The 83992-nt window shown below is 65.6% G+C and carries 64 protein-coding genes, 2 tRNA genes and 2 pseudogenes (1 of these 68 running past the window's edge); 26 read left to right on the top strand and 42 right to left on the bottom strand.

Annotated features, from left to right (window positions below; all coding sequences use genetic code 11):
• The 3 genes in view from ASF16_RS13675 to ASF16_RS13685 are tightly spaced (each overlapping or abutting the next) and all read right to left on the bottom strand, a layout consistent with a single transcriptional unit that may run on beyond the window.
• A protein-coding gene (locus ASF16_RS13675) for a GlxA family transcriptional regulator (RefSeq protein WP_056167929.1) crosses the window boundary here: on the bottom strand, window positions 1–432 show its start. It extends 579 nt beyond the left edge of the window; only the first 432 of its 1011 coding nucleotides appear in the window; it begins with the start codon at window positions 430–432; its stop codon lies off the left edge, out of view.
• Window positions 414–1043 carry a DJ-1/PfpI family protein gene (locus tag ASF16_RS13680; protein ID WP_056167932.1) on the bottom strand — a complete coding sequence of 210 codons (630 nt, stop codon included), beginning with the start codon at window positions 1041–1043 and terminating at the stop codon, window positions 414–416. Before ASF16_RS13680 ends, ASF16_RS13675 begins: the two co-directional genes overlap by 19 nt.
• Complete coding sequence (locus ASF16_RS13685; RefSeq protein ID WP_056167934.1) at window positions 1040–1825, bottom strand: carbon-nitrogen hydrolase family protein; 786 nt, start codon at window positions 1823–1825, stop codon at window positions 1040–1042. The genes ASF16_RS13680 and ASF16_RS13685 overlap by 4 nt, the downstream gene beginning before the upstream one ends.
• Before the next feature lie 461 nt (window positions 1826–2286).
• Between ASF16_RS13685 and ASF16_RS13690 the strand changes: the two genes are divergently transcribed.
• Window positions 2287–3480, top strand: a complete 1194-nt coding sequence (locus ASF16_RS13690; protein WP_056167938.1) for a PHB depolymerase family esterase — start codon at window positions 2287–2289, stop codon at window positions 3478–3480.
• A 220-nt stretch (window positions 3481–3700) separates the two neighbouring features.
• On the opposite strand, the gene ASF16_RS13695 is transcribed toward ASF16_RS13690, so the two are convergent.
• From ASF16_RS13695 to ASF16_RS13725, 8 genes are all read right to left on the bottom strand, one after another.
• On the bottom strand, window positions 3701–5305 hold the full coding sequence (locus ASF16_RS13695; RefSeq protein WP_056167941.1) for a methyl-accepting chemotaxis protein: 1605 nt from the start codon (window positions 5303–5305) through the stop codon (window positions 3701–3703).
• Window positions 5306–5482: 177 nt separating this feature from the next.
• A complete protein-coding gene (locus tag ASF16_RS26180; protein ID WP_156372071.1) occupies window positions 5483–5770 on the bottom strand; it encodes a hypothetical protein in 288 nt (95 codons plus the stop codon).
• Entirely contained in the window at window positions 5758–6927 is a 1170-nt protein-coding gene (locus ASF16_RS13700) for an RHS repeat-associated core domain-containing protein (protein WP_162241080.1), read from the bottom strand. Before ASF16_RS13700 ends, ASF16_RS26180 begins: the two co-directional genes overlap by 13 nt.
• The gene (locus ASF16_RS13705) at window positions 6902–11020 is read right to left on the bottom strand and encodes a DUF6531 domain-containing protein (protein WP_056167946.1); all 4119 of its coding nucleotides are present in this window, start codon (window positions 11018–11020) and stop codon (window positions 6902–6904) included. Before ASF16_RS13705 ends, ASF16_RS13700 begins: the two co-directional genes overlap by 26 nt.
• Window positions 11021–11654: 634 nt before the next feature.
• Window positions 11655–12416 carry an SDR family oxidoreductase gene (locus tag ASF16_RS13710; protein ID WP_056167948.1) on the bottom strand — a complete coding sequence of 254 codons (762 nt, stop codon included), beginning with the start codon at window positions 12414–12416 and terminating at the stop codon, window positions 11655–11657.
• 121 nt (window positions 12417–12537) lie between these two features.
• Window positions 12538–13173: a DUF2889 domain-containing protein gene (locus ASF16_RS13715; protein WP_056167949.1), complete on the bottom strand. Its 636-nt coding sequence runs from the start codon at window positions 13171–13173 to the stop codon at window positions 12538–12540.
• Window positions 13174–13281: 108 nt separating this feature from the next.
• The gene (locus ASF16_RS13720) at window positions 13282–14715 is read right to left on the bottom strand and encodes an aldehyde dehydrogenase family protein (RefSeq protein WP_056169177.1); all 1434 of its coding nucleotides are present in this window, start codon (window positions 14713–14715) and stop codon (window positions 13282–13284) included.
• A 105-nt stretch (window positions 14716–14820) separates the two neighbouring features.
• The gene (locus ASF16_RS13725; RefSeq protein ID WP_056167951.1) at window positions 14821–15525 is read right to left on the bottom strand and encodes a Crp/Fnr family transcriptional regulator; all 705 of its coding nucleotides are present in this window, start codon (window positions 15523–15525) and stop codon (window positions 14821–14823) included.
• 167 nt (window positions 15526–15692) lie between these two features.
• Here ASF16_RS13725 and ASF16_RS13730 point away from each other — a divergent pair, with 167 nt between their 5' ends.
• A complete protein-coding gene (locus tag ASF16_RS13730) occupies window positions 15693–16217 on the top strand; it encodes a DUF962 domain-containing protein (RefSeq protein ID WP_056167953.1) in 525 nt (174 codons plus the stop codon).
• 172 nt (window positions 16218–16389) lie between these two features.
• The gene (locus ASF16_RS13735; RefSeq protein ID WP_056167956.1) at window positions 16390–17262 is read left to right on the top strand and encodes a bile acid:sodium symporter family protein; all 873 of its coding nucleotides are present in this window, start codon (window positions 16390–16392) and stop codon (window positions 17260–17262) included.
• Between the two features lie 149 nt (window positions 17263–17411).
• On the opposite strand, the gene ASF16_RS13740 is transcribed toward ASF16_RS13735, so the two are convergent.
• The 5 genes from ASF16_RS13740 to ASF16_RS13760 all read right to left on the bottom strand — a co-directional run bounded on the left by ASF16_RS13740 (window position 17412) and on the right by ASF16_RS13760 (window position 23856).
• The gene (locus ASF16_RS13740) at window positions 17412–18575 is read right to left on the bottom strand and encodes an ABC transporter permease (RefSeq protein ID WP_056167959.1); all 1164 of its coding nucleotides are present in this window, start codon (window positions 18573–18575) and stop codon (window positions 17412–17414) included.
• 281 nt (window positions 18576–18856) lie between these two features.
• Window positions 18857–20029 (bottom strand): ABC transporter permease, encoded by a 1173-nt coding sequence (locus ASF16_RS13745; RefSeq protein WP_056167961.1) that lies wholly within the window; start codon window positions 20027–20029, stop codon window positions 18857–18859.
• A 265-nt stretch (window positions 20030–20294) separates the two neighbouring features.
• Window positions 20295–21461, bottom strand: a complete 1167-nt coding sequence (locus tag ASF16_RS13750) for an HlyD family secretion protein (protein WP_235507370.1) — start codon at window positions 21459–21461, stop codon at window positions 20295–20297.
• An 8-nt stretch (window positions 21462–21469) separates the two neighbouring features.
• Window positions 21470–22903, bottom strand: a complete 1434-nt coding sequence (locus ASF16_RS13755; RefSeq protein ID WP_056167964.1) for a TolC family protein — start codon at window positions 22901–22903, stop codon at window positions 21470–21472.
• 131 nt (window positions 22904–23034) lie between these two features.
• Window positions 23035–23856, bottom strand: coding sequence for a metal-dependent hydrolase (locus ASF16_RS13760; RefSeq protein ID WP_056167966.1), 822 nt, complete (start codon window positions 23854–23856; stop codon window positions 23035–23037).
• A gap of 149 nt (window positions 23857–24005) precedes the next feature.
• Between ASF16_RS13760 and ASF16_RS13765 the strand changes: the two genes are divergently transcribed.
• Entirely contained in the window at window positions 24006–24626 is a 621-nt protein-coding gene (locus ASF16_RS13765) for a TetR/AcrR family transcriptional regulator (protein ID WP_056167970.1), read from the top strand.
• Between the two features lie 78 nt (window positions 24627–24704).
• On the opposite strand, the gene ASF16_RS13770 is transcribed toward ASF16_RS13765, so the two are convergent.
• From ASF16_RS13770 to ASF16_RS13780, 3 genes are all read right to left on the bottom strand, one after another.
• Complete coding sequence (locus tag ASF16_RS13770) at window positions 24705–25091, bottom strand: VOC family protein (RefSeq protein ID WP_056167973.1); 387 nt, start codon at window positions 25089–25091, stop codon at window positions 24705–24707.
• Between the two features lie 157 nt (window positions 25092–25248).
• Entirely contained in the window at window positions 25249–27621 is a 2373-nt protein-coding gene (locus tag ASF16_RS13775) for a DUF1631 family protein (protein WP_056169186.1), read from the bottom strand.
• Between the two features lie 112 nt (window positions 27622–27733).
• Complete coding sequence (locus ASF16_RS13780) at window positions 27734–29815, bottom strand: sodium-translocating pyrophosphatase (RefSeq protein ID WP_056167976.1); 2082 nt, start codon at window positions 29813–29815, stop codon at window positions 27734–27736.
• A gap of 262 nt (window positions 29816–30077) precedes the next feature.
• Here ASF16_RS13780 and ppa point away from each other — a divergent pair, with 262 nt between their 5' ends.
• The 4 genes and pseudogenes from ppa to ASF16_RS27150 all read left to right on the top strand — a co-directional run.
• Window positions 30078–30617, top strand: a complete 540-nt coding sequence (ppa, locus tag ASF16_RS13785) for an inorganic diphosphatase (RefSeq protein ID WP_056167978.1) — start codon at window positions 30078–30080, stop codon at window positions 30615–30617.
• A 323-nt stretch (window positions 30618–30940) separates the two neighbouring features.
• On the top strand, window positions 30941–32110 hold the full coding sequence (locus ASF16_RS13790; RefSeq protein WP_235507371.1) for an esterase-like activity of phytase family protein: 1170 nt from the start codon (window positions 30941–30943) through the stop codon (window positions 32108–32110).
• Window positions 32111–32351: 241 nt separating this feature from the next.
• The coding region (locus ASF16_RS13795) for a methyl-accepting chemotaxis protein (protein ID WP_056169193.1) at window positions 32352–33665 on the top strand (1314 nt) is incomplete at its 3' end.
• Window position 33666: 1 nt separating this feature from the next.
• Window positions 33667–34330: pseudogene (locus ASF16_RS27150) on the top strand (methyl-accepting chemotaxis protein); the annotation flags it as partial.
• 164 nt (window positions 34331–34494) lie between these two features.
• On the opposite strand, the gene ASF16_RS13805 reads toward ASF16_RS27150, so the two are convergent.
• On the bottom strand, window positions 34495–35301 hold the full coding sequence (locus ASF16_RS13805; protein ID WP_056167984.1) for an alpha/beta fold hydrolase: 807 nt from the start codon (window positions 35299–35301) through the stop codon (window positions 34495–34497).
• A 243-nt stretch (window positions 35302–35544) separates the two neighbouring features.
• On the opposite strand from ASF16_RS13805, the gene ASF16_RS26805 reads away from it, so the two are divergent.
• Together ASF16_RS26805 and ASF16_RS26810 are read left to right on the top strand one after the other, a co-directional pair.
• A partial coding sequence (locus ASF16_RS26805; protein WP_369817153.1) for a methyl-accepting chemotaxis protein occupies window positions 35545–36815 on the top strand: 1271 nt, incomplete at its 3' end.
• 1 nt (window position 36816) lies between these two features.
• A pseudogene (locus tag ASF16_RS26810) lies at window positions 36817–37494 on the top strand (methyl-accepting chemotaxis protein); the annotation flags it as partial.
• Between the two features lie 78 nt (window positions 37495–37572).
• Here the strand turns inward: ASF16_RS26810 and ASF16_RS13815 are convergent.
• Window positions 37573–38937: a GNAT family N-acetyltransferase gene (locus ASF16_RS13815; RefSeq protein ID WP_056169196.1), complete on the bottom strand. Its 1365-nt coding sequence runs from the start codon at window positions 38935–38937 to the stop codon at window positions 37573–37575.
• 80 nt (window positions 38938–39017) lie between these two features.
• Between ASF16_RS13815 and ASF16_RS13820 the strand changes: the two genes are divergently transcribed.
• Together ASF16_RS13820 and ASF16_RS13825 are read left to right on the top strand one after the other, a co-directional pair.
• Window positions 39018–40676: an NAD+ synthase gene (locus tag ASF16_RS13820; protein WP_056167989.1), complete on the top strand. Its 1659-nt coding sequence runs from the start codon at window positions 39018–39020 to the stop codon at window positions 40674–40676.
• Between the two features lie 55 nt (window positions 40677–40731).
• Entirely contained in the window at window positions 40732–41070 is a 339-nt protein-coding gene (locus tag ASF16_RS13825; RefSeq protein WP_056167991.1) for a P-II family nitrogen regulator, read from the top strand.
• A gap of 142 nt (window positions 41071–41212) precedes the next feature.
• Here ASF16_RS13825 and ASF16_RS13830 read toward each other — a convergent pair whose 3' ends face one another.
• The 6 genes from ASF16_RS13830 to ASF16_RS13855 form a co-directional block, all read right to left on the bottom strand.
• Window positions 41213–41836, bottom strand: a complete 624-nt coding sequence (locus tag ASF16_RS13830; protein ID WP_056167995.1) for a TIGR00730 family Rossman fold protein — start codon at window positions 41834–41836, stop codon at window positions 41213–41215.
• On the bottom strand, window positions 41829–42242 hold the full coding sequence (locus ASF16_RS13835; protein ID WP_156372099.1) for a diacylglycerol kinase: 414 nt from the start codon (window positions 42240–42242) through the stop codon (window positions 41829–41831). The genes ASF16_RS13830 and ASF16_RS13835 overlap by 8 nt, the downstream gene beginning before the upstream one ends.
• A 64-nt stretch (window positions 42243–42306) precedes the next feature.
• Window positions 42307–42870: an RDD family protein gene (locus tag ASF16_RS13840; protein ID WP_056167999.1), complete on the bottom strand. Its 564-nt coding sequence runs from the start codon at window positions 42868–42870 to the stop codon at window positions 42307–42309.
• Between the two features lie 40 nt (window positions 42871–42910).
• Window positions 42911–43804 carry a DUF3106 domain-containing protein gene (locus ASF16_RS13845; protein ID WP_056168002.1) on the bottom strand — a complete coding sequence of 298 codons (894 nt, stop codon included), beginning with the start codon at window positions 43802–43804 and terminating at the stop codon, window positions 42911–42913.
• Between the two features lie 29 nt (window positions 43805–43833).
• Window positions 43834–44286 (bottom strand): DUF3619 family protein, encoded by a 453-nt coding sequence (locus tag ASF16_RS13850; protein ID WP_056168004.1) that lies wholly within the window; start codon window positions 44284–44286, stop codon window positions 43834–43836.
• The gene (locus ASF16_RS13855) at window positions 44283–44852 is read right to left on the bottom strand and encodes an RNA polymerase sigma factor (protein ID WP_056168007.1); all 570 of its coding nucleotides are present in this window, start codon (window positions 44850–44852) and stop codon (window positions 44283–44285) included. The genes ASF16_RS13850 and ASF16_RS13855 overlap by 4 nt, the downstream gene beginning before the upstream one ends.
• A gap of 294 nt (window positions 44853–45146) precedes the next feature.
• On the opposite strand from ASF16_RS13855, the gene ASF16_RS13860 reads away from it, so the two are divergent.
• The 6 genes from ASF16_RS13860 to pbpG all read left to right on the top strand — a co-directional run bounded on the left by ASF16_RS13860 (window position 45147) and on the right by pbpG (window position 52847).
• Window positions 45147–46958, top strand: coding sequence for an acetolactate synthase 3 catalytic subunit (locus ASF16_RS13860; RefSeq protein ID WP_056168009.1), 1812 nt, complete (start codon window positions 45147–45149; stop codon window positions 46956–46958).
• Between the two features lie 167 nt (window positions 46959–47125).
• Window positions 47126–47617, top strand: a complete 492-nt coding sequence (ilvN, locus tag ASF16_RS13865; protein WP_007857867.1) for an acetolactate synthase small subunit — start codon at window positions 47126–47128, stop codon at window positions 47615–47617.
• A 157-nt stretch (window positions 47618–47774) separates the two neighbouring features.
• Window positions 47775–48791: a ketol-acid reductoisomerase gene (gene ilvC / locus ASF16_RS13870; protein ID WP_056168011.1), complete on the top strand. Its 1017-nt coding sequence runs from the start codon at window positions 47775–47777 to the stop codon at window positions 48789–48791.
• Between the two features lie 267 nt (window positions 48792–49058).
• The gene (gene pssA, locus ASF16_RS13875) at window positions 49059–49892 is read left to right on the top strand and encodes a CDP-diacylglycerol--serine O-phosphatidyltransferase (RefSeq protein ID WP_056168013.1); all 834 of its coding nucleotides are present in this window, start codon (window positions 49059–49061) and stop codon (window positions 49890–49892) included.
• A gap of 208 nt (window positions 49893–50100) precedes the next feature.
• The gene (locus ASF16_RS13880; protein ID WP_056169201.1) at window positions 50101–51639 is read left to right on the top strand and encodes a 2-isopropylmalate synthase; all 1539 of its coding nucleotides are present in this window, start codon (window positions 50101–50103) and stop codon (window positions 51637–51639) included.
• Window positions 51640–51755: 116 nt separating this feature from the next.
• On the top strand, window positions 51756–52847 hold the full coding sequence (gene pbpG / locus ASF16_RS13885) for a D-alanyl-D-alanine endopeptidase (RefSeq protein WP_056168016.1): 1092 nt from the start codon (window positions 51756–51758) through the stop codon (window positions 52845–52847).
• A 262-nt stretch (window positions 52848–53109) separates the two neighbouring features.
• On the opposite strand, the gene ASF16_RS13890 is transcribed toward pbpG, so the two are convergent.
• The 6 genes from ASF16_RS13890 to ASF16_RS13915 all read right to left on the bottom strand — a co-directional run bounded on the left by ASF16_RS13890 (window position 53110) and on the right by ASF16_RS13915 (window position 56402).
• Window positions 53110–53934 (bottom strand): IclR family transcriptional regulator, encoded by an 825-nt coding sequence (locus tag ASF16_RS13890; RefSeq protein ID WP_056168018.1) that lies wholly within the window; start codon window positions 53932–53934, stop codon window positions 53110–53112.
• A 55-nt stretch (window positions 53935–53989) separates the two neighbouring features.
• Window positions 53990–54748, bottom strand: a complete 759-nt coding sequence (locus ASF16_RS13895; protein ID WP_056168021.1) for an arginyltransferase — start codon at window positions 54746–54748, stop codon at window positions 53990–53992.
• Window positions 54745–55500, bottom strand: a complete 756-nt coding sequence (gene aat / locus ASF16_RS13900) for a leucyl/phenylalanyl-tRNA--protein transferase (protein WP_056168025.1) — start codon at window positions 55498–55500, stop codon at window positions 54745–54747. Before aat ends, ASF16_RS13895 begins: the two co-directional genes overlap by 4 nt.
• A 128-nt stretch (window positions 55501–55628) precedes the next feature.
• Window positions 55629–55704: transfer RNA gene (locus tag ASF16_RS13905), tRNA-Asn, on the bottom strand.
• 69 nt (window positions 55705–55773) lie between these two features.
• A tRNA-Asn gene (locus ASF16_RS13910) sits at window positions 55774–55849 on the bottom strand.
• 109 nt (window positions 55850–55958) lie between these two features.
• Complete coding sequence (locus ASF16_RS13915) at window positions 55959–56402, bottom strand: YbaN family protein (RefSeq protein WP_082516918.1); 444 nt, start codon at window positions 56400–56402, stop codon at window positions 55959–55961.
• Window positions 56403–56518: 116 nt separating this feature from the next.
• On the opposite strand from ASF16_RS13915, the gene def reads away from it, so the two are divergent.
• Complete coding sequence (def, locus tag ASF16_RS13920) at window positions 56519–57058, top strand: peptide deformylase (RefSeq protein ID WP_056169208.1); 540 nt, start codon at window positions 56519–56521, stop codon at window positions 57056–57058.
• Window positions 57059–57094: 36 nt separating this feature from the next.
• Here def and ASF16_RS13925 read toward each other — a convergent pair whose 3' ends face one another.
• Together ASF16_RS13925 and map are read right to left on the bottom strand one after the other, a co-directional pair.
• A complete protein-coding gene (locus ASF16_RS13925) occupies window positions 57095–59722 on the bottom strand; it encodes a [protein-PII] uridylyltransferase (protein ID WP_056168027.1) in 2628 nt (875 codons plus the stop codon).
• 85 nt (window positions 59723–59807) lie between these two features.
• Entirely contained in the window at window positions 59808–60623 is an 816-nt protein-coding gene (map, locus tag ASF16_RS13930) for a type I methionyl aminopeptidase (RefSeq protein ID WP_056168032.1), read from the bottom strand.
• Window positions 60624–60770: 147 nt separating this feature from the next.
• Here map and purL point away from each other — a divergent pair, with 147 nt between their 5' ends.
• Complete coding sequence (gene purL, locus ASF16_RS13935; RefSeq protein WP_056168034.1) at window positions 60771–64778, top strand: phosphoribosylformylglycinamidine synthase; 4008 nt, start codon at window positions 60771–60773, stop codon at window positions 64776–64778.
• Between the two features lie 201 nt (window positions 64779–64979).
• Here the strand turns inward: purL and ASF16_RS13940 are convergent, their stop codons facing one another.
• Window positions 64980–65684: a methyltransferase gene (locus ASF16_RS13940; RefSeq protein ID WP_056168037.1), complete on the bottom strand. Its 705-nt coding sequence runs from the start codon at window positions 65682–65684 to the stop codon at window positions 64980–64982.
• A gap of 296 nt (window positions 65685–65980) precedes the next feature.
• Here ASF16_RS13940 and ASF16_RS13945 point away from each other — a divergent pair, with 296 nt between their 5' ends.
• Window positions 65981–66970, top strand: a complete 990-nt coding sequence (locus tag ASF16_RS13945) for a DUF808 domain-containing protein (RefSeq protein WP_056168040.1) — start codon at window positions 65981–65983, stop codon at window positions 66968–66970.
• A 180-nt stretch (window positions 66971–67150) separates the two neighbouring features.
• Window positions 67151–67741 (top strand): OmpW family protein, encoded by a 591-nt coding sequence (locus ASF16_RS13950; RefSeq protein WP_056168043.1) that lies wholly within the window; start codon window positions 67151–67153, stop codon window positions 67739–67741.
• Between the two features lie 277 nt (window positions 67742–68018).
• Here ASF16_RS13950 and ASF16_RS13955 read toward each other — a convergent pair whose 3' ends face one another.
• From ASF16_RS13955 to ASF16_RS13965, 3 genes are all read right to left on the bottom strand, one after another.
• Window positions 68019–68267 carry a DUF1272 domain-containing protein gene (locus ASF16_RS13955; RefSeq protein WP_056168046.1) on the bottom strand — a complete coding sequence of 83 codons (249 nt, stop codon included), beginning with the start codon at window positions 68265–68267 and terminating at the stop codon, window positions 68019–68021.
• Window positions 68268–68446: 179 nt separating this feature from the next.
• Window positions 68447–69484 (bottom strand): metal-dependent hydrolase, encoded by a 1038-nt coding sequence (locus tag ASF16_RS13960; RefSeq protein ID WP_056168049.1) that lies wholly within the window; start codon window positions 69482–69484, stop codon window positions 68447–68449.
• Window positions 69485–69572: 88 nt separating this feature from the next.
• Entirely contained in the window at window positions 69573–70256 is a 684-nt protein-coding gene (locus ASF16_RS13965) for a protocatechuate 3,4-dioxygenase (protein WP_235507372.1), read from the bottom strand.
• Window positions 70257–70587: 331 nt separating this feature from the next.
• On the opposite strand from ASF16_RS13965, the gene egtD reads away from it, so the two are divergent.
• On the top strand, window positions 70588–71520 hold the full coding sequence (gene egtD / locus ASF16_RS13970; RefSeq protein WP_056168050.1) for an L-histidine N(alpha)-methyltransferase: 933 nt from the start codon (window positions 70588–70590) through the stop codon (window positions 71518–71520).
• A 13-nt stretch (window positions 71521–71533) separates the two neighbouring features.
• Window positions 71534–72790, top strand: a complete 1257-nt coding sequence (gene egtB / locus ASF16_RS13975) for an ergothioneine biosynthesis protein EgtB (protein WP_056168053.1) — start codon at window positions 71534–71536, stop codon at window positions 72788–72790.
• Between the two features lie 27 nt (window positions 72791–72817).
• On the opposite strand, the gene ASF16_RS13980 is transcribed toward egtB, so the two are convergent.
• From ASF16_RS13980 to ASF16_RS26185, 3 genes are all read right to left on the bottom strand, one after another.
• Window positions 72818–73267, bottom strand: coding sequence for an energy transducer TonB (locus ASF16_RS13980; RefSeq protein ID WP_082516919.1), 450 nt, complete (start codon window positions 73265–73267; stop codon window positions 72818–72820).
• Window positions 73268–73358: 91 nt separating this feature from the next.
• A complete protein-coding gene (locus ASF16_RS13985) occupies window positions 73359–74642 on the bottom strand; it encodes an O-acetylhomoserine aminocarboxypropyltransferase/cysteine synthase family protein (RefSeq protein WP_056168057.1) in 1284 nt (427 codons plus the stop codon).
• A gap of 214 nt (window positions 74643–74856) precedes the next feature.
• Window positions 74857–75003, bottom strand: a complete 147-nt coding sequence (locus ASF16_RS26185; protein ID WP_156372072.1) for a hypothetical protein — start codon at window positions 75001–75003, stop codon at window positions 74857–74859.
• Between the two features lie 450 nt (window positions 75004–75453).
• On the opposite strand from ASF16_RS26185, the gene ASF16_RS13990 reads away from it, so the two are divergent.
• Window positions 75454–80034: a carboxypeptidase regulatory-like domain-containing protein gene (locus ASF16_RS13990; protein WP_082516920.1), complete on the top strand. Its 4581-nt coding sequence runs from the start codon at window positions 75454–75456 to the stop codon at window positions 80032–80034.
• The coding region (locus ASF16_RS13995; protein WP_235507373.1) for a transglutaminase family protein at window positions 80031–82898 on the top strand (2868 nt) is incomplete at its 3' end. The genes ASF16_RS13990 and ASF16_RS13995, both read left to right, overlap by 4 nt.
• Window positions 82899–83992 lie beyond the last annotated feature (1094 nt).

The raw sequence follows: 83992 nt of genomic DNA on the forward strand, positions 1-83992 counted from the left end.
CGTGGTGGCGTGCCGCCCGGTCAGCAGCCCCGCGTGCGCCGCCAGCACGGCACCCGCGCACACGGTCACCAGCTCCAGCTGCCCGACCGCCAAGCGCAGGCCGCGCAGCCAGTGCAGCAGCGCCTGGGCCTCGTGGCCGCTCACGTCGATGCGCTGGCCGACCAGGCCGACCAGCACCACCCACGCCGGGCTGGGCAGCGTGTCGGGCAGCGGTGCCAGCCCGCTGATCGCGACCCCCACCGACGAGAGTGACTCGGGCGTGGGGCTCACGAAGTGCTGCACGAATCGCTCGGGCAAGCCGCGCGCGCGCAAGGTCTGGTTGGCGATGCGCAGTGCCTCGGCCGGGCCCGCCCAGTCCAGCACCAGGCTGCCGGGCAGCAGGGCGAAGTAGACGTGGATGGGGGTGGGTGGGGTCAGGGCTGCGGGTTCCATGGCGTGTCCAATTGGCGGGCAGTGCGCTTTGACAGCGCCTCGCTCACCAGGCGCGTCACCAGGTGCAGGCTCATGTCGATGCCCGCGCTGATGCCGGCCGATGTGACCAGGGCGCCCCGGTCCACCCAGCGCACATTCTCCCGCACGTCGAGCGCTGGAAACTGCGCGCGCAGGTCGGCAATGTCTTCCCAGTGCGTGGTCACAGGTCCGTCGGTGACCACGCCGGCCGCCGCCAGGATGAACGCGCCGGTGCACACCGACGCCGTGATCTGCGCGCCGCGCGCCGCCTGCGCCACCCAGGCACGGGTCTGGGCGCAGGCTGCGGCGGCATCCACCACGCCGCCGGGCACGATGAGCACGTCGGGCGCCGTGGCGGTGGTGAAGTCGGCGTCCGGCAGCACGCGCAGGCCGGCGCGCGCCTGCACGGGCGCCAGGCTGCGGGCCACGCACTGCACGGCAAACGGCGCGGGTGCGCCGGGCTGCAGGCGCTGCTGCATGCGGGTGGCGGTGGTGAACACTTCGTAGGGGCCACCCAGGTCCAGCGCTTCCACCTCGTCGAAGACGAGGATGGCGATGTTCAGGGGGTGCGGAGCTGCAGTGATTGAGGTCATGGCTGTGGTGAAGTCGAAGAAAAGACGTAGCGCGGGTAGGTGGCCTGCGCGGCGGCCGGGGCCTGCAGGTCCAGGTCGACCGTGCAAAAGGGCTGTGCGGGCGAGGTGCGCGCCAGCAGCACACCGTCGGGGCTGATGACCCAGCCTGCGCCGCCGTAGGTGCCGGCGGCGGTGTCCACGCGGTTGGACGACAGGCTGTACGCCCCGGTGCGTGCGGCGGCCACGGTGCCCACGGCCAGCCACTTTGCGGTGGTGGCGGCGGCTGTGGCGCGGGGCGAGAGGATGGCCTGCAGGCCGCCCAGCGCGGCATAGTCGCCGTAGGTGTCCAGCGCCCAGAGTTCGGAACAGATGTTGAGCCCGAACGCGAGCGCCCCGGCGTTAAAGCGGGGAAAGGCAGCGTCGCCGCGCTCGAACCAGTGCGCCTCCCAGCCGCCCGGCTCGTCGGGCAGGTGGAACTTGCGCCGCAGCGGCGTGTAGCCGCCCAGGCGCGACCAGGCAAAACCTTCGTTGAGGCGACGCCCGTCCACCGTGACAGGGCGCGCGCTCACCACCCAGTCGGCGCCCAGTTCGTGTAGGCGCTCCTGCCACGCATCGCTCAGTGCCACGGCGGCATCCCAGCGGGCGGGGTCCGGGGGCAGGGTCTCCCACACGGGCTCTACGAACGCGAACTCGGGCAGCAGCACCAGCGCCGACTGCTCGGCATGGGTGTGCGCGCACAGCGCCGCCCAGGCGGGGTCGAGCAGTGCGGGGAGGTGGGGGAGTTCACAGACGGTGGTGCGCATGGCGGTGGGTCCTGGTGTGTAGGTTTCTGGGTGATCCATCGGGCATCCGTCCTGCGTCATCACGGTGCCATCACTATGGGACATCGCAGTGAGACCGGGCGGATGCCATCGTTCAAGGCATGGCGCCAATGGTGCCTGGCCTGCAGGAGCAAGTCCGAACCCCGTGGGACAGGTTTCGATCAATTTGGGACATCCCGCAGGCCCGATGGGCAGACCGGTCGCGCGCCACCGTCCACAGCGCAGTTGAAGGACTTGGAATATGGCAAAAAATGGCCTCTACCGCTTACCTGGAAAGCGCTGACAGCTATCAAATTAATAGTCGATGCGCGCAGGGCCCGAGATGCTGTTAAGGTGGCTAGGGTTTTCCCTTATCTGTCGATCACGTCTTTCTGCAGCGTGCTCTTCACCGGGGACTCCCCGACACCGCCTCTGCCACTGCCTCTACCGCTTCATCCACACCCATGGCCCGACGTTCACGCATGTTCTCCCTGTCAGCGCTGACGCGGGCGTACCAGCGCAACCTCAAGGCCCTGGTGCGCGCCACGGGGCCGGTGCGCACGCCCAAGAAGAAGGTGGTCAAGGTGGTGGCACCCCTGCGTGCAGCAGCTGTGGCATCGGCGCTCGCACCCGCAGCCCCCCGCAGTGCCACCAGCCGCGCCCGCAAGCCCCGCGTGCCTGCAGTGCGGGGCGAATGGCTGGCCGGCGTGGCGCCGGGGCCAGCCGGGGCGCGTCGCTACCACCTCTTCGTGCCGCCAGGGCTGGTGGCGCGGCCTGGCGAGACCTTTCCGCTCCTGGTGATGCTTCACGGCTGCGGCCAGACGGGGCGCGACCTGGCCGTGTCGTCGCGCATGAACCGGCTGGCCGCGCGCGAGCGCTTTCTGGTGCTGTACCCCGAGCAAGAGCGCGTGGCTAATGCGCATGGCTGCTGGAACTGGTTCGAGCGCCGCAGCGGCAAGGCCGAGGCCGAAGCAGCCACGCTCCTGGCTGCCGTCGACAAAGTGGCGAGCCGCCACCCCGTGGATCTCTCGCGCGTGGCCGTGGCCGGTTTGTCAGCGGGTGCGAGCATGGCGGTGCTGATGGCGGCCACCTACCCGCACCGGTTCTGCGCCGTCGCCATGCACTCGGGCGTGGCTCCGGGTACGGCGGAGTCCGCGGCCACTGCCATGGCGGCGATGGGCGGGCGGCGCGAGGCGCAGCTGCCGGAGCCCGTGACGGGGGCCCTGCCCCCCGTGGCTGCAGCGCCCGCCGGGCGCGCACGGCCAGCCATGGCCCGCCCTGCCAAGGTGGCCCGCACCACGGCGGCCGCAGCTGTTGCGGTGCCGGCCGTACTGCCCCCTTTGTTGTTGTTGCATGGCGATGCCGACAACGTGGTGTCGGTGCGCAACGCCACGGCCACGGCGGCGCTGTGGGCCGAGAAACTGGGCGCACGTCCCGGGGCGGCGCGCACCCTGCAGCGCGGCCAAAGGCATGCCACGCAGGTCACCGAATTCAAGGCCCGCGGACGCACCGTGGTGGCCCTGCGTGAAGTGGTGGGGCTGGCCCATGCGTGGAGCGGCGGCGCGGCCGACCAGCCGTACAGCGACCCGGTGGGGCCCGATGCCTCAGCCCTGATCTGGGCCTTTGTCGCCAAACAGTTCGATCGCAGAAAAGTTTGATAAAAAAGAGCGCCTACCGCTTGATAGGTAAGCGCTGATAGCTATATTTTTAATAGCAAGAGGCGGTTGGTGCCTTGCGCGATGCGTGGCTTGATGGCTTGTCTGTGTCCATGCTGGGCCGGGCAGGTTAAGCCAGGGCAGGCCAGGGCAGCGCAGTGACCGGGCGGGCAACGCTGCAACGCATCCCCGATCGAGACACGCTTGCCCTCAAGCCCTCCGTTCACCGCAACTGGCGCGGCGCTCCCGCAGCGGGCAGGGCGGGCGCCCCAGGACTGCCACCGTGTTCTGCCTGCAGCTGAAAGGCCGCCACCACCTGCTGCAGGTCGTTCGCCTGCTGCTGCAGCGCGGCAGCCGCCGCGGTGGCTTCCTCGACCAGCGCCGCGTTCTGCTGCGTGCCCTGGTCCATCTGCGCCACGGCTTGGTTGATCTGCTCGATGCCGTCGGTCTGCTCGCGGCTGGCCTGGCTGATCTCTTCGATCACCGACGACACGCGCTGCACGCTGTCCACCACGTTCTGCATGGTGGTGCCGGCCTCGTGGGCCAGCTGGGTGCCCTGCTTGACCTCTTCGGCCGACCGGCTGATGAGCGCCTTGATCTCCTTGGCCGCCTCGGACGAGCGCTGCGCCAGGCTGCGCACCTCGCTGGCCACCACCGCAAAGCCCCGGCCCTGTTCGCCTGCGCGCGCGGCCTCCACCGCGGCGTTCAGCGCCAGGATGTTGGTTTGGAATGCGATGCCCTCGATCACCCCGGTAATGTCCGACACCTTGCGCGACGACGCGTCGATGGAGCCCATGGTCTGCACCACTTTTTCGACCACCGCGCCGCCCTGGCGCGCCACCTCGGAGGCCGACTGCGCCAGCACGCTGGCCTGGCGCGCGTTGTCGGCGTTCTGCTTCACGTTGGACGTCATCTCTTCCATCGACGCGGCCGTTTGCTCCAGCGCGCTGGCCTGCGACTCGGTGCGGCCGGACAGGTCGTGGTTGCCCAGGGCGATTTCGCGCGATGCACTGGCGATGTGCTCTGTGCCCTCGCGCACCCGCTGCACGATGCGGTGCAGGCTATCGCGCATGGCCTGCATGTCCAGCATCAGGCTCGACTGGTCGCCCGTGCGGGTGTTCACGTCCACCGACAGGTCGCCCTCGGAGATGCTGCGCGCGATGGTGCGGGCATAGCCAGGCTCGCCGCCCAGTTGGCGCAGCAGGTTGCGCGAGATCAGCGTGCCCACCACCAGCAGCGCCGCGCCCAGCGCCAGTGCGATGGCGCCAAAGCCCAGCGCGCGCTTATAGATGGCCGCATCCACGGTGTCGATGTACACGCCCGAGCCGATTACCCAGCCCCAGGGCGCAAAGCCTTTGACGTACGACGTCTTTTCCACCGGCTTGTCGCTGCCCGCCTTGGGCCACAGGTAGGGCACGAACCCCGAGCCGTTGGCCTGCACCGTGCGCACAAAGTCCACGAACAGCTGCTTGCCGTTGGGGTCCTTGTTGGCCGTCAGGTCCTGGCCGTTGAGTTCGGGGCGCACCGGGTGCATCACCATGCGCGGGTGCATGTCGTTGATCCACACGTACTCGTTGCCGCTGTAGCGCACCGCCTGGATGGCGGCCGCCGCGCGCTTGCGGGCCTCGTCGTCCGGCATGCCGCCCTTGGTGCTCAGCTCATGAAAGTGCGTGGCGATGCCGTGCGCGGCCTCCACCACCTGGCGCACGCCGGTCTGGCGCTCCTCCAGGATGAGCCTGCGCTCGGAGACCAGGAACCACGCCGTCATCACCACGATGCCCAGGATGGCGCTCAAGACCAGTAAGGCCAGTTTTCTTGCAATGGTCATCGACAGCCTTTGTCTGCGGCAGAGAAGGCCGCGCCATGGCAGGTTACTGCTGGATACATCCAGCCCCGCTCGGAACAAACCCGCATGGATGCTGGCTGGGCATGCGGATCTCAATCCAGCCGATTCGAATATCGCTTGATACAACATCGACTCAATAAATACCGGAAATCATTCACTCTAATGTGCCAGGCAAAGTGTAATCGTCGCAGAACCTTTATAAACGGCATGTACGGCTTCTGCCTTTATCGCAACGACGTTTTGACCCTCTCTTTGTTGCTCCTCAGTACATGCAGGAATTACCTTTACAATTTCCGCCAAACGTTTTAGCGTGCCTGCATTTGCTTCGATCAGGCCATCATTGCGGCCCACTGAGTAATAGGCATCTTTTGTATAATAATATGTTATTAAAGCAATTGACGAAATTGCAAAGAAAATGCTTAAAAATATCAGAATTACTTTGCGCACGTACACCTCCGAATAACGCTTTGTTGGTCAGGTCTGAAACCCCATTTGTTTTCGATGACTCCACTGGGAGAAGCCGAGATGGTCGTGGTTGAACTTGTGGCGATTCCCACGTGCCCACCAGAAGCGACCAAGTCGCCAGGTTGGGCAGGTCCTGACACAGTAGGCCATCCGGGCACTTGATAGCCAGGCTTTGAGAGTTCGCCAGCACCAGGCGGGTATTTTTCAAGAAGTCGGGATAGCGGACTTCCACCCATATTAGGCAGGCTATAGCCTGAATTCTCATATTGGGTGTCCGCAAAAAGATTGCATTTATAAGTGCCTGAACCAAAGCCACTATTGATATCGCGCCTGTCAGCCTGTTGACTCCAGTCGCGTTTATCCAAGCGCGCGCTATTGATCAAATCAGTAGGACTGCCACAGGGGCACAGGCCAAGAGCATCAGCATACTTTAGTGGATTACTCGCCGCATATGAAAAATTATTAATTCCTCCTTGTAATCCTATGGGATCCTGAGTCACATACCGTCCCACCCCTGGGTCGTAGTAGCGGAACCGGTTGTAATGCAGCCCGGTCTCCGCATCAAGTTGCTGCCCCTGCAAGCGAATGGGTTGATGTATGCAGCGGGGGTTGTACTCCTGCTCGATCTCCCCCCAGGCACCGTACCGGGCCGCCCAGCTCACCTGTCCAGCCTCTTGTCCGTTGGCGTCCACCAGCGCAATGGGTGTGCCCAAGTGGTCCGTCACGAAGTGCCGGATGGTCAGCGGGTGGGTATCTTCGATGTGGGCTTGGGTGTCCTTGATGAGCTGCAGCGACTCTTGCACTTGGCTTCGCATCTCCTGCGGCAGCAAGGCGGACAGCTGGTAGCCCGGTTGCAGGACCTCCTTCAGCGCTTGGTGCAGCATCTCTTGGTCGCATTGCTGCAGCTCTGGTTCTTGCGCTTGTGCGTCGCCGCTGCCGGCCAGGGCCAGCAAGGTTTTGACGGGGTTGGTCTGCCCATCTTTGTGGCGCTCGATCTGCAGCAGCGGCACAAAGCTGCCCGGCTCGTACACCGTGTGCTGGATATGGCCGTGGGATTGGGTGTGCACCAGCCGGTCCCCATCCCAGCCGTAGTGGGTGGCTTGGCTTTCCTCGTCAGTCTGTTGGTGTGTCTTGCTCACCCTGCGTCCGAACGCGTCGTATGGTTTGCCCATCTTTGTGGCGCTCGATCTGCAGCAGAGGCACAAAGCTGCCCGGCTCGTACACCGTGTGGTGGATCTGCCCGTGGGATTGGGTGTGCACCAGCCGGTCCCCATCCCAGCCGTAGTGGGTGGCTTGGCTTTCCTCGTCAGTCTGTTGGTGTGTCTTGCTCACCCTGCGTCCGAACGCGTCGTAACGGTAGGTGGTTTTGCTTTGCACCTGTCCTTGCGGGTCGATCCGTGTGACTTGCCTGAGTTGGTGCAGGCCGTCGTAATGCAGGGCGGTGGTGCTGCCATCGCCGACCAGCCGGTCCCCATCCCAGCCGTAGTGGGTGGCTTGGCTTTCCTCGTCAGTCTGTTGGTGTGTCTTGCTCACCCTGCGTCCGAACGCGTCGTAGCGATAGCTGGTTTTGCTTTGCACCTGTCCTTGCGGGTCGATCTGTGTGACTTGCCTGAGCTGGTGCAGGGCGTCATAGCGCAGGGCGGTGGTGCTGCCGTCGCCATGGCAGGCTTCGATCCGGTTGCCCCAGTCGTCGTACCGGTAGTGGGTCGCTCCTTCATCATCTACGCCCTGGCTCCAGCCGATGCGGTTGTCCCGCCAGCGCTCCACGTACTCTGTGGCCGGGCTGTCTGTGGTGGGTTGAGGCTGCAGCAGGTTGAAGCGTGGGTCGTGCAGGTGCTGCTGGACCTGGGCGGCCCAGTCAGGGTTGCCTGTGTTCTTGGTTATTGAGCGTTGAATGGTTGCCTGCTCGGGCAGCCGGTTGCCCGCCGGGTCCAGCCTCCAGCGCGCTTGCTGCTCGCCCTGGGCACTGGCGCTGCGCTGCCCGGTCAGGCGCTGGCGGGCGTCGTACTGGTACGCGTCTGCGTGGGTCGGGGTCTGGATGCCCACGAGCTGGCCTAGGCTGTCGTAGGTGTAGCGGCGTTGCCGCAGGCCGCCGATGAGGGGCGCTGCGCTGGAGGGGGCGCTGTTTTGTCCGGGCAGGCCTTGCCAGCGCTGGTGCAGCAGGCGCCCCAGGGGATCGAGCTGGCGGGTTTGTGTGAGCTCCGGGCTGGCGCCCTCTCCGGGCAGCAGGTGCAGGGTGCGGCCCACTTCGCGGTGCAGCTTGTCGCGCTCCAGCGCCACCAGGGGCGCCTGGTTGAGCAGCACACCGTGCACGTGGCCCGAGCCGTAGCTGAGCCAGTCGAGCTGGCCGATACCCTGCAGTTCGCTGGTTTCGCGTTGACCCAGGGCGCCCAGGCGGTGGTGGATGCGGTGCTCGAATTCGATGGCGGTCTTGCCGCTGGAGTTGCCGTACAGCGTTTGCACTTCGCCAATGGGGCGCCCCAGGGCATCGCGCTGCAGGTCCACGCGGCTGGTTTGGTGCAGCCGGTGGACTTGCAGATTTTGCAGCAGGGGACTGCTGGCCAGAGTTTGGGCGTCGTGCTGTTGGCTCAGGGCACTGTGAAGCTGCTGGGTGTTGATCTCCAGCCAGGCGGTGATCAGGGCGGCTGGCGCACTAACTGCCTCAGCACCTAATGCATTGCCGTGTTCTTGCTCTCCAGACCCTTCCAACTCCCAGCCCTGGGTGTCCAGGAGCTCCCCGCTGTCGCTGTAGCCGAACTGGTGGATCTGCAGGTCTGTGTCTGCGTCGCGTGTGGCCGACTCTGCTTCACCAACCCTCCTAACCTTGCCGGTCACGCGGTAGATCAGCCGCCCTGCGCTGTCGTAGTGGTAGCGGCTGCACACAGTGCCATGGCCTTGGCTTTGCGCGCCCATGCCGCTGTCCTGCGCATCGGTCTTCTCGATCAGCTGGCCTGCCGCGTCGTAGCTGTAGCTCTGGCTGCGCCCATCGAACCCTGTCTCCCGGACCAGTCTGTCTTGGCTGTCGTAGGCGAAGCGGGTGACCGCGTGGTTCTCGTTCACGAGCTCGGTCAGGCGCCCGGCCACGTCGTAGCGCAGGTGCAAGCTTGCGCCCGCCTGGGTCTGCGCGGTGACGCGGCCCCACAGGTCGTGCCCGTAGGTGATCGTGGTGGTCTGCACCGGCGCACCGGATGGTCCTGCTGTGGGGTTTGCCAGGGCGCCCAGCGTGATGGCCTGCACCTGCTCGTTGTCGCCCCAGCGGTATTGCACCAGCGTGCCGTCCGCCTGGGCCGTCTGCTGCAGTCGCCCCATAGCATCGCGCTGGTGGCGTATGCGTTGACCCAGGGCATCGGTCTCTTCGATGAGCTCGCCCCAGGCGTCGTGCTGCCAGCGGCTGGTGTGGCCCGAGCAGTCGGTGTAGCTCGCGAGCTGGCCGATGGCGTTGTAGCCCAAGGTCTTGCGCCCGCCCTGGGGGTCTGTGATCGCGATGGGCTGGTCCACCCAGGCGCGGGCGTTGCCTGCGGCGGCGTGGGGCGGGCCGCTCAGGTATTCCAGTCGGGTGGTGAGGGCGATGTCGCCCGCCACCACGGTGGTTTGCACCAGGCGGGCCCAGGGGTCGTACTGGTAGTGGGTGTGGATGCCACTGGCGCTCGTGCTGTGCAGCAGCAGGTCGTCGGCGGCGGTGCCGGGCAGGCCCCAGCGCTGCTGGCTGCTGCGGCCGTCGGGCCCTTGGACCCCGAGCAGGTGGCCCTGGCCGTCGTAGCGCCAGTGGGTGGTGCGCCCCAGGGCGTCGGTGGCGGCAATGCGCCGGCCTGCGCTGTCGTACTGGTAGTGTGCTTCGCTGCCGTCCGGGTGCACCTCGCGGGTGATGCGCTTGAGGCCGCCGGTGCCTTCGTGGTGGTACCGGGTCACGCGCTGCAGGCTGTCGCGCACGGTGGTGCAGCTGGCGGCCCGGGGGGCCTGGGGGTGGGCCTCTTCGTAGTCGAAGTAGTAGCTCAGGCCTTCTTCGTTGTGGTGTTCGGCCACGCGGGCGCCGGGGCGGGGGGAGAGGTGGCCGAGGTTGCCGCTGGCGCGCTGGTCTTGGCGCTGGTCTTCGTAGATGTAGGTGTGCTCGGGGCCGTTGCCCACCCGGTGGGCGACCATGCGGTGGGCGCTGTCGTAGGTGAACTGGCGGGTGCGCCGGCCGTCTCGGGCGTGCACGGCGATGAGGTCACCCTGGGGGCTGTAGTAGTAGCGCACCAGGGGGATGGGGTCGTGCCTGTGTGCGCCAGCACCGGAGCCTGAGCCAGAACCCGCATGCTCGGGGTCGTGCGGGTTGTGGGTGCAATCCACGCCGATCAGGCGCAGGCCGCTGTCGGGGTTCAGGCCTGGTAGGGAGGTCTGAGTGGACGTGGCCGTTGCTGCGCCGTTAGGCTGGTTGTACAGCAGCGCATAGCGCCGGCCCGCCCCGTCGGTGATGCCTTGCAGGCGTCCGTGCTCGTCGTGCTGGTAATGCTGGCTGCGTCCGTACGCATCCATCAGGCCGATGAGCCGGCACAAACCTTTGGAAGAGCCCTCGGCCTGCACCTTGAAGAGCCAGACGGTGCGCCCGCCCTGCGTGGCGGCCAGGACGTAGTCGGAGCCGGCCTTGGCGGCGGCAGGAACGTGGGCCCAGCGCTGTTGCTGGTGCCAGGGCAGGAGTTCTTCTGCGGTGTTGGGGTGGGGGTTGGAGGTGGAGGTAACAGTGGCCGCCGTATCCGTCGCCGGACTGTTCCCGGACAGTTTGGTCAGGGTCGGCGCCACGCCCATGCCCCCTCCGCGCATCAGCAGCAGCCCTTCGCTGTCGCTGTGCAGCGTCTGCCCAGGCTCCAGCGCTTCGTCAAACGTGATGACGCGCCCGCCCGCATCGCGCAGCAGGGTCTGCGTGGCTTTGAGCTCGATGCTCAGCTCGTGCGGCAGCTTCCAGCCGTAGCCCAGCAGTCCGCAGTCGCCTCCATGCTCCGCGTTGACGTAGCTGCTGTACTGGCGCTGCCACACCAGGGGCATGGGGCCGGGCAGGGCGAAGTCGAGGTCTTCCGTGCCCACCAGCACTTTGGCGCCCAGCGTGGGGTTGACGGGACTGCCGATGGCTTTGCCGCCCGGGCAGCTGGAGCAGGCGATGCCCCCTTGTGAGCCGATCAGCACGGTCAGCGATCCCTGCGTGATCGGCCCTCCGGACTTCGTCAGATCTCCCAGCCTTGCTGCCGGCTTGCCCATGGTGATTCCCTCTNCCCCCTTGGGAGCCGATCAGCACGGTCAGCGATCCCTGCGTGATCGGCCCTCCGGACTTCGTCAGATCTCCCAGCCTTGCTGCCGGCTTGCCCATGGTGATTCCCTCTCGATATCATTTTTTGTGTAGCGATGTCCCCTCTGGAAGGGGGCTTCAAATCGCCGCGCATGATAGGTTCGAGGGAGTGCAAAACAGCKSCCGGGGCGTGCTTGTTTTATCGTCCGATACAACTCTTACGCGGTCATGAGAGACCTGTCGAAAAGACGTTGTAGTTCAGTGTTTCATTGGGATTTTCGAGGTGCATACGCATTTGAAAATCTTGATGGCGAGGGCGATACGCCGNCCGATACAACTCTTACGCGGTCATGAGAGACCTGTCGAAAAGACGTTGTAGTTCAGTGTTTCATTGGGATTTTCGAGGTGCATACGCATTTGAAAATCTTGATGGCGAGGGCGATACGCCGGGCTTGCTACACCTGCTGCTGAAGCAGCGCAGACGTCGACGGCGTCGTCGACGTTGCTGTCAGTTATGCAATGGGCCGCTGGTGGCCTGAAACAACCCGGCGCGGCGCAGTGCGCTGGCGAGCGCGCCCGGCAGCGCCAGGCGCCGCCAGGGCGCTATTACACGCAGCGCGCGCCGTCCACCTCGATGCACACGCCGCTGATGAACGCGCCTTCGTCGCTGGCCAGGTACAGCGCGGCGTTGGCCACGTCCAGCGCGGTGGAGAAGCGGCCCAGCGGGATGGTGGCCAGAAACTTGGCGCGGCGGGCTTCGTCCACCGGGCCGCCCGCGAATTCGGCGGCCAGGCCAGTGTCGGGGTTGAACACGGGGTTGATGCAGTTCACACGGATGTTGTCGGGGCCCAGTTCGGCGGCCATGGACTTGCTGGTGATGATGACGGCGCCCTTGGAGCCGTTGTACCAGGTCAGGCCCGGGCGGGGGCGCAGACCGGCGGTGGAGGCGATGTTGATGATGCTGCCGCCGCCCGCCTTGCGCAGTTCGGGCACGGTGTGGATGGCCGACAAGTAGATGCTTTTCATGTTGATGGCATAGACCTTATCGAAGTCTTCTTCGCTCACTTCCAGCATGGGGCGGTTGCGGTGTGTCCAGCCGGCGTTGTTCACCACCACGTCCAGGCGGCCGTACAGGCGCACCGTTTCGGCCACCAGGGCCTTCACTTCGGCAGAGCTGGTGACGTCGGCCTTCACGAACGCCGCCGTGCCGCCAGCGGCGGTGATCTCGGCCACCACGCGCTGGCCGCCGGCTTCGTTGATGTCGTTCACGATGACCTTGCCGCCTTCAGCGGCCAGGCGCTTGGCGATGCCTTCGCCGATGCCGTTGCCGGCGCCGGTGACGATGATGGATTTGTTCAACACGCGCATGGAAAGGCTCCTCGATTCAGTCAATCAGATACAACAATAAAAACGTGAACAATCAAATTCGATAGCAGCTGACGCTTGTGTAGAAAGCGGTAGCGGCATTTTTGAATGCGATAGCAGGGGGTCACGCGGGTGGCACCGTCGCAGTGGCCGTCTCGGGAGCGCGGTCGGCGTCGGGTGCGGCCTGTAGCGCAGCCTGCACCGCGCCTGCGACCTGGGGCGCGCGCCGGTAGAACTGCGGAAAGTACTCCTTCACGCCGTCGCCGTTGAAGTCCCAGCCCGTGCACTGCCCCAGGTGGCGTGGCGGCTCGTCGGGCTGGGCCGATGCGAACACGGCGGGCACCGACTGGAACGCCGCGGTCGCCAGGTTGAACAGCAACTCGCGCAGGTGCGTGCAGCTTTCCACGCCGCCCAGGTGCTTCTGGATGGACTGGCGCCAGCCGCGCGCCATGCTGCAGCCGACCATGCGCTGCAGTGCGGGCTGGGCGGCGGTGCAGTCCTTGAGCGGGTGCGCGTCCATGGCGACGTCGATGGCCTGCACCACGAGCTGGCGGTTCACCGTCACGCGCAGCCACATGTGGTGGATGGGCTCGCCGGCCCGGCGCGTGCCGGTGGGGTCGCGGAAGGAGGGTGCGTCGTAGGCCTTGCTGTCGTGCAGCTCGCCTTCGATATCCCACAGGCCGTCTTCACGCTCGAAACCCTGGTAGTTCACCCGGCGGACGTGCTTCAAGGTGCGGGGTGCAGGGGGGCTCAGCGGCATGTGGTTTGGGGCGTCGACAACAAGAAGAAGCACAGGTTAGGGCCGGCGGGCCGCGCCGTCGCGCGCGAACGCGACAGGCCGAGGGCGGAAGGGCCGGCCGCGCAGCGATCAGCCGTACTTGATGGCCACGGTTTTGAGCGTGGTGAAGCCGTACAGCGCCTCGAAGCCCTTCTCGCGGCCGTAGCCGCTCGACTTGACGCCGCCGAACGGCAGCTCCACACCGCCTGCGGCGCCGTAGTTGTTGATGAAAACCTGGCCGCTGTGCACGCGCTTGGCCATGCGGAACTGGCGGGCGCCGTCGCGGGTCCAGATGCCGGCCACCAGGCCGAATTCAGTCGCGTTGGCCAGCTCTACCGCGTGGTCTTCGTCCTGGAAGGCCATGGCCGACAGCACGGGGCCGAAGACTTCTTCCTGCGCCAGGCGGTGGTTCACCGGCACGTCGCGCAGCAGCACGGGGGCCTGGTAGTAGCCGGTGTCGGGAGCGTCGGGCACCACGATGCCCTGGCCCACCATGGGGATGCCGGCCACCTGTGCGTCCGACAGGAAGTCCCACACGCGCTGCTGCTGTGTCTGGCGGATCAGCGGGCCCAGGTCCAGGTCCATGGCGGCGGGGCCCACGCGCAGCTTGTCAAACGCCTTGCCCAGGCGCTCGAGCAGGGGCTCGTAGATCAGCGAATCGATCAGCACGCGCGAGCCGGCCGAGCAGGTCTGGCCGGAGTTCTGCACGATGGCGTTGATGACCACGGGAATGGCGGCGTCGAGGTCGGCGTCCGCAAAGATGATCTGCGGGCTCTTGCCGCCCAGCTCCAGCGTCACGGGGCAGTGGCGCTCTGCAGCCACCTGCTGGATCAGCGTGCCGATCTTGGGGCTGCCGGTGAAGCTGATGTGGTCGATGCCGGGGTGGCGCGCCAGTGCGTCGCCCACCTCGTGGCCGTAGCCGGTGACGATGTTCAGCGCGCCGGACGGAAAGCCCACCTCGGCCGCCAGTTGCGCCACGCGGATCAGCGACAGGCAGGCGTCTTCGGCCGGCTTGACCAAGCACACGTTGCCCGCCGCCAGGGCGCCGCCCACGCTGCGGCCGAAGATCTGCATGGGGTAGTTCCAGGGGATGACGTGGCCCGTCACGCCGTGGGGCTCGCGCCAGGTGAGCACGCTGTAGCCGTCGGGGTAGGGGATGGTCTCGCCGTGGAACTTGTCGCAGGCGCCGGCATAGAACTCGAAGTAGCGCGCCAGCGCGATCGCATCGGCCCGCGCCTGCTTGGTGGGCTTGCCGCAGTCGCGCTGCTCCAGCGCTGTGAGCTCGTCGGCATGCTCCAGGATCTTGGCCGAGAGCTTTTGCAGCAGCCGGCCGCGCTCCACGGGGGCCACCTTGTGCCACACCGCGTTGTAGCACTGGCGCGCCGCATGCACCGCCGCGTCGATGTCTTCGGCGTTGCTGCGCTGGATCTCGTCGAAGGGCTGGCCGTCCGACGGATCGATCACGGGAATGGTGCGGCCCGAGGCGGACGCCACGGAGGCGTTGGCAATGTAGTTCAGTTGCATGGCCGCCATTTTGCCCGGAAATGGAATGTGTGCTTAGTATTTGTGTGCAAAGCGCTGCTGCCGCCCTGCCAGCAGGCGCAGTGCGCTATGGATATGAGAGCGAATTCAGTGGCAGGACGCGCGCAATGCGGCCAGGTCCAGGATCTCGACCTCGCCGCGCTGCACGCGCACCAGGTGGCGCTGCTCCAGGTCCTTGAGGATCTGGTTGGTGGTCTGGCGCGAGATGGCCAGCATCAACGACAGCTGCTCCTGCGAGATGGACAGCACGCGGCGCGACTGGCCCTCGGCCGTCCACTGGCCGTAGCCCTCGGCCATCATCACCAGGCGGCGCGCCAGGCGCTGCGGCGCGGGCAGCAGGGCCAGCTCTTCGATGGCGACGAAGGCGGTGCGCAGCTTGTCGGTCAGCAGCAGCGCCAGCGCATGCCAGTGCACAGGGTGCGCCTGCAGCCAGGCCTGGAGCCGCTCGTGCGGCACCTGCACCAGCGTGCTGGCCTCGGTGGCATGCGCGTCGTGCGTGCGGGCCGAGCCGTCGAACACCGAGATCTCGCCAAACCAGTGCGGCGGCTCCAGCCGCGTGAGCAGCGCCGAGCGCGCCTCGTTCGCCCGCCCGCCCGTGCCCGAGATACTGATGGCCCCGCGCACCACCGCATACAGCCCGCAGGGCGCATCGCCGCGCAGGAACAGCACCTCGCCCGCGTTCAGCTGGCGCAGGTGCGCCATGTCGATCAGGGGCTGGGCAAAGTCGGGCGGCAGGTGCGCAAACCAGCGGCCGGACGCAAGGATGGGCAGGTAGGCGGCAGGGTCGGTCATGCGGGCTGGATGGGGCCTGAATGCGGCGCGGTGTGGGGTGAAGGTGGGTTGAGGGAGGGCGGGGATAAGCCGGTGCCAGTGTGCCTTTTTTGTCGTGTGCACGACAGACGCTGGCGGGGCCGCGGCGCGAGTATCGATGCTGCTCAAAACAATAGCCGGAGACACCCATGAAAACCCTGATCGATCACCTGGCCCAGTACGCCGACTACCACCGCGACCCGCGCAACATCCACACCCATTTTGTGGGCGTGCCGATGATCATGTTCGCGGTGGTGGTGTTGCTGTCGCGCCCCGCGTGGATGGTGGGCGATCTGCCGCTGACGCCGGCGCTGCTGTGCGCGCTGGCCGCCAGCATTTTCTACATGCGGCTGGACACGCGTTTCGGCCTGACCATGGCCGCGATTTTGGCGGCCATGCTGGCCGTGGCGCAATGGCTGGCCGTGCAGAGCCTGGCCGTGTGGCTGGGTGCAGGCATCGGCCTCTTCGCGGTGGGCTGGGTGATCCAGTTCGTGGGCCACTACTACGAGGGCCGCAAGCCCGCGTTCGTGGACGACCTGATGGGCCTGCTGGTGGGGCCGCTCTTCGTGGTGGCCGAGTGGGCCTTTGCGCTGGGCCTGCGCAAGGACGTGCAGGCCGCCATCGAAGCGCGCAGCGGTCCGGTGCGCCTGCGCACGGGGCAGGCCGCGGCATAACGCACGCCGCTGGCTCGCTGCGCGCGCTTCCTGCTTTGTCTTCCTTTTCGTCTTTCTTCTCCTTGTCGTCGGGATAGCGGCATCCTGCCCACGGCGCCTGTCCAGGTGCCGTGGGCGCTGCCGTTCGTACCCGCATTGAACGGAGCGCGGCCCCCGCTGGCCGCGTGCGCCCATGAGTTTCGTTGCCATCTTGCCCACGCTGCTGTTCATCGCGCTGGGCCTTGTCATGTTCGGCCTGGGGTTGTCGCTCACGGTGGGGGACTTCGCGCGGCTGGCGCAGCACCCGCGCGCGGTGCTGCTGGCCCTGGTGCTGCAGGTGCTGGTGCTGCCCGCGGCGTGCTACGCGCTCATCGTGCTGCTGGGCGTGGCGCCGCTGTACGCCGTGGGGCTGATGCTGCTGGCCGCATCGCCCGGCGGCGTGTCGGCCAATTTGTTCAGCCATTTGTTCGGTGGCAACGTGGCGATGAACATCTCGCTCACGGCCATCAACACCGTGCTGTCCATCGTGAGCCTGCCGCTCATCACCAACTGGGCCATCGGCACCTTTGCGCACACGGGGCAGGTGGTGCCGCTGCAGTTCGGCAAGGTGGTGGAGGTGATCGTCATCGTGCTGGTGCCGGTGGTGCTGGGGATGTGGGTGCACCGGCGCGCACCGGCCTTCAGCGCCCGCATGGAAAAGCCGATGAAGATCTTCAGCGCCGTGGTGCTGGCCGCGTTCGCGCTGATCGCCATCGCCAAGGAATGGACGGCGCTGGTGGAGTCCTTCGCAGGCATCGGCCCGGCAGTGCTGCTGTTCAACGCCATCAGCCTCGCATCGGGCTACTACCTGGCGCGTGCGGCGGGGCTTGCCAAGTCCATGGCCACGGCCATCAGCTTTGAGATCGGCATCCACAACTCCACGCTCGCCATCTTCATCGCGCTGTCGGTGCTGGAGAACTTTCAGCTCGCGCTGCCGGCGGCCATTTACTCGGTCAGCATGTATGTGATGGCGACGCTGTTCGGCATGGTGGTGCTGCGGCGGCGCGGCGCGACCCCTGCAACGTGATCTGCGTGCGGCGGGGGAGCGATGAGGTTGTGAGCCGCGGCCGCCGTTCGGGCTGAGCCTGTCGAAGCCTTGCGCAGCGCTTCGACAGGCTCAGCGTGAACGGCGATGGGCGGTTCGGTGCAGGCTGCCGGCATCACGGCATCACGGCATCACGGCAGGCGTTCGCCTGCCACGGGCCGCGCCCGGTACAGCACCCCGGCCGTGCACACCGCACACAGCGCCACCAGCGCACACAGGTAGGGCAGGGCTGCTGACAGCGGCGCGCCCAGCTGGTTGAGCCGCAGCGACGCCTGCACGCCCGAGGAGCTGGGCAGCAGCCAGCGCAGCCACTGCAGCGGCCCGGGCAGCGCCTCCACAGGCCAGGAGAAGCCAGCGACAAAGGCGATGGGCAGGGTGGTGAACAGCAGCACCTGCAGCGCGCGTTCGCGGTTGCCGAACCACAGCCCCAGCAGCGCGCCCAGCGCCGCGATGGCGGGCACGTAGCAGGCCAGCAGGGCCAGCGCGCCCAGCGGGTTGCCGCCGCGCGGGTAGTCGTGCAGCACGAAGATCCAGCCAAAGTAGAACAGCCCGCTGGCCCAGCCCAGCGTGCACAGCGCCAGCAGGCGCCCCAGCCAGGTGGTGGCATCGGCGCGGTGCTGCCCGGCCTCCACCCAGGTGCCGGCCAGCAGGGCCGCGCCCATGAGCAGCGTCTGCTGCAGAATGAGCAGCGCCACGGCGGGCACCACGAAGCTGCCGTAGCCCTCGGTGGGGTTGAACAGCGCCACCAGCTGCAACTGCACCGGCGCGCGGCTGGCGCGGGCCTGCTGCGCGCTCTGGCCGCCGGCCTGCAGCTTGCGGATCTCGACCCCCGCGGAGACGGTGCCCACGGCCTCGGCAAAGCCGTACTGCACGGCCTTGTTGAGCAGCGCATATGCGCCATTGGCCTCGATGCTGACCACGGCGCTCTCGCCGCGCACCACGCTGCGCTTGAGGCCCGCGGGGATGACGGCATAGCCTTCGATCTCGCCGCGCCACAGGGCCTCCTGCGCCTCACGCTCGCTGCCGGTGACCAGGCGCACCTCGATGCGCGGGTCGGCATCGGCAAACCGCGTGATCTGGCGCGACAGGCTGCTGCGGTCCATGTCCACCACGGCCACGGGCACGCGGGTGAGCACCTCGTCGGCGTAGAACCAGGGGTAGAAGAAACCGTAGAGCACGGGCGCGCCGATCAACAGCAGCAGCACGCCCTTGTCGCGGGCCACGGTGGCCAGGGCCAGCAGCCAGGCGTGCAGCAGGTTGCGGGGTGCGGTGGGTGGTGGGGGCAGGGCTGTCATGTCAGATGGAGGCGGCGGCGCTGTGCCGCCGGCGATGTGTAGGGCGCGCGGGTATAGCTCTCTCTCCCCTTGCGGGAGAGGGCTGGGGAGAGGGGGAGGTGGTTGCGGGCACTCTGCCACTTGCTAAGGCCCCCTCTCCCCAACCCCTCCCCCGCGAGGGGGGAGGGGCTCTGTGGGCGTGGCAGCCGCTGGCGAGGTGCACAGGCATTGCTCCCTCTCCCCCCGCGGGAGAGGGCGGGGGAGAGGGGGTTGCAGCCGCATGCCCGTCGCCGCACTTCATCTCACCGACCTCCCCACGTCTCGGGCCGCTGCACTGCGCGGTGCAACCCCGCCGTGCCCACCAGCCACAACACCAACGCGGCCACCAGCAGCGCCACCACGGTCGACACGCTGGTGGCCAGCGGCGCGCCCATCTGCAACTGCTCGATCTGCAGGCGGATGTAGTGTGTGAACGGCATTGCCTCGGCCCAGGCGCGGGCGCTGGCAGGCATGCCGGCCAGTGGAAACGCCACGCCGCTGAAAGCGAAGGCCGGTGCGGCAAAGAAACCCGCGCCCGACAGCGCCGTGCGCAGCGAGCGGCTGACCGCCGCCAATGCCGCGCCCGCAGCGAGCGACACGGCCATCAGCAGCGCCAGCGCGCCTGCCACCCACCACAGGCTGCCCGGCGGGTGCCAGCCCCGGCCCCAGGTGATGCCCACCAGCGCGAGCAGTCCCACCAGCGTGAGCAAAGCCCAGGGCAGCGCCAGCTTGCCGATCAACGCGCCTGCGGTGCTGAAGAATGGACCCCTGCCCAGCCATTCCCCCACGCTGCGGTCGCGCAGCTCGCGGCCCACGGCCCAGGCGCCGGCCGTCATGGCCAGGATGTGCAGCAGCGCGGGGATGAGCGCCGCGCCCAGAAACTGCTCGTAGTTGCTGGACACATTGAACAGCGCGACCATCTGCGTGTGGATGGGCTCCATGCTCACCCGCACGGCCCGGGCCGGTTCGCCGCGCTTGTTGCGCGCGGCCATCTCGATGCCGGCCGACAGCGTGCCCACCGCCGTGCGCACGTCGCGCTGCAGCAGGCCCGAGTGCGTGCCCATCTGCGCGTTGTGCAGCAGCGTGACCTGCGCAGCGCGGCCTTCCTTCACGGTGCGTGCAAAGTCGCGGGGAATGATCACCACGGCATACACGTCGATGCTGCGCAGCCCGCGCTCGGCCTCGGCCCCGTTGGTGTAGTGCTGGGTGATCTGCACGCCCGGCGTGGCGTCCAGCATGCGCACCAGTTGGCGCGACAGGCTGGAGTGGTCCTCGTCGACCACGCCCACGGCCAGGTGGCGCGGCAGCCCGGCTGAAAAGATCCACCACAGCAGCGCCACGCCCAGCAGCGGCACCCAGGTGACCATGGCCAGGTCCCAAGGGTCGGCCCAGAGGCGGCGGGCTTCGCGGCGAAAGCTGTTTACTATCGAATTCATAGCTGCTCGCGCTTGCTAGACAAGCGGTAGAGGCACTTTTTGATTGAATTCCCGCTGCTGGGCAGGGCTCGAGTCTGAGTCCGAGCCCGAGTCCCCATCGGAGTCCGACGAGCCGATGCGCAAAGCCGCACCCCGCCCCCGCCCGTTCGGGCTGAGCCCGTCGAAGCCAGGGCGCCAGTGCTGCGCAGTCTTGCGGCCCTCACGTGCCGAATGGCGCAGCGCAGCCACAGGGGGCTGAGGAAGCACATCGAAGCCACCACGCCCGTCACTGCACCAGCACCGTCATGCCGGGGCGCGCGCCTTCGATGGGGGCGGCAGGCCGGGCGCGCACTTCGAACGTGCGCACATCAAACCCCTGGCCCGCACGCGTGGCGCGCCAGGTGGCGAAGTCGGGCAGGGCGGCGGTGTGGTAGACCTTGAACTTCACGGTCTTGCTGCCGTCCTTGCCGTCTTTGCCGTCTTTGCCGCTCAAGGCTGGCAGTGTGGCGTCGAATTCCTGGCCGATGGCAAAGCGCTGCAGGCGGTCCTCGCGCACGTTCAGCACCACCCACTGGTCCTTCAGGTCCACCACCGTGACCACGGCCACGCCCTGGGGCGACAGCTCGCCGGTGCGCGCAAGCACCTTGGCCACTTCGCCGGCCACGGGGCTCTTGAGTTCGGTCTCGGCCTGCGCGGCCTGCACCTCGGCCACCACGCCGGCCACCTGGCGCGCCTGGGCGCTGGCGGCCGAGCGGTCTTCGGGGCGGGCGCCGGCGCGGGCCAGGTCGTACTGCGCCTTGGCGGCCAGCGCCTGGTCGCGCGATGCCTTGAAGTTGGCCTCGGCCTCGTCGCGCTTTTGCGCAGCCACCAGGCCCTCGCGTGCCAGGCCGTCCACGCGTTTGAAGGACGACTCGGCCAGCTCGGCAGCGGCTACGGCGCGCTGCCAGTTCAGACGGGCCATCTCCACCTCCTGCGGGCGGGCGCCGTGCTGGGCCTTGTCGGCCACGGCCTGGGCGGCCTCTTGCGCGGCGGTGGCCTGGGCCAGCTTGGCCTGCACCTCGGGGCTGTCCATGCGGATCAGCGGCGCGCCCACGGCGATCTTGTCGCCTTCCTTCACCAGGATCTGTGCAATGCGCGCGGTGACCTTGGGGGCGATGTCGGCCTCCTGCGCTTCCATCTGGCCCTGAAAGACCTCGGGCGCGGGCTGCGAGGCCTTCCACAGGCCGAAGCCCACGAAGCCCGCCACAGCCACCACGGCGACCGTGCCGATCACCGAGGCCTTCTTGCCGTTGCTTTTGTTGTGGGTGGGGCCGGACGTGTGGGCCGTGTGGGCCGCGGGGGCCTTTGTCGCATTGGTGGCGGAGCTGGCCGTGCTGGCGGTGGGGGGCGCGCCGGCGGGGCTGCGGGCGCCGGTGTCGGTCGGCTCGGAAGGGGTGTTCGTGTGGTTGCTCATGGGTGGGCTCACTCTACTTTCAGGGCGTCGGCGCGCGCCATGTATTTGCCAAAGTCTTCCGACAGGCCGCAGCTCTCCAGCAGGTCGGCCAGGGCCTTCACGTAGTCGTGGGCGGCCTGGGCGCGTTCGGTCTGGGCCTTGGCCTGGTTCACCTGCGCGTCGATCAGATCGAGCGTGGTGCTGGTGCCGGCCTTCAGGCCGGCAGCGCGCAGGCGCAGCACTTCGTCGGCCAGCTCCAGGCTGGGGGTCATGGCCAGGAACTGGCGGCGGGCCTGCTCCACGCCCAGCCAGCGCTTTTCCACCAGCAGGGCGATGTCGTTCTGCGCCTGTGCGCCGGTGCGCTCGGCCTGCGCGATCTGGCGGTTGGAGGATTCGGCCAGCGCGTTGCGGTCGATGGAGTCCCACAGCGTCCAGCGCACGCCCACGCCCGCCACCCAGTCGGCTTCCTTGCCGGTCTTGAGCTGGCGCTGGCCGAAGGCGAATACCTGGGGCTTGCGCAGCGCTTCCTGCGCGGCGTGCAGCTGCGTGGCCTGCTCCTTCTTGGCCGCCACCTTGGACAGGCCCGGGTGGCGCGCAAGCGCGGTGTCGATGAACTGCGGCAGCGGCGGCAGCGGCTCGCCCAGCACGAACAACGGGCTGGTGGGCGTGACGCGCTCGCTGGCCTTGAGCGTGCGGGTGAGGGCGGTGGCGGCCAGTTCGGCATCGTCGCGCGCCTTGCGGGCGTTGCGGCGGGCTTCTTCCAGGGCAGAGCGGGCCTGCAGGCGCTCGACGCGGGCGATCACGCCGGCGTCCAGCATCTTCTGGGCGGCTGCATCGTGCTGCTCGATGGTGGCCAGGGCCGCCTCGCGCAGCACGGCCGCGCGCTCGGCCAGCTGGGTGCCGAAGTAGCGCTGCACCAGCAGCGTGGTTGCCTCGTGGCCGGTCTTGGCGGCGTCGGCTTCGGCCTCGTGCGTCATCGCGTCCAGCAGGCCGCGTGCCGCGTTGCTGGCGCCGCCCATGTAGATGGGCCACACGGCCGAGACGGACGATGTGGTGTCCGTCTTGTGGCGGTTGAGCGTGTAGCTCGATGGCAGGTGCGGCAGTTGGGCCAACGGTGCGGCCAACTGCGGCGGCAACTGCGACAGCACGCCGGGCAGCACGCGGTTGAGCGGGTTCAGGTCCACGTCCAGGTTGGCGTTGTAGGCGTAGGCTGCGCCGGTCAGGTTGACCACCGGGCCGCCCAGGCGCTGCATCGCGTCGCGGCGCAACTGGGCGCTTTCGACGGCATTCTTGGATGCTGCGAGCTGGTCGGAGCGCTGGCCCAGTTGCTGCAGCGCGGTGTCGAAAGTCATGGGCTCTGCCTGCGCGGGCAGCGCGGCGAGTGCCAGCGGGGCGGTGGCGATCAGGCACAGCAAAGCTTCGCCTGCCCGGCGCGTGCGCCGGTGCGGTCGGGTAAGGGTCATGGTGTCAGCTCTTGGGGGTCAGGCCCGGCGTGGAGGGCGCAGGGCCGGTGGTGCATTGCCAGGCAGGTGGGTGGAGTTGTAGCAGCACAGGGCTTGCGGGCTAAAGGGGTGGTGCGCAGGGCAGGGCGGTGTCAGCGGGCACCCACGGGCGTGAAGGCATCGCTGTGCTCGGTCAGCCAGCGCTCGGAGAGGTCGCTGCCGTGCTGGCTGGGGTGGAAGTCGCGCCGCAGGTAGGCGCGCCAGGGCTTCCAGGTCTCGCGCACCAGGCCGCCGCGGCCCAGCAGGGTGCGTGCCGCGCTGGCCCAGGTGCGCCACTTCCACAGCGTGCCGTCCTGGCGCAGGTTGGCCACGGTCTGGCGCAGCGCATCGACCAGGAACACCACGGTGATGCGGCGAAACCAGGTGATGCGCCAGTCGTGGTTGCCGCCCAGCGCCTGGTACAGGTCGAACGCCGTGTTCCGGTGTTCGGACTCTTCGGCGCAGTGCCACTGCCACATGGTGGCAAGGCGCCGCTCTGCGCCCTCCAGCATCTCGGGGTGGGCCAGCAGCCATTCGGCCAGCAGTGCGGTGAAGTGCTCGTTGGCGGCGGTGACGGCCAGCGGGTGGCGCGGGTCGGCGCCTTCAAAGAGCTTCATGCGCTCTTGCGCGCGCGGTGCCCAGGCGTTGACGAGGCCCTGCTTTTCAAGGTGGCCGTTGAACAGCGCATGGATGCGGCGGTGGGTGGCCTCCTGGCCGATGAAGCCGCGCACCTCGTCGGCAAAGCGGGCCTGCAGGTCCGGCGGCAGCGCCTTGTGGCCGCCCTTCACCGAGTCGATGAAGAACTGCTCGCCCACCGGAAAGCTCATCGACAGCGCATTGAAGAAGGCCGAGCGGAACGCGTCGCCGCCGCACCAGTGGCGCGCAAACGGCGTTTCAAGATCGATCAGCAGGCGGCGGACAACAAGCTCGGTCATGGACAATACTCCCTGGATATCCCGGCGAGGCGGTGTGGTACTGATGTGTACCAGTGATTCGCATCATGCCTTCCGGGTGTGGTACTGTCAAGTACCGGTCCATGCCGCCCCCCATTTCCGCTTTCAGGACTTCTGCCGCCGCAGTACGCATGACGCCCCTTGACGCCCCGGCCTCCGCCCCGCTCGCCACCCCCGCCCCGGAACCCCGCGCCCGCCTGCTCGAAGGCATGGCCCGCGCGGTCGCATCCAAGGGCTACGCCGACACCACCATCGCCGACATCGTGCGCGAGGCCAGCGTGTCGCGCCGCACCTTTTATGAACACTTTGCCGACAAGGCCGAGTGCCTGATCGCGCTGTACGAGCTGGCCAGCGGCAACGCGATCGGCGTGCTGCGTGCCGCCATCGACCCGCACAGCGACTGGCAGGCGCAGGTGGAGCAGGCCATGGGCGCGTACTTCGGCGTGCTGATGCGCAACCCGGTGCTGCTGCGCACGCTGTTCATCGAGATCCTGGGCCTGGGCGCACCGGGCCTGGCCGCGCGGCGGCGCGCCAACCAGCAACTGGCCGACCTGATGCTGGACGTGGTGAACAACCGCACCGGCGAGCGCCTGCGCAAGACGCCGCTGCAGCCCACCATGGCGATGGCGGTGGTGGGCGGCATCAACGAAATGGTGCTGCAGTCCATCGAGCAAGGGCGCGCCGGCGAACTGCAGGAGCTGGTGGCCCCCGCGGCCGCGCTGCTGCGGGCGGCGGTGTTTGTGGAGTTCTAAGCCGCTCTGCGAGGCACGGAATCGTTGGCCCGCCGGTGAAGGGCCGTTGCCATTACGGAGCGTCTTCCCGCTGCGCCTTCAGACCTCGTTGGCGATCTCGATCAGATTCTCGTCCGGGTCGTAGATGTAGACCGAGCGAAGCCGTTGGCGCGCCCCCGTGGCTCCCACCGGCCCCTGTACCACCGCGATGCCCTGCGCCTGCAGGTGTGCCAGTACATCCTCGATGGGCGTGAGGGTGATGAAGCAAAGGTCGCCCGAGCCTGCGGTGGCGTGGCGCACATTGGGGTCCACCACCGTGCCCACTTCGTGCAGATTGATCTTCTGGTCGCCGAAGTGCAGCGCGTGGCGCCCGGGCTTGAACTCGCGCGCGGCCATGCCCAGGACGCGTTCGTAGAACGCAATGGTCGCCGGGATGCTGGCGACGGTCAGGACCAGATGGTCCAGGGATTGCACGGTGATGGGCATGGGGCTCCTGGAAGCGGTGGTTCAATGGTGCCAGGCCAGCGGAAGGCCCGCGTGCGGATGCGGGCCGAGGCCCGGAGACAGTGCCTGGATGCCGCTGGTGCAAAGCCGGGGCAGCCTGGGGTGGCCAGCCGGCATCAACCCCCCAGGCACGGCGCAGTCACAGCCTGCTCTCCACGCTGTTGCGCATGGCCGCCTGCGCCACGGCATCGAGCGCGCCGTCCACCACCGTCTGCTGCGCCAGCACGTGCATGGCGCCTTGCTGGATGAGCCGGTCCACCAGCCGCAAGGTCATGGACTGGGTGCGGCCGGACGCGCTGGTGAAGAGGAAGAAGGTGCCGTTGGAGCCGATCCACGACAGCTGCGTGCGCTCCCAGCGGCCGGCCACCAGCAGGTTCACCCAACTGCCGACGGCCAGCGCCGGCGTGCCGGGCTCGCCTTCTGCAGGGGCTGCCAACGCAGGCAACGGGCTCTCGGACTCGGGTGCCTGCGAGGCCTCCATGAAGCCCGATTCCTTGGCCTCGGAGGGAGCCACCCAGGGCTCGTCGTCTTCGTCCGGGGCGGGTGGTGGCGGCGGCGCAGGCGCTGCCGACACTGCGGCCGGCGTGCCGGCTGGCGCCGCCGTGCGGGGCGTGGCGGGCCGTGGGCCCGGCTTGAAAGCCTGCTGGTGCAGCTGCATCAGCAGCTCGAAGACGGCCTCGGTGCGGTCCGGCGGATAGTCGATGGAGGCCAGGCCTTCGCGCAGCTTGGGCAGCAGCTTGGGCAGCAGGCGCGCCAGGCGGCCGGTGTTCATGCGCGTCAGCTCGGGCTGGGCGCTCCAGATGAGGGCCTCCACCAGTTCCTGGTAGCGGCCCGGGTCGGTGCTGCCGCTCGTGTCGGTCAGGCGCGCCTGGGCCACGACCTTGGCCCACGGGCCCAGCAGAAAGCGCAGGATGGGGTCGGGCACCTTGTCGATGTCGGGCAGCAGCCAGATGTCGCGCGACACCTTGGCGGCCAGCAGGTGGCGCTGCTCGGCGTGCTGCAGGGCCTCGATGGCGCGCTGGCGTTCCTGCTTGCGCGCCTTTTCGCTCTCGGCCCATTTGGCGTGCAACTGCTGCAGCACCTGCTCGAAGTCGTCGGGCCCTTCGATGGTGGCGGTGGACAGCGGGCCTGCGATGTTCATGAGCGACCGCATGAAGCTCTGAAAGCCCGCCGCCTCGACGCTGTCAAACGCCTGGCTGCGGTCGGTGATGTCCTGCAGCAGGCGGCGCGCGGGGTGCTCCTTGTGGCTGAAAAAGCGCGGGTCGGCGAGCGCCAGTTGCAGCAGGGCCGGCTCCATCGCCCGCACGAACTGCTGCACGGGCCACAGCAGCCGGGCGTCGCGGGCGATGTTGTCCACCATCAGCGCCACCACCTCCATGCTCAGCGTCTGGCCCAGGCCGCTGGCATGCTGGCGCGCGGCCGCGGCAGGGGGGCTGTCCACGCCGCTGGCAGCGGGCGCGCGCGGGGTGCCCAGGCGCTCCATCATCTGGCCGACCTGGTTCATCTCCTGCAGCGCCTCGAAGGCGGCAGGCACCGTCATGGCGAAATCCGTGGCGGGCGGGTCCACGCGGGGCAGCGGGTCCAGCCCGTCGAACTCCCGCGCAAAGCGCTCGGCGAAGTCCTCCTGCACCTCGCCAAGGGCGCTGGACCCCGGCGCGGGCGCCGGTGCCACGGGCTCGTTCAGTTCGCCCAGCAGCAGGCGGCGCAGCCGGTCGAGCGTGAGCAGGGAGTCGGCGGGCACCGACGCCGCGGTGGCGAATTCGTTGTCGGCGGCAAAGCCCTGCGCGGCACCGGCCCCGGCGGGCGCGGCATACACCACCTGGCCGTCGGCCTGCCGCCTGGCATAGCCCACGGGCTGCACGCCGGTGTGCCTGAGCTTGTCGGTCTGCGCCAGGTACAGCGCGCGCAGCTCACTGCCCAGCGCCTGGGCCATCGGGCCGATCCAGTCGTGGCGCACCTGGTCGGAGACCTGCATCTGCGACACCACGGCTTGCAGTGCCTGCAGGAAGACGTCGGGGCGCAAGGGGTTCTGGTCGGGCTGCACGCTGGGCAGCCCCTGGGCTGCGCACACCAGCGCGTCCAGGTCGGCCAGGGGCCCGTCCACCGCGGAGATCAGGATCTGCCGCGCGCGGGCGCGCTCCACGCTGTCGCTGATCTGCGATTCGTCCATGAGTTCGAGCTCGTCGAAGTGCACGGTGAACAGCGAACGGGTGGTTTTCTCGGCGCTGCGGCTGGAGGATTGCTCGATGGACTTGCGCAGCGCCTCGGGGTAGCGGTCGCTCATCACGTTGGCCAGCCGCGTGATCTGTTGCCGCGCCTCGTGCATGGCCTGGTGCTCCCCCGCGGTGCGCACCGCGTCCTGGCGCGCCTGCAGCGTCATGCGGGCGGCTTCGGCCACGCGTTCCATCAGATACCTGGAGTCCGCCACCACGCCGGGAAAGAGGCTCTGGTACGCCGCGCTGCGGTCGTCAGAGGGGTGCAAGGCCGGTGTGGTGGTGCTGTTCAAGGCCATCTTCTGGGGGGTGAAGGGATCCGTAGCCGCCATGGTAAGCGGCAAAAAGGGGGCCGCGGCCCCCTGGTTGCATTTTTAGCGGCGGGCGGGCCGGGCCCGTCCCCGCGTTCGCTCACCCCCCGTGAAACTTCACCACCAGCGGCACGATCAGCAGCGCCACGATGTTGATGATCTTGATCAGCGGGTTGATGGCCGGGCCGGCCGTGTCCTTGTAGGGGTCGCCCACGGTGTCGCCGGTCACGGCCGCCTTGTGGGCCTCGCTGCCCTTGCCGCCGTGGTGGCCGTCCTCGATGTACTTCTTGGCGTTGTCCCAGGCGCCGCCGCCGGTGCACATGCTGATGGCGACGAACAGGCCGGTGACGATGGTGCCCATCAGCAGGCCGCCCAGTGCCTTGGGCCCCAGGGCCAGGCCCACCACGATGGGCACCACCACGGGCAGCAGGCTGGGGATCACCATCTCCTTGATGGCGGCGGTGGTCAGCATGTCCACGGCCTTGCCGTATTCGGGCTTGGCCGTGCCTTCCATGATGCCGGGGATGTCGCGGAACTGGCGGCGCACCTCCACCACCACGGCGCCTGCGGCGCGGCCCACGGCCTCCATGGCCATCGCGCCGAAGAGGTAGGGGATCAGCCCGCCGATGAACAGGCCCACGATGACCAGCGGGTCCGACAGGTCGAACGTGATGGCGCGGCCGTAGCTCTCGAGCTTGTGCGTGTAGTCGGCAAACAGCACCAGCGCGGCCAGGCCGGCCGAGCCGATGGCGTAGCCCTTGGTCACCGCCTTGGTGGTGTTGCCGACGGCGTCGAGCGGGTCGGTGATGTCGCGCACGCTGCTGGGCAACTCGGCCATCTCGGCAATGCCGCCGGCGTTGTCGGTGATGGGGCCGTAGGCGTCCAGCGCCACCACGATGCCCGCCATGGACAGCATGGACATGGCCGCCACCGCAATGCCGTACAGGCCCGCCAGCTGGTAGGCCGCCAGGATGGCCAGGCACACGAAGATCACCGGCCAGGCGGTGGAGCGCATCGACACGCCCAGGCCCGCGATGATGTTGGTGCCGTGCCCCGTGGTGGAGGCCTGCGCGATGTGCTGCACGGGCGAGTACTGCGTGCCGGTGTAGAACTCGGTGATCCACACCAGCGCGGCCGTCAGCACCAGGCCGGTGGCGCAGGCGCCGAACAGGCGCATCTGGCTGCCGCTGGCCATGATGGCGTTGTCCGGCATGATCCACACCGTGACGAAGTAGAAGGCGATGAGCGACAGCACGCCCGCGATCGCCAGGCCCTTGTACAGCGCGGGCATCACGTTCTTCATGCCGGGCGAGGCCTTGACGAAGAAGCAGCCGATGATCGACGCCACGATGGACACGGCGCCCAGCGCCAGCGGGTACACCACGGCGTTGACCGGGGCTGCCGCCACCAGCAGCGCGCCCAGCACCATGGTGGCGATCAGCGTCACCGCATAGGTCTCGAACAGGTCGGCCGCCATGCCGGCGCAGTCGCCCACGTTGTCGCCCACGTTGTCGGCGATCACCGCGGGGTTGCGCGGGTCGTCTTCAGGGATGCCGGCCTCCACCTTGCCCACCAGGTCGGCGCCCACGTCGGCGCCCTTGGTGAAAATGCCGCCACCGAGCCGCGCAAAGATGGAAATCAGCGATGAGCCGAACGCAAACCCGATCAGCGGGTTGAGCAGCGTGGCCAGGCTGGCGGTGGGCGTGAGGTTGCCGTTGCCCACCAAAAACCAGTAAAAGCCCGTGACGCCCAGCAGCCCCAGGCCCACCACCAGCATGCCGGTGATCGCCCCGCCGCGAAACGCCACGTCGAGCGCCGGGCCGATGCCGTGCGTGGCGGCCTGCGCCGTGCGCACGTTGGCCTTGACCGACACGTTCATGCCGATGAATCCGCAGGCGCCCGAGAGCACCGCGCCCACCACGAAGCCGATGGCCGTGGTGCCGTCCAGGAAGATGCCGATGAGCACGGCCAGCACCACGCCGACGATGGCGATGGTCTTGTACTGGCGGGCGAGGTAGGCGGCGGCGCCCGCCTGGATGGCGGCGGCGATCTCCTGCATGCGGGCATTGCCCGGGTCCTTGGCGAGGATCCATCCCCGCGCCCAGATGCCGTAGGCCACCGCAATCAATCCGCAAACCAGAGCCAGTATCAGGGGGGCAGTCAGCGCTGTAGTTCCAGCCATTGGTCGCTCCTTTCAATCTTTTCAGTTGCACGGAAGGAAACATCACAACGCAGGTCGGTGGTGCTTCCGCTGCGTTGCTTCCTCGTGCTACCGGGCCCGCCAGGGGGCAAGGAGTCGATTGGCCAACAGGCCCAATTTACAGGCAAACGCGGGTTTGCAAGCGGGCAGAAAGGGGCGTGCCCCTAAAATCAGGGTTAATCCCGACGCTGCGCGACTTGCCGCACGCATCGCGGGTTACGTTCAGCAACCACCATTCAAAGACATGTCCCTCAACAAAGTCACCCCCGGCAAGAACATCCCTGAAGCCTTCAACGTCGTCATCGAAATCCCGATGAACGCCGACCCGATCAAGTACGAAGTGGACAAGGAATCCGGCGCGATCTTCGTGGACCGTTTCATGACCACGGCCATGCACTACCCCACCAACTACGGCTACGTGCCGCAGACGCTGTCGGGCGACGGCGACCCGGTGGACGTGCTGGTGATCACGCCGTACCCGCTGCACTCCGGCGTGGTGGTGCCCTGCCGCCCCCTGGGCATCCTGATGATGGAAGACGAGGCCGGTGTCGATGGCAAGGTCATCGCCGTGCCCACGTCCAAGATCCTGCCCATGTACGACCACTGGAAGACCATCGACGACGTGAACGCCATGCGCCGCAACGCTATCGCCCACTTCTTCGAGCACTACAAGGACCTGGAAAAGGGCAAGTGGGTCAAGGTGCTGGGCTGGGAAGGCATCGACTCCGCCAAGAAGGAAGTCACCGACGGCATCGCGGCCTACCAGAAGGCCAACAACGCCTGATGGCCCAGCCTGGCCTGCCGGGCCAGGTGTGAGAAGAATTTGCCGCTGGCGCTTTATGGACAAGCGCCGGCAGCTATGAAAAAAGAAGCAATTGAAGAAAGCGCACAGGTTCCGGGCCTGTGCGCTTTTTTCATGGCCGGGCGCCGCCCGCCGTGGCCTGCGCTGTGCCGCGACCGTTCTCCGAATATCTGCCGAACATCCCCCGCCGCTGTCATGCACCCGCAACACGGGCGCCCTAGGCTCGGGCGCTTTCGTGGGTCTTTGATTCACTTCTTCCTTCATCCATCTATTCAACAGGCCCGGCAGGGCAGGGAGCGGCAGCAATGGCAATGGCAGTGGCACTGGTGCATTCATGGCGGCGCATGGCCGTGGGCGTGGCAACCGCGGTGGCAATGGCCGCCGCACTGGCAGGCTGTGGCGGCAGCGATGACGATGGCCGCGCGCAGCCCATTGCGTCGCTGCGGCTGCTGGGCAGCACGTCGCTGCCCACCGGCACGATGTTCGAGGGCGTCGAGTTCGGCGGCATCTCGGGCCTGGACCGCGCGGCGGACGGCAGCTACTGGGCCATCTCCGACGACCGGGGCGGCGAGCGGGGCACGCCGCGCTTTTACAACCTCGGCATCGACTACGACGCCGGCGGCAGCGTCAAGGTCAGGATCAACCGCCAGACGAACATGCTGCGCGAGGACGGCACCCCGTTCCCGGCCACCGCCCGCACGGTGGACCCCGAAGCCATCCGCACCGCGCCGGACGGCAGCCTGTACTGGGCCTCGGAAGGCAACTGGAGCGCCACGGCCGCCAGCCGCTTTCAGCCCTTCGTGCGGCAGATGACGCGCGAAGGCCGCTTCGTGCGCGAGTTCTCGCTGCCCGCCATGTACCAATACGTGGACAACGCCACCGATGGCGCGCGCAGCAACAAGGTGTTCGAGGCCCTGGCCGTGGCGCCGGACGGCACCGTGTACGCGGCCAACGAGGACGCGCTGATCCAGGACGGCCCCCTCACCAGCCTGCAGGGCGGCAGCGTGGTGCGCGTGACGGCGCTCGACCCCGCCACCGGCAAGGCCAAGGGGCAGTACGCCTACCCGTTGCCCAGGATTCCGGTGGACGCCGCGCCGGGCGCGCCGTTCGGGCCCGACAACGGCCTGTCGGACATGCTGGCCGTGGGCAACGGCCAGTTCATCGCGGTGGAGCGCGCCTTTGCCTCGGGCGTGGGCAACACCATCCGCCTGGTGTGGACCGAGATCACCAGCGCCACCACCGACGTGATCGGCACCGCGCGCCTGGCGGGCGCCACCTACATCCCCATGACGCGCCGGGTGCTGCTGGAGATGCCGCTCACCTGGCAGGGTGTGAAGCTGGACAACATCGAGGCCATCACCTGGGGCCACACGCTGCCCAACGGCCACCGCACCCTGGTGCTGGCGGCGGACAACAACTTCACTGCAGACACGCAGGCCAACCAGTTCATCGTGCTGGAGGTGGTGCCGCAGTAGCGCAGCAAACTGCGCCCGCCGCCTGCTGTGAGCCAATGAGGCTGCACCGCTGGTCTACAGGGCGCCAGGTGCTATCAAAATTGGAGCTTTCGACACTGCAAGCGATCCCTGCCGCAGGACGGTTGGTTGCGCAAACCGTGGAAACACCTGAGAGGAAATGCTGCGTCTCGCTGATAGACTGAGACAGCATTTTGTTACATATGGCGGGCGCATCGCGGCACCGCTGTCTGAAGGGTGATTCATGAAAGTTTCCGATCTGCGTATCGGTGTCAAGCTGGGATTGGGGTTTCTGGTGCTGGTGCTGCTGACGGCTTTGCTCGGCGCCATTGCGCTGGTGCAGATGTCGCGCATTCACGCCAATGCCGAAGCGATCGCCACCAACCTGCTGCCCAGCGTCACGCAGACTGGCGAGCTGCGTGTGTTGCTCAACCGCATGCGGCGGGCCGAGGCGGGCGTGGTCACTGCGCGCAACGTGGCCGAGGTCAAGGCGTTCTCCGAACAGGTGGCCGCGCGCCACAAGGACCTGGACCGTGTCGAAGCCACGTACGAAGCCTTGATCGACATCCCCAGGGAGCGCGAGGTCTATGCCGACTACAAGAAGCGCAAGCTCGCGTACGTCGAGCTGCAGGCCAAGCTGATGGACATCGCCAAGAGCGTGGACTTCAGCACCACCGAGACGCTGGAGCTCACCGGCGACGCCATGGCCATGCTGTACGCCGGCGAGTCCGAGGCGGCTTTCGTCGCCACGGCGGAGACGCTGGGCGAGCTGCAGAAAATCAACACCGAGGCCGCGCAGCAGGCAGAGGTCGATGCGCTGCAGGTCTTCAACCTGGCCCGCATCTGGGTGCTGGCCACGCTGGCGGTGTGCGTGGTGCTGGCCGCGGTGCTGGGTATCGGCATCACCCGCGCGGTGACGCGCCCCGCGCACCACGCGGTGCAGGCCGCCCGCGCCATCGCTGGGGGCGACCTGACGTCCGAAGTACCGCCCGGCGGCAAGGATGAAATGGGCCAGTTGCTGTCGGCGCTGGGCGAGATGCGGCAAAGCCTGGTGAACACCGTGAGCACGGTGCGCGGCAGCGCAGAAGGCGTGGCGTCGGCCAGCTCGCAGATCGCCTCGGGCAACAACGACCTGTCGGCGCGCACGGAGCAGCAGGCGTCGGCACTGGAAGAAACCGCAGCGTCGATGGAAGAGCTGGGCTCCACCGTGCGCCAGAACGCAGACAACGCGCGCCAGGCCAACCAGCTGGCGATGAGCGCGTCCACCGTGGCCGTGCAGGGCGGGGACGTGGTGGCCGAAGTGGTGGAGACCATGAAAGGCATCAACGACAGCAGCAAGAAGATCGCGGACATCATCAGCGTGATCGACGGCATCGCCTTCCAGACCAACATCCTGGCGCTGAACGCGGCGGTGGAAGCGGCCCGCGCCGGAGAGCAGGGCCGGGGCTTTGCGGTGGTGGCCGGTGAAGTGCGCAGCCTGGCCGGCCGCAGTGCCGAAGCCGCCAAGGAAATCAAGGCCCTGATCAATGCGAGCGTGGAGCGCGTGGAACAAGGCACGNCGTGGTGGCCGGTGAAGTGCGCAGCCTGGCCGGCCGCAGTGCCGAAGCCGCCAAGGAAATCAAGGCCCTGATCAATGCGAGCGTGGAGCGCGTGGAACAAGGCACGGCCCTGGTGGACAAGGCCGGGGCCACGATGACCGAAGTGGTCAGCTCCATCCGCCGGGTGACGGACATCATGGGAGAGATCAGCGCGGCCAGCAGCGAGCAAAGCGCGGGCGTGGGCCAGGTGGGCGAAGCCGTCACGCAGATGGACCAGGCCACGCAGCAGAACGCGGCCTTGGTGGAAGAAATGGCGGCGGCGGCCAGCGCGCTGAACGCCCAGGCGGGCGAACTGGTGAACGCGGTGGCGGTGTTCAAGCTGGAGGCGGGGGCAGAGCAGCGCGGCGCGGCGCCGCCATCGACATCTACAGCGCGCCACTACACCGTTGCGCCACCCGTGCCCGCACCCGCGGCGCGCAAGGCGGTGTCGACTTCGGCGCCGCAGCTGGCCGCACGCAGCAGTACTTCAGCCAAGCCCGCAGGCACCGCATCTGCGAGCAAGGCACCTGCAGCCAGCCTGCCCGCGCCCAAGCCCGTGGCGACACCGACTGCCAAGCCAGCGGCAGCACCGGCCAAGGCACCCGCACCGGCCGCGGGTGGGGATGATGACTGGGAGAGCTTCTGAGCAAAGGTCATCCCGGATATTCAAAGAAAAATGGCCGCTACCGCTTGTTGGATAAGGGGTAGTCGCTATAAAAAAAGAAGCACGCGAGAGAAGGATTCTCCGCGTGCTTTTTGCGTTTCAGGCACTGAGGGTGGCGATGGGGGCCATGCTGCCAGGCCCGGGCCTCACCGCTCGGGGTCGGGGTAGACCAACTGCAGACCCGGCAGGGTGGGCCGCTGGAACTTTTGCCACGCAGCGCCTTGCGGCTGTGCCAGGCGGTCGGCCACGGCCCACCAGGCGCTGGGGTTCAGGCCAATGCCGAAGTGGCTGGCCACCACCTCGATATTCTCGGTGTCCGGGTTGTGCGCCGCGGGCGCCTGGATGCTGCCGCGCCAGGCCACCACGCCGTCACTGCGCGAATAGATGCTGGTGGTGGGCACCGGGGGCGCCTCGGGCAGGTTGTAGTTGGCGGTCTCGCGCTCGATGCTGCGTCCGCTCGCGAACTGGTAGATGCGCCACGCATTGGTCGATGTGTGGTGCCCTGCAAACGGCGTGCCCAGCGTGATCACGCAGCGCACCCGGTCCGGCATTTCCTTGGCCAGCTCGCGGGCGTACACGCCGCCCAGGCTCCAGCCCACCAGGCTGACCTTGCGCCCGCTGGCGTCGCTGGCCGCCTGCAACTGGCGCTTGGCGTTGTCCAGCACACCTTCGCGGGGCCCCAGGTTGAGGCCCTGGCCCCAGCCCTGCGTGGCGTAGTTGCGTGAATCGAGGTAGCGGCGCAGCGGGATGGTGGTGGCGTCGCCCGCGGTGAGCCCAGGGAACACGATGACCGTGTGGCCGTCGCCCCGCGGAGCCCGCTGCAGCACGGGCCAGGCGGGCAGCACCGCGCCAAACTCCCACGGCGCGCGCAGCTCCAGGGCCAGCAAACGCAGCCCGGGCGGCGGCATGTGGGCGGGGTCGCCGGTCTCGGTTTTCTTGCTGAAAAATGGCATCGGGTCGTGCTTCCAGACGGGTTGGTGCGTCGGGTGGGTGGGGTGTCTGGTGACGGTAGCATTTTTTTGCGCCCACACGCCCTGCGCGCGTGGAGCCAGCTCTCCAAACTGCACACCCGCCAGGGGTGCGCCAGCGAGACATGGTCAGTCAGTTATGCCAAAAAGTGCTGGCTGATGGGCCTTTGCGGCTATATGGTGTGCAGTCAACGATCAATCCGTGCTTTCACTGAGGAGTCGCAAAAGATGCACCGTCTGAACATTTCCACCCGCCTTGCGGCCGCCTTTGCCGCCATGGTGCTGCTGCTCGTCATCCTGGGGGGAGTGGCGTTGGCGCATTCGGCCAGCCAGCGCGCGTCGCTCAACGACATCGTCACCATGCGCATCCCCATCACCAAGACCATGGGCACGCTGGCCGATGGGGTGAATGTGCAGGCCATCCAGTTCCGCAACCTGGCGCTGTTCACGTCCGAAGACATCATCAAGCAGTCGCTCGAGCGCGTGGCCGCAGCGCGGGCGTCGATTGCCAAAGAAATGCCGGTCATCGTCAGCCTGATCCGGTCCGACAAAGGCAAGGAGATCCTGGCGCGCATGCAGCAAAACCGCAGCAGCTTTCTGGCGCTGGGCGACGAGTACATCGGCCTGATCCAAAAGGGGCAAAAGGACGAGGCCCTGAAGCTGCTCGAAGAACGCCTGCGCCCCACCCAGCGGGCTTACCAGGCCACCATCCAGGAGCAGGTCGACTTCCAGGCCCAGGTCACCGCCGATGCGGGCGAGCGGGCCGAAGCCGCCGCCAGTGCACTGCAGCGCGACGTGCTCATCGCAGGGGCTGCAGCCATTGCGCTGGCGATCTTTCTGGCCATCACCATCATCCGCTCCATCACCCGCCCGCTGGCCCGGGCGGTGGAAGCCGCCGACCGCGTGGCCAGCGGCGACCTGAGCGGCCACATCCACGTGCAGTCGAAGGATGAAACCGGCCAATTGCTCGGCGCGCTGCAGCGCATGCAGCAAAGCCTGGTGACCACCGTGAGCACCGTGCGCGGCAATGCAGAAGGGGTGGCATCGGCCAGCTCGCAAATCGCCTCGGGCAACAACGACCTGTCGGCGCGCACCGAGCAGCAGGCGTCGGCCCTGGAGGAGACGGCAGCGTCGATGGAAGAACTGGGCTCCACCGTGCGCCAGAACGCAGACAACGCGCGCCAGGCCAACCAGCTGGCGATGAGCGCATCCACCGTGGCCGTGCAGGGCGGCGACGTGGTGGCCGAAGTGGTCGAGACCATGAAAGGCATCAACGACAGCAGCAAGAAGATCGCGGACATCATCAGCGTGATCGACGGCATTGCTTTCCAGACCAACATCCTGGCGCTGAACGCTGCTGTGGAAGCAGCCCGGGCCGGCGAGCAAGGCCGTGGCTTTGCCGTGGTGGCCGGTGAAGTGCGCAGCCTGGCCGGCCGCAGTGCCGAAGCCGCCAAGGAAATCAAGGCCCTGATCAATGCGAGCGTGGAGCGCGTGGAACANGTGGTGGCCGGTGAAGTGCGCAGCCTGGCCGGCCGCAGTGCCGAAGCCGCCAAGGAAATCAAGGCCCTGATCAATGCGAGCGTGGAGCGCGTGGAACAAGGCACTGCATTGGTGGACAAGGCCGGAGCCACCATGACCGAAGTGGTCAGCTCCATCCGCCGGGTGACCGACATCATGGGCGAAATCAGTGCGGCCAGCAGCGAGCAAAGTGCAGGCGTGGGCCAGGTGGGCGAAGCCGTCACGCAGATGGACCAGGCCACGCAGCAGAACGCGGCGCTGGTGGAAGAAATGGCGGCGGCGGCCAGCGCGCTGAACGCCCAGGCGGGCGAACTGGTGAACGCGGTGGCGGTGTTCAAGCTGGAGGCGGGAGTGCAACAGCGCAGCGCAGCCTCACCATCGAAGCCGGCACCACCTGCGCGCCATTACACCGCTGCGCCCCCAGCTGCGCGCAAGGCCCTGTCGACCCCGGCGCCCCACCTGGCTGCACACAGCGCCAGCAGGTCCGCCACGCCCGCAGGCGCCGCACCTGTGAGCAAGGCGCCTGCAGCCAGCCTGCCCGCGCCCAAGTCCGTGGCAAAACCGACTGCCAAGCCAGCGGCAGCACCGGCCAAGGCACCCGCCATGGCCAGGGCACCCGCACCGGCCGCTGGTGGGGATGATGACTGGGAGAGCTTCTGAGGCGGTAAGCCGTCAGCGAAAACGCATCACGTCACGATGTAGTTGCCAGGCGGCGCCAAGCGCTTTGCGGGTTGCTGTTCAACCGTTCGGCTCTGCGGCGGCCCGGCCTGGGGCGCTGCCGCTCTCTGCGGGGTGTCGAAACGGGCTACGTTCCTGCAGGTCATTTAAGTAGCCCCGGATTCCTTCAGTCTCCCGCTCCAGGAACCGCTCCACCGCCTCGGCGAATGCCGGGTGTGCCAGCCAGTGTGCGCTGGTGGCTTGAACTGGGAGTAGAGCGCGGGCCATTTTGTGTTCGCCCTGTGCACCACCTTCAAATCGCTGCACGCCGTGCTCGATGCACCACTGCAGTGGCTGGTAGTAGCAGGCCTCGAAGTGCAGGCAGTCCACTCGCTCCAGGGCACCCCAGTACCGGCCGTAGGCTGCGATGGGTGTTGTGTTTTCAGACTCGCTGGGTGCGCTACCGCTGGATGGGTGGTCGCTGATAGCTATCAAACTGCTAGCAATCGGATGTCCGTCGCGTTCGGCGATGAACAGCAACCACGCTTGCGGCAAGTGTGCTGCCATGCGGGCAAAAAAGTCGCGGGTGAGGTAGGGCGGGTTGCCATGTTCGAGGTAGGTGCGCTCGTAGCAGCGGTAGAAAAAGTCCCAGTCCGCCGCGCTGATGTCGGTGCCGCGCGCCCAGCGAAAGCGCACTCCCGCATCGGCCACGCGGCGGCGCTCCTGGCGGATCTTCTTGCGCTTGTCCTGGGTCAGGCTGGCCAGGAAGTCGTCGAAACTGTGGAACGGCCGGCCGCCGCTGTGCTGCGCAGGGGGCGCTGCGTGGGTGGCAAGTGGCACCGTTGCAATGGGCGCTGCTTGCGACCCGGCATGGGGCGTGGCGGGACCGGCATCGCTGTTGGCCGGAGCCGTGTTCGTCCAGTGGAACTGCACGGTGCGGCGCAGCATCAGCTCCTGCTCGGCGCTGGCTTCGATGTCCGCATCGCTCGCAAAGAGCATGTGCACCGACGACACGTTTTCTTCATCGCACCACTGGCACACCGCCTGCAGCAGCAGCGCCCGGGTCTCGTCGTCGCGTGCCAGCAGGCGGCTGCCCGGCACCGGGGTGAAGGGCACGGCGATCACGGCCTTGGGGTAGTAGGGCACGCCGTGCTGCTCGTAGGCGCTGGCCCAGGCCCAGTCGAAGACGTATTCACCGTACGAGTGGTTCTTGAGGTACAGCGGGCAGGCGGCCACCAGGGTGTCGCCGTCCCACAGCGTCATGAAGCGCGGCGCCCAGCCGGTGCGGGGCGTGGCGCTGCCGCTCTCGTGCAGTGCGGCCAGGTACTCATGCCGCAGGAAGGGCGTGGGGTGGCTCTGGCGCGCGAGCAGGGCATTCCAGGCGGCTGCGTCCACATCGAGCGGGGACGCGAGGACGCGGGCGATAATGGCAGCTTCCTTAGCCATGCGCTCTCCCGTGCCGCCCACTGCGGTGCGGGCCTGCATTGGCGGTATCCAACCCGGCCACAGGGGCCGACTCCAGTTCCATGACGCTCTCCATTTGCACTGCGCAGCTCAACTTTGTCGTGGGCGATATGCCCGGAAATGCGCAGAAGATCATTGCCGCTGCTCGCGAGGCCCACGCCCAGGGCGCTCGGCTGCTGCTCACTCCCGAGCTGGCGATCTGCGGCTATGCGGCCGAGGACCTGTTCCTGCGCCCCGCCTTCATCGCGGCCTGTGATGATGCCGTGAAAACCGTGGCCCGCGAGACGGCAGGGTTGAAAGGCCTGGTCATCCTGCTGGGCCACCCGCAGGCCCTGGCACCCGATGCGCCGGCCTTCAGCCCCTGCCACAACGCGGCCAGCGTGCTGCGCGGGGGCCGTGTTGAGCAGACGTATGCCAAGCGCGAGCTGCCCAACTACCAGGTGTTCGACGAGCGCCGCTACTTCGTCGCGGGCCATGCGCCCTGCGTGTTCGAGGTGGAGGGCGTGCGCGTGGGCGTGCTGGTCTGCGAAGACGCCTGGTTTGCCGCCCCTGCACGCGATGCCGCCGCGGCCGGCGCGCAGCTGCTGGCCGTCATCAACGCGTCGCCCTTTCACCTGGGCAAGAGCGCCGAGCGCGAGGCCACCATGCGCGAGCGCGTGGTCGAAACCGGCCTGCCGCTGGTCTATGCCCACTTGGTGGGAGGACAGGACGAGGTGGTGTTCGAAGGGCGATCGTTCGCGCTGAATGCGGATGGCTCGGTGGCTGGGCGCGGCCCGGGGTTTGAAGAAAAACTGGTGTTTGCGCAGGTCCAGCAAGCGCAAGACGCTATCAAAATAGAAGCAACGGTGGGGCCCGAGAAAAGTCTGGAGGCAGACCTCTGGGATGCCTTGGTGCTGGGTGTGCGCGACTACGTGGGCAAAAACGGGTTCCCGGGCGCGCTGCTGGGCCTGTCGGGCGGTATCGATTCGGCGCTGGTGCTGGCCATTGCAGTGGATGCGCTGGGCGCCGACAAGGTGCGCACGGTGATGATGCCGTCGCCCTACACGGCAGACATCAGCTGGATCGACGCGCGCGACATGGCCGACCGCATGGGCGTGCGCTACGACGAGATTTCCATCAAGCCGCAGTTCGAGGCCTTCAAGTCCGCGCTGGCCAGCGACTTCGCCGGTTTGGCCGAGGACACGACCGAGGAAAATCTGCAGGCGCGTATCCGCGGCACGCTCCTCATGGCCTTGTCCAACAAGTTCGGCTCCATCGTGCTCACCACGGGTAACAAGAGCGAGATGGCCACCGGCTACTGCACGCTGTACGGCGACATGGCAGGTGGTTTTGCGGTGATCAAGGACGTGGCCAAGACGCGGGTGTTCGACCTGGCGCGCTGGCGCAATGCCAATGACCCCTACGGCACGGGCACCAACCCCATACCGGAGCGCATCATCACCCGGCCGCCCAGCGCCGAACTGCGGGCAGACCAGAAGGACCAGGACAGCCTGCCGCCGTACGATCTGCTGGATGCCATCGTGGCGCGCTTCATGGAAAATGACGAGCCCATCGAATCCATCATCGCCAGCGGCTTTGCGCGCGCCGATGTGGAGCGCGTGACGCGCCTCATCAAGCTCAACGAGTACAAACGCCGGCAGGCACCCGTAGGGATAAGGGTGACGCGCCGCAGTTTCGGCAAGGACTGGCGTTACCCTATCACCAGCAAATTCAGGGCGTAGCGCTCCGGCGCTTCGCTTTCAGCCCGTTTTTTTATATTTCTTCAGGAGACACGCCATGAAAATGATCACCGCCGTCATCAAGCCCTTCAAGCTCGAAGAAGTCCGCGAGGCCCTGGCCGAGTGCGGCGTGACGGGCCTTACCGTGACCGAGGTGAAGGGTTTTGGCCGCCAGAAGGGCCACACCGAGCTGTACCGCGGCGCCGAGTACGTGGTGGACTTCTTGCCCAAGGTGAAGGTCGAGGTCGTCGTCAAGTCCGAGGACGTGGACCGCTGCGTGGACGCCATCGTGAACGTGGCGCGCACCGGCAAGATCGGCGACGGCAAGATCTTCGTGACGTCTGTGGAGCGTGTGGTGCGCATCCGTACCGGCGATCTGGACGACGCCGCTGTCTGATCCACCTGCCGCAGACGGACATGCGGCAGTTGAAAAAACAAAAGGGGCGGATATCCGCCCCTTCGCTTTTTACCCCCTCGGGTCCGTATCGCGATGTCGCAACAGCCAGCCTGTCTGCCTGTGTGTCTGTATGTCTGTCTAGTCAGATCACGGATCGCAGCGGGACGGGCGCCTGGTCAGGGCCTGCGGATTGCACCAGCGTGCGCAGCAACGCTTCGGTGTCGGTGGAGGTGTGCAGCAACCCCATCTGCCATTCGCCCATGAAACCACTGGCCACGCTGTGGTCCAGAAAGCCCATCAGCGCGTCGTAGTAGCCTGCCACATTGAGCAAGCCCAGCGGCTTGTCGTGGTAGCCCAGCTGGCGCCAGGTCCACACCTCGAACAGCTCTTCGAACGTGCCAATGCCGCCCGGCAGGGCGAGGAAGGCGTCGCTGCGCTCGGCCATCATGGCCTTGCGCTCGTGCATCGTCTGCACGATGTGCAGCTCGTCGCACAGGCGGTTGGCCAGTTCCTTGTCCACCAGCGCCTGCGGTATCACGCCGACCACGCGGCCGCCGGCTTGGCGTGTGGCCTCGGCCACCGTGCCCATGAGGCCACTGCGGCCACCACCGTAAACCAGCTGGCCGCCATGCTGGCCGATAAAGCGGCCCACGGCCTTGGCGGCCTCGGTGAACGCGGGGTTCTCGCCGGGGCGCGAGCCGCAGTAGACGCAGACGGAGAACGCAACGGGAATAGCGGGAATAGCGGAAATAACGGGCTCAGCCATGAAAAAACCTCTGAAAAAGTGCCGCGGCCCAGATGCCGCCGCACAGCAACAACGCCAGCAGCACGGCAGCACTGCCCATGTCCTTGGCGCGCTTGGACAGGTCATGCCATTCGGGGCCGATGCGGTCGATGGCGGTTTCGATGCCGGTGTTGAGCAGCTCCACGATCATCACGATCAGCACGGAGCCCGCAAGCAGTGCCACTTCGACCCAGCTGCGCCCCAGCCACAGCGAGAGCGGCAGCATCACGGCGGCAGCGATGGCCTCTTGCCTGAACGCCTTCTCACCCCAGCCGGCACGCAGGCCCTCCAGCGAATAGCCGGCGGCATGCCACATGCGGTTCAGTCCGGAACGGCTCTTTTGAGGGTTGACGGGCGAAGTTGGTTGGATTGGCTCTGGGGGGCGCATAGACATTTCCGCATTGTCTCGCAGCTGCATGACAGCTTGCGCCGCCCGCAGCGGCGCGGAAAGGCTATTTTTTAGCGAGCTCGAAGTGCACCAGCCGTGTGCCCGCCATCGCGTCATGCCAGAACTGGCGCTCCGGGTGAAACCGGCTCAGGATGGCCCACACAGCCACCCAGCCGCCCAGGAGCACCAGCACTTCCAGCACCGGCACGCCAAACAGGTAGGCCGCCAGCGGCGGCAGAAACCACACCCAGCTGAGCACGTAGCGCAGCAATGCCCGCAGCTGTGTGATGGGCTGCCCGGCCTTGTCGACCACCCGGATCAGCCAGGTCTTTTGCGCGAGGGTCTGGCCTTTGGCCCAGAACCATGTGAAGTAGATGCCGAACACCACGAACAGAAAAGCCTGCAGCGCGTGGCGGTTGTCCATGGCATTGCGCGTCTGGCTGAGCGTGCCGAAGAGGTAGCCGGCAATGAAGACCACGCCGAACATGAGCATGCCCTCGTACAGCCAGCAGGCCATGCGGCGCCACAGGTTGGGCGCGGTCAAGCCGAGGGGCTGGGAAGGGGCGGCGGTGGTGCTGGAGGTCGCTGTGGCGGCCTGCGGTGCGCTGGCGGGAGTGGAGGCGGTCATCCGGTGGTGAACAAGTCAGGCCAGGCCGGCAGCGGCCCGGTTATTGAGGGTACAAGCCGGAATTATCGGGTGTGACGGGCGGCGCGGCCACGGGGGCCTCTGCGGGACTGCTGCCCAGCGGTGGCAACGCTGCGGGCACGGCCACGGGCACCGACACGGGAGCGGTTTCCACCACCACGGAGCCGGTGGACTGCGACGCTGATGCGTTGGGGGCAGACGGTGCGGCAATGGACGACGGCACCGGCGCCGCCATGCGGGGCGAATGGTCGGTGACCGGGGGAATCTTGGGAGCGTTGGGCCGGGCCGGGTTGGCGGCGGTCGCGGCCGGCACCTGGGCCAGCTTCTTGGGGGACACGGGGTGCAACGCGGTGGCTGCTCCCTTGGGCTTGGGCACGGCCAGGGCGGCCAGGGCCCGGCGCTCGTCATCGGTCAGGGCCTGGTAGGCCTCCCACTGCGCGCGCTTGTCATCGGGCGCCAGGCGGTTGGTCACGGCGTAGTTCAGGCGGGCCTGGTTGCGCTGCTGCGCGCTCAGGCTGGCCCAGTCGGTCATGCGCTCGTGGAATTTCGCCTGCTCTTCCTCGGGCAGGCTCGAGAAATTGGCGGCCAGCGCCAGCCAGCGGCGCTTTTGTGACTCGCTGATCAACGCCCAGCGCTCGGCCAGCGGGTAGAGCGCCAGTTTCTGGGGCGTGGTCAGGGTCTCCCAGCCCGGGCCGGTTTCTATCTGGGGCACCGACATGGCACCAGCGCGCGACGGCGCGCGTGCATTGTTGGGGCTGGCCACCGCGGCTTCTGCACCAGCGGAGAGCACCGTACCGGGCACCATGCGCATTTGCCCGAGCACCTGGCCGCCGACCACGGCGAGCGCGCCCAAGAGCGCCAAAGCCAGCACGAAGGCTGGCAGGGCGGGGGAAGCGTCAGAAGGGCTTGGGTGCATGCAGTACGGGGTTGGCGGTGTCAGGCGGCTCAGTTCGACTGCGCGGAAGTCTTGAGAAACTGTACGAAGCCCGGATCGGCATACGCTGCCGGCGGCAGATCATCGGTCAAAAGGGCGGCGTCCACTTCGGCCACGTCATTGGCGCTGTTTTCGTCCTGGGCAATGTTGATCATCACGAGGCCGACCACCAATGCCATCAATGGGACGGCGGAGACAAGGGCGCTCCACCAGCCGCTGCGCTCGCTGCCGCCTCGGCCCAGGGTGGCCGTGCCGCCCGCGTTGACAACCACCGGGGCCGCCGCGCGCACGGGTGCAGCCACCTTCTTGCGCTGGGCCAAAGCCTGCATCCGCGAGGCTCGCAGGCGCTCGGCAATGTCATAGGGGAGGGCGTCGGTGCCGCCGGACAAACGTGCCGTCACCCGCCGTGCGAAGACGTCGGCGGCTGCTTGTGCCTGTGGCGAGGGGGTCTGTACAGTGTTCATAGCTCTATTCCTTTGGCCTTCAGTGCCTTGCTCAGGGTTTGTATCGCCCGAAAACAGTGCGTTTTGACACTGCCTTCAGAGCAACCCATGGCGGCAGCCGTTTCTGCTACATCCATTTCTTCCCAGTAACGCATGAGGAACGCTTCTCGTTGACGTGGCGGAAGTTCGGCGATTTCGGCTTCGATTTCATGGAAAGTCTGGGCCCGGCGGGTCAGATCTTCTGCACTCTCGGCCCGCTCGCTGCCTTCCGGGCCGGAATACGCTTCCAATAGATCAAAATCCATGCCATCTTCGCCGGGGCCCTCGAAGTCGCTCATGCTCGAAAACAGTGCATTGCGTGTCTTCTGGCGCCGAAACCAGTCCAGCGTGCAGTTGGACAGGATGCGTTGAAAGAGCATCGGAAGCTCGGCCGGCGGTTTGTCGCCGTAGTGCTCCGCCAGCTTGAGCATGCTGTCCTGCACGATATCAAGAGCCGCTTCCTCATTGCGCACGTGGTAGACCGAACGCTTGAAAGCGCGCTTTTCTACACTTTTGAGGAAATCGGAGAGTTCTTGTTCAGTGGCCAAGACAGGTCGGTCCGGGATGGAGTGGTGCCGCAGTCTCCCCAAAAATGGGGCTATGCGACACGGTAAGCCCCCCATTATCGCACCGGCTGGTGATTTTTTTGGCGACCGGCGGTTTTACATGTGTTGCAGTGCGATAATCGCCGCTGCAATTCAAAAGGCAAACGGGTCACGGTCCGGCGCGGCAATCATCCACGCTCATGTCCTTGGCCTCAAGTTCCAAGCTGGCTTCACAAGAGCGCGTGCAAGGGGCACCCAAGGTTTTTCGTCAGAGAAATTCACAAAGGTTGATCGATCATGGAAATCTCCAAGGCTGAACTCTCGTCAGCTGCCGCTGCTTCGCAGGGCAACACTTCCCCCTCTTCCTCTGCTTCTTCGGCACTGGCTTCGCAAGACCTCATGGGGTCCGAGATCCTCATCAAGTCGCTGCAGGCCGAGAACGTCCAGTACATCTGGGGCTACCCCGGTGGCGCGGTACTCTACATCTACGACGCGCTGTACAAGCAAGACACCATCCAGCACGTGCTGGTGCGGCACGAACAGGCTGCCGTCCATGCCGCTGACGGCTATGCCCGTGCGACGGGCGAAGTCGGCGTCGCGCTGGTCACGTCAGGCCCGGGCCTCACCAATGCCGTCACCGGCATCGCCACGGCGTACATGGATTCGATCCCCATGGTGATCATCTCCGGCCAGGTGCCCACGCCCGCCATCGGGCTCGATGCCTTCCAGGAGTGCGACACCGTCGGTATTACCCGCCCCATCGTCAAGCACAACTTCCTCGTCAAGGACCCGCGCGACCTGGCCGCGACGATGAAGAAGGCCTTCCACATCGCACGCACCGGCCGCCCCGGCCCCGTGGTGGTGGACGTGCCCAAAGACGTTTCCTTCAAGAAGGTGCCGTACAGCGGCTATCCACAATCGGTGGAAATGCGCTCGTACAACCCGGTCAAGAAGGGCCATGGTGGCCAGATCCGCAAGGCGCTGCAACTGCTGTTGGCGGCCAAGCGCCCCTACATCTACACCGGCGGCGGCGTGCTGCTGGGCAACGCCACCAACGAGCTGCGCACGCTGGTGGACATGCTGGGCTACCCAGTCACCAACACGCTGATGGGCCTGGGCGCCTATCCGGCGTCGGACCGCAAGTTCCTGGGCATGCTGGGCATGCACGGCACCATCGAAGCCAACAACGCCATGCAGAACTGCGATGTGCTGCTGGCCGTCGGCGCGCGTTTTGACGACCGCGTGATCGGCAACCCCAAGCACTTTGCCCAGAACGACCGCAAGATCATCCACGTCGACATCGACCCGTCGAGCATCTCCAAGCGCGTGAAGGTCGACGTGCCGATCGTCGGCGACGTGAAGGACGTGCTCACCGAGCTGATCTCCATGATCCGCGAGAGCAGCACCAAGCCAGATGCAGGTGCGTTGGCGGCCTGGTGGGACACCATCGAAGGCTGGCGCAAGCGCGATTGCCTCAAGTACAGCATGGGCAGCGGCGACGTGATCAAGCCGCAGTACGTGGTCGAAACGCTGTGGAACATGACCAAGGACGCGGACACCTACATCACGTCGGACGTGGGCCAGCACCAGATGTGGGCCGCGCAGTACTACCGCTTCGACGAGCCGCGCCGCTGGATCAACTCTGGCGGTCTGGGCACCATGGGTGTGGGCATTCCCTACGCCATGGGCATCAAGCTGGCCAAGCCTGACTCCGAAGTGTTCTGCATCACCGGCGAAGGCTCGGTGCAGATGAACATTCAGGAGCTGTCGACCTGCCTGCAGTACAACACGCCGATCAAGATCTGCTCGCTGAACAACCGTTACCTGGGCATGGTGCGCCAGTGGCAAGAGATCGAATACTCCGGCCGCTACAGCCACAGCTACATGGACGCGCTGCCCAACTTCGTGAAGCTGGCCGAAGCCTACGGCCACGTCGGCCTGCTGATCGAGAAGCCTGGTGATGTGGAGCCCGCGCTGCGCGAGGCCCGCAAGCTCAAGGACCGCACCGTGTTCCTGGACTTCCGCACCGACCCCACCGAGAACGTGTTCCCGATGGTGCAGGCCGGCAAGGGCATCACTGAAATGCTGCTGGGTTCCGAGGACCTGTAAACACAGGCCTTCGGCTCCCGCCGCGGCCTCCAGCGACGGTCCTGCCGTGGCTGTGGGCCAATCTCCTGCTATCACTTCGATAGCTTCACTTCGACGAATCTATTGTCTGCCGAGCCTGCGTATTACCGTGCGCAGGGGAGGGCAGCGAAAAGAGGAATGTCTTCATCATGAAACACATCATTGCCGTCCTGCTGGAAAACGAACCCGGTGCGCTGTCGCGCGTCGTCGGCCTGTTTTCCGCCCGTGGCTACAACATCGAATCGCTCACCGTGGCGCCCACCGAGGATCCATCGCTGTCGCGCATGACCATCCAGACGACGGGCTCCGACGACGTGATCGAACAGATCACCAAGCACCTGAACCGCCTCATCGAAGTGGTCAAGGTGGTCGACCTGACCGAAGGCGCCTACACCGAGCGCGAGCTCATGATGGTGAAGGTGCGGGCGGTGGGCAAGGAGCGCGAGGAGATGAAGCGCATGGCCGACATCTTCCGCGGCCGCATCATCGACGTGACCGAAAAGAGCTACACCATCGAGCTCACCGGCGACCAGTCCAAGAACGACGCGTTCCTGCAGGCCATCGACCGCACGGCCATTCTCGAAACCGTCCGTACCGGTGCCAGCGGCATCGGCCGCGGCGAACGAATTCTTCGCGTGTGACGGATCTGCCTTCGACCGGCTAGCGTCGTTGGGGAACCTTGCCGTGCCAAAGCACTGTCTGCGGCTCCCCGCCTAGCCATCCGGCCGCATCCAAGTCCTATGTAAGACAATTCACCGTTTTTTCCACCCTGACAACGTATTTTTACCGGAGCGACCCATGAAAGTTTTCTACGACAAAGACACCGACCTGAGCCTGATCAAGGGCAAGACCGTGGCCATCATCGGCTACGGCTCGCAGGGCCATGCCCACGCACAAAACCTGAACGACAGCGGCGTGAAGGTCGTGGTCGGCCTGCGCAAGGGCGGTGCATCGTGGGACAAGGTCGGCAAGGCCGGCCTGAACGTGCTGGAAGTCAACGACGCGGTTAAGGCTGCCGACGTGGTCATGATCCTGCTGCCTGACGAAGACATCGCAGCCGTCTACAAGAACAACGTGGAACCCAACATCAAGCAAGGCGCATCGCTGGCCTTCGCCCACGGTTTCAACGTGCACTACAACCAGGTCGTGCCCCGCGCTGACCTGGACGTGTGGATGGTCGCTCCCAAGGCCCCTGGCCATACCGTGCGCAACACCTACACGCAAGGTGGCGGCGTGCCCCACCTGGTCGCCGTGCACCAGGACAAGTCCGGCAAGGCCCGTGACCTGGCCCTGAGCTACGCTGCTGCCAACGGCGGCGGCAAGGCCGGCATCATCGAGACCAACTTCAAGGAAGAAACCGAGACCGACCTGTTCGGCGAACAGGCCGTGCTGTGCGGCGGTGCCGTCGAGCTGATCAAGATGGGTTACGAAACCCTGGTCGAAGCCGGCTACGCCCCTGAAATGGCCTACTTCGAATGCCTGCACGAACTCAAGCTCATCGTGGACCTGATCTACGAAGGCGGCATTGCCAACATGAACTACTCGATCTCGAACAACGCCGAATACGGCGAGTACGTGACCGGCCCTGAGGTGATCAACGAAGAGTCGCGCAAGGCCATGCGCAACGCGCTCAAGCGCATCCAGAACGGCGAATACGCCAAGATGTTCATCCAGGAAGGCCGCCTGAACTACCCATCGATGACGGCCCGCCGCCGCAACACCGCCGACCACAGCATCGAAGTGGTGGGCGGCAAGCTGCGCGCCATGATGCCCTGGATCGCCAAGAACAAGCTGGTCGACCAGACCCGCAACTGATTCTTTCCCTGCGGGGATGGATTCACAAGGCCACTTCGGTGGCCTTTTTCGTTGCTGGGGCCGTTGCAGGGCAGGGCGCGTTGATTTTGATGACGCCAAACCCTCTGCAGTGCTGCCGCGCCCGTGGGGTGCTCCACTGGCAGGCGCTACACTGCTGCCTTCGCCTTTTGCGCATGCAGCGCTCTGTCCGTTCCCCGGAACCAGGCTGAAAAACTATAAATTTAATAGCAGCTTGCGCACGACAGGCAAGCGCTGGAGGACAATGGAATGCATGATGGCAACGAGTCTGCCGAGAACCCGGAGGTGATGGTGCGCAAACGGCGCAAGGGCATCTACATCCTGCCCAACCTGTTCACACTGGCGGCATTGTTCGGTGGTTTCTATTCCGTCGTGATGGCCATGAACGGGCGGTTCGACCAGGCAGCGATCGGCGTGTTCTGCGCCATGGTGCTCGACAGCCTGGACGGGCGCGTGGCCCGCATGACCAACACCCAGAGTGCCTTCGGTGAGCAGATGGACTCGCTGTCCGACATGGTGTCTTTCGGCGCGGCACCAGCCTTGATCGCTTACGAGTGGTCCCTGCAGGGCCTGGGCCGCTGGGGCTGGATTGCCGCTTTTGTGTACTGCGCCTGCGCGGCGCTGCGCCTGGCACGGTTCAACGTCAACACCAGCGTGGTCGACAAGCGCTACTTCCAGGGGCTGCCGTCGCCTGCCGCTGCCGCGCTGGTGGCCGGCTTCATCTGGCTTATGACCGAGCTGGGTGTGCACCCTGGCGAGGACGGGTGGCTCACCTGGTCGCAGATCACCTGGATCATGTTTGCCTTCACGCTGTACTCGGGCCTCACCATGGTGACCAACGTGCCGTTCTACAGCTTCAAGGATGTGCAGATGAAAAAGAGCGTGCCTTTTGCCGCCATCGTGCTGATTGCGCTGGGCATTGCCGTCATCAACATCCACCCGCCCAGCGTGTTGTTCGGTGTATTCGTTCTGTACGGCCTTAGCGGTTACGGAGTGTATGCCTGGCGCAAGGCCAAGGGGCAGCACAGCAGCGTGATCAGCACTTCCACCGACGAACCGGATGAGCGCGGGCTGCACAAGTGAGCACTGCCGCGCCAGCGCAGTTGTGCTACATTGCGCTGCATGAACACGTTTGCCCTGGCTCTACTGCTACCTCCCCACGGGCGGAGACAGTAGGCGCACGCGCACACTTTTTCTTCAAAGGCCCGTATGCACCCGCAACGGGCCTTTTGCTTTGGGCGCCAGATTTTTGACGTTGCGGGACCCCACCCACCGATACCAGGAGAACGACATGGCTGACAAACTGATCATTTTCGACACCACCTTGCGCGATGGGGAGCAGTCCCCCGGCGCCTCGATGACCAAGGACGAGAAGCTGCGCATCGCGCGCCAGCTCGAGCGCCTGAAGGTGGATGTGATCGAAGCCGGTTTCGCGGCCAGCTCCAACGGTGATTTCGAAGCGGTGCAGAGCATTGCCAATGCGATCAAGGACTCGACCATCTGTTCGCTTTCGCGGGCCAACGACCGCGACATCTCGCGGGCGGCCGAGGCGCTCAAGGGCGCCAACAGCGCGCGCATCCACACGTTCATCGCCACCAGCGCGCTGCACATGGAAAAGAAGCTGCGCATGACGCCCGAGCAGGTGCTCGAGCAGGCCAAGCAGTCGGTGCGCTTTGCGCGCAACCTGGTGGCCGACATCGAGTTCAGCCCGGAAGACGGCTACCGCAGCGACCCGGACTTTTTGTGCCGCGTGCTCGAAGCCGTGATCGCAGAAGGCGCCACCACCATCAACGTGCCCGACACCGTGGGCTACGCCATCCCTGAGCTGTATGGCAACTTCATCAAGACGCTGCGCGAGCGCGTGCCCAACAGCGACAAGGCCATCTGGTCTGTGCACTGCCACAACGACCTGGGCATGGCGGTGGCCAACTCGCTGGCCGGCGTGAAGATCGGCGGCGCACGCCAGGTCGAATGCACCATCAACGGCCTGGGCGAGCGTGCCGGCAATTGCTCGCTGGAAGAAGTCGTCATGGCGATCAAGACACGCCGCGATTATTTCGACCTCGACCTGAACATCGACGCCAAGCACATCGTGGCTGCCAGCCGCATGGTCAGCCAGACCACCGGCTTCGTGATCCAGCCCAACAAGGCGGTGGTGGGGGCGAATGCGTTTGCGCACGCCAGCGGCATCCACCAGGACGGCGTGCTCAAGGCCCGCGACACCTACGAGATCATGCGTGCCGAGGACGTGGGCTGGTCGGCCAACAAGATCGTGCTGGGCAAGCTCAGCGGCCGCAACGCCTTCAAGCAGCGCCTGCAGGAGCTGGGCGTTCAGCTCGACAGCGAAACCGAGATCAACGGCGCCTTCGCCAAGTTCAAGGAACTGGCAGACCGCAAGAGCGAGATCTTCGACGAGGACATCCTGGCGCTGGTCAGCGATGAAAGCGTGACCAGCGAGAAGGAGCAGTACGGTTTCGTGTCGCTGTCGCAGCACAGCGAAACCGGCGAGCGTCCCCAGGCCACCATCGTTTTTACGGTCGAAGGCAGGGAAGTGCAGGGCAAGTCCGACGGCAATGGCCCCGTCGACGCATCGCTCAAGGCGATCGAGTCGCACGTCAAGAGCGGGGCCGAGATGGTGCTGTACTCCGTCAATGCGATCAGCGGCTCCACAGAGAGCCAGGGCGAGGTCACGGTGCGCCTGCAAAACAGCGGCCGGGTGGTCAACGGTGTGGGGGCTGACCCGGACATCGTCGTGGCGTCTGCGAAGGCCTACCTGAGCGCGCTGAACAAGTTACAAAGTAAAGCTGATCGGGTGGCAGCACAAGGTTGATCCGTGAATTTATAATTTCATTCACTTTCTCGGAAAGTCGCGCAAGGTATTGATCTTGCGCGACTTTTTTTGATTTAGTACACTGCTCAACACTTTTTACCGTTTGGAGCATTTGGATGCACCATCTCCGCCGCGCTGCAGTGAACCGTTTCTTACAGCTTTTGGGCTTTGTCGTCGTGAGCGCGGCGTTGGCTGCGCCTGTCGCGCATGCCCAGGAACGCAAGAAAGCTTCCGTCAAGAAACAACAGACCAGCGCGTCCAGCGCCAGCGCCAAGCGGGCCGTTGCGCCACGCAAGGCCGCCACGGCCACCAAGCCCGTGCGTGTGTCTGCCAAGACTTCCAAGGCCGCCACCCGTGTCGCTTTCATTCCGGCCAAGCCTTCCTTTGGCCAGATCGCCGGACTTCACGAGGTCAATGACCCGCTCGACCTGAAGTCCAGCGTGGCCCTCGTCATCGATCAAGATACGCACGAAGTGCTGCTGTCCAAGAACGACCACGCCGTGCTGCCCATCGCCTCGCTGACCAAGCTCATGACGGGCATGATCATTTCGCAGGCCAAGCTGCCGATGGAAGAGCCCATCACCATCACGCAAGACGATGTGGACACCGAAAAGGGCAGCCGGTCGCGCCTGGTGGTGGGTGCCACGCTCACGCGCGGTGAGATGCTGCACCTGGCGCTCATGTCCAGCGAGAACCGCGCGGCGCATGCCCTGGGCCGCACATACCCCGGCGGGCTGGAGGTTTTCGTGACGCAGATGAATGCCAAAGCCAAGCTGCTGGGCATGACCGACACGCGCTATGTGGAGCCTACCGGCCTGTCGAGCCGCAATCAGTCCAGCGCCCGCGACCTGGCGACCTTGGTCAACGTCGCGCATGGCGATCCGCTGCTGCGCGAGCTGTCCACTTCGCCCGGCTACGAAGTGGCTGTAGGCCAGCGTACGCTGCAATACAACAACACCAACGGCCTGGTGAAGAACCCCACGTGGGACATCGGCTTGCAGAAGACCGGCTACATTTCGGAGGCAGGTCGCTGCCTGGTGATGCAGACCCAGATCTCTGGCCGCAAGCTGATCATGGTGTTCCTGGACTCGGCAGGTAAATTCAGCCGCCTGGGAGACGCGGAGCGTGTCCGCCATTGGGTCGAAACCCTGCCTTCGTCACTGGCTGCACCGTTGCAGGCCCGTGCCGCGATTCCTGCGGTGAAGTAAGCAGGGTCGAGGGTGGGCGGGTGGGCAGGCGCGACGTGCGAGCTGCCTTTGCGATGTCCAGCTGATGTGCTGAACCCTGCGGGATGCGCAACATGAACAAAGGCCGACTGTGGCAACACAGGTCGGCCTTTTTGCTGGGTAAGTCTGCGAAGGTTTCAGGCCGCAGCACGGCCCCAGAACAGGGCAGCACAGCACAGCAGTTGCATCGCGGCTGTCTACGGGCCAAACACAGGATGTGGCGCCTTGGCTGGTTCCGGTGCCGTCAGCCCAGCCCTGTGCCGCGTGCCGCAGCGTCGGCGGTCAGCTCTGCGCTGGCGGTGTGTCCGAGCGCATGTGATATCTCCTTGGCTGTGGCCTGCAGCTTGGGCAGCCAGCCTTCGTCCAGCCTGTCTGCCGGGGCCGAGATGGACAGGCCCGCCACCAGCTTGCCTTGGTCGTCGTACACGCCCGCTGCCATGCAGCGCACGCCCAACTCCAGCTCTTCGTTGTCGCGCGCCATGCCGTACTGCCGCGCCTTGGCCAGCTCGCGTTCCAGTAAGGGTAGCTGCGTGATGCTGTTGCGCGTGTGGCCTGCCAAGCCTGTGCGGGTGGCGTAAGCGCGCACGCGCTGCGGGTCGTCCAGTGCCAGAAAGAGCTTGCCGGTGGAAGTCAGGTGCAGCGGGGCCCGCCCGCCGATGGCGCGCACCACCTGCATGCCGGAGCGCTCGCTGTAGGCGCGCTCCACATAGACAATCTCGTCGCCCTGCCGCATGCTCAGGTTCACGGGCTGCTGAATCAGCTTGTGCAGGTTGCGCATGGGTGTCAGCGCCGCGTCGCGCACACTGAGGCGCGCCTTGACCAGGTTGCCCAGCTCCAGCAAGCGCATGCCCAGGCGGTAGCTGCCCGATTCCGGCCGGTCCACAAACCGCCCGATCGTTAGGTCGTTCAGGATCCGGTGGGTGGTGGACGGGTGCAGACCTGTCTTCTCGCTGATTTCCTTGAGGGAAATGGCTTCCTCGCGCGAAGCCAGCACATCGATCAGCGTGAACATGCGCTCAAGGACCTGAACGCTCGGTTTGACAGGAATGCTCGGATCGTTTTTTTTCATGGCGGCGGTGCTGTGGCGACCGCCGCATTTTATCTTGTGAAATGCAAACGCGCTGTCAGGGGTTGGGAGTGACGGTGTCGCCGGTGCGCAGCCACTGCCCGTCGGTGCGCAGTTCGTGGGGGTGAAAGCGCGCTTTGTAGTTCATCTTGGGGCTGGCTTCGATCCAGTAGCCCAAGTACACGTGGGGCAGGTCGAGGGACTTCGCCTGCGCGATCTGCCACATCACGTTGTAGGTGCCGTAGCTGCAGTGCGGCTCGGGTTCGTAGAAGGTGTACACCGCCGACAGGCCGTCGTCCAGCACGTCCAGGATGGACACCATCTTGAGCGCGCCCGGCTCGCCGTGCGCATCCAGCTCGCGGAACTCCACCAGCCGTGAATTCACCCGGCTTTGCAGCAGGAACTGCGTGTACTGGTCGATGCTGTCGTGGTCCATGCCGCCGCCTGAATGGCGGCCGTTCTGGTAGCGCAGGTACAGCTGGTAGTGCTCCGGTACGAAGCACAGTCGCAGCACCCGCGCCTGCAGGTTGCCGTGGCGGGCCACGGACCGCCGCTGGCTGCGGTCGGGCTTGAATTCATTCACCAGCACGCGCAGCGGCGTGCAGGCCTGGCAGCCGTCGCAGTAGGGGCGGTAAGTGAACATGCCGCTGCGGCGGAATCCCTTCGCGACCAAGTCTGAATAGACATCGCTCTGGATCAAATGGCTGGGCGTGGCGACCTGCGAGCGTGCCTGCCGGTCCGGCAGATAGCTGCAGGGATACGGGGCCGTCGCGTAGAACTGCAGGGTCTGCAGCGGAAGGTCGTTGAGTTGCGTCATGCCGTAAAGACTGTGGAGGGCAGCAGCTCGGTCCAGTATACGGGGTCGAATCTCCATGCGGGTGCGGGCAAACGCTGGGCTTGCTGCACGTGTTCGACGAAGGTGCGCCGGTCGATTTCGCGGCCACCCAGGGACGCCAGGTGGCGGGTGTTCTGCTGGCAGTCGATGAGCTGCACGCCGTGGTGGCGGCACAGTGCCACCAGGGCCGACAGCGCGATCTTGGAGGCATCGGTGGCGTGCGCGAACATGGATTCGCCAAACACGGCCTGCCCCAGGGCCACGCAATAGAGCCCGCCCACCAGCCGGCCATCGACCCAGGTCTCCACGCTGTGCGCGTGGCCGGCCTCGTGCAGGCGGGTGTAGGCGTCCATCATTTCCGGCACGATCCAGGTGCCGGCCTGGCCGTCGCGCTCTTTGGTCGCGCAGGCCGTGATCACGGCGTCAAATGCGTGGTCGATGCGGATCTCGGCACGCGGATTGGCGCGAAACGCCTGCAGCGTTCTGCGCAGGGACCGGTGCAGCTTGAACTCGTCCACATGCAGCACCATGCGCGGGTCGGGCGCCCACCACAGGATGGGTTGCCCCGGGCCGTACCAGGGAAAGGTGGCTTGGCCGTATGCCGCCTGGAGATGTGCGACATCCAGCACGCCACCCGCGGCCAGCAGGCCGGGGGCAGGGTCGTCCGCACCCCACGCCTGGTCAGGGTGGGGTAGGGGGTCTTCGGGCTCCAGCCAGGGCAATTGCGGGGGCATGGGTCAAGCGGGCAGTGGCAGGATCATGGCCATTGTCCGGCATGTTGTGTCGCCGGGGCACCAGCGCATGCAGACGAGATGGCCGGGCAATAAAAAAGCCCACCATGCTGTGCACGGTGGGCTTAGTATGGCTCCTCGACCTGGGCTCGAACCAGGGACCTACGGATTAACAGTCCGGCGCTCTACCGACTGAGCTATCGAGGAATGTTCGGTATGACTTGCAACTGACTAATTGAAAGGCCCCGCGTACACATGCAGGGCCTGCAAAATTCTTGGCTCCTCGACCTGGGCTCGAACCAGGGACCTACGGATTAACAGTCCGGCGCTCTACCGACTGAGCTATCGAGGAACAAGACTTAGATTATATACACAAAAATAGCGCCTTGAAAACTCGCGGCACGCAATGTGCGGCCTGCATACGCGATGCGTGCCGGGGCAGGCCGGGCCTCTGCCGCGCATCAGGGTTCGGGGCGCAGCCACAGCCACACCAGCACGCACGCCATGCAGGCCGACGCCACCGCAGCGACCCAGGTCCGTGCCCCGCCCATCCACAGCACGGCGGCACTGGCCGTCATGAAGATGGCCGCACTCCATTTGGCGCGGCGGCTGACCTTGCCGCCTTGGGCCCAGTTGCGCAGCAGCGGCCCGAAGAGCCGGTGGTTCCACAGCCACTGGTACAGCCGCGGAGAGCTGCGCGCCGCCGCCCATGCGGCCATCAGGATGAACACGGTGGTCGGCAGGCCCGGCACGATCACGCCGATGATGCCCATCACAAGGCACAGCACCGCAAACCCCAGCAGCAGCCACCGCACGGGCCACGGCAACGGGCGCAGCGGCGGGCCGTCGGTAGCGGCATGGGGGTTGGCGTCAACGTGGTCTGGGTCTCTGGGCGTGGTGGCCATGGGGCTTATTGTCGCCCCGTGCCGGCCGGTGGCGGCTCTTTCAGCGCGCGGTATGCCGCCGCGCTATGCTGCGCCCCACCAGGCTGCCGATCCATCATTTCATCACGATCCCCACCATGACCGTTCACACCATCCTCAAGATGGGCGACCCGCGCCTGCTGCGCATCGCCCAGCCTGTCACCGAGTTCGACACCGACGCACTGCACCTGCTGGTGCGCGACATGTTCGACACCATGCGCGCTGTCAACGGCGCGGGCCTGGCCGCACCGCAGATCGGGGTGGACCTGCAGCTGGTGATCTTCGGCTCCAACGACCGCAACCCCCGCTATCCGGACCGCCCCGTGGTGCCGCCCACGGTGCTGCTCAACCCGGTGATCACGCCGCTGGGCGATGAGGAAGAAGAAGACTGGGAGGGCTGCCTGTCGGTGCCCGGCCTGCGCGGCAAGGTGCCCCGGTGGGTACGTATTCGCTACACGGGGTTCGACCCGTATGGCGACCCCATCGACCGCACGGTCGATGGCTTTCATGCACGGGTGGTGCAGCACGAATGCGACCACCTGGTCGGCAAGCTTTATCCGATGCGGGTGCGCGATTTCACGCAGTTCGGCTTCACCGAAGTGCTGTTCCCCGAGATCAGCGCTGACGAAGACGACTGAAGCATGTCCGCAGCGGCGGGCACGACGCGGGCCTGCTCAGTCCGACAACTCGCGCAGCAGCTCCGTCTCGATCTGGATCTGCCGCGCGTTGTTCTGCAGCTCGGGCCCTTGCACCAGGAAGGTGTCTTCCACCCGCTCGCCCAGCGTGCTTACCTTGGCGAGCTGCACGCTCAGGTGGTGGTGGGCCAGGATGCGGGCCACCAGATACAGCAGGCCGGCGCGGTCGCTGGCCGAGATGGCCAGCAGCCAGCGCTGCGCTTTTTCGTCCGGCCGCAACGTGACGCGCGGCGCCACCGGAAAGCTCTTGACCCGGCGCGACACGCGCTTGCGGGCAGGCTCGGGCAGCGGGCCGCCGGTTTCGATCACCCGCACCAGGTCGCTTTCGACCATGTGCGTCAGTTCGCGGTAATGCCCGGGTTGTGACGAGGCCACCACCTGGAAGGTATCGAGCGCATAGCCGTTGTTGGCCGTGTGCACGCGCGCATCCAGGATGGAAAAGCCCGCACGGTCGAAGTAGCCGCAGATGCGCGCGAACAGGTCTTCCTGGTCGGCGGCATACACCATTACCTGCAGGCCGTCGCCCGCGAGTGACTGCCGTGCGCGTACCACCGGCTTGGCCGTGCCCACGTGCCGCGACAGGTGCCGCGTGTGCCAAGCAATGTCGGCCGCCTCGTGGCGCATGAAGTAGCTCACATCCAGCGTGGCCCACAAAGCCTTGTGCGCCTCGAACGGCAGGGCGCTCAGCGCCAGCAGCACCAGTGCCTCGCGCTTGCGTGCTTCGATCTCTGCGGCGGCGTCCGGCGCGCGGCCGCCCAGGGTGCGCAGGGTGGAGCGGTACAGGTCTTCCAGCAGCTTGCCCTTCCAGGCGTTCCAGACCTTGGGGCTGGTGCCGCGGATGTCGGCCACGGTCAGCAGGTACAGCGCCGTCAAGTACCGCTCGTTGCCCACGCGCCGTGCAAAGGCGGCGATCACATCGGGGTCCGAGAGGTCTTCTTTCTGGGCGATGCGGCTCATCGACAGGTGCTCGCTGACCAAAAACTCGACCAGTTGGGCGTCCTCGCGGTCCACGTCGTGCTGCCGGCAGAAGTTGCGCACCTCCTGCGCGCCGATCACCGAATGGTCGCCGCCGCGGCCCTTGCCGATGTCGTGGAACAGCGCGGCCAGGTACAGCAGCCAGGGCTTGTCCCAGCCGCCGGCCAACTGCGAGCAGAACGGGTACTCGTGCGCATGCTCGGCCATGAAGAACCGGCGCACGTTGCGCAGCACCATCAGGATGTGCTGGTCCACCGTGTAGACGTGGAACAGGTCGTGCTGCATCTGCCCCACGATGCCGCGAAACGCCCACAGATAGCGCCCCAGCACCGAGGTCTGGTTCATCAGCCGCATCGCATGCGTGATGCCCGAGGGCTGCTGCAGGATGCGCATGAAGTTGGCGCGGTTGACCGGGTCGCGCCGGAAGGCGCCGTCCATCACGCCGCGGGCGTTGTACAGCGCCCGCAGGGTGCGGGCTGACAGGTCTTTCAGGCCCACCGTCGTCTGGTAGAGCAGGAAGGTTTCCAGAATGGCGTGCGGGTCGCGCTGGTACAGGTCGTCGCTCGCCACCTCGATGAGGCCGGCTTTTTCGAAGAAGCGCTCGTTGATGGGCCGCGGCTCGTGGGTGGAGGGGTTCAGCCGCTCCTCGATGTTCAGCAGCAGGATCTGGCTGAGCTGGGACACCGCCTTGGCCGCCCAGTAGTACCGGCGCATCAGGCTTTCGCTGGCGCGCATCGGCAGGCGCGATCCGTCGGGGGCCTGCGAGCGGTAGCCGAACGATTCGGCCACGGCGGTCTGCAGGTCGAACACCAGCCGGTCTTCATGCCGCCCGGCGGCTGCGTGCAGGCGCGCGCGGATGAGGCACAGCACCGCCTCGTTGCGCTCGATCTGGCGCACCTCGAAGGCCGTGGCCATGCCGCTGGCGGCCAGCTCTTTCCAGTTGCGGCCCAGGCCCGCGGCCTGGGACACCCACAGGATCATCTGCAGGTCGCGCAGCCCGCCGGGCGACTCCTTGCAGTTGGGCTCGAGCGAGTAGGGCGTGTTCTCGTACTTGTTGTGGCGCTGGCGCATCTCCAGCGTCTTGGCCACCAAAAATGCCTGCGGGTCCATCTGCAGCCGGTACTGGCGCTGGAACTCCGCGAACAGCGCCGCGTTGCCGCACACCAGGCGCGATTCGAGCAGCGAGGTCTGCACGGTGACATCGCCTGCGCTCTCGGCCAGGCATTCGGCCACGGTGCGCACGCTCGAGCCGATCTCCAGGCCCGCATCCCAGCAGCTGCCGATGAAGCCTTCGAGCTGGGTGCGCAGCACGCTGCCGGCCTCGGGCGCCGCGCCCTCGGGCAGCAGCAGCAGCACATCGACGTCCGAATACGGAAAAAGCTGGTCGCGCCCGAACCCGCCCACCGCCACCAGCGCCATGTCGGCCGGCAGTTCGGCGCGCTGCCACAGCGTCTGCAGCAGGTTGCCCGCCAGCGTGGAGAGCCTGCGCAGCAGCACGCGGATGCCGCGCGTGGAGGCGCCCGTGGCCTGCAGGTCGGTCAGCAGGGCGGTCTTGTCGCGGCGGTAGGCATCCCGCAGGGCATGCACGTCGGCCAGGGGGCGCACCTCGGGCAGGGCTTGGATGTCGGTCATGGTCGTCGGGCGTCGCGATGAAGAAGGGCCATGCAAAAAGCCATGCAAGAGTTGTGCGCGCCGACGGGCAGGGGCCGGCGTGGGGTCAGGTCCTGGTCGCGGTCACGAAGGACGGCAGCGGCGGTGAGCCGGCCGACAGCGTCATCACTTCGTACCCCGTTTCGGTGACCAGCACCGTGTGCTCCCACTGGGCGGACAGGCTGTGGTCCTTGGTCACGATGGTCCAGCCGTCGTTGCCGAATTCCTTCACCTCGCGGCGGCCGGCGTTGATCATGGGCTCGATGGTGAAGACCATGCCGGGCACCAGCTCGTCCAGCGTGCCGGGACGGCCGTAGTGCAGCACCTGGGGCTCTTCGTGGAACTTCTGCCCGATGCCGTGGCCGCAGAACTCGCGCACGATCGAGAAACCCTGCGCCTCGGCGAACTTCTGGATGGCGTGGCCGATGTCGCCCAGGTGGGCGCCGGGCTTGACCTGCACGATGCCGTGCCACATGGCGTCGAAGGTGATGGCACACAGGCGCTTGGCCGCGATGGAGCCTTCGCCGATGATGTACATGCGGCTGTTGTCGCCGTACCAGCCGTCCTTGGTGATCACGGTCACGTCCACGTTGACGATGTCGCCCTTCTTCAAAGGCTTGTCGTTGGGGATGCCGTGGCACACCACGTGGTTGACCGAGGTGCACAGCGAGGCCGGGTAGGGCGGGTAGCCGGGGGGCTGGTAGCCCACGGTGGCTGAGATGGTGCCTTGCTGCGCCATGCATTCGGCGCCCAGGCGGTCGATCTCTTTGGTGGTGATGCCGGGTTTGATGTGCGGGGCGATGTAGTCCAGCACTTCGGAGGCCAGGCGGCACGCCAGGCGCATGCCTTCGATGTCCGCGGCGCTTTTGATGGTGATGCTCATGCCGCAATTATCCCATCGCACCCCGCCGGCTGCAGCGGCGCCCGGTGAGCCCGGTAAAATACCGGGCTGACCACTTGGCTCCCGCCCACCGGCCGGGGGCTTCGCGTCAGCGCCACCACGTACCCTCACACCCAACAGGCCGCTACAGTGACCTTGCACATGACCACGCTGGCGGGCGGCAACGCCCTCAGCACCTTCCGCGCCCAGCAACTCCAACCGGCCCTGCAAGCCATCCACCCCAAAATCGACGGCATTGCAGCGCGCTTCGTGCACCTGGTCGCCACGGATGCGGCCCCCACCCCTGCCGAGCAAGAGCGCCTGTCGGCCCTGCTCGCCTACGGCGACCCCTACGCGGGGCCTGAAGACGGCGCCGCAATCCTGGTCACCCCCCGCCTGGGCACGCTGTCGCCCTGGGCCTCCAAGGCCACCGACATCGCGCGCAACTGCGGCATCGCCATCCGCCGCGTGGAGCGCATCACCGAATACCGCATCAGCCTGAAGTCCGGCCTGCTGGGCCGCACGCCCGAGCTGACCGCCGAGCAATTGGCCCAGGTCGCAGCGCTGCTGCACGACCGCATGACCGAGTCCGTGGTGGCCGACCGCGCCGCCGCCGCAGCGCTGTTTACCGAGCTGCAGCCCGCCGCCATGGAGCATGTCAACGTGCTCGGCGGTGGCCGCGGTGCGCTGGAGGCCGCCAACACCCGTTTCGGCCTGGCCCTGGCCGAGGACGAGATCGACTACCTGGTCAACGCCTTCACGGGCCTCGCGCGCAACCCCACCGACGTGGAGCTGATGATGTTCGCGCAGGCCAACAGCGAGCACTGCCGCCACAAGATCTTCAACGCCCAGTTCACCATCGACGGCGTGGCGCAGGAAAAATCGCTGTTCGGCATGATCCGCAACACCCACCAGCTGGCGCCCCAGCACACGGTGATCGCGTATTCGGACAACGCCTCTGTCATGGAAGGCGGCGAGGTCGAGCGGTTTGTGGCCAAAATGGCCTCTACCGCTGAATCAGCGGGCGCTACCAGCTATCAAAAGAGTAGCGCCACCCAGCACGTGCTGATGAAGGTGGAAACGCACAACCACCCCACGGCCATCTCGCCCTTCCCGGGCGCATCGACGGGCGCGGGCGGCGAGATCCGCGACGAAGGCGCCACCGGCCGGGGCTCCAAGCCCAAGGCCGGCCTCACGGGCTTCACCGTGTCCAAGCTCTGGGGCAGCACCGTGGGCAAGCCCGAGCACATCGCCAGCCCGCTGCAGATCATGGTCGAAGGGCCCCTGGGCGGCGCGGCGTTCAACAACGAATTCGGCCGCCCCAACCTGGCAGGCTACTTCCGCGAGTACGAGCAGGAAGTCGGCGGCGTGCAGCGCGGCTACCACAAGCCCATCATGATCGCCGGCGGCGTGGGCGTGATCGACGCAGGCCTGACGACCAAGATCGAATTCCCTGCCGGCTCGCTGCTCATCCAGCTGGGCGGCCCCGGCATGCGCATCGGCATGGGCGGCAGTGCTGCCAGCTCCATGGCCAGCGGCACCAATGCGGCCGAGCTCGACTTCGACTCCGTGCAGCGCGGCAACCCCGAGATCGAGCGCCGTGCGCAGGAGGTTATCAACCACTGCTGGGCCCAAGGTGCCAATAACCCCATCCTCGCCATCCACGACGTGGGTGCGGGCGGCCTGTCCAACGCCTTCCCCGAGCTGACCAACGACGCCGGCCGTGGCGCGCGCTTCGACCTGCGCGCCGTGCCGCTCGAAGAATCGGGCATGGCGCCCAAGGAAATCTGGAGCAACGAAAGCCAGGAGCGCTACGTGCTCGCCATCGCGCCCGAGTCGCTGCCGCTGTTCAAGGCGTTCTGCGAACGCGAGCGCTGCCCCTTCGCCGTGATCGGCACGGCCACCGAAGAGCGCCAGCTGGTGCTGGAAGACACTGCCGTGGTGGCGGGCGACCAGAAGCTGCCGGTGGACATGCCCATGGACGTGCTGCTGGGCAAGCCGCCCAAGATGCACCGCGACGTGGCCACCGTGCAGCGCCAGTTCGCGCCCATGGACCTGACCGGCGTGCCGCTGCAAAAAGCCGTGATCGACGTGCTGGCCCACCCCACGGTGGCGTCCAAGCGTTTTCTCATCACCATCGGCGACCGCACGGTGGGTGGCCTGTCGCACCGCGACCAGATGGTCGGCCCCTGGCAAGTGCCGGTGGCTGACTGCGCGGTGACGCTGGCCGATTACAAGGGCTTTGCCGGCGAAGCGATGAGCATGGGCGAGCGCACGCCGCTGGCCGCCATCAACGCACCCGCATCGGGCCGCATGGCGGTGGCCGAGGCCATCACCAACCTGCTGGCCGCACCCATCGAGCTGCCGCGTGTGAAGCTGTCGGCCAACTGGATGGCCGCGTGTGGCGAGCCCGGCGAAGACGCCGCGCTGTACGAGACCGTGAAGGCCGTGGGCATGGAGCTGTGCCCCGCTTTGGGCATCAGCATCCCCGTGGGCAAGGACAGCCTGTCCATGCGCACTCAGTGGTCGGAGGGCGCGGACAAGAAGAAGGTGACTTCCCCGGTCAGCCTGATCGTGAGCGCGTTCGCCTCGCTGTCCGACGTGCGCGGCACGCTCACGCCCCAGCTCGATGCCACCGAGGACGACACCACGCTGGTGCTGATCGATCTGGGCAAGGGCCAGAACCGCATGGCCGGCAGCATCCTGGGCCAGACGCTGGATCAGAGCGGCGACGTGGTGCCCGACCTGGACGACCCGCAGGATCTGGTCAACACCGTCAACGCCGTGAACGCGCTGCGCGCCCAGGGCCGCATCCTGGCCTACCACGACCGCAGCGACGGCGGCCTGCTGGCAGCCGCGGCCGAGATGGCCTTTGCAGGCCATGTGGGCGTGTCGCTCAACGTGGACCTGCTGGTCACCGAAGGCGACGGCATCAGCGACAGCCGCATGGAAACCGGCGACGCCAAGAACTGGGCGCAGCAGGTCAGCGCACGCCGTGAAGAACTCACGCTCAAGGCCCTGTTCAACGAAGAACTGGGCGTAGTGCTGCAGGTGCGCACCGCAGAGCGCAACGATGTGATGCAGGTGCTGCGCGAGCACGGCCTGTCCAAATTCAGCCACTTCGTCGGCAAGACGCGTCCGCAGTCGTCGAGCATCGATGCCGGCAAGGGCGAGCTGCAGGTCTGGCGCGACGCCAAGGCTGTGTTCAGCGCCAAGCTCACCGACCTGCACCAGGTGTGGGACGCCGTGAGCTGGAAGATCTGCCAGCAGCGCGACAACCCCGCCAACGCGGATGCCGAGCACGCCACTGCGGGCGAGGCCACCGACCCCGGCATGCACGTGCACCTCACGTTCGACGCGGCCGACAACGTGGCGGCGCCGTTCCTGAACCTGGCCAAACCCCGGGTCGCCATCCTGCGCGAGCAGGGCGTCAACTCGCACATCGAGATGGCTTACACCTTCACCGAGGCGGGCTTCGAGGCGTACGACGTGCACATGACCGACCTGCAGACCGGCCGCGTCAAGCTCGAAGATTTCAAGGGCGTGGTCGCCTGCGGCGGCTTCAGCTACGGCGACACGCTGGGCGCCGGCATCGGCTGGGCGCGCTCGATCACCTTCAACCCGGTGCTGTCCGAGCAGTTCCAAGGCTTCTTCGGCCGCACGGACACGTTCGGCCTGGGCGTGTGCAACGGCTGCCAGATGTTTGCCGAGCTGGCCGACATCATCCCCGGTGCGCAGGACTGGCCGCGCTTCACCACCAACCAGAGCGAGCGCTTCGAAGCCCGCCTGTCCATGGTAGAAGTGCTGGAGTCCCCCAGCCTGTTCTTTGCCGGTATGGCGGGCAGCCGCCTGCCGATTGCCGTGGCGCATGGCGAGGGCTATGCCAACTTCAAGTTCCGCGGCAACGCGGCGCAGGCAGTGGCCGCGATGCGCTTCGTGGACAACCACGGCGCCGCCACCGAGCAGTACCCGTTCAACCCGAACGGCAGCACCGGCGGCCTGACCGGCGTGACCACGCAGGACGGCCGCTTCACGGCCATCATGCCGCACCCCGAGCGCGTGTTCCGCAACGTGCAGATGAGCTGGACCAGCGGCGACCGCAGCGAACTGAGCCCCTGGATGCGCATCTGGCGCAATGCGCGCAAGTGGGTGGGATAAGGGCTGGGTGAGGGCTCAGGCTTGGCGGGTGCCAGCGACGCTGGCTGGTGCATTCCAGCCGGCAAGAGCTTCGTGCCCCTGAACTGACACCAGCTCCTTGACCTGCTCATGAGGCACCGAGTCCCGGCCCGGGCCCGGGCCCGGGCCCGCAGCATCGCGCCGATGGCAGCGTCCTGCGGGGAGCGTCAGCCGTCTTTCAGTTCAGTCCACCACCGGACGCTGGTACATCAGCAGCCGCCCCTTGTAGGCGGGCGCGGTATCCAGCGCAGGGTGGTCCAGCCGCTCTTCGACCACTTCGAACCGGTGCACGGCCATCTGCTTGTGGAAGGTGGATCGATTGCCCCGGTTCGGGTCCACGATCCAGATCTGCGCGCCGTTGCCGGCGTGGCGGTCCAGAAAAGCCGCGAGCGATGCGCGCGCATCGCGTTCGTACAGCACGTCGCTGCCCATGATCAAGTCGAAATGGCCCTGCACCGCACCGGCCTGGGCATGGCCGTGGTCGTGTTTGTGGTGGTCCGCACCCCAGTGCCCGGTGCGGTACCGCAGGGGCGACAGGCCGTTGAGGCGCGTGTTTTCCTGCAGGAACTGCTGGGCCATCGGATGGCAGTCGCTGGCGGTGACGTCCACGCCGCGGCGGTGGCACACCAGGCTTGCCAGGCCCAGGCCGCAGCCGATCTCCAGCACGCGCTCTCCGGTCTGCAAAGGCCGGCTGGCCATGCGTTGCGCCAGCTGTGCACCCGAAGGCCACAGCAGGCCGAACAGTGGCCACGCGGCCGATGAGATGCCCAGGGCTTCGGCGGCACCCTCGGGGTCGCTGAATTGCTGCTTGTCCAGCAGCGAACGTATGATCAGGTCGGCAACGCCGGCGATGGCGATGTCTTCCTGCTTGGTGAGATAGCCTGGCATGGCGGGGCGCGAAGCCCGTCCAAGCGCTGGCTTGCAGGGACCCCCTCGAGTGGGTGGGTGAAGCAGCCAGTATGCGCCTTGCCGCGGCGTGCCCGCCAGGCGGCCACAGAGTGCGTCCGGCGGACTCTGTGTCAGCAATGGCTGGCGACGCTGCGTTGGCCGACGCCGCGTTGCTATAGTGCAGCCCACAGCGGCGGTGCGGCAAGCCCGTGCCCGAGGCCGTTGGGGCGGGCACCACGGCGCCGTGCGACCCGCTGGACAACCCCATCCACAACCATTTTCTTCAAGGATTCCCCATGGCCTCTGGCAGCTTGCTGGCCCTGCTCGACGATATCGCCACCATCCTCGACGATGTGGCGCTGATGACCAAGGTCGCAGCCAAGAAGAGCGCGGCCATGGCCGACGACGTGTCGGTCATGACCAAGGTAGCCGCGCAGAAGACGGCCGGGGTGCTGGGGGACGACCTGGCGCTCAACGCCCAGCAGGTCACCGGTGTGCGGGCCGAGCGCGAGATTCCCGTGGTCTGGGCAGTGGCCAAGGGGTCGATGATCAACAAGGTCATCCTGGTGCCCGCAGCGCTGCTCATCAGCGCGTTTGCGCCCTGGGCCGTGACCCCGTTGTTGATGATCGGCGGCGCCTTCCTGTGCTTCGAGGGGTTTGAGAAGGTGGCGCACAAGCTGCTGCACGCACCCCATGAAGACGCGGCCGAACGCGAAAGCCACGCCCAGGCCAACGCCAACCCGGCGGTGGACCTGGTGGCTTTCGAGAAGGACAAGGTCAAGGGCGCCGTGCGCACCGACTTCATCCTGTCGGCAGAAATCATCGCCATCACGCTGGGCACGGTAGCCAACGCGCCGTTCTCGCAGCAGGTGGCCGTGCTGTCCGGCATCGCCGTCATCATGACCATCGGCGTATACGGTTTGGTGGCCGGCATCGTCAAGCTGGATGACCTGGGCCTGTGGCTCAGCCGCAAGGCCAGCAGCGCGGCGCAGGCCGTGGGCAACGGCATTTTGCGTGCAGCGCCCTGGCTGATGAAGGGCCTGTCCATCGCCGGCACGGCGGCCATGTTCCTCGTGGGCGGCGGCATCCTGGTGCACGGCGTGCCGGCGCTGCACCACGCGGTCGAAGGCACGGGCGCGGCAGCGGCGCAGTGGCCGGTGGGTGGCCTGTGGGCAGTCCTGGTGCCCAACCTGCTCAACGCCGTGGTCGGCATCATCGCCGGGGGGCTGGTGCTGGCCGCGGTGACGTTGGTCAAGCGCGTGCGGGGCAAGTCGGCGGCGCATTGAGTGCTGTGCAGGGCCGCCCCTGGCAGTGTGGCAAGGCCTGCAGATGCAGGCCTTTGTTCTTTCTTGATGTATGTCTAAGGGCGGGTGAGCGGGCCTTGAGATAGGGCAAGACCGGCGGGCGGCCGCAGCAGTTCAATGGATGCACGGGGGTCGTCCCCGTCCAACCGATGTGAACTGAACATGAAAAAGAACCTGCTGGCTGTCGTTGCCCTGTGTGTCCTGTCCTCTGGCGCTGCCATGGCGCAACAGGCCGAAGGCCCCTGGATGGTCCGTGCCCGTGCCGTGCACCTGGACAGCGCCAACAAGGACAGCACGCCCCTGGGCCTTGCCATCAACGACAAGACGATTCCTGAAGTCGACGTCACCTACTTCTTCAACCAGAACATCGCGGCCGAGCTGATCCTGACCGTGCCGCAAAAGCACACGCTTAGCGCCGGTGGCACCGCCATCGGCTCGCTCAAGCACCTGCCGCCCACGCTGCTGGTGCAGTACCACTTCAACGCGCCCGGCTTCAAGCCCTATGTGGGCGCGGGCGTGAACTACACGCGCTTTTCCGGCGTGCGCCTGCCCGCGGGCGTGGACATTGACCGCAACAGCGTCGGCCCCGCGCTGCAGGTGGGTGTGGACATTCCGCTGGCCAAGAATCTATACCTCAACTTCGATGTGAAGAAAGTCTTCATCAAGACCGATGTGTCGGCCGGCGGCGCGAAGCTGGGCACCTTCAAGGCCGACCCGGTGCTGGTGGGCGTGGGCCTGGGCTGGAGGTTCTAGGGGGCTCCCCCTGAGGCGCTGCGCGCCTGCGTGGCAGTGCCAGAGGCACGGCCTCTTCGGCCTGTCCAAGCCTGCGCAGGCAGGCTTGGAGCCGCAGGCCTCAGCCCCTGAGGGGGACACCTCCTGTGGACCGGCAACGCCGGGCCCACGGTGGCGCTGGCCTGGGCAGCGCCGGCATTGATCGGGCGTGGCGGTTGACGGCTGGCTTGCATGCCATGGTCAGCACACCGTGCGTCCCGATCTGGCTATCTCCACCAGCGTCACCAACGTGCGAGTGTCAGGCCAACAGTCCGCAGCCCACCGGCTTGAGCACGCGTTCGGTGGATGCCGGGTACTTGGCCAGCTTGGACGCAGGCCTGCGCGGGCGCTGCACCAGGTCACCGCCGCAGTTGGGGCAGATGTGGTCGAGACGCGTGCCGGCGCAGTCACGGCAGAAGGTGCATTCGAAGGTGCAGATGCGGGCGTCGGTGGAGTCGGGCGGCAAATCTTTGTTGCAGCATTCGCAGTTGGGTCGCAGCTCGAGCATGGGTGTCCTTGGGTGGTAGTAAGGATGAAGATGGGGAAGTGGCGGTGCCAAGCGTATGCCAAGCCTTTGCTGCAGGGCAAGGTGCCGATGGGGTGTGCACCGGCAGTCCAGCCCACTGCGCCAGCGCGCGCCTCGGTCCTTTGTCAGTGGCTCCACGCCGCCGCAACGCAGCTACGCAGCTACGGCTTGCGGCCTTGCGGTGGCGCTGGCGCGGCAAGCACCACCTCGGCACCCCACATCCGCTTCCACAGCCAGGGCAGAGCAGTGGCCAGGTCCGGGCGCTGCATCTGCAGCGTGGCGGCGCGTTGGCCTGTCGCCATCTCTGCGGGTGTGCCCAGGTTGAAGTGAAAGCTGTAGGTGGGCTCGTTGCCCATGCGCAGGTCGGTGATGAAGACGTCGCCCCCGGCGTCTTCACTCATTTTGAAGAAGCCGTGGCTGAATCGGGCCACGCGGTCCACCAAGGCGTTGTCTTGGTAGCGTGTGTACAGATGCCCGCCCCGCTCGTGGGCGGTCCACCGCACGGGGCGGCCGCCATCCAGCAGCGAGTAGTAGCCTTCGTAGTAGTGCGTGGGCGTCATGGCGACGGCGCGCCACAGCACGGTGTTGAAAGGTGCCGGCGTGACGAGCAACTGCCCGGGCGTGAGATGCGGCACCGGCGCGGACGCCAGCACCTGGCGGGTGACGATCTGCTGCGCGGCCACGCCCCAGGCCAGGTAAGCCGTGCTGAGCACCAACCCCGCCCGAGCCCAGGCGATGCCGCGTCCCTGGCGCATGCTCAGCGCAAACCCCACGCCTAGCAGCAGCGGCACGGTGTACAGCGGGTCGATGATGAACACGCTGCCCACGGCATACGGCGTGTCGGTGAAGGGCCGCAGCAGCTGCGTGCCGTACACCGTCATCCAGTCCAGCAGCGGGTGGGTGATGAGGGCGAGCCACAGGGCCAGCCACCAGCGCGTGAACAGGTCCGCTTCGCGGTGCAGGCGCGACACCAGCCATGCCATCGGCACCGACAGCAGCGTCAGGTAGAACAGGGCATGGCTTGCCGCGCGGTGCAGCACCATGTTCAGGATGGCATCGCCGTGGCTGACGAAGGCATCGAGGTCAGGCAGCGTGCCGGCAATGCCGCCCCACAGCGCGGCCTTCCACACGGCGGTGCGGCGGCCCAGGGTGGCGATGGCGACAGAGGAGCCCAGAACGAGTTGGGTGACGGAATCCATGCGGGCGTGTGGTGCGGATGCGGAGCAGGGTGGGGGGATGGAGGGTGGGGGCGATGGCTGGTGATGTCACCGTCGCCGTTCGACCCTATCAGGTCTGCACGACGATCGGGAATTCTCCCCGCACGCCGTCGGCCGCGGGGGCGAAGCGGACCGTGAGCGCCGCACGCTCCTTTTCGCCCAGACGGCTCCAGAGGTAGTCGCGCGCATTGCCGGCGTCGCCCGCCACGTACATCTGCGTGGTCAGCAGTTCGCGCCCTGGCAGCCGCACCTTGAAGTGGATGTGCGGCGTGCGGCCGGTGTACGGCGCGGGCCGTATGGTGCGAAAGCGGTAGCGCCCGTCGCGCCCCAGCACCACGCGGCCAAAGCCCTGGAAGGCCGGTGCCGCCTTGCCGCCGTCGCCCGGGTGGTGGTAGTGGCCGTCGGCATCGCACTGCCAGATCTCGACCGTGCCGCCCGACAGCGGCACGCCCTGCGTGTCGGTGACCCGGCCTTCCACCCAGACAGCCTCACCCTGGGTATAGCGCAGCATCCCGTTGCGCAGCAGGTCGCCGTCGCTGTCGGCCGGGATGTCCACGGGGTAGTAGGGCCCTTCGGTCTGGCGCGGCGTGGGCATGGTGCGGGCCTGGGCCGCTGCGGGCTGCACCAGCGCCGGCGCGGCGACCAGGGCAGCACCCCGCAGGCCCTGCTGCAGCCACTGGCGGCGTGTGGTGGCGATGGGGGCGGTGGAGGCAGGGTGCAGTGGCGAAAGACTCGGAGTGGCAATGTCGGGCATCGTGGGCTCCTGCCTGGGGCGGCTGCGGGTAGTGATCGGCTCCGTGTGGGTCGCACGGCGGTAGGAGCCGCCCGACGCGCAAAAAGTGCCGCAGTGTCGTGCAGGCCGGTGAGGGCTGCGAGGGCGCCCTTTGCGCCGCAGGCAACGGGGAAATGACCTACACGCAGCATCATCCCGCCGCCGCAGAATGTCCCGGCGGTCGTGGGGTTATATTGCCTTTCACGGTCCAGCCTGCGTGCGGGATGGTCGGCTCGGAGCCTGTAGGCTCTACGGCGGTTCCGCTCTTTCACCAGCAGTGGCAAGCCATGCCGCGCGAGACGCTTCAAGATCCATGCCTTTGCCCAGCCCCTCCGATGACGCTACCGATGACATTGCGCGCGGTCTGAACCAGCGCCCTGCCAGCATCTCCCCCAAGTACTTCTACGACCAGCACGGCTCAGAGCTCTTCGAAGAGATCACACGGTTGCCCGAGTACTACCCCACTCGCACCGAAACCGCGCTCATGCAGCAGCACGCAGACAGCATTGGCCGGGCCGTGGGCCCGGGCCGTACGCTGATCGAGCTGGGCGCGGGCAACTGCCAGAAGGCGCGCGCGCTGTGCCGCCTGGTGCAGCCGGCCTGTTTTGTGGGCGTGGACATATCGGCCGACTTTCTGCAGGCCGCGGTGCAGGGCCTGCGCGATGACTTTCCGGGGCTGGATGCGCGCGCCGTGGGCGGCGACATGACCCGGGGCGTGGTGCTGCCCGCAGACATTCCGCGCAAGGGGCGGCTGGTGTTCTACCCGGGCTCGTCCATCGGCAACTTCGATCCGCCGCACGCCCTGGAGCTGCTGGCCCACATGCGCGAGCTGATTGACGACGATGGTGGCCTGCTCATCGGCATCGACCTGCCCAAGGACGTGCAGGTGCTCGAAGCCGCATACGACGACGCAGCAGGCGTCACGGCCGCGTTCAACCGCAACGTGCTCACGCATGTGAACCGCCTGATTGGCAGCGACTTCGACGTGCAGCAGTGGCAGCACCGCGCGTTCTTCAACCAGGAAGAGTCGCGCATCGAGATGCACCTGGAAGCCCTGGCCGACGCGCAAGTGCGCTGGCCCGGCGGTGCCCGCCGGTTTGACCAGGGCGAGCGCATCCACACCGAAAACAGCTACAAATACCCCCTACCCGTTTTTACCGACATGCTGGCGCGCGCCGGGTTCTCCCAGGCCCAGGCCTGGACGGATGACCGCGGCTGGTTTGCCGTGGTGCATGCGCGCCCTTGAGGATTTACTCACTATGACCAACATGGATGTGTGCCCCCCGTTGACCGCGCTGCTCTCGCGCTACGCCGCCGTGCGGGACCACTCCGTGGCTCTGGTGGCGCCCCTGTCGGCCGAAGACTGCGGCGCGCAGTCCATGCCCGACGCCAGCCCGGCCAAGTGGCACCTGGCGCACACCACTTGGTTCTTTGAAACCTTCGTGCTGGAACCGAACGAGCCAGGCTTCGCACCGTTCGATCCCGCGTTCCGCGTGCTCTTCAATTCCTACTACAACGGCGTGGGCGCCAAGCACCCGCGTGCACAGCGCGGCCTGCTCACCCGGCCGTCACTCGATGCCGTGCGGGCCTATCGTGCCAACGTGGACCAGCGCATGGCGCGCCTGTTGCCCACCGTGCTGAACGACGCTGCGCTGTGCTCGTTGATCGAGCTGGGCCTGCAGCACGAGCAGCAGCACCAGGAGCTCCTGGTAACGGACGTCAAGCACCTGCTGTCGTGCAATTCCACATGGCCGGCGTACGGCACCGCTGCCGATTCGGCGGGCGACCTGGCCCTGGTGCCTGCCACCGAGCCCTTCGGGTGGCTGACGCTTGACGGCGGGCTGGTGGACATCGGCCACCGGTGCGACGGTTTTGCCTTCGACAACGAAAGCCCGCGCCACCGCACTTATCTCGCGCCGTACGCGCTGGCCTCGCGGCTGGTGACCAACGCGGAATGGCTGGCCTTTGTCGAAGGCGGCGGCTACGACAACCCCGCCCACTGGCTGGCCGAAGGCTGGGATTGGCGCGTGGCCCAGGGGCTTGACCACCCCCTGTACTGGCAGCAGTTGGACAGTGGCGTCTGGCATGTGTTCACCCTGGAAGGACTGCAGCCGCTGCGGGGTGACTTACCGGTGGTGCACCTGTCGTATTACGAGGCCGATGCCTACGCCCGCTGGGTGGGCGCGCGCCTGCCCACCGAAGCCGAGTGGGAGCATGCTGCGCAAGCCGTAGCGGCTGACGGGCATGATGATGAAGGCCACGATGGCCAAGCGCTGGAACAACTGTTCGGCAGCGCCTGGCAATGGACGCAATCGAGCTACGCCGCGTACCCGGGCTTTCGCACCGCCGAAGGCGCGGTGGGCGAGTACAACGGCAAGTTCATGGTCAATCAGTACGTGCTGCGCGGCAGCTCGTGCGCCACACCTGCCGGGCATGCGCGCAGCACCTACCGCAACTTCTTCCCGGCCACGGCGCGTTGGCAGTACACGGGGCTGCGCTTGGCGCGTGACGCTTGAGTCGCTTTACCGGGGCATCTGGCCCGCTCAGGGTTCCATGCGGAAGGTGTGCTGCAGCACCAGCCGGGCGGGCTCGCCGTTGCGCACCAGCGGCGCAAACTTCCAGCGACGCACCGCATCGATCGCCGGCTTGTGCAGAGCATCTTCGCCCGTTCCCGACACTACGCGCGTGGTACCGACCAGCCCGCTGGGCATGACCTCGAACGACACCGTCACGTCGCCGCGCGCTTTTTGCGAGGTGTCGTTCAGCAGGAAAGACGGGTAGCGCGGCAGCGGCGCCTCCAGCAGCGTCAAAGGCGTATCCAGCGGCGGCGACACCTGCTGCCGCAGCAGTTGCTCGTCCTCCTTCTGGCGGAAACTGGTGACGTGGGATTCGGTCACATCCGCTCCGCGGGGCGGGGTGAACAGTGAGGAACTGCAGCCGGCCAGAGTCAGCAGGCCGAGGGTGAGCGGTGCAAGAGTAGATAGGCGGAACATGGCGATGGAGGGTCAGGGCGCCCCGCGATCTGCGGGGCCATCCCGCCAGTATCCCGCAACTGGCATCCGCTGCGGTCGAACGGTCGAACGGTCAGACGGCGTCGAGTGCCTGCACCAGGTCCGCCTGCAGGTCGTCGATGTGCTCGATGCCCACCGACAGGCGCACCATGCTTTCGCTCACGCCTGCCTTGGCCAGCTCTTCGGGGTTGAGCTGGCGGTGCGTGGTCGATGCAGGATGCGTGGCCAACGATTTCGCGTCGCCGATGTTCACCAGGCGGGTGAAGAGTTGCAGCGCATCCAGAAAGCGCGCACCTGCCGCCCGTGGGTCGGCATCGGCGCTCTTGAGCCCGAAGCTCAGGATGCCGGATGCCTTGCCGCCGGATTGCCGCTGCACCAGTGCGTGGTCCGGGTGGTCCGGCAGGCCCGCGTAGCGCACCCATTCCACCTTGGGGTGGCTTTGCAGGTACTTCGCCAGCGCCAGCGTGTTGTCGCAGATGCGGTCCATGCGCAGGGCCAGGGTCTCGATGCCTTGCAGGATCAAGAAGGCATTGAGCGGTGCCAGCGCCGCGCCGGTATTGCGCAGCGGCACCACGCGCGCGCGGCCGATGAAGGCGGCGGGGCCCAGCGCCTCGGTGTAGACCACGCCGTGGTAGCTCACGTCGGGCTCGTTCAGGCGCGGAAAGCGCGCCTTGTGTTCGGCCCATGGGAACTTGCCGCTGTCCACGATGGCGCCGCCCACGCTGTTGCCGTGGCCGCCCAGGTACTTGGTGAGCGAGTGCACCACGATGTCGGCGCCATGCTCGATGGGGCGCAGCAGGTAGGGGCTGGGCACCGTGTTGTCCACGATCAGCGGAATGCCGTGCGCATGGGCCACATCGGCCAGCGCGCGGATGTCGGTCACGTTGCCCAGCGGGTTGCCGATGGACTCGATGAAGATCGCCTTGGTGCGTGCGTCGATGTGCTGCGCAAAGCTGGCCGGGTCGCGCGGGTCGGCAAAGCGCGTGGTGATGCCCTGCAGGGGCAGCGTGTGCGCAAACAGGTTGTAGGTGCCGCCGTAGAGCGTGCTGGCCGACACGATGTTGTCGCCCGCCTCGGCAATGGTCTGGATCGCGTAGGTGATGGCCGCCATGCCCGAGGCCACGGCCAGCGCCGCGATGCCGCCTTCGAGCGCCGCGACGCGCTTTTCCAGCACGTCGGTCGTCGGGTTCATGATGCGGGTGTAGATGTTGCCCGGCACTTTCAGATCGAACAGGTCCGCGCCGTGCTGCGCGCTGTCGAAGGCGTAGGCCACCGTCTGGTAGATGGGCACGGCCACGGCCTTGGTGGTGGGGTCGGGCGAGTAGCCTGCGTGGACGGCAAGGGTTTCGATCTTCATGCGGAGGGGTCTCCCGTTGGATGGAATGAAAACGCTGACACGGGCGCCTGCGGCAGGGGTGCGCGCGGGCGGCAGCGGCCATTCTTGCACCGGGGCGGTGCGCATGGGTCGAATCGTTGGCTATGAGCTTATGCGCAGAATGCAGGCGCACCCCAGCCTGCAGATTTGAAGTGAAAAATGCCTCCAGCGCTTTCTGGTAAAGCGCCAGAAGCTCTCATTTTGAGAGCGCCTTCCCAGGCAGCCGTGCCCGGTAGAACTGCAACGGCACGGCCAGCGCCTCCGTCTCCTTGGCGTGCTGGTTGAGCAACGACTTCTTCATCTTGCCCACCACATGCATCTCGCACGATGAGTCTTTTTCCAATTGACCAGCATCTATGTTTCGGCCTTGATGGCTCCGAAAAGAGTACGTGGGTGCTTGGCGTAATCGCGAGGCTGGTCTTCGCTCTCTTGCTCTTACATGCCGCAAGCCATTGTTGGAGAGTTGTTCATTGCTTACTTGTTACTAATGCAGTTGGCCTGCTTGAAATTATTGATTTTTTGATTAGTACAATTTAGAGGCTTATGTTGTTTTGTGGGTTAATTTTATATTTAATTTTGATTTGCCAATTATTTTCCAAATAATTGATGTAATTTTTGTCAAAAGTCACATTTGCACACAAATGGAAATTGCTCCATAAATAAAATCTGGACGATTTTGTCTGATGAACCGGGCATCGGTCACCGTCCGCGCGAAGCCAATAAATAGCAATAGATCAAGCTAGGTTTCAATGTTGTTGCGCACGATGCTTTGCTAAATTGAGAGAGGGTTTCCATGTGCTTCGCGGCTGTCAGCCGTACAGCCGCTGTGTTTTCGCGGTGGCTGTGCTGTGCTTTTGTGTTTTTGTTTTCTTGCTCCGTATGGGCTAGCGATGCAGCTGGTGTGTCGTGGCTACAGGCGCAAGTCCAAGTCAATGGCAGTCTCGCTCAAGAAGGGGCCTCTGTAGCGTTGCCCTTGCAAAGCCGTGCTGAGACCGCAACAACACTCAAAGCCTTTGTTGGCACTATTTCTCCGCAATTGCTGAACGCTGTTCAATCCGCTGGTGGTGATGCGGTCGAGATAACGGCGAGAAAAGCCTTGACCGAGCTGCTATTGTCCATCAACTCTACTACCTACCTCAACGCATTGTTACTGCAACAAAATGCCGACGGCGGGTTTGGTGCGGTGCAAGGTTATGCCAGCAACGTGCAAGACACGGCATGGGCGTTATCAGCACTGAATGCTTCTGCCGGTGCCAATACAGGTCCTGCGGGGCAGGCTGTGGCCTGGCTCTTGGATGCGCAGCAACTCGACGGCTCATGGAACTTGTCGGCCGATAGCGATGATCTCATTCCCACTGCACTTGCCATCCAAGCACTTCAACCCTATCGACAGACCGCCGTCGTCGCATCGGCGCTCAGTAAAGCGCGTTCTTGGTTGCTGAGCGAACGTAATAGCATGCTCACTTGGGGTAACTCTGTACGCAATGCGCATGCATTGGCCGCCGTGCTTCCAGGGCTAACCAACGCTGCCACTGTGCAAGTCGCCGTTGATGGATTGCGAGCAGCACAGCGCCCTGACGGAAGCTGGGACGCAGACCCTTACACCACGGCCTTGGCTTTGCGAGCCTCCTCTATGGCTCGCCAGCCTGTCACTGATCCCGATTTGACCAGTGTGAAAGGCGTTTTGGTCAATAGCGATACTGGCCTTCCATTGGCGGGCGCACAGGTTCGTTTGTCGCCTGGCAGTCTAGCTGTTGTCACTGATGCACAGGGGCGTTTCGAATTCTTGCAGTTGGACCCGGGTACCCACAGACTCACCATCGATGCTTCTGGCTACCTCTCGCTGTCTGCAGATCTTGGGCTGCTCAAAGGTCAGCAGTTGGACTTGGGCGTGGTCCGCCTTAAGACTCTTACTCCCAGTAGTGCCAGCACCGTCAACGTTTCGGGTGTTGCCAAATTCACCGCCGACGGGGTGAGCTACCAGCCTGCGGCCAACGCCACGGTTTCGGTGGGCAAATGGAGCACGCAAACCAACGCGAATGGCGAGTACGCCCTGGAGGGGCTTCCAGCAGGCGCTATGGATCTCAAGGCGAGCTACTTGTCATATGAAGCCGTCGAGGTCAGTTTCAGTGCCTTGGCAGGGCAGCAAGTCCGGTTGGATCCTGTTTTCCGCCGCAGCGCCGCGCAAGGCATGCTCAAGGTGGTTGTCCGCAACCAGGTGACAGGCGCAGGGATTGGCATGGCCAGCGTGTCGCTCAATGGGCTGATCCGCAATACCAATGCCAAAGGCGAAACAACCTTTGACGTCGGCATCGTAGCCGGAGACAACACCGTTGCCGTGACTGCCAGCGGCTTCGAGGTCCGCATCATCACCATGAAAGTACAGGGCAATCAGACCATCACATTGCCCGTCACGTTGACCCCGCAAAGCGCCATTCCAGGCCAGACGGTATTGCAAGGCGTTGTTTCGGATGCCTCCACTCGGCTGCCTTTACCAGGCGTTACGGTAGCGGTGGATGGCACAGGCCGCACCGCCATTACAGATGCCGCCGGGCGCTACACCATTGCAGGTGTGCCGGACATTGCCGGTTCACGCACCATTTCGATGGAGAAGGCGGGCTATCAACGTTTTGAGCAAACCATCACGCTCGTGAAAGACGGTACGCACCAGTTTGACTTGCCGCTGTATCCCAGCATCAACTCGCAGCAGCCTATTTCCATCTGGGCCAGTGTGACCGACAAAGCAACTCACCAGCCCATTGCTGCAGCTACGGTCACCCTTTCAGGCAGCAATCCGCATGTAGCGCAGACCAATGCACAGGGGGTCTCAGAAATCTCCGGTCTTAATGCTGGGGCCACCCAAGTCCAAGTGTCTGCGCAAGGGTATGACAGCGTGGCTTTTTCGGTGAATCTGGCCGTCGGCACACGTTATGAGCTGCCCGTGGAACTAGTCTCCAGAGCACAGGGCCCCAACCGCATTCACGGTGTGGTTCTAAACGCGCAAAGTCAGCGTCCGGTGGCAGGGGCTAAAGTGGTTTTGGCGGGTGCCAACCTGTTGGAGACGACATCCGGTGCTGATGGCAGCTACGAGTTTGTCAACATCACTCCAGGCCGTTGGAACATTTCTGCAACCTTGTCCGGATACCAAGGCACCAGCAGCGGTTTTGATATTGCTTCGAGCACCGCCACCAACCTGCCGCTGCAGCCTGACTTTGGCCTGGATGCCAACAGTACGCTGCAGACCGTGGCCGTGGGGCATCCGAACCTATCCAATGCAGCCATAGGCTACATGTTCATCTTCGGCGAGCAAGGCACTACTGGGCAGGTTGTCAGCAACGATGGAGCCATCAACTACAGTTTTGTTGTCGATGCAACGGGCGTGGTTGAACTAATGGTTCCCAGCGACCGGTTTTTGAATGAGCCAGGCAAGGTCGTGGACAAGGCTCTGCTGGTGTACGCGAACAAAGGTGTGAGCGCATATTTCTTGAACCGTGAAATGTACAGCACAGATATGTCCTACCTGCTGGACACCACGGCTTTGGGGTCGGAATACCGCATAGTCGATTGGTATCACTCGTTCGGTGATATCCAGTTTTCAATCACGGCGGTGGAGGACGGCACCGTTGCCACCATCACGCCCGTCAGCGACTTGGCGACGGGACAGCGAGCCAAGCAGCCATTTGACGTGAAGCTGCAAAAGGGCCAATCGGTTATCTATACCACCTTCAATGAGATCACAGGCACCCATATACAAGCCAACAAACCGCTGGCTGTGTTTGCGGGAACACAATGCTCCAACGTGACGGTTTATGCGACTGCTTGCGATCACCTGTTCACCCAATTGCCACCCGTGAAGCACTGGTCCAGCGAATATGTAGTGCCAAAAACAGCCAATACCGGGACCGTGGGCAATCTGGTCCGCATTGTGGCCAACACCCCTGCAACGCAAGTGAGTGTGGATGGTGCCTTGGTGGCAACCCTCAATCCGGGGGAGTTTCATCAGCTTACAAACGCGCAAAGCTTCCATCTCGTCGCCTCTGCGCCAGTGTTGGTGGGACAGTTCCTCAAAGGATCTTCGGCCACCACCAGTTCGACCCTTGGAGACCCGGCCCTCACTTATGTGGGGGGAATAGACCAGACCCTATCCGAATACGTGTTCACGGCACCTACCAACCTCTCGCCGTTCAAGGAAAATTACCTGAACATCGCGGTTCCCACCACGGCATTGAACAGCCTCCAACTCAATGGGGTGGCTGTCAATGTGTCTGCCTTCGCCCCTGTGGGCGCCAGTGGCTATAGCGTCGGCCAAGTTCCTATACCGACCGGCCCAGGGCGTATCAAGGCAGCCAAGCCGTTTCTGGCCACCATTGCTGGCTTCAGTTACTTCGACAGCTACCTCACCATCATCGGTGCCAAATATTCTGCCGGTGCCTCGCCCGCCAACATCCGTGGCAGCGTCAGCGTCAGCACCGACAAGCCCTCTTACCCCGCGGATACGGCGGTTCAATTGAGAGCCTCTGTGCTCAATCTTGGCATGGCGCCAACCGCCTTCACATTGGCATTGCGCATCACTGACGCTACCGGCATAGAAGTAGCGCAATTTGCCGAACACGATATGGGTGACGTGGCTGCAGGTGCCTCGGTGCCCTACACGAAAGTCTGGAGCACAGCGCGCTACCCCGCTGGCGCCTACACGCTCATCGCAACGCTGCTGAACACGAAGGGCGAAGTGGTGGACATTGGCAGCGCCTTGTTTTCCATCAAGGCAGATGTCGTGCAAGGTGCCGGCAAAGCTGCGCTGACTGTGGCCGTTGACAAAGCCGAGTACGCGCCCAATGACCGTGTTCGCATTAGCAACCTTGCCCGCAACCTGACGGTCAATGCGCCCGTCGACAACGCCCGGGTTCGCATCACCGTGCGCAACCCCAGCAATGCCGTTGTTTACACCTACACCCATGTGCTGGGTCAACTGCAGGCCGGCGGGCTTTGGTCTAACGACACCCAGCAAGCACTCCAAACTGCGATGGAGGGGACCTACACGGTAGAAGCCGTTCTGATTGGTAGCGGGAACAATCTCAAGTCGGCAATCGTGCTGCCTGCGAATCTGCCCAAGGCCTACGACATGGATGTGAGTTTGGCAACGGCCACCGCTAACTATGTGGTGCGGGCCAATCCTGCGCTAGCACCCGGGGCTCCTGGTGCACCTGGAGCACCCGCCGGCCCAGGGGCGCCAGGTATGGCTACCCCTGTTCCCGTCAACGATCCGTGGTTCCTGTGGCTCATCAGCGTATTGCTGGTATTTGTTGCGACATATCGATTGCGTGCCAACGCGCGCCAGCCCAGCTTGGCGCAACACGGAAGGTCTGTGCCATGAAGGCGCCGCAGAAAACCCCCGCTGCCGCCACCGGCCTTTGCCTGGTACCTGCCAGTGCCATCACCCCCTATTCAAGAGAGAACGACCCCATGCGCCCATCGCAGGCTCCGGCAATCGAACGCGCCCGCAGTCATCACCTTGCCTTGCCCAGTGGGCTGAACCATTCGGTGGGCTGGTTCAAGCGCACGGTGGTGTGGCTGTTCGTGGCCTCCGTGCTCAATACCGTAGGGTTGCCACTGGTGCACGCACAAATAGCGCAGCGCAGCCAGTGGGCGGCACAGCAACGCGTGCAAAGCGGCCAGCCATCAGAGCAATATGCCGACTCCCTGAAGCGATTGACTCAGGTGCTGAATCCCGAATCTGCGTCCGCCAGCATCGCCTCCACGCCCACCCCCATAGCATCCAGCTTGCCCACTGCGCAAACCCTGGATCGCCAAGCCCAGACGCTCCAGCAGGAATGGCAGGCCTTGCGCAATACCTGGCAAACCGCAGGTGTTGAGGCTAGCGTTCTGAACCGCCAACTTGCCCAGGAAGCTGCCTTTGCAGAGAAGCATGAACAATTGATCAAGCGCCTCAAAGCAGTGCAAGAAAGCAGTGGCATCAACCAGGCCTCAGCCCTGCAGGTGCTCAAGGAGTTTGTCGATGCGGAGGCTCCCCGCAAAAACCACCTGCCCGTCAACCTGGACAAGCTGCCTTGGCAGGCAGAACGTGCCGTTCTTCAGCCGGCTGCGCAGGCTGATGACCGCGAGCCCACACCGGTTGAATCCAACGCCAAGGCAGCCGCAGTGCACAACACCAAAGCCGCTACCGCCCCCGGTACTGCGGACTTGGCCTCCACACTGGACGCACCGCACACCGACGCCATCAAGGCCCTGGCGCAAACCCTGGGCCGCAACCCGCACAAAATTTACCAATGGGTGCACGACAACATTTACTACGTACCCACTCAGGGCAGCGTACAAGGCGCGCAAGACACACTGGATAAAAAGTCCGGCAACGCCGTCGATACCGCCAGTTTGCTGTTGGCCCTGCTGCGTGCCAGCGGCATCCCCGCGCGGTACGTGACCGGCACCGTGGACATACCTGCTGCCCAAGCGCGCAATTGGGTAGGCGGTGCCCATACCGTCGACGCCGCCCAGCAGATATGGGGGCAAGGCGGGGTGGCCAACGTAGCGCTGGTTTCGGGCGGGCAAACCAAAACCCTGCGCATCGAACACACCTGGGTGGAAGCCCTCATCCAATACCAGCCGGGCCGCGGCGCCCGCCATACGGCAGGCCAAAGCATCCCCGACACCTGGGTGCCTATGGACGCGAGCTACAAGCAATACACCTTCAAGCAGGGCATGGACCTGCCAAACGCCGTGCCGCTGGATGCCCAGGCCCTGTTGACTGCGGCCCAGCAAGGCGCAGACATCAACATGTCCGAAGGCTGGGTGAGAAACCTCAACACCACCGCGCTGCAAAGCCAACTAAACAGCTACCAGACGCGCCTTAAAGCCTATATAGACAGCCAGAACGCAGGCCAAAGCACCGTGGGCGACGTGCTGGGCACCAGGCAGGCCACGATTGACCAGCTGCCCTATCTGGCAGGTAGCTTGCCCTACAGCATCAAGACACGCAGCCAAACATACAGCGACCTGCCGGCATCCAGCCAGGCGCAGTTCAAGTATGAAATCTATGCAGACGCACGCACAGCTGCCTTGGGAGGCAACCCCCTGCTGACCTGGCAAAGCCCCACGGCGGCGATAGCGGGCAAAAAAATCACCCTGGCCTGGGTCGCAGCCAGCGCAGCCGACGAAGCCGCCATTGCAGCAATCATCCCCCGCCCAGCCCCGGGTCAACAACTGGATACCGGCCTGCTGCCAAAGGGGCTGTCGAGCAGCATCCACCTCAAACCCCAACTTCTGGTAGACGGTCAGGTGCAAGCCCAAGGGCCCGGCATGCGCGCAGGCACCGAAGTGATCGGCCAAGGCAGCTTTACCCGCTACGGCAGGCAGGACTGGGACGAAACCCAAGACCAACTCATCGCAGGCCAGCAAACAGCGCTGGGCGTATCCATCCAAGGCATCAGCCAAAAGCAACTGGAAACGCTCAAGACCCGGATGGAGGCCACCCAGCAAAAGCTGCAGCAAGCCCAGGCCGCGCCAGAAAACCAAAGGGCGGCCATGCTGCAGGGAATGACGGGCGACCAACTCACCGGCGACCTGCTCACGGCCACGCTGTGGGGCTACTTTGCAGCGCTGCAAAGCCACGGCGCCATTGCCAGCGCGCAGGCGCAGATGTTCGACCGGCCAGCGCTAAGCTACGGCCTGTTCCACGCGCAGGTACGGCCCAACAAGCTGTACGGCGTCGTCACCACGGGCATCACGTTCGAGGGGTTGAACATGGACATCGGGCATCTGCGGCACGCCCGGTGGGTCAAAAACGACGATCCCAATGCCGCCATCAACAACAAACCGGAACTGACCGCCAATGGCAAGACGGCAGCGCAGAACCGGTGGATCGCGTACAACAAACTGCGCGGGCAGTACAGCAGCGCCATGGAACACGCGGTGCCAGAGCAGTTCTGGGTGGACAAAACGCAATGCCGGTACGGCGTACAACAAACTGCGCGGGCAGTACAGCAGCGCCATGGAACACGCGGTGCCAGAGCAGTTCTGGGTGGACAAAACGCAATGCCGGTACGACAACGAACAAGGGCAGGTGCAGAACCCTGCGAAGCAGGACTGCGCCCAAGCCATCTCCGCAGTCAAAGCGATTGCCATCGCCCAGGCGCAAGGCCAGCGCATCTACACGATCAACCAAAGCAACGCGGCTACAGCTTTGCCCAAGCTGCCGGTGGGTGGTACGGTGGGGCAGGAGATNCCAAGCCATCTCCGCAGTCAAAGCGATTGCCATCGCCCAGGCGCAAGGCCAGCGCATCTACACGATCAACCAAAGCAACGCGGCTACAGCTTTGCCCAAGCTGCCGGTGGGTGGTACGGTGGGGCAGGAGATCCGCTCTGCCATCCAGGCAGGCAAGGAAGTGACTGTGCATGAGCGGCAAATCAGTGCACACGGGTTCACGGGCTATGGGTATGTAATCACCGACCCCCAAACGGGCGCTGGGGCTTATTTGATAGAGGGCAAAGGCAATGGGGGCGTGCTCCTTTTTACTGCACTAATACTTCTCGGGCTTACAGTTGTGGCATTTTTTTCTGTGCCAATGCTTGGCGCTGCAGTGGGTGCGCTAACTATTGGAATGGGAATAGCTTTGACCACGGCTTTTTCTCTTATGTCTTTGTCTCTGCTGGGAGTGATCGGTGATTTTTGGTGCGCTAAAGGACTTAGTTTGGCTTTGAGTTCAATATTGGGTCAGTCGGCCACTTTTCTGCTGGCTGACCTAGTGGCTCTTGGAGTCGTCACATTTTTAAAACAGCTTATTCTCAATAGTAATGTTGTGAGATTTTTTGGTTGGAATTTGGGTGTTTTTACTTCTGATGCGGTGTGCAAATGAATGACACTTTTAAATTGTTTTTATTGTTTTTTGTTGTTTCAATAATTATTGAGATGGTGGATTACTTTATTAAGCTGAAAGTGGTAAATGAAAATTCTCGAAAATTAATTTTGACTAGATTTTATCTTGGAATTGTTTTTGTTTTAATTGTCGTATTGACATATTTTATTTTTTTCGCGCATTCCGACCTGGCAAACGTGATTATTATATTTGCAACAATCGATATTTTTATGTATTATGGGAGATATATTTCCTTAAATAAATAATGATAAAATAATAGAATGCATGCTTTAATCCCCAAAAGTGGATGCACGACAACATCTACTACCACCCCAGCCAGGGCAGCATCGGGCATCTGCGGCACGCCCGGTGGGTCAAAAACGACGACCCCAATGCCGCCATCAACAACAAACCGGAGCTGACCGCCAACGGCAAGACCGCAGCGCAGAATCGGTGGATCGC

The organism is Acidovorax sp. Leaf78 (assembly GCF_001422735.1).
Taxonomy (GTDB): domain Bacteria; phylum Pseudomonadota; class Gammaproteobacteria; order Burkholderiales; family Burkholderiaceae_C; genus Acidovorax.

Coding starts and splice junctions, on each gene's coding strand:
- ASF16_RS13680 (WP_056167932.1), bottom strand. CDS start 1,043: ATGACCTCAATCACTGCAGCTCCGCACCCCCTGAACATCGCCATCCTC.
- ASF16_RS13685 (WP_056167934.1), bottom strand. CDS start 1,825: ATGCGCACCACCGTCTGTGAACTCCCCCACCTCCCCGCACTGCTCGAC.
- ASF16_RS13690 (WP_056167938.1), top strand. CDS start 2,287: ATGGCCCGACGTTCACGCATGTTCTCCCTGTCAGCGCTGACGCGGGCG.
- ASF16_RS13695 (WP_056167941.1), bottom strand. CDS start 5,305: ATGACCATTGCAAGAAAACTGGCCTTACTGGTCTTGAGCGCCATCCTG.
- ASF16_RS13705 (WP_056167946.1), bottom strand. CDS start 11,020: ATGGGCAAGCCGGCAGCAAGGCTGGGAGATCTGACGAAGTCCGGAGGG.
- ASF16_RS13710 (WP_056167948.1), bottom strand. CDS start 12,416: ATGCGCGTGTTGAACAAATCCATCATCGTCACCGGCGCCGGCAACGGC.
- ASF16_RS13715 (WP_056167949.1), bottom strand. CDS start 13,173: ATGCCGCTGAGCCCCCCTGCACCCCGCACCTTGAAGCACGTCCGCCGG.
- ASF16_RS13720 (WP_056169177.1), bottom strand. CDS start 14,715: ATGCAACTGAACTACATTGCCAACGCCTCCGTGGCGTCCGCCTCGGGC.
- ASF16_RS13725 (WP_056167951.1), bottom strand. CDS start 15,525: ATGACCGACCCTGCCGCCTACCTGCCCATCCTTGCGTCCGGCCGCTGG.
- ASF16_RS13730 (WP_056167953.1), top strand. CDS start 15,693: ATGAAAACCCTGATCGATCACCTGGCCCAGTACGCCGACTACCACCGC.
- ASF16_RS13735 (WP_056167956.1), top strand. CDS start 16,390: ATGAGTTTCGTTGCCATCTTGCCCACGCTGCTGTTCATCGCGCTGGGC.
- ASF16_RS13740 (WP_056167959.1), bottom strand. CDS start 18,575: ATGACAGCCCTGCCCCCACCACCCACCGCACCCCGCAACCTGCTGCAC.
- ASF16_RS13745 (WP_056167961.1), bottom strand. CDS start 20,029: ATGAATTCGATAGTAAACAGCTTTCGCCGCGAAGCCCGCCGCCTCTGG.
- ASF16_RS13750 (WP_235507370.1), bottom strand. CDS start 21,461: ATGAGCAACCACACGAACACCCCTTCCGAGCCGACCGACACCGGCGCC.
- ASF16_RS13755 (WP_056167964.1), bottom strand. CDS start 22,903: ATGACCCTTACCCGACCGCACCGGCGCACGCGCCGGGCAGGCGAAGCT.
- ASF16_RS13760 (WP_056167966.1), bottom strand. CDS start 23,856: ATGACCGAGCTTGTTGTCCGCCGCCTGCTGATCGATCTTGAAACGCCG.
- ASF16_RS13765 (WP_056167970.1), top strand. CDS start 24,006: ATGACGCCCCTTGACGCCCCGGCCTCCGCCCCGCTCGCCACCCCCGCC.
- ASF16_RS13770 (WP_056167973.1), bottom strand. CDS start 25,091: ATGCCCATCACCGTGCAATCCCTGGACCATCTGGTCCTGACCGTCGCC.
- ASF16_RS13775 (WP_056169186.1), bottom strand. CDS start 27,621: ATGGCCTTGAACAGCACCACCACACCGGCCTTGCACCCCTCTGACGAC.
- ASF16_RS13780 (WP_056167976.1), bottom strand. CDS start 29,815: ATGGCTGGAACTACAGCGCTGACTGCCCCCCTGATACTGGCTCTGGTT.
- ppa (WP_056167978.1), top strand. CDS start 30,078: ATGTCCCTCAACAAAGTCACCCCCGGCAAGAACATCCCTGAAGCCTTC.
- ASF16_RS13790 (WP_235507371.1), top strand. CDS start 30,941: ATGGCAATGGCAGTGGCACTGGTGCATTCATGGCGGCGCATGGCCGTG.
- ASF16_RS13805 (WP_056167984.1), bottom strand. CDS start 35,301: ATGCCATTTTTCAGCAAGAAAACCGAGACCGGCGACCCCGCCCACATG.
- ASF16_RS13815 (WP_056169196.1), bottom strand. CDS start 38,937: ATGGCTAAGGAAGCTGCCATTATCGCCCGCGTCCTCGCGTCCCCGCTC.
- ASF16_RS13820 (WP_056167989.1), top strand. CDS start 39,018: ATGACGCTCTCCATTTGCACTGCGCAGCTCAACTTTGTCGTGGGCGAT.
- ASF16_RS13825 (WP_056167991.1), top strand. CDS start 40,732: ATGAAAATGATCACCGCCGTCATCAAGCCCTTCAAGCTCGAAGAAGTC.
- ASF16_RS13830 (WP_056167995.1), bottom strand. CDS start 41,836: ATGGCTGAGCCCGTTATTTCCGCTATTCCCGCTATTCCCGTTGCGTTC.
- ASF16_RS13835 (WP_156372099.1), bottom strand. CDS start 42,242: ATGCGCCCCCCAGAGCCAATCCAACCAACTTCGCCCGTCAACCCTCAA.
- ASF16_RS13840 (WP_056167999.1), bottom strand. CDS start 42,870: ATGACCGCCTCCACTCCCGCCAGCGCACCGCAGGCCGCCACAGCGACC.
- ASF16_RS13845 (WP_056168002.1), bottom strand. CDS start 43,804: ATGCACCCAAGCCCTTCTGACGCTTCCCCCGCCCTGCCAGCCTTCGTG.
- ASF16_RS13850 (WP_056168004.1), bottom strand. CDS start 44,286: ATGAACACTGTACAGACCCCCTCGCCACAGGCACAAGCAGCCGCCGAC.
- ASF16_RS13860 (WP_056168009.1), top strand. CDS start 45,147: ATGGAAATCTCCAAGGCTGAACTCTCGTCAGCTGCCGCTGCTTCGCAG.
- ilvN (WP_007857867.1), top strand. CDS start 47,126: ATGAAACACATCATTGCCGTCCTGCTGGAAAACGAACCCGGTGCGCTG.
- ilvC (WP_056168011.1), top strand. CDS start 47,775: ATGAAAGTTTTCTACGACAAAGACACCGACCTGAGCCTGATCAAGGGC.
- pssA (WP_056168013.1), top strand. CDS start 49,059: ATGCATGATGGCAACGAGTCTGCCGAGAACCCGGAGGTGATGGTGCGC.
- ASF16_RS13880 (WP_056169201.1), top strand. CDS start 50,101: ATGGCTGACAAACTGATCATTTTCGACACCACCTTGCGCGATGGGGAG.
- pbpG (WP_056168016.1), top strand. CDS start 51,756: ATGCACCATCTCCGCCGCGCTGCAGTGAACCGTTTCTTACAGCTTTTG.
- ASF16_RS13890 (WP_056168018.1), bottom strand. CDS start 53,934: ATGAAAAAAAACGATCCGAGCATTCCTGTCAAACCGAGCGTTCAGGTC.
- ASF16_RS13895 (WP_056168021.1), bottom strand. CDS start 54,748: ATGACGCAACTCAACGACCTTCCGCTGCAGACCCTGCAGTTCTACGCG.
- aat (WP_056168025.1), bottom strand. CDS start 55,500: ATGCCCCCGCAATTGCCCTGGCTGGAGCCCGAAGACCCCCTACCCCAC.
- ASF16_RS13915 (WP_082516918.1), bottom strand. CDS start 56,402: ATGGCCACCACGCCCAGAGACCCAGACCACGTTGACGCCAACCCCCAT.
- def (WP_056169208.1), top strand. CDS start 56,519: ATGACCGTTCACACCATCCTCAAGATGGGCGACCCGCGCCTGCTGCGC.
- ASF16_RS13925 (WP_056168027.1), bottom strand. CDS start 59,722: ATGACCGACATCCAAGCCCTGCCCGAGGTGCGCCCCCTGGCCGACGTG.
- map (WP_056168032.1), bottom strand. CDS start 60,623: ATGAGCATCACCATCAAAAGCGCCGCGGACATCGAAGGCATGCGCCTG.
- ASF16_RS13940 (WP_056168037.1), bottom strand. CDS start 65,684: ATGCCAGGCTATCTCACCAAGCAGGAAGACATCGCCATCGCCGGCGTT.
- ASF16_RS13945 (WP_056168040.1), top strand. CDS start 65,981: ATGGCCTCTGGCAGCTTGCTGGCCCTGCTCGACGATATCGCCACCATC.
- ASF16_RS13950 (WP_056168043.1), top strand. CDS start 67,151: ATGAAAAAGAACCTGCTGGCTGTCGTTGCCCTGTGTGTCCTGTCCTCT.
- ASF16_RS13955 (WP_056168046.1), bottom strand. CDS start 68,267: ATGCTCGAGCTGCGACCCAACTGCGAATGCTGCAACAAAGATTTGCCG.
- ASF16_RS13960 (WP_056168049.1), bottom strand. CDS start 69,484: ATGGATTCCGTCACCCAACTCGTTCTGGGCTCCTCTGTCGCCATCGCC.
- ASF16_RS13965 (WP_235507372.1), bottom strand. CDS start 70,256: ATGCCCGACATTGCCACTCCGAGTCTTTCGCCACTGCACCCTGCCTCC.
- egtD (WP_056168050.1), top strand. CDS start 70,588: ATGCCTTTGCCCAGCCCCTCCGATGACGCTACCGATGACATTGCGCGC.
- egtB (WP_056168053.1), top strand. CDS start 71,534: ATGACCAACATGGATGTGTGCCCCCCGTTGACCGCGCTGCTCTCGCGC.
- ASF16_RS13980 (WP_082516919.1), bottom strand. CDS start 73,267: ATGTTCCGCCTATCTACTCTTGCACCGCTCACCCTCGGCCTGCTGACT.
- ASF16_RS13985 (WP_056168057.1), bottom strand. CDS start 74,642: ATGAAGATCGAAACCCTTGCCGTCCACGCAGGCTACTCGCCCGACCCC.
- ASF16_RS13990 (WP_082516920.1), top strand. CDS start 75,454: ATGTGCTTCGCGGCTGTCAGCCGTACAGCCGCTGTGTTTTCGCGGTGG.